The organism is Arthrobacter sp. ov407, assembly GCF_900102895.1.
Lineage (GTDB): Bacteria > Actinomycetota > Actinomycetes > Actinomycetales > Micrococcaceae > Arthrobacter.
The window spans coordinates 109,507-223,584 of sequence record NZ_FNGD01000003.1; the positions used below are offsets into that span (position 1 = coordinate 109,507).

103 protein-coding genes (2 of these 103 cut by a window edge) are annotated in these 114,078 nt (G+C 66.7%); 57 read left to right on the forward strand and 46 right to left on the reverse strand.

Annotated features, from left to right (window positions below):
* Together BLS42_RS05025 and BLS42_RS05030 are read right to left on the reverse strand one after the other, a co-directional pair.
* Positions 1-411, reverse strand: partial view of an FMN-binding negative transcriptional regulator gene (locus BLS42_RS05025; RefSeq protein ID WP_090577442.1) — the 5' portion only. 255 nt of this gene lie to the left of the window's left edge; only the first 411 of its 666 coding nucleotides appear in the window; it begins with the start codon at positions 409-411; the stop codon falls past the left edge of the window.
* A 97-nt stretch (positions 412-508) separates the two neighbouring features.
* Positions 509-1,474, reverse strand: a complete 966-nt coding sequence (locus BLS42_RS05030; protein WP_090577445.1) for a DMT family transporter — start codon at positions 1,472-1,474, stop codon at positions 509-511.
* Between BLS42_RS05030 and BLS42_RS05035 the strand changes: the two genes are divergently transcribed.
* Positions 1,473-2,888, forward strand: a complete 1,416-nt coding sequence (locus BLS42_RS05035; RefSeq protein WP_090577448.1) for an aminotransferase-like domain-containing protein — start codon at positions 1,473-1,475, stop codon at positions 2,886-2,888. The two genes, BLS42_RS05030 and BLS42_RS05035, sit on opposite strands and share 2 nt — an antisense overlap.
* 27 nt (positions 2,889-2,915) lie before the next feature.
* On the opposite strand, the gene BLS42_RS05040 is transcribed toward BLS42_RS05035, so the two are convergent.
* Both BLS42_RS05040 and BLS42_RS05045 read right to left on the reverse strand, forming a co-directional pair.
* Complete coding sequence (locus BLS42_RS05040) at positions 2,916-3,320, reverse strand: type II toxin-antitoxin system VapC family toxin (RefSeq protein ID WP_090577451.1); 405 nt, start codon at positions 3,318-3,320, stop codon at positions 2,916-2,918.
* Between the two features lie 8 nt (positions 3,321-3,328).
* Positions 3,329-3,667 (reverse strand): YnfA family protein, encoded by a 339-nt coding sequence (locus BLS42_RS05045; RefSeq protein ID WP_090577454.1) that lies wholly within the window; start codon positions 3,665-3,667, stop codon positions 3,329-3,331.
* 141 nt (positions 3,668-3,808) lie between these two features.
* Here BLS42_RS05045 and BLS42_RS05050 point away from each other — a divergent pair, with 141 nt between their 5' ends.
* The 4 genes from BLS42_RS05050 (at position 3,809) to BLS42_RS05065 (ending at position 7,531) form a co-directional block, all read left to right on the forward strand.
* A complete protein-coding gene (locus BLS42_RS05050; protein WP_090577457.1) occupies positions 3,809-4,606 on the forward strand; it encodes a dioxygenase family protein in 798 nt (265 codons plus the stop codon).
* Positions 4,607-4,730: 124 nt separating this feature from the next.
* Positions 4,731-5,588, forward strand: coding sequence for an SDR family oxidoreductase (locus BLS42_RS05055; protein ID WP_090577460.1), 858 nt, complete (start codon positions 4,731-4,733; stop codon positions 5,586-5,588).
* Positions 5,589-5,682: 94 nt separating this feature from the next.
* Positions 5,683-6,198 carry a universal stress protein gene (locus tag BLS42_RS05060; RefSeq protein ID WP_256336255.1) on the forward strand — a complete coding sequence of 172 codons (516 nt, stop codon included), beginning with the start codon at positions 5,683-5,685 and terminating at the stop codon, positions 6,196-6,198.
* 199 nt (positions 6,199-6,397) lie between these two features.
* Positions 6,398-7,531 (forward strand): DUF998 domain-containing protein, encoded by a 1,134-nt coding sequence (locus BLS42_RS05065; RefSeq protein WP_090577463.1) that lies wholly within the window; start codon positions 6,398-6,400, stop codon positions 7,529-7,531.
* A 63-nt stretch (positions 7,532-7,594) separates the two neighbouring features.
* On the opposite strand, the gene trxB is transcribed toward BLS42_RS05065, so the two are convergent.
* Together trxB and BLS42_RS05075 are read right to left on the reverse strand one after the other, a co-directional pair.
* Positions 7,595-8,572: a thioredoxin-disulfide reductase gene (trxB, locus tag BLS42_RS05070; RefSeq protein WP_090577466.1), complete on the reverse strand. Its 978-nt coding sequence runs from the start codon at positions 8,570-8,572 to the stop codon at positions 7,595-7,597.
* Between the two features lie 160 nt (positions 8,573-8,732).
* A complete protein-coding gene (locus BLS42_RS05075) occupies positions 8,733-9,377 on the reverse strand; it encodes a LysE family translocator (RefSeq protein WP_090577469.1) in 645 nt (214 codons plus the stop codon).
* Between the two features lie 344 nt (positions 9,378-9,721).
* Between BLS42_RS05075 and BLS42_RS05080 the strand changes: the two genes are divergently transcribed.
* Entirely contained in the window at positions 9,722-11,332 is a 1,611-nt protein-coding gene (locus tag BLS42_RS05080; RefSeq protein ID WP_090577473.1) for an MFS transporter, read from the forward strand.
* A 47-nt stretch (positions 11,333-11,379) separates the two neighbouring features.
* Here the strand turns inward: BLS42_RS05080 and BLS42_RS05085 are convergent, their stop codons facing one another.
* From BLS42_RS05085 to BLS42_RS05100, 4 genes are all read right to left on the reverse strand, one after another.
* On the reverse strand, positions 11,380-12,042 hold the full coding sequence (locus tag BLS42_RS05085; RefSeq protein ID WP_176803193.1) for a GAP family protein: 663 nt from the start codon (positions 12,040-12,042) through the stop codon (positions 11,380-11,382).
* A 42-nt stretch (positions 12,043-12,084) separates the two neighbouring features.
* Positions 12,085-13,239, reverse strand: coding sequence for an AI-2E family transporter (locus BLS42_RS05090; protein WP_090577479.1), 1,155 nt, complete (start codon positions 13,237-13,239; stop codon positions 12,085-12,087).
* 107 nt (positions 13,240-13,346) lie between these two features.
* On the reverse strand, positions 13,347-13,733 hold the full coding sequence (locus BLS42_RS05095) for an SHOCT domain-containing protein (protein WP_090577482.1): 387 nt from the start codon (positions 13,731-13,733) through the stop codon (positions 13,347-13,349).
* A gap of 90 nt (positions 13,734-13,823) precedes the next feature.
* Complete coding sequence (locus BLS42_RS05100) at positions 13,824-14,237, reverse strand: hypothetical protein (RefSeq protein ID WP_090577485.1); 414 nt, start codon at positions 14,235-14,237, stop codon at positions 13,824-13,826.
* Between the two features lie 270 nt (positions 14,238-14,507).
* On the opposite strand from BLS42_RS05100, the gene BLS42_RS05105 reads away from it, so the two are divergent.
* Positions 14,508-15,338 carry a class II glutamine amidotransferase gene (locus BLS42_RS05105; protein ID WP_090577952.1) on the forward strand — a complete coding sequence of 277 codons (831 nt, stop codon included), beginning with the start codon at positions 14,508-14,510 and terminating at the stop codon, positions 15,336-15,338.
* Between the two features lie 104 nt (positions 15,339-15,442).
* Here the strand turns inward: BLS42_RS05105 and BLS42_RS05110 are convergent, their stop codons facing one another.
* A complete protein-coding gene (locus BLS42_RS05110) occupies positions 15,443-16,921 on the reverse strand; it encodes a hypothetical protein (protein ID WP_143019147.1) in 1,479 nt (492 codons plus the stop codon).
* Positions 16,922-17,195: 274 nt separating this feature from the next.
* Positions 17,196-17,756 (reverse strand): potassium channel family protein, encoded by a 561-nt coding sequence (locus tag BLS42_RS05115; protein WP_090577490.1) that lies wholly within the window; start codon positions 17,754-17,756, stop codon positions 17,196-17,198.
* Positions 17,757-18,005: 249 nt separating this feature from the next.
* Here BLS42_RS05115 and BLS42_RS20505 point away from each other — a divergent pair, with 249 nt between their 5' ends.
* From BLS42_RS20505 to BLS42_RS05135, 4 genes are all read left to right on the forward strand, one after another.
* The gene (locus tag BLS42_RS20505) at positions 18,006-20,546 is read left to right on the forward strand and encodes a helix-turn-helix transcriptional regulator (RefSeq protein ID WP_176803195.1); all 2,541 of its coding nucleotides are present in this window, start codon (positions 18,006-18,008) and stop codon (positions 20,544-20,546) included.
* A gap of 141 nt (positions 20,547-20,687) precedes the next feature.
* Positions 20,688-21,101, forward strand: a complete 414-nt coding sequence (locus BLS42_RS05125) for a hypothetical protein (protein ID WP_090577955.1) — start codon at positions 20,688-20,690, stop codon at positions 21,099-21,101.
* A 145-nt stretch (positions 21,102-21,246) separates the two neighbouring features.
* Positions 21,247-21,699, forward strand: a complete 453-nt coding sequence (locus tag BLS42_RS05130) for a universal stress protein (protein ID WP_090577495.1) — start codon at positions 21,247-21,249, stop codon at positions 21,697-21,699.
* 104 nt (positions 21,700-21,803) lie between these two features.
* The gene (locus BLS42_RS05135) at positions 21,804-22,811 is read left to right on the forward strand and encodes a hypothetical protein (RefSeq protein ID WP_090577498.1); all 1,008 of its coding nucleotides are present in this window, start codon (positions 21,804-21,806) and stop codon (positions 22,809-22,811) included.
* A 17-nt stretch (positions 22,812-22,828) separates the two neighbouring features.
* Here BLS42_RS05135 and BLS42_RS05140 read toward each other — a convergent pair whose 3' ends face one another.
* The 3 genes from BLS42_RS05140 to BLS42_RS05145 form a co-directional block, all read right to left on the reverse strand.
* Entirely contained in the window at positions 22,829-23,125 is a 297-nt protein-coding gene (locus tag BLS42_RS05140; protein ID WP_090577501.1) for a hypothetical protein, read from the reverse strand.
* A gap of 204 nt (positions 23,126-23,329) precedes the next feature.
* On the reverse strand, positions 23,330-23,485 hold the full coding sequence (locus BLS42_RS20135; protein ID WP_176803197.1) for a hypothetical protein: 156 nt from the start codon (positions 23,483-23,485) through the stop codon (positions 23,330-23,332).
* 13 nt (positions 23,486-23,498) lie between these two features.
* Entirely contained in the window at positions 23,499-23,966 is a 468-nt protein-coding gene (locus BLS42_RS05145) for a DUF6325 family protein (protein WP_090577504.1), read from the reverse strand.
* Between the two features lie 785 nt (positions 23,967-24,751).
* Between BLS42_RS05145 and BLS42_RS05150 the strand changes: the two genes are divergently transcribed.
* On the forward strand, positions 24,752-25,087 hold the full coding sequence (locus BLS42_RS05150; RefSeq protein ID WP_090577507.1) for a YegP family protein: 336 nt from the start codon (positions 24,752-24,754) through the stop codon (positions 25,085-25,087).
* A gap of 81 nt (positions 25,088-25,168) precedes the next feature.
* On the opposite strand, the gene BLS42_RS05155 is transcribed toward BLS42_RS05150, so the two are convergent.
* Entirely contained in the window at positions 25,169-25,435 is a 267-nt protein-coding gene (locus BLS42_RS05155; protein WP_090577510.1) for a hypothetical protein, read from the reverse strand.
* 117 nt (positions 25,436-25,552) lie between these two features.
* Complete coding sequence (locus BLS42_RS05160) at positions 25,553-26,110, reverse strand: hypothetical protein (protein WP_090577513.1); 558 nt, start codon at positions 26,108-26,110, stop codon at positions 25,553-25,555.
* 722 nt (positions 26,111-26,832) lie between these two features.
* On the opposite strand from BLS42_RS05160, the gene BLS42_RS05165 reads away from it, so the two are divergent.
* From BLS42_RS05165 to BLS42_RS05180, 4 genes are all read left to right on the forward strand, one after another.
* On the forward strand, positions 26,833-27,339 hold the full coding sequence (locus tag BLS42_RS05165) for a sigma-70 family RNA polymerase sigma factor (RefSeq protein ID WP_090577515.1): 507 nt from the start codon (positions 26,833-26,835) through the stop codon (positions 27,337-27,339).
* Positions 27,336-28,061: an anti-sigma factor family protein gene (locus BLS42_RS05170; RefSeq protein WP_090577518.1), complete on the forward strand. Its 726-nt coding sequence runs from the start codon at positions 27,336-27,338 to the stop codon at positions 28,059-28,061. Before BLS42_RS05165 ends, BLS42_RS05170 begins: the two co-directional genes overlap by 4 nt.
* 43 nt (positions 28,062-28,104) lie before the next feature.
* On the forward strand, positions 28,105-30,798 hold the full coding sequence (gene hrpB / locus BLS42_RS05175; protein ID WP_090577521.1) for an ATP-dependent helicase HrpB: 2,694 nt from the start codon (positions 28,105-28,107) through the stop codon (positions 30,796-30,798).
* 190 nt (positions 30,799-30,988) lie between these two features.
* Positions 30,989-32,212, forward strand: a complete 1,224-nt coding sequence (locus tag BLS42_RS05180) for a macrolide family glycosyltransferase (protein WP_218122073.1) — start codon at positions 30,989-30,991, stop codon at positions 32,210-32,212.
* Positions 32,213-32,216: 4 nt separating this feature from the next.
* On the opposite strand, the gene BLS42_RS05185 is transcribed toward BLS42_RS05180, so the two are convergent.
* A complete protein-coding gene (locus BLS42_RS05185; RefSeq protein WP_090577528.1) occupies positions 32,217-32,900 on the reverse strand; it encodes an alpha/beta hydrolase family protein in 684 nt (227 codons plus the stop codon).
* A gap of 174 nt (positions 32,901-33,074) precedes the next feature.
* Here BLS42_RS05185 and ligD point away from each other — a divergent pair, with 174 nt between their 5' ends.
* A complete protein-coding gene (gene ligD / locus BLS42_RS05190) occupies positions 33,075-34,100 on the forward strand; it encodes a non-homologous end-joining DNA ligase (RefSeq protein ID WP_090577531.1) in 1,026 nt (341 codons plus the stop codon).
* A 103-nt stretch (positions 34,101-34,203) separates the two neighbouring features.
* A complete protein-coding gene (locus tag BLS42_RS20140; protein WP_176803199.1) occupies positions 34,204-34,341 on the forward strand; it encodes a hypothetical protein in 138 nt (45 codons plus the stop codon).
* A 56-nt stretch (positions 34,342-34,397) separates the two neighbouring features.
* On the opposite strand, the gene BLS42_RS05195 is transcribed toward BLS42_RS20140, so the two are convergent.
* The gene (locus BLS42_RS05195) at positions 34,398-34,745 is read right to left on the reverse strand and encodes a hypothetical protein (RefSeq protein ID WP_090577534.1); all 348 of its coding nucleotides are present in this window, start codon (positions 34,743-34,745) and stop codon (positions 34,398-34,400) included.
* A 181-nt stretch (positions 34,746-34,926) separates the two neighbouring features.
* On the opposite strand from BLS42_RS05195, the gene BLS42_RS05200 reads away from it, so the two are divergent.
* The 3 genes from BLS42_RS05200 (at position 34,927) to BLS42_RS05210 (ending at position 37,784) form a co-directional block, all read left to right on the forward strand.
* Positions 34,927-36,210: an SAM-dependent methyltransferase gene (locus BLS42_RS05200; RefSeq protein WP_090577537.1), complete on the forward strand. Its 1,284-nt coding sequence runs from the start codon at positions 34,927-34,929 to the stop codon at positions 36,208-36,210.
* 72 nt (positions 36,211-36,282) lie between these two features.
* Positions 36,283-37,320 (forward strand): pirin family protein, encoded by a 1,038-nt coding sequence (locus BLS42_RS05205; RefSeq protein WP_090577540.1) that lies wholly within the window; start codon positions 36,283-36,285, stop codon positions 37,318-37,320.
* Positions 37,321-37,436: 116 nt separating this feature from the next.
* On the forward strand, positions 37,437-37,784 hold the full coding sequence (locus BLS42_RS05210; RefSeq protein ID WP_090577958.1) for a GNAT family N-acetyltransferase: 348 nt from the start codon (positions 37,437-37,439) through the stop codon (positions 37,782-37,784).
* Positions 37,785-37,796: 12 nt separating this feature from the next.
* Here the strand turns inward: BLS42_RS05210 and BLS42_RS05215 are convergent, their stop codons facing one another.
* On the reverse strand, positions 37,797-38,375 hold the full coding sequence (locus tag BLS42_RS05215) for a TMEM175 family protein (RefSeq protein WP_090577543.1): 579 nt from the start codon (positions 38,373-38,375) through the stop codon (positions 37,797-37,799).
* 170 nt (positions 38,376-38,545) lie between these two features.
* Positions 38,546-38,881, reverse strand: coding sequence for a carboxymuconolactone decarboxylase family protein (locus BLS42_RS05220; RefSeq protein WP_256336262.1), 336 nt, complete (start codon positions 38,879-38,881; stop codon positions 38,546-38,548).
* A gap of 323 nt (positions 38,882-39,204) precedes the next feature.
* Here BLS42_RS05220 and BLS42_RS05225 point away from each other — a divergent pair, with 323 nt between their 5' ends.
* The gene (locus tag BLS42_RS05225; protein ID WP_090577546.1) at positions 39,205-40,641 is read left to right on the forward strand and encodes a DUF2252 domain-containing protein; all 1,437 of its coding nucleotides are present in this window, start codon (positions 39,205-39,207) and stop codon (positions 40,639-40,641) included.
* Between the two features lie 28 nt (positions 40,642-40,669).
* A complete protein-coding gene (locus tag BLS42_RS05230; RefSeq protein ID WP_090577549.1) occupies positions 40,670-42,181 on the forward strand; it encodes an FAD-dependent oxidoreductase in 1,512 nt (503 codons plus the stop codon).
* Here BLS42_RS05230 and BLS42_RS05235 read toward each other — a convergent pair.
* The 3 genes from BLS42_RS05235 to BLS42_RS20510 all read right to left on the reverse strand — a co-directional run bounded on the left by BLS42_RS05235 (position 42,178) and on the right by BLS42_RS20510 (position 43,576).
* A complete protein-coding gene (locus BLS42_RS05235) occupies positions 42,178-42,885 on the reverse strand; it encodes a CDP-alcohol phosphatidyltransferase family protein (RefSeq protein ID WP_256336263.1) in 708 nt (235 codons plus the stop codon). The genes BLS42_RS05230 and BLS42_RS05235 overlap by 4 nt on opposite strands.
* Positions 42,886-42,971: 86 nt before the next feature.
* Positions 42,972-43,382, reverse strand: a complete 411-nt coding sequence (locus BLS42_RS05240; RefSeq protein WP_256336264.1) for a hypothetical protein — start codon at positions 43,380-43,382, stop codon at positions 42,972-42,974.
* A gap of 59 nt (positions 43,383-43,441) precedes the next feature.
* Positions 43,442-43,576 (reverse strand): cupredoxin domain-containing protein, encoded by a 135-nt coding sequence (locus tag BLS42_RS20510; protein WP_256336265.1) that lies wholly within the window; start codon positions 43,574-43,576, stop codon positions 43,442-43,444.
* 161 nt (positions 43,577-43,737) lie between these two features.
* Between BLS42_RS20510 and BLS42_RS05250 the strand changes: the two genes are divergently transcribed.
* The gene (locus tag BLS42_RS05250; protein WP_090577558.1) at positions 43,738-44,691 is read left to right on the forward strand and encodes a cation diffusion facilitator family transporter; all 954 of its coding nucleotides are present in this window, start codon (positions 43,738-43,740) and stop codon (positions 44,689-44,691) included.
* A gap of 101 nt (positions 44,692-44,792) precedes the next feature.
* On the opposite strand, the gene BLS42_RS05255 is transcribed toward BLS42_RS05250, so the two are convergent.
* Complete coding sequence (locus tag BLS42_RS05255) at positions 44,793-45,095, reverse strand: DUF4193 domain-containing protein (protein WP_028276793.1); 303 nt, start codon at positions 45,093-45,095, stop codon at positions 44,793-44,795.
* Between the two features lie 299 nt (positions 45,096-45,394).
* Between BLS42_RS05255 and BLS42_RS05260 the strand changes: the two genes are divergently transcribed.
* The gene (locus BLS42_RS05260) at positions 45,395-45,640 is read left to right on the forward strand and encodes a hypothetical protein (protein WP_090577561.1); all 246 of its coding nucleotides are present in this window, start codon (positions 45,395-45,397) and stop codon (positions 45,638-45,640) included.
* A 97-nt stretch (positions 45,641-45,737) separates the two neighbouring features.
* Positions 45,738-46,478, forward strand: coding sequence for a response regulator transcription factor (locus BLS42_RS05265; protein ID WP_090577564.1), 741 nt, complete (start codon positions 45,738-45,740; stop codon positions 46,476-46,478).
* On the opposite strand, the gene BLS42_RS05270 is transcribed toward BLS42_RS05265, so the two are convergent.
* Together BLS42_RS05270 and BLS42_RS05275 are read right to left on the reverse strand one after the other, a co-directional pair.
* Positions 46,396-47,802 (reverse strand): sensor histidine kinase, encoded by a 1,407-nt coding sequence (locus tag BLS42_RS05270; RefSeq protein ID WP_090577567.1) that lies wholly within the window; start codon positions 47,800-47,802, stop codon positions 46,396-46,398. The genes BLS42_RS05265 and BLS42_RS05270 overlap by 83 nt on opposite strands.
* A gap of 417 nt (positions 47,803-48,219) precedes the next feature.
* Complete coding sequence (locus BLS42_RS05275) at positions 48,220-50,133, reverse strand: alpha-amylase family protein (RefSeq protein ID WP_090577570.1); 1,914 nt, start codon at positions 50,131-50,133, stop codon at positions 48,220-48,222.
* Between the two features lie 147 nt (positions 50,134-50,280).
* Here BLS42_RS05275 and BLS42_RS05280 point away from each other — a divergent pair, with 147 nt between their 5' ends.
* Positions 50,281-51,030: an ABC transporter permease gene (locus BLS42_RS05280; RefSeq protein ID WP_090577573.1), complete on the forward strand. Its 750-nt coding sequence runs from the start codon at positions 50,281-50,283 to the stop codon at positions 51,028-51,030.
* Between the two features lie 22 nt (positions 51,031-51,052).
* On the opposite strand, the gene BLS42_RS05285 is transcribed toward BLS42_RS05280, so the two are convergent.
* Positions 51,053-51,556, reverse strand: coding sequence for an HtaA domain-containing protein (locus BLS42_RS05285; RefSeq protein ID WP_176803203.1), 504 nt, complete (start codon positions 51,554-51,556; stop codon positions 51,053-51,055).
* Between the two features lie 184 nt (positions 51,557-51,740).
* Between BLS42_RS05285 and BLS42_RS05290 the strand changes: the two genes are divergently transcribed.
* The 3 genes from BLS42_RS05290 to BLS42_RS05300 all read left to right on the forward strand — a co-directional run bounded on the left by BLS42_RS05290 (position 51,741) and on the right by BLS42_RS05300 (position 54,467).
* Positions 51,741-52,724 (forward strand): S1C family serine protease, encoded by a 984-nt coding sequence (locus tag BLS42_RS05290; RefSeq protein ID WP_090577578.1) that lies wholly within the window; start codon positions 51,741-51,743, stop codon positions 52,722-52,724.
* 356 nt (positions 52,725-53,080) lie between these two features.
* Complete coding sequence (locus tag BLS42_RS05295) at positions 53,081-54,019, forward strand: AfsR/SARP family transcriptional regulator (RefSeq protein ID WP_256336266.1); 939 nt, start codon at positions 53,081-53,083, stop codon at positions 54,017-54,019.
* Between the two features lie 184 nt (positions 54,020-54,203).
* Positions 54,204-54,467: a hypothetical protein gene (locus BLS42_RS05300; protein ID WP_090577581.1), complete on the forward strand. Its 264-nt coding sequence runs from the start codon at positions 54,204-54,206 to the stop codon at positions 54,465-54,467.
* Between the two features lie 86 nt (positions 54,468-54,553).
* Here BLS42_RS05300 and BLS42_RS05305 read toward each other — a convergent pair whose 3' ends face one another.
* From BLS42_RS05305 to BLS42_RS05350, 10 genes are read right to left on the reverse strand one after another with little or no spacing between them, the layout of a single operon-like run.
* Entirely contained in the window at positions 54,554-55,174 is a 621-nt protein-coding gene (locus BLS42_RS05305; RefSeq protein ID WP_090577584.1) for an L-threonylcarbamoyladenylate synthase, read from the reverse strand.
* Positions 55,175-55,221: 47 nt separating this feature from the next.
* The gene (locus BLS42_RS05310; RefSeq protein WP_090577587.1) at positions 55,222-56,349 is read right to left on the reverse strand and encodes an XdhC family protein; all 1,128 of its coding nucleotides are present in this window, start codon (positions 56,347-56,349) and stop codon (positions 55,222-55,224) included.
* Positions 56,350-56,358: 9 nt separating this feature from the next.
* Positions 56,359-57,090: an SRPBCC family protein gene (locus BLS42_RS05315; RefSeq protein ID WP_090577589.1), complete on the reverse strand. Its 732-nt coding sequence runs from the start codon at positions 57,088-57,090 to the stop codon at positions 56,359-56,361.
* Positions 57,080-58,381 (reverse strand): vWA domain-containing protein, encoded by a 1,302-nt coding sequence (locus BLS42_RS05320; protein ID WP_090577592.1) that lies wholly within the window; start codon positions 58,379-58,381, stop codon positions 57,080-57,082. Before BLS42_RS05320 ends, BLS42_RS05315 begins: the two co-directional genes overlap by 11 nt.
* A complete protein-coding gene (locus BLS42_RS05325; RefSeq protein ID WP_176803205.1) occupies positions 58,374-59,297 on the reverse strand; it encodes an AAA family ATPase in 924 nt (307 codons plus the stop codon). The genes BLS42_RS05320 and BLS42_RS05325 overlap by 8 nt, the downstream gene beginning before the upstream one ends.
* Entirely contained in the window at positions 59,294-59,983 is a 690-nt protein-coding gene (locus BLS42_RS05330) for a nucleotidyltransferase family protein (RefSeq protein ID WP_090577595.1), read from the reverse strand. The genes BLS42_RS05325 and BLS42_RS05330 overlap by 4 nt, the downstream gene beginning before the upstream one ends.
* Positions 59,967-60,935 (reverse strand): XdhC family protein, encoded by a 969-nt coding sequence (locus BLS42_RS05335; protein WP_090577598.1) that lies wholly within the window; start codon positions 60,933-60,935, stop codon positions 59,967-59,969. The genes BLS42_RS05330 and BLS42_RS05335 overlap by 17 nt, the downstream gene beginning before the upstream one ends.
* Positions 60,935-63,328, reverse strand: coding sequence for an aerobic carbon-monoxide dehydrogenase large subunit (locus tag BLS42_RS05340; RefSeq protein WP_090577601.1), 2,394 nt, complete (start codon positions 63,326-63,328; stop codon positions 60,935-60,937). The genes BLS42_RS05335 and BLS42_RS05340 overlap by 1 nt, the downstream gene beginning before the upstream one ends.
* Positions 63,325-63,891, reverse strand: a complete 567-nt coding sequence (locus BLS42_RS05345) for a (2Fe-2S)-binding protein (protein ID WP_090577604.1) — start codon at positions 63,889-63,891, stop codon at positions 63,325-63,327. The genes BLS42_RS05340 and BLS42_RS05345 overlap by 4 nt, the downstream gene beginning before the upstream one ends.
* 5 nt (positions 63,892-63,896) lie before the next feature.
* Complete coding sequence (locus BLS42_RS05350) at positions 63,897-64,775, reverse strand: FAD binding domain-containing protein (protein WP_090577607.1); 879 nt, start codon at positions 64,773-64,775, stop codon at positions 63,897-63,899.
* A 130-nt stretch (positions 64,776-64,905) separates the two neighbouring features.
* On the opposite strand from BLS42_RS05350, the gene BLS42_RS05355 reads away from it, so the two are divergent.
* The gene (locus tag BLS42_RS05355; protein ID WP_090577610.1) at positions 64,906-65,895 is read left to right on the forward strand and encodes a LysR family transcriptional regulator; all 990 of its coding nucleotides are present in this window, start codon (positions 64,906-64,908) and stop codon (positions 65,893-65,895) included.
* Between the two features lie 93 nt (positions 65,896-65,988).
* Positions 65,989-66,306, forward strand: a complete 318-nt coding sequence (locus BLS42_RS05360; protein WP_090577613.1) for a DUF6457 domain-containing protein — start codon at positions 65,989-65,991, stop codon at positions 66,304-66,306.
* A 154-nt stretch (positions 66,307-66,460) separates the two neighbouring features.
* Here the strand turns inward: BLS42_RS05360 and BLS42_RS05365 are convergent, their stop codons facing one another.
* Complete coding sequence (locus BLS42_RS05365) at positions 66,461-68,809, reverse strand: FdhF/YdeP family oxidoreductase (RefSeq protein WP_090577616.1); 2,349 nt, start codon at positions 68,807-68,809, stop codon at positions 66,461-66,463.
* Positions 68,810-69,390: 581 nt separating this feature from the next.
* On the opposite strand from BLS42_RS05365, the gene BLS42_RS05370 reads away from it, so the two are divergent.
* Complete coding sequence (locus tag BLS42_RS05370) at positions 69,391-74,760, forward strand: peroxidase family protein (protein ID WP_090577682.1); 5,370 nt, start codon at positions 69,391-69,393, stop codon at positions 74,758-74,760.
* 122 nt (positions 74,761-74,882) lie between these two features.
* Here BLS42_RS05370 and BLS42_RS05375 read toward each other — a convergent pair whose 3' ends face one another.
* Positions 74,883-76,628, reverse strand: coding sequence for a long-chain-fatty-acid--CoA ligase (locus tag BLS42_RS05375; RefSeq protein WP_090577685.1), 1,746 nt, complete (start codon positions 76,626-76,628; stop codon positions 74,883-74,885).
* Positions 76,629-76,924: 296 nt separating this feature from the next.
* On the opposite strand from BLS42_RS05375, the gene BLS42_RS20145 reads away from it, so the two are divergent.
* From BLS42_RS20145 to BLS42_RS05405, 7 genes are all read left to right on the forward strand, one after another.
* Positions 76,925-77,077 carry a hypothetical protein gene (locus BLS42_RS20145; protein WP_176803207.1) on the forward strand — a complete coding sequence of 51 codons (153 nt, stop codon included), beginning with the start codon at positions 76,925-76,927 and terminating at the stop codon, positions 77,075-77,077.
* Positions 77,074-78,390: an erythromycin esterase family protein gene (locus BLS42_RS05380; protein WP_090577688.1), complete on the forward strand. Its 1,317-nt coding sequence runs from the start codon at positions 77,074-77,076 to the stop codon at positions 78,388-78,390. Before BLS42_RS20145 ends, BLS42_RS05380 begins: the two co-directional genes overlap by 4 nt.
* Before the next feature lie 33 nt (positions 78,391-78,423).
* On the forward strand, positions 78,424-79,293 hold the full coding sequence (locus BLS42_RS05385) for a universal stress protein (RefSeq protein ID WP_090577691.1): 870 nt from the start codon (positions 78,424-78,426) through the stop codon (positions 79,291-79,293).
* Between the two features lie 104 nt (positions 79,294-79,397).
* On the forward strand, positions 79,398-80,081 hold the full coding sequence (locus BLS42_RS05390) for a hypothetical protein (protein WP_090577971.1): 684 nt from the start codon (positions 79,398-79,400) through the stop codon (positions 80,079-80,081).
* A 269-nt stretch (positions 80,082-80,350) separates the two neighbouring features.
* A complete protein-coding gene (locus BLS42_RS05395; protein WP_090577694.1) occupies positions 80,351-81,556 on the forward strand; it encodes an inorganic phosphate transporter in 1,206 nt (401 codons plus the stop codon).
* Positions 81,553-81,774, forward strand: coding sequence for a hypothetical protein (locus tag BLS42_RS05400; protein WP_090577697.1), 222 nt, complete (start codon positions 81,553-81,555; stop codon positions 81,772-81,774). The genes BLS42_RS05395 and BLS42_RS05400 overlap by 4 nt, the downstream gene beginning before the upstream one ends.
* 115 nt (positions 81,775-81,889) lie before the next feature.
* The gene (locus BLS42_RS05405) at positions 81,890-82,438 is read left to right on the forward strand and encodes a dihydrofolate reductase family protein (RefSeq protein WP_090577699.1); all 549 of its coding nucleotides are present in this window, start codon (positions 81,890-81,892) and stop codon (positions 82,436-82,438) included.
* 30 nt (positions 82,439-82,468) lie between these two features.
* Here BLS42_RS05405 and BLS42_RS05410 read toward each other — a convergent pair whose 3' ends face one another.
* Positions 82,469-82,933, reverse strand: coding sequence for a hotdog fold thioesterase (locus tag BLS42_RS05410; RefSeq protein WP_090577701.1), 465 nt, complete (start codon positions 82,931-82,933; stop codon positions 82,469-82,471).
* Positions 82,934-83,186: 253 nt separating this feature from the next.
* Between BLS42_RS05410 and polA the strand changes: the two genes are divergently transcribed.
* The 4 genes from polA (at position 83,187) to BLS42_RS05430 (ending at position 89,886) form a co-directional block, all read left to right on the forward strand.
* Complete coding sequence (gene polA, locus BLS42_RS05415) at positions 83,187-85,826, forward strand: DNA polymerase I (protein ID WP_371129515.1); 2,640 nt, start codon at positions 83,187-83,189, stop codon at positions 85,824-85,826.
* 87 nt (positions 85,827-85,913) lie between these two features.
* Positions 85,914-87,200, forward strand: a complete 1,287-nt coding sequence (locus BLS42_RS05420) for a GNAT family N-acetyltransferase (protein ID WP_090577705.1) — start codon at positions 85,914-85,916, stop codon at positions 87,198-87,200.
* A gap of 237 nt (positions 87,201-87,437) precedes the next feature.
* On the forward strand, positions 87,438-88,913 hold the full coding sequence (rpsA, locus tag BLS42_RS05425) for a 30S ribosomal protein S1 (protein WP_026537355.1): 1,476 nt from the start codon (positions 87,438-87,440) through the stop codon (positions 88,911-88,913).
* Between the two features lie 541 nt (positions 88,914-89,454).
* A complete protein-coding gene (locus BLS42_RS05430) occupies positions 89,455-89,886 on the forward strand; it encodes a VOC family protein (RefSeq protein WP_090577707.1) in 432 nt (143 codons plus the stop codon).
* 202 nt (positions 89,887-90,088) lie between these two features.
* On the opposite strand, the gene BLS42_RS05435 is transcribed toward BLS42_RS05430, so the two are convergent.
* Together BLS42_RS05435 and BLS42_RS05440 are read right to left on the reverse strand one after the other, a co-directional pair.
* Positions 90,089-90,709 carry a GNAT family N-acetyltransferase gene (locus BLS42_RS05435; protein WP_090577709.1) on the reverse strand — a complete coding sequence of 207 codons (621 nt, stop codon included), beginning with the start codon at positions 90,707-90,709 and terminating at the stop codon, positions 90,089-90,091.
* Entirely contained in the window at positions 90,693-91,394 is a 702-nt protein-coding gene (locus BLS42_RS05440; protein ID WP_090577711.1) for an IMPACT family protein, read from the reverse strand. Before BLS42_RS05440 ends, BLS42_RS05435 begins: the two co-directional genes overlap by 17 nt.
* Before the next feature lie 22 nt (positions 91,395-91,416).
* Here BLS42_RS05440 and coaE point away from each other — a divergent pair, with 22 nt between their 5' ends.
* From coaE to BLS42_RS05455, 3 genes are all read left to right on the forward strand, one after another.
* Positions 91,417-92,730: a dephospho-CoA kinase gene (coaE, locus tag BLS42_RS05445; RefSeq protein WP_090577713.1), complete on the forward strand. Its 1,314-nt coding sequence runs from the start codon at positions 91,417-91,419 to the stop codon at positions 92,728-92,730.
* A 40-nt stretch (positions 92,731-92,770) separates the two neighbouring features.
* Positions 92,771-94,852 carry an excinuclease ABC subunit UvrB gene (gene uvrB, locus BLS42_RS05450; RefSeq protein ID WP_090577715.1) on the forward strand — a complete coding sequence of 694 codons (2,082 nt, stop codon included), beginning with the start codon at positions 92,771-92,773 and terminating at the stop codon, positions 94,850-94,852.
* 162 nt (positions 94,853-95,014) lie between these two features.
* The gene (locus tag BLS42_RS05455) at positions 95,015-96,043 is read left to right on the forward strand and encodes a TerC family protein (RefSeq protein ID WP_090577716.1); all 1,029 of its coding nucleotides are present in this window, start codon (positions 95,015-95,017) and stop codon (positions 96,041-96,043) included.
* 144 nt (positions 96,044-96,187) lie between these two features.
* Here the strand turns inward: BLS42_RS05455 and BLS42_RS05460 are convergent, their stop codons facing one another.
* Genes BLS42_RS05460 through BLS42_RS05470 form a run of 3 tightly spaced genes read right to left on the reverse strand, consistent with a single transcriptional unit; the run spans position 96,188 to position 100,710 of the window.
* Positions 96,188-97,546 (reverse strand): alpha/beta fold hydrolase, encoded by a 1,359-nt coding sequence (locus BLS42_RS05460; protein ID WP_090577974.1) that lies wholly within the window; start codon positions 97,544-97,546, stop codon positions 96,188-96,190.
* 19 nt (positions 97,547-97,565) lie between these two features.
* A complete protein-coding gene (locus BLS42_RS05465) occupies positions 97,566-98,114 on the reverse strand; it encodes a GNAT family N-acetyltransferase (RefSeq protein WP_090577718.1) in 549 nt (182 codons plus the stop codon).
* Positions 98,115-98,163: 49 nt separating this feature from the next.
* Positions 98,164-100,710 carry a DEAD/DEAH box helicase gene (locus BLS42_RS05470; RefSeq protein WP_090577720.1) on the reverse strand — a complete coding sequence of 849 codons (2,547 nt, stop codon included), beginning with the start codon at positions 100,708-100,710 and terminating at the stop codon, positions 98,164-98,166.
* 143 nt (positions 100,711-100,853) lie between these two features.
* Between BLS42_RS05470 and BLS42_RS05475 the strand changes: the two genes are divergently transcribed.
* The 10 genes from BLS42_RS05475 to whiA all read left to right on the forward strand — a co-directional run.
* Complete coding sequence (locus BLS42_RS05475; protein ID WP_090577722.1) at positions 100,854-101,633, forward strand: trans-aconitate 2-methyltransferase; 780 nt, start codon at positions 100,854-100,856, stop codon at positions 101,631-101,633.
* A 134-nt stretch (positions 101,634-101,767) separates the two neighbouring features.
* Positions 101,768-103,519, forward strand: a complete 1,752-nt coding sequence (locus BLS42_RS05480) for an ABC transporter ATP-binding protein (RefSeq protein ID WP_176803219.1) — start codon at positions 101,768-101,770, stop codon at positions 103,517-103,519.
* Positions 103,520-103,632: 113 nt separating this feature from the next.
* On the forward strand, positions 103,633-105,474 hold the full coding sequence (locus tag BLS42_RS05485; RefSeq protein ID WP_256336281.1) for an ABC transporter ATP-binding protein: 1,842 nt from the start codon (positions 103,633-103,635) through the stop codon (positions 105,472-105,474).
* Entirely contained in the window at positions 105,471-105,863 is a 393-nt protein-coding gene (locus tag BLS42_RS05490) for a GntR family transcriptional regulator (RefSeq protein WP_090577728.1), read from the forward strand. The genes BLS42_RS05485 and BLS42_RS05490 overlap by 4 nt, the downstream gene beginning before the upstream one ends.
* A gap of 66 nt (positions 105,864-105,929) precedes the next feature.
* A complete protein-coding gene (uvrA, locus tag BLS42_RS05495; RefSeq protein ID WP_090577730.1) occupies positions 105,930-108,878 on the forward strand; it encodes an excinuclease ABC subunit UvrA in 2,949 nt (982 codons plus the stop codon).
* Between the two features lie 234 nt (positions 108,879-109,112).
* Positions 109,113-109,781 (forward strand): lysophospholipid acyltransferase family protein, encoded by a 669-nt coding sequence (locus tag BLS42_RS05500; protein WP_090577732.1) that lies wholly within the window; start codon positions 109,113-109,115, stop codon positions 109,779-109,781.
* Positions 109,782-109,843: 62 nt separating this feature from the next.
* The gene (gene uvrC / locus BLS42_RS05505) at positions 109,844-111,853 is read left to right on the forward strand and encodes an excinuclease ABC subunit UvrC (RefSeq protein WP_090577735.1); all 2,010 of its coding nucleotides are present in this window, start codon (positions 109,844-109,846) and stop codon (positions 111,851-111,853) included.
* Between the two features lie 118 nt (positions 111,854-111,971).
* Positions 111,972-112,895 (forward strand): RNase adapter RapZ, encoded by a 924-nt coding sequence (rapZ, locus tag BLS42_RS05510; RefSeq protein WP_090577737.1) that lies wholly within the window; start codon positions 111,972-111,974, stop codon positions 112,893-112,895.
* A complete protein-coding gene (gene yvcK / locus BLS42_RS05515) occupies positions 112,895-113,914 on the forward strand; it encodes a gluconeogenesis factor YvcK family protein (RefSeq protein WP_090577739.1) in 1,020 nt (339 codons plus the stop codon). Before rapZ ends, yvcK begins: the two co-directional genes overlap by 1 nt.
* A 10-nt stretch (positions 113,915-113,924) precedes the next feature.
* Positions 113,925-114,078, forward strand: the beginning of a protein-coding gene (whiA, locus tag BLS42_RS05520; RefSeq protein WP_090577741.1) for a DNA-binding protein WhiA. The gene runs 827 nt beyond the window's last position; the window shows 154 of its 981 coding nt (coding positions 1-154); it begins with the start codon at positions 113,925-113,927; the stop codon falls past the right edge of the window.

Genomic DNA, 114,078 nt, shown 5'->3' on the forward strand with positions numbered 1-114,078 from the left:
CTCGGAGCCGGCTTCATTGTGATCACTCAGCCGTCGCACATGGCTGGCGAGCCAGGCCGGGTCGTCGTGGATGACTAGGGTGCCGTACACGTGGGCCGTGGAATAGTTCCAGGTCGGAACGACGCGTCCGTGCTCTGCCTTGGACGCGTACCACGACGGCGAAATGTAGGCGTCGGCGCCCTGGATGATGGCAAGCGATTCGCCGGCGGCAGGTTCGGACCACTGCGGATTGTTGCGGGCGAGGTGCCCATACAAGGCACCGTGTTCACCGGACGTCGGGTCGAAGACGAAAGGCATGAGCGTGGCGAGGATGCCGTTCGCCGTTGCGGTGATCAGGTTGGCGGCGGCCGGGCGGCTCAACAGTTGCTGGACGGAATCGGGGCCGGCAGCGAAATGTGCGGGGATGTACACGGGGATCTTCCATTCGGATCGCGGATCGGACACGGGCTGCGGAGTGTGGGCGTGGGTGCGGAGACCCGGCCAGGGGGCCGGAGGAACGGAGGTGAGGTCAGCGGGACTGTTGCGCCGTCACCTCTGCCATCTCCTTGGCCCTCGGCGGGCCGGAGCGGGAGCGGACGGCCAGGCCGGCACAGAAAACCACCGCGGCGCCGCCGATGATGGTGGTCCAGGTCAGCTCCTCGCCCAGTATGAGCCCGGCCCAGCAGATGCTCAGCACAGGCTGGACGAGCTGGATCTGGCTGACCTGCGCCATAGGGCCGATGGCCAGGCCGTGGTACCAGGCGAAGAAGCCGAAAAACATGCTCACGATCCCAAGGTACGCGAAGGCCGCCCATTGCACAGGAGTGGCGGATGGCGGCTGCCCGGCCATGGAGAAGGCCGCCATGCCCACCATCAGGGGAGATGCGAGGACAAGTGCCCAGGAGACGGTCTGCCAGGCGCCGAGTTCGCGGGCCAGCTTGCCACCTTCGGCGTAGCCGATCGCCGCTGACACGACGGCGCCGAAGAGCAGCAGGTCCGCCAGTTGCAGTTGACCGATGCCGCCGGACTGCGCGGACGCGAAGCCGATGGCCGCCACCGCTCCGACGCCGGTGATGGCCCAAAAAGTGATGGACGGGCGTTCGTGGCCGCGCAGGACTGCCATCGTCGCGGTCGCAGCCGGGAGTAGCGCGATGACGACGGCGCCGTGGCTGGCGGGAACGGAGGCGAGGGCGAAGGACGTCAGCAGCGGGAAGCCGACCACCACTCCGCCGGCGACGACGGCGACGCGCGCCCACTGGGCGCCGCGGGGCGGACGCTGCCGGGTCAGAGCCAGGGCGCATGCGGCGAGGATGGCGGCGACAACGGCCCGGCCTGACCCGATGAACAACGGAGACAGCCCGGCGACCGCCACCCGGGTGAACGGAACCGTGAAGGAGAAGGCCGCGACGCCGAGCAGTCCCCACGATAATCCGGTTGCCGGCCGGGATGATATCGGTTGGTCAATAATCGTAGTAGCGCTACTATTGTCTCTCATGAATAACGATAGCACCTCGCAAATGCTGACTCGGCTCCGGAAGTGGATTTCAGCTGCCGCGCCCGGCGCCCGGCTGCCGTCCACGCGGTCCCTGGTTGCCGAGTACCAGGCCAGTCCCGTGACTGTGCAGAAGGTGCTCCGCACGCTTGCCGCGCAGGGTCTGATCGAGAGCCGCCCGGGCGTCGGAACCTTTGTGCGGTCCGTCCGGACCGCCCGGCCGGCGGACTACGGCTGGCAAACGGCGGCGTTGGGCTCGCCGCAGGGGCCGCTCCGGCCCGTCTCGGCGGCGATGCGCAGCGCGCCGAACGATGTTATTGCGTTCCACTCGGGCTATCCGGACCGGGAACTCCTGCCTGAGCGTCTGGTGCGAGCGGCCCTGACCCGGGCGGCCCGCAGCGAGGCGGCAATATCGTGTCCGCCCGTCGCGGGGCTGCCTGACCTGCAGTCCTGGTTTGCGCACGAACTCCGGGATGCCACCCCGGCCGGGGTCGCGCCGCCAACGCCGAGCGACGTGATTGTGCTGCCCGGGAGCCAGAGCGGGCTCAGTTCCGTGTTCCGGGCGCTGGTTGGCAGCGGGCAGCCGCTGCTGGTGGAATCCCCGACGTACTGGGGCGCTATCCTGGCGGCGACGCAGGCCGGCGTCCGGGTTGTTCCGGTGCCGAGCGGCCCCGAGGGCCCGGACCCTGACGCGCTGGCTCGTGCCTTTGACGAGACCGGCGCGCGGGTGTTCTATGCGCAGCCGAACTACGCAAACCCCACCGGCGCTCAGTGGCCGGCCCGCCTGGGCGAGCAGGTGCTGGAGGTGGTGCGCGCCCACGGGGCGTTCCTCGTTGAGGACGACTGGGCGCATGATTTCGGCATCACCACCGACGCCTTGCCCGTGGCCGCCCGTGACGATTCCGGCCACGTAGTCTACGTTCGCTCGCTGACCAAGAGCGTGTCGCCGGGCATACGCATCGCTGCGGTGATCGCCCGCGGCCCGGCGCGTGAGCGCATCCTGGCCGCCCGGGGAGCCGAGTCGATGTATGTCAGCGGTGTTCTCCAGGCGGCCGCCCTCGACGTCGTGACGCAACCGGGGTGGCAGACCCACCTGCGCGGACTGCGCCACCAGCTTCAGGCCCGACGGGACCTGCTGGTCAGCAGCCTGCGGGAGCTTGCTCCGATGGCCCACGTTGAGCATGTGCCCAGGGGTGGACTGAACCTCTGGGCGCGCCTTCCAGACGGGACCGACGTCGACCAGCTCGTCCGCGACTGCGAGGCTGCCGGCGTCATCATCGCGGCCGGCACCGAGTGGTTCCCGGCCGAGCCGGCGGGGCCGTTCATTCGACTCAACTACGCCGGAGCCAACCCGGGGGCGTTCCGGGAGGGCGCGCGGATCCTTGGCGAGGTGCTTGAGCGCACGGCCGGCCGGTAAGGCGGAGCCCCGGGTGCTTCACGGTGGCTACTCCAGGGCGAGCAGAGCTTGGGGTTCCGCGATCGTCACCAGTTCCTGCACTGCCATGGCCAGTCCGGCATCGAGCGTCACAAATGCGTCTGCCTGAAGCTGGGTCAGGGCCACGTATTCCGCGTCGAGGGTGTCTTCCCATCCAAGCTGCTCGGCGAGCCGCCACGCGGCGCGCTGCAGGACACGGTCGCCGAGGAGCCGGATGCGAAGGCCACGCAGGTAGTCGAGCTGACGGTCGGCGTCGGCCTGCGTCAGCTCGCAGCGCCGGACCGACTGGTACAGGAGCGAGAGCACCTGAGAGCGAAGGAGCGTCGGCGCCACCAGCTGGTGTTCGTCGGCGATCGCCGCCCCGCCGCGGGCGAGATAGAGGGCCACATCCGGACCAATCACGAAGCGGGTCATTGTCACCTTCAGCCGGCGTCGCGGGGGACGAACATGATGACGGCGACGCCGAACAGGCAGATCACCGTACCCAGGACGTCCCATCGGTCGGGCCTAAAGCCGTCGAAGATCATGCCCCAAGCCACGGAGCCGGCCACGAATACGCCGCCGTAAGCGGCGAGGATGCGTCCGAAGTGGGCGTCCGGCTGGAGCGTCGCGGCAAAGCCGTAGATACCCAGCGCCGCGACCCCCAGCCCGGCCCACCACCAGTCCCGCCCCTCACGGACGGACTGCCATACGAGCCAGGCCCCGCCGATTTCAGCGGCCGCGGCCAGGACGAAGAGCATGATCGTTTTCGCGATAGTCACGTCTTCATGATGGCACTGCCTTGCTGATGGCAGCGTCGCCATGCTGGCGCAGTCTCCTCGTTTGGACTGCGCCCTCGTCAAGTCCGCAGCTCGGTCCTCCAGAAACTTGAAGCTTCAATCAAATCGGGCTACGATATTTCCATGACTCAGACTGCCGACCGGACTCCGGTCCTCTTCCTCAGCCATGGAGCGCCGCCGCTGGCCGACGACACCACGTGGACCCGCGAACTCAATGACTGGTCCGGCACATTCGGCAAGCCCAAGGACATCCTCATGGTCTCCGCCCACTGGGAGAATGCCCCGGTGACGCTCGGCGCCACCGGGCGCGATCCGGGGCTGGTGTACGACTTCGGAGGCTTCGCCCAGAAGTACTACGAGGTGACCTATGACGCCCCGCAGGCGCCTGAGCTCGCTGCTGAAGTGGAAAAGCTGGTGGCCGCCCACGGCCACCACGTGGAGCGCGACGAAAGCCGCGGCCTGGACCACGGAGCCTACGTTCCGCTGAAAGAGATGTACCCGGCAGCGGACGTGCCAGTGGTGCAGATGTCCATGCCCACCCTCGATCCGCAGGGATTGTTCGATCTCGGTGTCTCGCTTGGGCCCCTGCGGGAGCGGGGCACCCTGATCGTCGGATCAGGGTTCACCACGCACAACCTGCGCTGGTTCAATCCCGCCGGCGGACCGGACAGCGCCCCGCCCGCTGTCTCAAGTGAATTCGACCACTGGGCCGAGGAAGCCATGGCCCGCGGCGACGTCGACTCCATCCTGGACTTCCTCAACAAGGCGCCGGCCGCCCGCGAAGCGCACCCCCGCAGTGAGCACTGGGCTCCGCTATATGTTGCCCTCGGGGCTGCCTACGCCTCGGGAGACATCCAGGCCAAGACGGCGATCGACGGGTTCTGGTTCGGGCTGTCCAAACGCTCGTGGACCCTGACATGACGTGGAAGCGGACGCACGACGTAACACAGGAATGACCCGCACCGCGGGCCGGTTGTGAACAACGGTTCGCCCGCACGCCAGAGACATGACATGAACAACACCCTCGAATTCTAGGAGCGCAAAAATGACGATTGCAGTAACGGGTGCTACAGGACAGCTGGGCCGGCTGGTCCTCGAGGAACTGCTCAGCAGCCAGGAACCGGGCTCGCTCGTGGCCGTGGTGCGCGACGCCGCGAAGGCCGGGGAGCTCCGTGCCCGTGGCGTCCAGGTGCGCGTCGCGGACTACTCCGATGCGGTGGCGCTCACCGAAGCCCTCACGGGCGTCGACAGACTCCTGCTGGTCTCCGGCAGCGAAGTTGGCTCCCGCGTGGCCCAGCACGCCAATGTGGTCAACGCGGCCCAGGCCGCAGGCGTCGGGTTCATCGCGTACACTTCCGTCCTGGCCGCGGACACCACCGAGTTGATCCTGGCTCCCGAGCACAAGGCGACAGAGGAGCTCATCCGCGCGTCGGGACTCGACTTCGCGTTGCTGCGCAATGGCTGGTACACCGAAAACTATGCCCAGACCGTGGCCACGGCCAAGCAGACAGGCGCCGTCGTGGCCGCTTCCGGTGACGGCCGGGTGGCCAGCGCCACGCGGGCAGACTATGCGGCCGCCGCGGCGGCGGTGCTCAGCTCCGCCGGGCACGACGGCCGCACGTACGAGCTCTCCGGCGACTACGCCTGGGACTTCAAGGAACTGGCGACGGCGATCACCAAGATCGCGGGCAGGGAAGTGGTCTACCGTCCGGTCTCGGCACCCGAGCTGGTTGAGGTGCTGACCACTGCCGGGCTCGACGAAGGCACTGCAGGATTCCTCGCCGCCCTGGACTTGGACACCAAAGCCGGTCTGCTGGCTACCGTTACGGGCGAGCTGTCCGGGCTGATCGGACGGCCGACGACGCCACTGCTTCAGGCTCTGGAGGCCTCCACCGCGAGCTAGTGCCTTCGCCGAAGGGCCAGGAATGGGCATAATGAAGGCGTGGATTCTCTGCACGCCCCGGGCATAGGCGGCCAGTGGGTGCGAGCCTTAGCTGATGGGTTCTGTGGAATCGCCAGCTGACTTCGCGCAGGCGGGTGACGGGGCGTGGACGGACGGCCCGCTGATTCTCGGCGTGCCGTGGGAATTCGAAGAGCGGCTGGTGCGAGTCGCCGCAGGACTGGCCGCGATCATGGGGGCGCACTTGATCTGCGCGTTTGTGGATCCGGCGAGCTATCTCACGGAGTGGGAGCCGGACGGTTTCCTGGACGGCACATCCTTGGATCCTGTTCGCAATTTGGAAGCCGAATTCCCAGCCTCGGAGCTGCTCAGCGGCCTTGAGGGCGTTCTCGGGCCGCCGGGCGGCGCGTGGTCCTTCAGAGTGCTGAACGGGGAAGTCGCCCAGGCTTTAGGGCGGCTGGCGGAAAGCACGGATGCGGCTGCGCTGATCGTCGGCGGGCAGCGGCCCGGGCGGATTGCCCGGATGGGACGGCTGCTGGAGGGCTCGGTCAGCGTGTCCCTCACACGTCTGCAGGCCAGGCCCGTGCTGATCATTCCGCACTTGGGGCCGTAATCCGCCCTGGCCATGCCCCCGCAAACATAGGTGCGGCGATCACTCCGGCGGGCCCAGCGCCGTGGGTTTCATCCGCTCTGGGTGACGGCATCAAGCCCAAGCGGCCATAACGTTGGGTTATCGCCGGTGGAGGCCGCCCCGGGGCTGGCCCTGACGGCGGAACTGCACCGGTTGCAAAGCCAGCGAATCGAAGTGAGTGATGTCGGACCCAATCCACCGCGCAGCCGTCAGGTCCGAGTCGCGGGCGCTCGTCGTCGGCAGCGCGGGCTTCCTGGTCCTCGGCGTCGTCGCGTTCCTGCTGGTCGGGCGGGAACCTGTCCCATTGTCCGGACGGGGATCGGCCGGTGACATGGCTGCTCTCGGCGCGGGGGTTCTGGGGGCCGGGGCAGTGGTGGCCGGTTGCTTACAACGCGGGCAGCCCGGGTCGCTGCCGGCCCGCGGGGTCAGCCGGGTACGCAATGCCATCGACATCGCCGGCCTCGCGCTGGCCCACGCGTGTATCTTCCTGCTCGGCTGGCTGGCGCTGTTCTCGATCTTCCAGCGGGCGTTCATCGGTGCAGTCCTCTATCCAGTGGCGGCTGCCATCCTCGTCGGGACCGCGGGCGCCATCAGCGCCTACAGCGCGTATCTCTCCGCGCTCAGCATGACCGCCTACCGGCTCTCCGCGCTCCTCGCCGGCTTTTTGGTCACCGGGATACTCACAAGCATGCTCACTGCCGAGAACCCGCAGTGGTGGCAGGAAAACCTCAGCGCCCTCGGCATGAGCTCCGACGTTTCCGGGGTGGCGTTCAACTTCACCCTGATCGTCGCCGGCGTCGTGGTCACCACCCTGTCGGGCTACGCGACGGCGACGCTCGCGGCGACCGCGAAGACCTCCTCGGCCCTGCATCGGGTCAGGGTACTCGAGGGCGGCATCGTTCTTATCGGAGTCTTCCTCGCCGGCGTGGGACTATTCCCCGTCGATGAGCGCTTCGGGCTCCACACCATGGTCGCTTCCGGCATGGTGGTGGTGTTCGCGTCCCTGATCGTCCGCATCCGTGCCCTGGTTCCCTCCATCTCGGCGACCTTCGCTGCACTCGGATATGTCTTCCTTGCAGTCATCGTCGTCGCGGCTGTGCTGTGGTTCCCCATCGGCTACTACAACCTCACCGCCGTGGAGCTGATCGCCGCTTCGCTGGTCTTCGCCTGGCTCATCGTCCTGATCCGGAACCTCGCCGCCGTCGATGCCGACCAGTTCGACGCAGACCTCCAGGCGCGCCCGCTGTCACAACCCACCGGTGCGGCAGCCCCGTCGGCCCCAGCCGCAACGGACGGAATTGCGGCTGAACCGTGAGTACTGCCGGCCCAGTGTGAAGCTTCCCCGGTCTGAAGCTGTCCCGAGGGCCGGCCCGGTGGTCTACGAGTGGGTGGGTTCTTCGACCAGTGCGGTGGCGATACTGTCGGCGTCGTCGAGCGCGGCAAGGTAGCGTTCGGCGTCGAGGGCCGCGGCACAACCGGTCCCGGCGGCGGTGATGGCCTGCCGGTAGCGGTGGTCCACGGCGTCGCCGCAGGCGAAGACGCCGGAAAGGTTCGTGACCGTGGTGGGGGAGTCGACCTTGATGTAGCCCTCGGCGTCCAGGTCCACCTGGCCGCCGAGCAGTTCGGTCCGCGGGAGGTGGCCGATCGCGACGAAGATGCCGGTGGCGCCGTGTTCACGAGTTTCACCGGTGCGGGTGTCGGTCAGGGTGACGCCGGTGACCTTGGAGTCCCCGTTGATGGCCGTGACGGCAGAGTTCCACGCGAAGCTGATCTTGGGGTTGTCCTTGGCGCGCTGGGCCATGATGCGGGAGGCCCGGAGCTCGCCCTTGCGAACGACCACCGTGACGGTCTTCCCGAAGCGCGTCAGGAACGTGGCTTCCTCCATCGCCGAGTCGCCGCCGCCGACCACGATGATGTCCTGGTCGCGGAAGAAGAAGCCGTCGCAGGTGGCGCACCAGGAGAGCCCGTGGCCGCTGAACTTCTTCTCCTCGGGCAGGCCGAGTTCCTTGTAGGCGGAGCCGGTGGCGAGGATGACGGCGGGAGCCTCGTGCGTCTCGCCGGCTCCGGTGACCACGCGCTTGAGATGGCCGGTGAGCCGGACTTCGGTGACGTCGTCGAACACCACCTGGGCGCCGAATTTCTCCGCCTGCTGCTGGAGGCCGTCCATCAATTCCGGGCCCTGGATGCCGCCCGGGAAGCCGGGGAAGTTCTCCACCTCGGTCGTGTTCATGAGGGCGCCCCCTGCGGTGACGGAGCCGGCGATGACCTGCGGTTCGAGGCCGGCGCGGGCGGCGTAGATTGCCGCGGAGTAGCCGGCAGGACCGGATCCGATGATGATCAGCTGTTGGGTGCTCATTGGGATGTCTCCTGATGGAGCTGAACTGACGGGAACTACGGGTAACGATATTGAACGCCGGGTCACCGGTGCCGGCCATCACCCGTTTCGGGTGACCCGAGTCCACTGCGGGACGGCGCAGCTGTGCGGCGCGGCTACAGGTAGCGGCGATAGGCCGCGGCTAGGCGGAGACCAGCGTCTGCGTCAGGATCGTGCCGCCAACCCCGGCCAGGACCGCGCCCGAACTCCCGACGACGATCCGGCTGGTTCGGGGCCGTGCGAGGAAGCCGGTGACGTTCTTGAGCGCGCTGAGCACCAGCACGTACCAGGCCAACGCGATCACTAGAAAAATGCCGGCCATCAAGGCGTGCTGAGCGAGGGGCGGCAACGGGGCGAGATTGAATTGCGGGAACAGTGACAAGTAGAAGACGGCGACTTTCGGGTTGAGCAGGTTGCTCACCATTCCTTGCACGAAAGGCGAACTCCCACCGCGCTGGCGTCCGGAGACGGGTGCCGCGGGCAGGCTGTTTTTCAGGGGAGTTCTGGCGAATGCCTCTGCGAGCGCCCGGGCCCCAAGGTAAAGCAGGTACGCGGCCCCGGCGATCCGGATTCCGGTCCCGACAGCCTCCGATGCCCCCAACAGCGCCGTGACACCGAGCACGGCCAGCGCGGCAAGAATCGAGTTGCCCACCATGATTCCGGCCACGGCTGTTGCCGCCGCTTTCGGGCCGCGGGCTGCATTCCTGATGACGAGCGCAAAGTCGGGGCCGGGCACCAGGACCACGACGAGGCAGGTCAGCACAAAGGCCGTTAGCTGTTCGACCATTTTGCATTGCCTCCGGGAGCCGGGCTCTTTGGTGGGACGTCAAAAGAATGCCCCCGCAATTGAGCCAGGGCAGTCTCCTAGGTTAGGCCATCTTGGCGTGTGGCCCGCATTCCTCTCTGGCCAATCCGGACCGTGCGGGCCGAAACCTCACCCGCCGGGCATGATTCGGACTGGACGGCGGCCAGCTAGCGTGGCATCAGCATCCCACCGGCGTGGGCACTGGCGGGATGCGGTCCGGCAGCGCCAGCTTCTACGCGTGCGCCTGCCCGGTCCTACGCCAGAGGAGGCGGCATGTCCTGCTGTGAAACGACCCGGGACGCGGCGAGCCGCGGGGATGGCCAACCATGAACTCTTCCAACGGCGCCGGGACTAACGACGTCGGGAACGAACCGGCGCAGTTCAACCAGAAACTCGCGTTGCTGCTGGCGATGGCGATGTTCGTGCTGGTTGTCGACACGTCGATCATGAACGTCTCCATCTCGGCCGTGGTCAAGGACATCAACAGCACCGTCAGCGATCTTCAGGCGACAATCGCGATCGAAGCGCTGGTGTCCGCCGCATTCATCCTGATCGGCGGCAAAGTGGGCGACCTGATCGGTCGCAAACGCGCCTATATCCTGGGCCTCTGCGGTTATGCCGTCGGCGCCATAGCCATGACGCTGGCCCAGAGCATTGTGCCGATCCTCATTTTCTGGGCATTGATTGGCGGTCTGGGCGCCTCGCTCCTCCTTCCGGCCATGCAGTCCCTGATCCACGGCAACTTCGACGGAGAAGCCCGGAAGCGGGTCTATGCCCTCGTCGGGGCATCCGCAGCGATCGCCGCCGCCGTCGGACCCCTGCTCGGCGGCTTTATCACCACGTTCCTGTCCTGGCGCGTCGCGTTCCTGCTGGAAGCCGTCATCATCGCGGTCATCCTGTCCGGAATCAAGCTCGTTAAGGACGTGCCGTACACGGGGCCACGGGAGTTCGACGTCGTCGGATCGGTCCTCTCCGTCGTGGGCATGGGCGGCGTCGTCCTCGGCATCCTGGTCTGGCAGGAGGGCGGCGAAGCTGTTGGCGCCCTCATCATCATCGGTGCCGCCGGCCTTGTCAGCCTGTTCTATTGGCTCGTGCGGCGCGAGCGTCTTAACAAGCCGACGCTCCTGGATCCGGGGCTTCTCCGACTACATGCCTTCCGGCTGGGCGCCACGCAGCAAATGCTCCAGCAGATTGCCCTCGGCGGCACCATGATCGTGCTGCCGATCTACCTTCAGATGGTGCTCGAATACAACGCCCTGCAGGCAGGATTGTCCATTTCGCCGCTCTCACTCAGCATGTTCGGCATCGCCCTGCTCGCCGGCCGGAGGGCGGGAGCACGACGCCCGGCCAGCATCATCCGGTGGGGCTTCATCCTTCTGATGGTGGGACTGATCGCCGTCCTCCCCGTCGTGCCCCGCGCGGACTCCGGCTGGTGGCTCCTGATCCCGCTGGTTATTGCCGGCTGCGGTCTCGGGCTGTTGGTATCGCAGCTGAACAACTACACGTTGTCTCCAATCTCGGACGAACGCGTCAGTGAGGCCGCCGGCGTGAACTCGGCCGCGGGCTCGTTCGGACTCTCTTTCGGGCTCGCCTTTGCCGGAGCCATCATGCTGGCATCCCTCTCGATCATCTTCACCAGCCTGGCGACATCCAGCACAGTTCTCCCGCCCGCCGAGCAGCAGCAGGTCGCGCAGGTCCTCGAAGAAGACGCGCAGATAATGAGCAACACCCAGCTTGCTGAACTCCTCGCCGGGCAGCCGCCGGCGATCCAGGCCGAAATCATCCGCATCAACACGGAAGCCCGGCCCATTTCCCTCCAGATTGGCCTGCTCATTCCGATACTCGCCAGTGCCGCTGGCCTCCTCATCTCCTTCCGCATGATGCGGCTTCCCGATCCCAAGCCCGCGGGCGCCGGTGAGGGGACAGTCCTGGGCTGAGCCTCCCGGCGGCCGCGGCTTGGGCCCGATCTGCGCGGCATCTCCGGTCAGAGTTGCAGGAGGCTGTAGCCGACGAGGAAGAGCCCGATCACCAGGGTGACGATCGCCGCTATCCTGCGTCCGTGGCGCTGCAGCCAGTTGTAGAGGGTGGTCAAGGTTCCTTGGGCGCGCTCCGGAGAGTGCAGCCACATGGCGACCGGAACGACGACGGCGGACTGGGCCACGGCGGCGTAGGCGAGGACCAGCAGGCTCCCTTCCAGCGGCGGCAGTTCCTGGACACTGATCACGGCACCTGCCGTGACGGCCAGCAGGATTGCCTTGGGACGAAGGTTCAAGCCCAGACCCAGGACGACGAATTCCCAGGGCGGGGCGGAGTGGAACCGTGACTTCATTTTGCCAAGCATGGCGTTCTCCCGGCGGCTTTTGCTCAGGAGGAGGTACACGGAGTACGCAATCAGAAGTGCACCGATCACAATAGCAAACTGGGCCACTAATTCGTCCTTGCGCAGGCGCGGCCTGACGGGCAAGAATTGCAGGCCGACCGCCGCCAGGCCCACGACCACAACCGAACCCGCAAGGCTGCCGATCAGGAAGGGAAGGGCGCCGCGGCGTGGATTTGGGGAGAGCAGAATCATGATCGTCACACTGACAGGCACGGTGCTCATCGCCCCGGCGAGGGCGAAGAGCACCAGGCTGGTGATGGTGCTCATCATCCGACTCTCACCTGCCTCGGGCAGCACCCTGGCGGCACGTCATGCCTTCGGTGCGCTGCCGGTGTCCGGACGGCCTGGTCGCGACCGTCCGCGGCGGGCGCGGATTGCCTCGTCCTCTTGCTTGAGGAGCTGTGCCACATCCTTCTGGTCGCCGGTCATTGGCCGCCACCATGCGATCCTAGGATCGGAATCGAGCAGGATGGCGCGAACGAAGAGCGTCAGGGGGACGGCGAGGATGGCACCGGTAGGACCCAGGACCACGGCCCAGAAGAGGACGGAGATAAAGGTCAGAGTCTCGCTGAGCGACACGGCGTTGCCCACGTACTTCGGTTGAATGATGGACTGGATGACGCTGTTGATCCCGCCATAGATGACGATGATGGCCACGACGGTCGGCCAGCCACCGGTGAGGAATCCAAAGAAGAGCGGCGGGATGATCGCGATGAAGTAGCCAATGTTGGGGATGAAGCTGCAGATGAAGGACAGCAATCCCCAGAGCAGTGCCCCGGGGACTTGCAGGATGACCAGGAACAGCCAGTTGAACAAGCCTTGGGCGAGCCCCAGGACCGTGGTGGCGACCATATAGCGGCGCACGCCGGTTCCGTAGCCGTCAAGCGCGGTGACCAGTGCCGGCCGGTGGTAGTTCAGATGGGTCATGATCACCGGTACGCGCGAGCCGTCCATCGCCATGAGGATGAGCATTGTCAAAATGATCACGAGGCTGGCCACCAGGCTCGCGATGCTCCCCAGTAGGCCGCCGAGGAACCCCAGGATACCTCCCGGAGTAATCCCGTTCAGGACTTCCTGGGCTTGCTCAGGGCCAAAGCCCAAAGATTCCAGCGCACTGGCAATCGTGGCGCCGAGCTGCGCCATTTGGGGGGCGTATTGCGGCAGCAGCGCGGAGAACTGGGCGAGCGAGGCAATGAGGACTACAGCAAAGGCGGTCAGCAATCCGAAGACGGCCGCGATTGTAGTCCCAGTGGCAAGTCCCCGGGAAATTCCTCGAGCCTGCATCCAGCGGCGGATGGGATGGACACACAGCGTGAGCACGAACGCAAAGAACACCGGGGTGACAATTCCCCGTATCGCACCAAGGCCGAAAGTCACGACGGTCGCGCCAGCTAGGGCGAGCAGGATGGTTACGCTGCGGGGGAGGGCCGTACGTGGATCGGATTCCGATGAAACCGGCTCCATTGAGCCCTCCTTGGTTCAGCCTGGTTCCACCTTAGAGGCGGGGAGAGGTGCTGAGTAGTGAGTTCATTGTGGCTTGCTCCCCGGCTATTAGGGATCCCCGATCTGAGTCAGACGACTACTTTGCTCTTGATCCGGTTGTACTCCTCGGGAGTGATGGTTCCAGCGTCCATGAGCGCCTTGGCCTTGGCGATCTCCTCAGTCGGGCTCGCTGTGGCCACCTGGCGAATGTAGGCATCTGTTTCAGCCTGGCTTTGGCGGGCCCGCTCCATTGACCGCTCCGCCATCCCCTTGCCGCGCGCAATCATGTACGCCAGCACGGACAGGAGGGGTACAAAGACCAGGAAGAGGATCCAGACGGCCTTCCACCAGCCGCTGAGTTCGTGGTCGCGAAAGAGGTCGCCGATCACCATGAACAACGCCCAAAGGAAGGCGAAGAACGCATAGAAGATAAACAGCCACCAGATAAAATCCCAAAAGTTCTCAAAGAAACTCATTTGGCTTCCCTACTTTCATTTGGCCAACGTTGTTTGTGGACGGGGCTCTGGGCGGGATGATTTCACATGTCCAGGTTCCGGGCGGCCGACCTAGCACTTGACATCATTCGAGAGGTCGCTGACGGCGGCCTGCACGTTTGCGGCTTCGTCCCGCAGGGAGTTGAAGGCCTGGGTCAGTGTCGCGGTGTCGGGAACGGCGTTGACTGCGGAAGTAAACTTCTGTTGGGCAGACTTGACGGCATCCACCCGTTCTTTGGCCGCGTCACTGGCTGCATTAAGGAGATCGTCATAGGCTTTCTTGACCTGATCCCGGGCCGCCTGGATCTGCTCCACCGTGGCACCTGGCTTGAGCGTGTCCTTGAAATTCGTCAACGATGCGGAGAACGCATCGGAGGCAGCGCAAACCGGTGAAACGCTTTGCGTCTGGCTGGTGCCGGGGCTGGTGCTCGGGCTTGTGGTGCTGCAGCCGGCGAGAAGCCCGATTGCTGCCCCGAGCGCGATCATTCGCGCGAGGACTGGTTGTGGTCTCGACATTTGAGGCCCCTCTCTCCGCTATTCGTGGGCTTGCGCTCTTTCACAGGCTTGCGCCTGGCAGCCCAATCACTGGCAGGTACCACCAGTGTTGGCTTCGCGCCGCGCGGGCGCCTCACCCGCCGGGGGTGATCCTGGGGAGGTGCCCGGGGCCAAGCCCATGGCTGGCCGAATCACCCCCGGGTGATGATGTGCTCGCCCGGTACGCGTGATGGACTTCTGTTCAAAATGGAGGAGGACGCCATGTGCCGTTGGCTAGCGTATTCGGGTTCGCCGGTGCTAATTGAGGAGCTGTTGTACAAACCCACCAACTCGCTCGTGATGCAGAGCAAACACGCCAAAATGGGCGTTGAAACCACCAACGGGGACGGCTTCGGTGTGGGCTGGTACGGATCCGCGCCGTATCCCGGGCTGTTCCACAGCACGGAGCCGGCCTGGAATGACCGCAACCTCCGGGAGTTGTCCGCCCAAGCATCGGCCGGCCGCGTCTTCGCGCACATCCGTGCCTCGACCGGCTCGGCAGTCCAACAGACAAACTGCCATCCATTCCGCCACGGCCGCTGGCTGTGGATGCACAACGGGCTCATCAGGGATTTTCCGACCGTCAAGCGCGACTTGGTCATGGCCGTTGACCCAACGCTCTTTCCGCTGATCGAGGGAGCCACGGACTCAGAGCTCTTCTTTTTCCTCGCGCTGACCTTCGGACTGGAGCAGGACCCGCGAGCGGCCGTAGCTGCCGCGGTTGGACTGATTGAAGACGTCGGCCGGCGCCACGGCATCGAGCAGCCGCTCCAGATGACCGTCGCCACTACCGACGGCGACACCACGTGGGCGTTCCGCTACTCGAGTGAGCGGCAGTCCCGGTCGCTGTTCCACAGCACCGACATCGCGACCCTTCGCGCCCAGTACCCGGAGAACCCGTTGCTTCATGACCTAGCGGACAATGCGCGCCTGGTCGTCTCCGAACCGCTGGGGGATCTCCGCGGGGCGTGGCGGGAAGTACCCGAGGCTACCTGCGTGGTGGTGCACGGCAGCGGGGAAGACCTGTTCCCGTTCTCGCCGACAGCGCCCTAGCGCCGGCTACTGGGCCCTGACGCCTGCTACGGAGTCCAACAGAGTCCGGACCGACGTGTCCGGGCGCCTTTTGACTGCCGCCTTCTGACCATGCCGTGGCTCCCTCAGGGGAGAGGAAGGGTGGGATTCGACTCGTTCGGGGGAGCACCCGCCGTGTTGGACGCCGGGGGAGAAATGGGGGCGGGCCTGGTGGGGGGCGCTGTGACGGATTCGGTGACGGGCTCGACGAACGGCTCATCGCCCGGGCCGTGGGCAATGGCTGGGCGGCACAGCAGTTCGACCAGGAGAATCGCCAGCACGGCAAGGACCGCTGTCCAGATGGCGACGGCCGCCGTCGGGTCCTGCCAAAAGATCAACACCAGCACAGCGATTCCGACGACGGCGGCTTCCAGTATCCGCCGGTAGCGGGCCAACCAGAGTTGCCAAGGTTTGGCTTGGCCTGCTCCGACCTTCCCAGTGATGTAGTCTCCCGCACTCGCCAGGCCGTGGCGGACAAATTCCGCCGGACGCGAGTGGCCGCCCAGGAATGCGGCCAGAGCAATGATGAGTCCCACCACGAAGACGAGGCGCAGGGTAGTGCGCAGCGGCACCAGGAGTGTCTCGACCAGGCTTTGAGCCGCCGCCGGGGTGACAGAACCCGGCGGAATCGAGTTCAGGAGGACAGCGCGCCCGATCACAAGTGCCAGCGCCAGCAACGCCATGGCTACGGCCACGGCCAAGCCGACACCGCTGGTGGTGCTCCGTTTCCGGCCACGTGGGGCCACCGCGATTGCGCCTACGGCGGTAATCACCGTCAACCACGCCAATATTGGGGCGGTCGCATCCAGCGTTCTGATGGCGTTCGATGCCCGGACCAGTTCGGGCGACTGGAACAGTGGGATCTGCCTGTCAATGTCCGGGATCCTGGCGGCGATGCCGACCCCCTGGTCGACGAGGGCGGTCTTGACCCGGGCAACGATCTCCTTGGTCGAGATTGTCACCGTGCCGCTTTGGTCGATACTTACGGCGCCGCCCGTGTTACCGGTTGCGAGGTTCACCAGGCCTTGGTGTGCCACCCGGTTCACCTGGATCCAAAGATCCTGGAACTGGGGTGTGGCTACGAATTTGGATACGGTGGAATGAATGAGGTTCTTGGTCTGCTCCGCAATCACCGGTGCTAGCCCGGTGATCACCGCGGCCACGCGAGGCGCCGTTTTGCTGAGTTCGTTGAGCGCATCCCGGGTGATGGTCTCGAAGTCCACGGAGTCGGTGATCTGTTGTGTGACCTTGTCCGCGATCTCGGCCTGGATCGCAGGGTCCGACGCCAAGGGCGCCACAGTTGCCACGTAGTGATCGGTGTCGAGGACTTCACTGCGCAAATACATGGCAGGCACAGCCGCGAAGGCCAGCACGGCCGTCAGGACCACCAGCACGATGGCCACTATTCGGCGAGCCAGCCCCGGGTGGCGGGGTCCGGAGGGCCTCGGTGGGGCCCGCCTGGCGTCGTCCCGTTCGCTTTGCAGCCGGGCAACTTCCGCCCGTAGGCGCAGTATTTCTTCCTGTTCCGGGCCGCCGGAGCTCGGGGACTGATCCTGGATAGACATGGCGTTCCGCCTAGGTAGCAATTCGTCGAACCGGCCCGATGTACCGAGGTTGGGCACTCATGACAGTTTTCATTGTGCACTCGGGGCGCTCGCCCAACCCCACCCACACAGGGTGATCTACCCCTGTGGGGAAAGGGTTACAGCGTCCGTGGCGGTGCAGCGGTTCATGACACGCCGTGTCGATCGGCACACTGCATCACTGTCCGGCCAAGAGTTTTCGTGCCCAACTGGCCCTGCATCATCCGTTTCGGGTGATGGCGAAGCCAAATTGGGCTCACAAGCCCAGACGCCGGCCCGCCGCGAAAAAGGCCACTTTGGCGACTAATAGGAGAGCCCCCAAATCAGCAATCATTTGGACCGAAACGACAGACCGCGCCAACTGACTCATCGGAGTAATGTCGCCGAACCCGACGGTGGCAAAAGTGGAGGTTGTGAAGTAGAGGGCGTCTGTTTTAGTGAGAGGGTGGCTAAACGACGACTGGTCTGTTAAAGACAGTGACATGTAAAGCAGCGAGAAAAGACACAGAAACATGAGAACGGCCTCGACCACTGTCACGGCCGCCCGAACCTGGGGGATATGCGCTGCGAGTATCATCCGCAATTGAAGGGACAGGGCGGCGAGAAAGACTATGACGATAACCGCCAGGCGGATCCAGGCGGCCGCCGGATTGGCCTCGTTGAATCCCCCTACTGGAATAACGAAGTAGAGGGAAAGGATTAGCACCGTAAACGCAGCCAGACGTACTCCCGCCCAAATAAGGACGTGCCTCCGGCCCGCTTTGTCGAGGTCATGGAGGAAAATCGGGTCCGGCTGGCTTCCGTGCTTCGTCGCCATGACTGATGGTACCCCGGCCCCGCAATTGGCGCCGCGCGCCGCAAATGTGTAGCGCCGACTGCCATTTGGCCCCACCACGCGGAGACGCACAAGGGGTCTTTGCGCCCTGTTAGGGCCCTTTTGCGTCGGCCTAGCATGTGCTACGTGGGAGAAATGCGAAATGTCGGATGGCTGCCTGGTCCTCAGTTCAAGATCCGGCCACCCTTGCGTGGCCTTGGAGCGTTGGAGCGTCCGCGTCTGGAAAACGCATTGTCCGCGTCCGCCGATTCGCACCGCCTGACGCTCGTCGCAGCGCCGGCCGGCTACGGCAAGTCGACGTTCTTGGGCGACTGGGTTCGCAAAAGCGATCTGCCGTGCGCCTGGCTGTCGCTCGATCGGTTCGATACCGAACCCGCACGGCTGTTTCACGGGGTTGTCGGGGCAATTCAGCGTGCGGCCAGCACGTTGCCCCTGCCGGGCAGCGATGCACTCCTGGCTCTTGACCAGGGCCTTGCCCATGACCGGGCCGCCTCCTACGACCTTTTGCTCCGGGCCCTAGAGGAGCTCACCGAGCCGATCGTTCTAGTCATTGACGATGTCCATTTGGCCGGGCCGGGGCTGGCGAACGGAATCGTGGGGGTGCTCGCCGCATCGGCGCCCCCATCATTGCGGCTGGTCCTCTCCGGACGGGGCCATACGTCCATCCAGCTGGAAAGGTTCCGCTACGGCGAGGGCCTCGGTGAACTGCGCGCACCCGAGCTTGCCTTCACCCGGGAGGAAGTCGCGCAGTTTGCCTGCTCGCTCGGACAAGACGAGGCCTTCGACGCCGGGTCCCTCTGGAAGATGACTGCCGGCTGGCCGGTCGCCGTGCACGCGAGCATCGTCTCGCTGGCGCAGTCCGGCAACGTGCCGGTCACGACGCCGAGCGCTACGGCTAAGCACGTACCGCTCGCCGATTACGTCGCGGAAGAGATTCTCGACCAGCTCGAACCGTCGCTGGCGGAGTTCATCTTGCGAGCCACTACCTGCGACTGGCTGGGCCGCCGCCTCGCCGTCGAGCTCTATGGCCGGCCCCACGGCGGCGTGCTGCTCGAGGAATGCCTTCGCAACGGCCTCTTCATCGAAGAGCAGGATTACCGCGGCGGTGAATCGATGTACCGCTGGCATTCCCTCTTCGCGGCGCAATGCCGGCGAATCCTGGAGAGGCGTGACCCCCTCCTGGCCGAGCGTCTTCACCGCGTGGCGGCGCGGTACTACCAGGACGCCGACGTCGTCGAGTGCGCGGCCCAGGCGCTTCAAGGGCGCGCTCCGCGCCAGGCCGTCATGTCGCTCGGAGCGCACTGGCTCGACTTCGTGCTCGGAAACGACGCCCAGACCCTCGAACGGCTGTGCCGGGATCTGCCCACGCCGTGGAACGAGGACCCGGAGATATTGATGATCAGATCCGTCTGCCGTGCCCTTGCCGGCGACAGCACCGCAGCGTCCGAGCTCACCGAGAGGGCGCTGTCGCGGACCTTCGTCCTGGATGCGCTTCGCCGCAGGAAGCTTGAGGTTTGCCGGGCCCATTTCGAACCGATGCCTGCCGTCGGCCGCACGGACCTCCACGCCGCCCCGGCCGAAGACGGCCGGCTGGGCAGGGACATGGCTGAACACGGACACGCAGCCGCCTGTTCGACAGGACTCTTCTTACTTGCCCAGGCTGAGTTTCGGCTGCACCGCACCGGCGAACACGCAGCTGCCCTGCTCCAAGCGGCCGGCGGGACTGGCATCCCGAAGCAGTTGGAAGCGAGGGAGATCTATGCCCAAGCGGATCTCGCGTTGGCGTTTGCAGGAGCCGGTGACCTGGTGCACGCTTCAGAGGATGCCTCGCGGGCGTTGGAGCGAGGGGACGCGCTCGGCTGGAGTTCGCAGGAACGGATGGCTCCGGCCTGGCTGGCACGCGGAATTGCGTGCTATTGGAATGACAACCTGACGGCTGCGCACACGTATCTGGCGAGGGCCCAGCGACTGGGTAGTGACCTATTCCCGTCCGGACCGCTGAGTGCCATTTATCGGGTCCTGACTGATTGCGCCACTGGCGATCCGGCCCGGATAGCCGAATCCAGTTCGGCGCTGGAGTCCTTCCACGTACGTGGGCTGTACAGCGTGTCGTGGAACGCCTTGCATACGATTGCCTTGGCGAAGCTTGCTGAAGCCCAGGGCGACTTGGACGGTGCGTTGGCGATCGCGCAACCGCTGGGCGCAGGCGGGCACGGGGCGCTGGTGGATACGCTGCTGGCGGAGCTGCTGCGTCGCGGAGGGGACATCGTTGCGGCCCAACGCTGCACCGAGTCACTGGCTCATCGCCGCGGCAACTCGTATGTCGACACCTGCGCGAGTCTGACCGAGGCGCTTGTGGCGCACGAAACCGGGGATACTGCCACGGCGCATGAACGGATTGAACATGCGATTCACCGGGCCGAGCTAGGATCCGTCCTCCGCCCCTTTGCCGAGCGGAGAGAGGAACTCGCAGAATTGCTCGTGCAGCACGCTGTCTGGGGCACCGCCCACGAATCCTTCATTGCGGCCCTCATGGCACGTGATAGCCAGGGTGACGGCCGGCTTCGGACACAGTCCCACTGGAGCCTTACCGAGCGCGAACGCGAAGTCCTGGCCTACATGCGGTCCATCATGACCGCGGCTGAAATTGCCGACGCGCTGTACATTTCGGTCAACACGGTCAAGACACACGAACGGTCCATCTACCGGAAACTCGGGGCCGGAAGCCGGCGCGATGCCCTAAAAACGGCCGCCCAGCGCGGCATCGTTTGAACCTGCGGCCGGGAGGGTCCGGGCCGGCAAGTTCACCCGGACCGGGTGAGGCCAGGGCTAACTGAGGGGGATTGACACCGGTCGTAACTGTCTGTAATTGCCGGGCTGCGGGAGCGGCCCTTTAGGAAGGATTCTCCAGTGATGAGAGCACATCGCGCATTTGCCGGGCCGCTCGCGCTCGGGGCGGCCGTTGCGTTGCTGACCAGTTGCGCGCCAACCCCGCAGGAAAATGTGTCGCAGGCTTGCGCTGCTGCGGACGCCTATGCTGCTGCCCTGACCAATTTCAAGGACACTCTGACGCCGAGCGCCACGGTGGAGCAGGTCCAGACGGCCCGGGACCAGGTGACGAAGACCTACGACGAAATGATCAAACAGTCCCAGGATGTGGCCAAGGACCGGGCGGATGCGGTGAAGACGGCGCAGCAGAACCTTGAATCGGCTGTCAAGGACGTTCCCAATGACGCGACGCTAAAGCAGGCCGCGAACTCGTTGCGGGACGATACGGTGAAGCTTCAGGCCGCGGCCAGCGACCTCAGGAGCCAACTGAAGTGTTAGGGGCGATCGTGCCGGTGGTAGGCCGTTGTTCCCGGTGGTGAACCGGACCGGCAGGCGCCACATGGGTGCGGCGGCTTCCGCCGTCATGGACGAGAGGGGTCTGAGGCCCCTAGGCGCCACACGACGGCGGTGAAAGTCTGGAATCATGACAAATTCGGATCCTTTTGTGATTGTGGTCGGGTTTGACGGCTCCAAGCAATCGCGCGGTGCCCTCGAATGGGCCGTGGACGAGGCGCGGTACCGCGATGCCGAGCTGCGGATAGTGACTGTTTGGAGCAAGGCGCCGATGTCGTGGTACCCCGCGATGCTGGAAACCGCCGCAGGGGAAGTCGTGGCAGAAGCGTCTCCGGAGCAGCAAGCGGAGGCCCTCGGCGCGGAGGCTGCGCGATCCGCGGAGGGCCTGAACGTGGTGACGCGGACCGTCCACAACGACTCGGCGGCGTCGGCAATTCTTGACGCCGCACGGGAGGCCAACCTGGTGGTGGTCGGCTCCCGCGGCCACGGCGGCTTCGCGGGCCTGCACATCGGATCGGTTTCTTCCCAGGTGGCCGGCCACTCGCCGTGCCCAGTCCTGGTGGTGCGTCCGATACCCTCCTGAGTCTCCGGCTGACAGGCTGCGCCCGTCCAGCGGCGATGCCTACTGCCTGCTCGGCGGTGGCGACCCCCAATGCCAGCGAAGGCGGGGAGCGCTATCATCGGCGCATGACTGTCCTGGACTGGCTGCTGGATTCTGATCCTTCCCTCCGATGGCAGGTGCTGCGGGATCTCGCCGGCGCCGCGCCCGATGTGGTTGCCGCAGAGCGCGCACGGGTCGCGACCGAGGGGTGGGGCGCCCGCTTGCTCTCACTGAGGGACGACGACGGCCAGTGGGCGCAGGGCGCCTACTTCCCCGCGAACGGCGCCAGTTCCGAAAGCGCCAGTTCCGACGTCGACGGTGCGGATGATGCCGACAGTGACGACGGTTGGGACAGCGGACCCCAGCCGTGGACCGCGACGACGTACAGCTTGCTCCTGCTGCGTGACTTCGGGATCGACCCGCGCAGTGAGCCGATGCGCCGGACAGTAGCGCTGGTTCGGGACAACTGCCGCTGGGAGGAGGGCGGTCAGCCGTATTTCGACGGCGAGGTGGAGCCGTGCATCAACGGCATGACTGTGGCGCTCGGCGCGTATTTTGATCAGGACGTCGACGGCGTCGTCGCCCGGCTTATCAGCGAGCAGCTGGACGACGGCGGCTGGAATTGCTGGGCGGCGTCCGGCGCCGTGGTGTCTTCTGCCGCCACGACAGTAAACGTGCTCGAGGGCCTGCTGGCCCATGAGCAGGCCACTGGCGGCTCGGCGCAGTCCGCGGACGCACGGCGTCGGGGCGAAGAGTATCTGCTGGAGCGAGGGCTGTTCCGACGCAAGAGCACGGGCGAGGTCATCGACCCGGCCTGGCTGACGTTCTCTTTTCCGACTCGCTGGCACTATGACGTGCTCCGTGCCTTGGAGTACTTCCGTTCGGCCAGGAATCCGCCGGACCCGCGCGTGGCCGAAGCCGTGGAGGTGCTCCGGACAAGGCGGCAGCCCGACGGGACTTGGCTGCTCGAAAACACCCATCCCGGGAAAGTCCATTTCGCGCTTGAGGATGGCGATGGCCGGCCGAGCCGGTGGAACACCCTCCGGGCGCTGCGTGTCCTCGACTGGTACGAGCCCCACGGTGTGAATTTATAGGTGTGAATTACCTGGCGTTAGGGCAGGACCTTGTAGAGGTCGATGACCGTCTCTTCGGGCAGAGCGGTGAAGCCGCCTTCAATTCCCTGCTGCATCCGGGGCATGAGGATCGTGTCCCGGAATCTCTCCCAACTCTCCTTCGAGTCATGGACGGCCATGATGGTCCAACCGCCCTCGGACGACCCTCCGGCGTGAAAGATCTGGCCCTCAGGCAGGCGCCCCTCGCCTGGATGGACGGCTGCAAGCGACGCCTCGTACTGTTCCTTGGTGCCTCCCGGGAAAAAGTGCACGATTCCGTAGGGCGTGGTCTCCATGGCTACTCCTAGGCTGGTGGATGGGACTCGACAAGGCCAGTCGTAGACTCCGCCACCGGGCATGTCAAGGGACTAGTTAAGGACGCGCGTGGCCGTCGGGTAGTCGAACGGGGAGTGGGCGTCGTATGGGGTGCGCATGACCCCAGACGGGTCATGCGCACCTGCGGGTGCCGGGAGCCGGCACTGAGGTGTCAGTCGCGGGTGTCAGTCGCGGCGGTCTCCGCGGTCGTCCCTGCGGTCGCCGCGGTCGTCCCGGCGGTCGTCCCGCCGGTCGTCGCGACGGTTGATCCCATGGGCGACGACAACGGCCCCGCCGACAGCTGCGGCGGTCCTGCGCCTACGTCGTGCTGCGAGTGGCATGTCAGGCTCCTTCCTAGATTTCTTCGGGGGACTTGGCTTCGGCTTCTGCGTCGGCCTGGAAGGCGGCGATGACGGCCTGGGTCGGGATCCGGCCGCTGGCCACAAGCTGGCCGCCGGCCTTGCGGACTGCCGTGCCGAACGGGGCCGCCCACAGATTCTCCCAGACGAGCACCGCGGCGGAGTGGCCGGGCTGGATCGTCTCGGCTAGGTCAATGACGTCCTGCTCAGAGAGCACCATGGCCAAGTCGGCCTCGGCCGTGCGCACCTCGCCGAGCTCGCTCGGGTCGAGGTCGGAGATCTCCGCCGTCTCGAGCGTGCCGTCCTCGGTCTTCCTCAGGAACACCATGTCGAGCACCCTGACGAGGTCACGTTTGACCAGGTCCTCCAGGAACGGGGCGACCTGGCCCTTGCCGAAGTCGGGCCCGGGGAACTCCACGACGAGCCAGTCCACCGGCCCTAGTTCATCGAGTGTCTCAGCCATGCTGATGACCTCCGTTTCTCATTGGGTAAAAGGCGATCCGACGGACCGTCGCAGCTTCATTCTGTGCCCCCGGTGAGGTACGGCGCCTCATCCACCCCGGGTGACCTCACGCACCGGGGTAGGGCTTGCGGTCCTGTTCCGGCAGTTCGGCGGTGGGGGCGGGGAGCTGTCATTTCCCGCGGGCTGTTGGGCGCCAAATGGATGCTTGGAGATGGTTTGTAGACGGTACACCTAGGCGCCAGCGGCGCTCGCCGATACGGTCCAAAGTCCCTGTTGTGGGGTCCGTGCTCCCGGCTAGTGTGGCGTGAGGCGCATGGCGGTCCGTAATGCGAGCCGGTGCGCCTCCAGCCAAAAACAATGGGGGGTACGTTGTCCAACGATTCAGTCATGACCTGGCTTTCCGGCGACGCAGGCCGCACGGCGGCGGCGGAGCCGTCCAATGGGGGCGACGGCGTCGCCCCTTCATGGGACCGGGTTATCCCGCCGCCGTCCCCCTGCGCCAGCAGCGTTGCCTACTGCCGCGACCATTGGCCGCCCCTATAGGGGCACCAGAAGGCGCATAGTTCCTGTCTCGCTGCGGCCTCCCACGCGGGCTGTTGGTTTCTATTTACCTAGGTTTTACGTGCCTGCCCTTGTGGGCGTTTCAAGGCCGCAGCGAGACTAATTAGACGGGCTGACGTCATCTGTTCAGCCACAAGGACAAACCAGTGGGTAGCAGCGAAGCGCTCCCTTCCACCCGTGGCAACGATGCCCGGAAGGGAAGCCCGCAAATCGGGAGGATTATCATGGCCGGCACCTTTGAACTCTTTGTAGATGCCGATGCCTGCTTCAGGTTCCGGCTCAGGGCCCCGGATGGGGCAGTACTGGCCGTGTCAAAGAGCTTTGTAGACAAATCTGCAGCGGTTGCCGGCATCACAGCGGTGCGGGAGTACGCCGGCATGGGGCTGATCAGCGACCTGTGCCCGGCAGAGTCGCCGGCAATTCCGGCGGCACCGCGGCCCAGGGCCGCCGCCACACCGGTGCCTGGCGTCGACCGGCGGGTGCACGACAACGATCTCCGCATCCGGGCAAGGGCCCTCCGCCGGCCGGCGCACGGGTCTGGCGTGATCGGCGTCGGCTGATCCGGCCGGCGACGCGGCAGCCGACGCCGGCCGACCGGGGCTGACCGCCTCAGGCGGACATTTGGATCTCAGGTGCCGCTGCTAAGCGTCCATTCCAGCGTGCACCGGAACGAACTCGATCTTGTTCGCGGGCTGGACTGTCTTCTTGGGGGCCCGCGAGAACCCTTTGGCGTCCAGGTGGTTGTGGGCCCGGTACTCCGCTACGGCCTGGTCATAGATGCCGTTGAGCCGGTGCCCGGAGTAGACCTGCTCTGAGCCATCCGTGAACGTGATGCTGATGAGCGACTTTTCCGGGAAATGCCGGTTCATGCGGATGAAGCCGTCGGCGTCCTGCTTGAGGTTGATCATGTGGTTCCCACTTTCGTGATCGAGTTGATCCAGTCTCCCGCCTCCGCTGTGCGTAAGCCAACCGGCCTCATCCAGCCGGCCTGGGCCGCCCTGCGGCGGTCGGGGGGAGGCCTGCGCCTATTCGGATGCATAGGCGTCCACGGCTTGCTCAAGCACGGGGCTGTAGCGGTCCCAGGAGTCGGCGGGTGCGGCGGCTACCAAGACACTGCTACCGCGCTTTCCTGCAACGAGACAGGCGATCTCCCGGTATTTGTGCCCGCCGATGCGGGATACATATGTGTCCTCCACGCATGAGCCGGGGCCTCCCCGGAACGGCATTCCGGCACGGTCCGCCAGACGTCTCGCCGGTGCGCCGTTTTCACCCGTGAGGTGGGCCAGCCGAAACTCGGGCCAATTGGACTGCGACTCTTCGCCTTGTTGCGGCGTGGCGTTGAGATAGATCCTGAGATCACCGTTCAGGGCCGTGACGGTTGCAGACACGGTGCCGGGGTCACCCGGCGTGGGAGTTGCATCGGGCGGGATGGACAACACCGCTGTTGCGTCCGGGAGCTCCATGGACTGCCAGCCTGCCGGGGCCCGGCCGGCGTGGAACCAGGAGAACGAGGTTGCGCCGGACGGGGGAACCGCCGGCATCTGGCTCGCGGGTCCGGATCCGCAGCCGCTGGCGGCCAGCACCGCCGTCGTCCCTAGCAACCCGACGAACAATACTGACCTTCGACTGGCCGCTCGGTGCGCCCCGTTGGAGCTACCTATTGCCGTCACCGTCGTCGGGTCCTCCGTTGTTGTCGGCGTCAAAATCGTTCCCGCGAGGTGCCGGGGCGGGGTGCGGAACCATGGGCCGAGGGGCCGGGGTCATGAGCCGCGGGGCCATGGGCTGCGGGGCTGGGGCCGCCAGCGGAACGACATGACGCAGGGCGGGGAAGGCCGGGCGGACCATCGGGGCCGGTCCCAGCGGCGGAGCCATTCGATATGTAGTGGCCGGTGCCTTGACTGCAGGTGCCTTGACTGCAGGAACCCGGTGTGGCGGTGCAACGGCGGCTGGCGGTGCAACGGCGCGCGGCGGAGCCGGGCTGCGGCTTGCGTGGACTTTGGCCGACGGCGAAGGGCCGCCAGTCGCGTGCGCCGGTGTGACCGATGCCGGGACAGGGGCCGGCAGTGCCGTGTGACCGGCGGCGCAGGCGCCAAGCAATAGCGTCGTGCCCAGTGCAGCGGCTGCACACGCCGGGCGGGAAAACTTCATGGTGGGCTCCTCGGGGACGGCCGGCCGTGTTCAGCCGGGCTATCCCTAGAACGGTGCCCGCAGCCCTGGGGTTCAATGCCTCCCCGACTTCCGGGCGATGCCCGGCGCCGGTGAACGGAAAGCCAGCCGGCGTCGTATTACATGCAAGGAGGCCGAAATGTCCGATCAGGAGGCCGAACTGCTCCGTTCGCTGCAGGAGGCCTACGGCCCGGCACTGTGGCGCTTCGTCATGGGAATGACCGGTGACAGCACCCTGGCCGACGACGTCGTTCAGGAAACGCTGATCCGCGCCTGGCAACACCCGGCGGTTCTGCAGCGCCCGGAGACGGGGGTGCGGGCCTGGCTCTACACGGTTGCCCGCAACCTGGTCATCGATGACCGGCGCAGTGCCCGACGACGGCACGAGACCCGGACGGAACAGCTGCCGGAGGTTCCAGAAGCGGACCGGGTCGACAGGATCCTGGACGGGTGGCTTTTAGCGGATGCCCTGGCCGGACTGTCCGCCGAGCACAGGGCCGTCATCATCCACTCGTATTACCGTCGGGAGACAACGGCCGAAATCGCGCAAAACCTTCAACTGGCCGAGGGAACTGTGAAGTCGCGGCTGCATTACGCGCTGCGGGCGCTGCGACTGGCTCTGCAGGAAGGAGGCGTGACCCCATGAGCCAAGATGGAATGGATGAGTACCGCAGCTGGGATGCCGCCTACGTGCTGGGAACTTTGGTGTCCTCCGAGCGCCATGAGTTCGAAGAACACCTGTCCGGTTGCGCTGGATGCCGGGCCGCTGTGGCCGAACTTGCCGGAATGCCGTCACTGCTGGCCACTCTGTCACCCGAGGAGGCAATCGCCCTCGGGCAGGGCGAGCGCGGCGGGCAGACGCCGGGGATGCTCCCCGAGCTGGCGAAAAAAGTCCAGCGCGGACGCCGGCGCGTGCGCCTTGCCGTCGCCGCGCTAGTGGTGGGCGCGGCGGCCGCGTCGGGCGCGGTCACCATTGCGGTCACGGCCCCTGCCCCGCCGCCCGCGCAGACCCAGGCCGTATCCGAAACGGTGCTGAACTTCACCCCGGTCGTCGACGGCTCACTGGCCGCCAAGGGCTCCCTCACCCCACAGCCGTGGGGAACGCGGATCGACTGGGAGTGCACGTACACGCCTACACCGGCTGACGTCCCTGCACCTCAGGGATCCGGCAGTCCACCCACCCCGGAGGAGTACGCACTGGTGGTCGTTGATTCACGCGGTGTCAATACACAGGTGGCCACCTGGACGGCAACACCCGGGACGGTGGCCACGCCGACGGCGACCACCCTCGTCCGGCTGGCCGACATCCGCCGTGTCGAAATCCGTGCCATCGCCAGCGGACGGACGATCCTGACCGCGAGCGCCTAGCTCCGGGGGACGCCCGGGGATCGATTGCAGAGACAATGGAGGCGTGACTTCCGCGACCGCACTCCTGGACCCAGCCTGCCCCAAGGGCCTCTTCGACCTCGGCGCCATCGGGGCCGGCCTGACTTTTGCGGAATCGCTGGGTGCCCTCGCAGCGGCGCTGCAAGGCGGCGGTGCCGGGGCGTCCGCGGTGGTGCAGGCTCCTCCGGGCACGGGCAAAACGACGCTTGTGCCGCCGCTGCTGGCTAACATCGCAAATAACAGGAGAGACGGGAGCGGGCGCCGGCCACGGATCGTGGTCACCCAGCCGCGCCGCGTCGCTGCCCGTGCGGCCGCCCGGCGCCTGGCCGCCCTGGACGGCACCCGGCTCGGTGACCGTGTGGGCTACACAGTCCGCGGGGAACGCCAGACGGGTCCTGGAACCGTGATCGAGTTCGTAACCCCCGGCATCCTGCTGCGTCGCCTCCTCGCGGAGCCGGGGCTTGAGGGCACCGACGCCGTGATCCTCGACGAGGTCCACGAACGCGGACTGGAGACCGACCTCCTCCTCGGCATGCTCACTGAAGTCCGCCAGCTGCGCGGTGACCTCACCCTCGTCGCCATGTCGGCGACCCTCGACGCGCCCCGCTTTGCCGCCTTGATTGGAGACGCAGGGATCGGTGAAACGGCGGCCGGAAACGACGACGGCGTCGGCCCGGCACCGGTTATCGACTGCCCGTCCGCGCTGTTCCCGTTGGACGTGGAATGGGCCCCCGCGTCGGTGCCGCGGCTGGACGAACGGGGCGTGGCCCGGGCCTTCCTGGACCACGTGGCCGACGCGGCAGCGGCGGGGCACGCAGCCGCGCTGGCTGGCGGACGGGACATTGACGCCCTGGTGTTCGTTCCTGGCGCGTGGGAGGTCTCGTATGTTGCCGCGCGGCTGCGTGGCCGGAGCCGCGCCGAGGTTCTGGAGCTTCACGGCCAGGCCGGCCCGGCGGAGCAGGACCGCGCCGTCTCCGGGCGTGAGCCCGGCGGGGCTGCCCGGATCATCGTTTCCACCGCACTGGCCGAGTCCTCCCTCACTGTCCCGGGCGTCCGGCTGGTCATTGACTCCGGGCTGTCCCGAGAGCCGCGGCGCGACGCCGGCCGCGGGATGTCCGGCCTCGTGACAGTGTCCTGTTCCCGGGCGTCCGCGGAACAACGCGCCGGCCGTGCCGCACGCCAGGGCCCGGGGACGGTGATCCGCTGCTATGACCAGAGAGCCTTTGGTGCCGCGCCGGCCCACCAGACGCCGGAGATTGCGGCAGCTGACCTGACCGGTGCCGCCCTGGTCCTGGCGTGTTGGGGAGCCCCCGGCGGCCGGGGACTGGCCCTGCCGGACGCGCCGCCCCAGGCCGCCATGGACGAGGCCGTCGAAGTGCTGCGGGAACTCGGCGCCATCGCTCCGGACGGCCATGCAACCGAGCTGGGCAAGCTCCTGGCCCGGGTCCCGACAGACCCCCGGCTTGCCCGCGCCCTGCTGGACGGCGCAGCGACGGTGGGCCACCGCGCGGCGGCCGAGGCTGTCGCGCTGGTCTCCGGGGACCAGCGCGCCCCGGGTGCAGACCTCACCCGCCTGGTTGCCGCGCTGCGGACCGGGAGGGATCCCGGATCCCGGCGCTGGGCGGAGGATGTCCGTCGGATGGAGTCGATCGCACGCCAGGAGTCCTCCGCCGTCGGGCCCCAGCAGTCATCCGGCCTCGTGCCGGCCGGTGCGGTGGGCGCCGCGGAGGCGATCGGATTCGTCGTCGCCCTGGCTTTCCCGGACCGGGTGGCGCGCCGCGTACCGGGGGAGGGGCCGGCACAATACCTGCTCACGTCCGGAACGCGGGCCGGATTGCCGGCCGGCAGCCCCCTGTCCGGGCACGAGTGGCTAGGCGTGGCCGAAGTATCGCGCGCGCAAGGCCGCGACGCCGCGGGGACCGGCGCCGTCATCCGCTCTGCGGCGCCGCTGACGGCGGACACCGCAGAGGCCGCCGCCCGCAATCTCCTGAGCGAAACGCTGCAGGCGCGATTTAGCCAGGGCCGCGTCTCGGCCCGGCGGGAGCGCCGCCTGGGCGCGATCGTGCTCTCGTCCACCCCGGTGCGGCCCCCGGTGGAAGAAGGCCGCGCAGCTGTGGCCCGTGCCCTGGCGAGCGAGGGGCTGGTGACCATCGGATGGTCGACGGCGGCGGACGGCTTGCGCCGCCGTCTTGCCCTCCTGCACCGGGAGCTGGGCGGGCCCTGGCCCGACGTTTCCGAGCCGGCGCTGCTGGCCCGGTTGGACGAATGGCTGGCCCCTGAGCTCGCGGCGCTGGCCGGCGGGGCATCCACGGGCGGGATCGACCTCGCCGCCCCGTTGAGCCGGCTGCTGCCGTGGCCCGAGGCTGCCCGGCTGGGTGAACTGGTGCCTGAGTCGCTGACGGTCCCCAGCGGCTCCCGGATCCGGATCGATTACCCGGACGCGGCAGACACCACCGGCCGGCCGGTAGTGGCCGTCAAGCTGCAGGAGTGCTTCGGCTGGGCCGAGACGCCGCGGCTGGCAGATGGGCGCGTGCCGGTGCTGTTCCACCTGCTCTCGCCGGCCCGCCGGCCCCTGGCCGTGACGGACGACCTCGCATCGTTCTGGTCCGGGCCCTACGCGCAGGTCCGGGCGGAAATGCGCGGCCGCTATCCCCGGCATCCGTGGCCCGAAGACCCGTGGACCGCGCCCGCGACAGCCCGCACCAAGCCCCGGAACTGACCGCCGGGGCCCGCAGCCCGGCTCTGCCCGCTGAACACTCGCGCCGCCGGGGCAACAGGGGCATGATGAAGGAGCACGACGCCGGCGGACCGCCAGGCCCGCGGGACGCCGGGCAAACAAGCCGGGCAAACAGGCCGGGCAAACGGGCCGGGCAAACGGCAGCTCAGCCAAGCGATGAAGAGTGATGGCCATGCATCTTGCGTTCGTCTCCATTCCCGCCTACGGACACGTGAACCCGACCCTGCCGCTGGTGGCGGAGCTCGTAGGCCGGGGGCACCGGGTCACGTACTTCACGTCGGCCGACTTTGGACCGCGGATCCGCACCGCCGGTGCTGACTTTCACGCTTCCGGCGGGAACTGGATGGCGTCAATGCCTTCCCTGGGACCCGGGCAGCGGGCGCAGGCGCACCTGATGCTGCCGATCATGAACCGGGTGTTCGAGGACATCAGATCCAGCTTTCCGGCCCTGGTGGACCGCCTGCGGCAGGACCCGCCGGACGCCGTCTGCTTTGACGCGATGACCCTCAGCGGCAGCATGGCCGCAGAAAAGATCGGCGCCCCGGCCATCGCCCTCATGCCCACCTATGCCAGCAACGAGCATTTCTCGCTGAGGTCGCTGATGCCTGCCCCGCCGCCGGGCGGCGCCGACGAGATGGCGAAGGTCGGGATGGCCATGGGCCGATTGCTGGCGGAGTTCGCGGCCGAGCAAGGCGTGCGGACCCCACGGATGTTCGACGGGCCGCCTGCGCCGTTCAACATCGTGTTCCTTCCCCGCGAGTTCCAGCCCATGGGGGAGACATTCGATGACCGGTTCCGCTTTGTCGGGCCAAGTGTGGGCGGCCGGGACAACGACGGCGAATGGGTCCGTGCGGGAACGAGTCCGCTGCTCTTCATTTCGCTCGGTACCACTCCACTGAACCGCCGGCCTGACTTCTTCCGGATGTGCCTTGACGCCTTCGGCAGCAGCGATTGGGACGTCGCCATGGCCGTCGGAGACCAGACCAGCCTCGCCGATCTCGGGGCTATCGCACCAAACGTCCAGGTCCGGCCTTTCTTCCCGCAACTACAGGTCCTGCGCCAAACCGCTGTCTTCATCACCCACGCCGGCATGAATTCGACCATGGAGGCACTCTATTTCGCCGTCCCGCTAGTCGCCGTGCCACAGCAACCGGAGCAGATTGCCACCGCGCGCCGGCTTGAAGAACTGGGTCTCGGCCGGCACCTTGCGGCGGAAGACGTCGGGCCGGAGACGCTCCGGGCCGCCGTCGCCGCGCTCCACACCGACGCGCAGGTCCGGCGAAACATGGCCGCGATGAGCGAAATTGTCCGCAACGCGGGAGGGGCCGTGGCGGCCGCCGACGCCATCGAAGCGCGTGTGCGCCACGGCGCGGGCCGGTTCGGCAACGTTGGCTAGGGGATTAAGTCCGCGCGGGATTTTGGCCGTGTGTCTTCAGGAACTCAGCCACCGTGGCCGCCAGGGACGCCCCCGCCTCGTCGGCACTGCGTTTCGTGCCGGCAACGGCAAAAGAGTGGTCGCCGCCCTCGCGCCACTCAACGGTCGCGGAAGGCCCGATTCTGCGGACCACGGCCTCCAGCAGTTCCGGGGTGGCGAACGTATCGCGCGTGCCCTGCAGGAAAAGCATCGGCAGCGTCAGCCCGTAGAGGTGCTCATCGCGAAGTTTTTCCGGTTTGCCCGGCGGGTGCAGCGGATAGCCCAGGTAGACCAGCCCGGCGGCCGGCATGCCTTCCGCCACGGCCATTGAGGCCATGCGCCCGCCGAACGACTTCCCGGCGGCCCACAACGGCCGGCCGGCGGACCGGGACGCGGCGGCGGCCATGGCCGCCCGCCAGGCAGCGATTGCCGCCGGCGGCCTGTCGGGGAATTTCCGTCCTGCCTCGCGGTAGGGGAAGTTGAAACGCAGGGTGGCGACGCCCAAGTCGTTCAGGGCGCGGGTGAAGCCCACGAGGAACGGATGGTCCATCCCCGCCCCGGCGCCGTGGGCAACAACCAGGGTTGCGAACGAGCCGTCGGGGTCGGCAAAGACGCCCGACACGGTGGCGTCGCCGACCTCAATGGTGATCGGGAACTCGGGCGTTGTCATGCGTCCATCATGCCGGTTCGAGTGCGGTTCCGCCGCACAGCGCCTGCCGGACCGCGCCTTCATCACCTGGCCTGCCTTATCGGGACCGCGACACCGCACCCCGGTTCGCCGCTGTCCCGTCGCTGTGCTCGTTGCGCTCTTCAACTGTCCCCGCCGCCGGGGTAGGTTGTCCCCATGGCCAAGGAAGAAGTCCACCTCACTGTCAGCGGTCCGCACGGCGACCGGGAGATGCGGGTTTCGAGCCCAGCGAGGGTCGTCTGGCCCGGACTGGGGCTCACCAAGCTGGACCTGGCCCGGTACATGGTGGACGTCGGGGATGCCTTCCTGGCCGCGAACGGGGACCGGCCGGTGACGCTCCAGCGGTTCAAGGACACGGTGGACGGCGAGCAGTTCTTCTCCAAGAACCCGCCCAAAGGTGCGCCGGATTTCATCCGTTCGGTCGACGTCGTCTATCCCAGCGGACGCTCGCATCCCCAGCTGGTCATTGACGAAATCGCCGCAGCGGTGTGGGCGGTGCAGATGAATACGGTGGTCTTCCACCCTTGGCCCTCCCGGGCCGGCAATCCGGACAATCCGGACGAGTTGCGGATCGACCTCGACCCGCAGCCGGGTACCGGGTTCGCCGAGGCCGTTCCGGTCGCGCTGGAGCTACGCCGCTTACTCGCGGAGGCCGGGCTGGACGCCTTCATCAAAACCTCAGGCAACCGGGGGCTCCATGTCTTTGCCCCGATCGAGCCGACCCGGGAGTTCCTTGATGTGAGGCACGCGGTCATCGCGGCGGCGCGCGAACTCGAGCGGCGCCTGCCCGACCAGGTAACCACCGCTTGGTGGAAGGAAGAACGCGGCGCCCGCATCTTTGCCGACTTCAACCAGGCGAACCGTGATCGTACGATAGCCGGGGCCTACAGCCCGCGCGCACTCGCAAATGCCACCGTGTCGTGCCCGATCCGCTGGGAGGAGCTCGAGTCCGCCGATCCGAATGCCTTCACTATCGTCACCGTGCCGGAACGGCTCAAAGCCACCGGCGATCCGTGGGAGGGCATGCATTCGGGCGGCTCGGGCACCGTCGATCTCCTCCTCGAATGGTGGGCCAGGGATATCGAGGCCGGGCTGGGAGAGCTGCCGTTCCCGCCGGACTTTCCGAAGATGCCCGGGGAACCACCGCGGGTGCAGCCCAGCCGGGCGCGCAACAGCGGCTGATTGGGACTTTCAGCCCGGCAGGGCGGAGGATGTGCTGCAGCACCGTGTTCTGACACCGCCTCCCTCATCCCATCCGTGACCGCGCCCGCATCGAAGTACCGGCATGAGTAAGTCGGAGAAGAAGAACCTGCGGTATTGCGATTACTACTGCTTCATGTCGCTGAAGGACTTCGCGGCCTGGGTGGACGCCGACGACGACCGGGAACCCGCCATGTCGTACGCCGCGCCGCCTACCAGGTGAGTTCGAGTGATTTGCCCTGCACCGCTTGGGGAGTCCTTGGCCCTTGGGCCCCTGTGCTAGCCGTGCCTGCGGACCGTACGAAGAATGCCGCGGATTGAAACGCCGACGGCGCACACCAGAGGGGCGAGCGCCACAAGCACCACCACGGTGTTGGGCCGGAACGTCATGCGGCCCGACATGCCCTTGGCGTAGACACCCAGAGGCACCACGAGGCCGCCGCCGCCTCCTCCACTTCCGCCGTTGCCGGACGGGCCGTCGTCCGGGCTGCTGCCTCCGCCGAAGCCGAAAGACACCACCGCTACGGGGATGATCTCTTCTCCTGCGACGTTCACGGCAGGGCCGTACGCGCGGGACACACCCACATTCTTGAACGTGTCCACGAGGGACGAGAAAGACTCAGACATAGGACCCACCATAGGCAACCGCACCCGCAAGGGCCAGAGCCGTCCGCCCGCCGTCCGGTCACATGGGAAGCAATCGGGACTTTAGCTCTAGTTTCGAGACATGCCTTGCACTTAGATTTGTGCTGGCGGGGGCGCTGCCCACACCACCGGAGACGAAGGCACTGGAATCGAGGCACTGGACATGACGGCATCCACGAATGCGGCTTCACGGCTGGCCGACGCACTGGCGATCGTCCTTGGGACTGACGGGATCCCCCTGCGGCTACGGGCCTGGGACGGCACGGAAGCTGGCCCGGAAGACGCTCCGGTTGTTGTCTTCCGGTCCCGGCGGGCACTTCGCCGGATGCTGTTCTCGCCCGGGCAGCTCGGACTCAGCCGGGCCTACGTGGCTGGCGACATCGAGGCACCCGGCGACATTTTCGCCGCCTTCGCCGCCCTCAGCTCGGCCGGGAAATTCGCCGAGCCCGGACCGTTCCGGCCGCCGACACCTGGCGAAGTGTTTGCACTCCTCAAGACTGCCGTCCGGCTCGGCGCACTGGGACTACCTCCGGCGCCGCCGCCGGAGGAAGCCCGCGTGGGCCGCCACGGCAGACGTCACTCCAAGGGACGCGACGCCGCGGCCATCTCCCACCACTACGACGTCGGAAACGACTTCTACGCGCTCGTCCTGGGCCCGTCCATGGTCTACTCCTGTGCGGTCTGGGAATCGGACGAAACCGGGCTTGATGCGGCCCAGGCGGCCAAGCTCGATCTGGTCTGCCGCAAGCTGGGACTCAAGCCGGGCATGCGGGTACTGGATGTGGGATGCGGCTGGGGCAGCTTCGCCCTGCACGCGGCGGAGCACTTCGGAGCCGACGTCGTCGGGGTGACACTCTCGGTCGAACAGGCGGCCCTGGCCCGCAAACGGGCGGCGGACGCTGGACTGACGGACCGGGTGGACATCCGGGTGCAGGACTACCGCGACGTGGATGACGGGCCCTTTGATGCGATCAGTTCCATCGGCATGTCCGAGCACGTGGGTCGCGAGCAGATCCAGCACTATGCTTCCCAGCTGCACGGGCTGCTCCGGCCGGGAGGCCGGCTGCTCAACCACGCGATCTCGTGGAACGCCGGACCAACCCCGCCGGACCCGGACTCCTTCATTCCCCGCTATGTCTTCCCGGACGGCGAGATGCTCAGCCTCTCCGACATGGTCGCAGCGCTCGAATCGGCGCACCTGGAGGTCCTGGACGTTGAGGCGTTGAGGCGCCACTATGCCCTGACGCTCCGGGCATGGGTGCGGAACCTTGAAGAGCACTGGGACGAGGCCGTGCGCTTCGCCGGCGTGGGAAGAGCCCTGGTGTGGCGGCTCTACATGGCCGCGAGCGCCCTTGGCTTCGAGGCCGGCATCACGGGCGTGAACCAGATCCTGGTCCAGCGCCCCGGCGGCGGGGAACCCCCGTTGCGGCGCTCGGAGTGGTTGTGAGGCCGGGTCCCGGCAAATTGGGGCCCGGCCCAGAAGGCTGACCCGCGGACCCCGCGAGACTAGGCTGTCATCATGAGCAATACCGAAGTTGCGCCTCAGGAAATCCTCTGCGAAACGGACGGGACATTCGCCGGCGTCGAGCTCCTAGCCCCGCGGCAAGTCCCGCTCGGTGGCCCGCGCGCGATGGACGTGCGGCGCACTCTTCCGCAGCGCCAGCGGAGCCTCATCGGGGCGTGGTGCTTCCTGGACCACTATGGCCCCGACCGCGTCGGCGATTCCGGCGGCATGAAAGTCCCGCGCCACCCCCACACCGGGCTGCAGACCGTCAGTTGGCTGTTTACGGGGGAGATCGAACACCAGGATTCGGCCGGCTTCCACGCAGCCGTGCGGCCGGGTGAAGTCAATCTCATGACCGCCGGCCGCGGCATCAGCCACTCGGAATTTTCCACCCCCGACACAACTGTCCTGCACGGTGCACAGCTGTGGGTGGCGCTGCCGGACAGGGCGCGCCACATGGCACCCACGTTCGAGCACTATCGCCCGGAACCGGTCGTCGGAAGCGGCTGGACCATGCGGGTCTTCCTGGGCGCGCTCTCCGGGTCGGTCTCGCCCGTCGCCACCCACACGCCCCTGCTGGGCGCGGAGATCCTGCTTGGGGCAGGGGCGGAACTGACCCTCGAAACTGATCCGTCCTTTGAGCATGGCCTGCTGGTGGACTCAGGCAGCCTAGTCCTGGATGGACACGCCGTCCCGAAAGACCACCTCGCCTACGTTCCGGTCGGGCGCGGGTCCTTAGCCTTGGCCGCAGGCCCGGACGAGGCCCGGGTCCTGCTGATCGGCGGAGAGCCGCTGGGCGAACAGATCGTGATGTGGTGGAACTTCGTGGGACGCAGCCACGACGAGATTGTCGCCTACAGGGACCAGTGGCAGGCCGAAATCGGCGCGCATGACGGCGCTGAGGACGGTTCTGCGGACGGTTCCGATACCGGCCCGGCGCAGGTGGCGGCCGGGGGACGCGCGGACCTGCGCTTCGGCCCATTTCCGCCCGGGGGGCCTGCCGCCCTTCCGGCCCCGGCGCTGCCGAATGCCCGCATCAGGCCACGCGGCTGAGCCGCTCAGTTGCGTCGCGCGGCGGAACCCGGCTCAGGCGACCACCACCCACCCTCAAGTCCAAGACCGCAAGCGGGCCCAACGCGCACCCAGGCGCCCCATCATAGGAGACCATGTTGACCACGATCACCATCAGGAACAACCCGGAGCGCAGCCGTTTCGAAGTGCTCGACGCCGACACCGTGATCGGCCAGGCGGCATACGTGGACGACGTCGGGGCGGCCCAGCGGATTTTCTACCACACGGTGATCGACGAGGAATACGGCGGCAGGGGGCTGGCCGGGATGTTGGCCGCGCAGGCACTGGATGAGACTGTCGCCGCGGGCCTCATGATCGTTCCGGTGTGCCCGTACATCAAGAAGTACCTTGGAAGGCACCCCGGCTATGCGGCGAATGTGCTGGCACGCACTCCGGCTCACCTGGAGCTCGTGAGAGCCTCGCTGGCCCACAACGCCCCGCAGTGATCGCCCTGGCGCTCAGGGATGGGAGATGAACCGCTCCACACGCCGGTCGGGGATGAGCCAGATCGCGGCAACCACCGTATAGGCAGCGATCCCCAAGAGCGGGTTCACAAGGCTGAGCCCCATGCCGGCGATGTAGAGCACTGGGGATCCCTTGCCCTTCCAGTCCTGCCCCATGGCCACATCCAGGGCGCCACCTCGTCCCTGCTGGCGGATCAGGGTCGATTTCAGGATGTAGTAGGCAATGGCGGCGAGCAGCAGGTTTAGCCCGTAGACCAGGACGGGGACCTCCGCCAGGCCCGTGTCATTTATCCACCGGGTCGTGAAGGGAATGAGGGACAGCCAGAACAGCAAGTGGAGGTTTGCCCAGAGAACACTACCGTTGATCCTCCCGGCCAGATGCAGCATGTGGTGGTGGTTGTTCCAGTAGATCCCGACATAGATGAAGCTCAGCAGGTAGCTGAGCAGCGTTGGAAGCTCGTGGAGCAGCGCCGGCCAGGTGGGTTCGGCGGGGACATGAAGCTCCAGCACCATGATGGTGATCACGATCGCAAGCACGCCGTCGCTGAAGGCCTCCAGTCGGTTCTTGTTCATGGGCCGCCTTTGGTCGGGGCATCGTGGCCGATGCGGCGAGGGACTGCCGACGTCGTGTCGCGCGGTTCGTAGGAAACGCTACCGTCACGTCCAACTTTCGGCGAGAACCCCACGCCGGACCGGGCCACTACGACGAGTCCGCCCACTAGGGTGTCGTCGTCAGAACAGGCTCAGCCTTCGGCCTCTGCTTCAAGTTCCGCCTCGGCCATTTCGAGGGCGAAGCCCAGTGCGCTGGCAAGGCTGCTGGCCGCCGCCACTATCCGGGGAGTCCCGACAATCGGCGCCACGGCGATGAGGACGCCCCGGACATCCTCCAGGGTGATGCCGACGTCCACTGCGGTACCCGCGTTGAACAGGTAGGAGGCGACCGGGGCGTCTACGGCAGCGAGGGCCGCGATCCGGGCCAGCATCAGTTCGCGAGGCTCAAGGGTGGAGCGCTCGAGCGACACGGCGGTGATGTCGGCGAGGGCGGCGAGGACGGGTGCTTCTTCTTCGGCCATGGTCATGTCTCCATCTGGTTTCGGTGTTGTTTGCCGAGCGGGGCGGCGCGAGCGGGGAGCCCCACCCGTGTGCAACGTAACCCGGTGCGGGCCAGGAAGGCATCACCCGAACGGGATGAACCGATCGTCAGGTTCGGACCCCGTAACCGACCGGCCTTGAGTGTGCGGCGGCGGGGTTCGGCAAGACATCACCAACGCGTTGACGAGGGGCCGCTTGGGGGCCACAATCGCATTAGCTCGACCCAAGGCGCGTCAGCGCGCTCAGCCGGGACTGACCCAGGCAAATAGTGCCGGTGGCGGTTCCTGACGTCAAAGGGAGGTCGCCGAGCATGGCCGAGAAGAAAGTCAAACATCCAAGCGTCGAGGAACGTGCTGCGAAGGGCAAGCAGTACCGGGAGAAGACGCCCGTCTCCAGCCACACGGACTGGGTGCCCGCGCCCGACCGCCCGGATCCGGTCGCGCTGCTCGAGGAACAGAACCTCACCCGCGAACAAGACCTCGTGCCGGTGCGCCACGGCCGGATGCTGGTCTCGCCGTTCACGTTTTACCGGGGCGCGGCCAAGGTCATGGCCGCCGACCTGAAGGACACGCCGCGCGGCGGCCTGCGCGTCCAGCTCTGCGGGGACGCCCATCTGTCCAACTTCGGCGTGTTCGCCTCGCCGGAGCGAACCTTGCTGTTCGACCTGAACGACTTCGACGAGACACTTCCGGGGCCGTTTGAGTATGACGTCAAGCGGATGGCCGCGAGTTTCACGATCGCGGCGCGGAACAACGCGTACACCAAGGAAGAGACGCATGATGTCACCCTCGCCGCCGTGCGGGCGTACCGGGAGGCGATGGCAGAGTTCGCGCAGATGGGCACCCTGGACATCTGGTATGCCCGTCTGTCCGAGGAACAGCTAATGGAAACCCTCGAGTTGGCCGTCGCAACTCAAAAGGGCAAGGCCCTCAAGAAGGCAGCCCAGGGGATGGAAAAGGTGGCGAAACAGAACGTCGCCAAGGCCCACACCCGCGACAGCCTACAGGCACTCTCCAAGCTCGCCGAGCGGGTGGACGGGGAGTACCGGATCGTCAGCCAGCCGCCGATCGTCATTCCCGCACGGGAGCTGGGTGAATCATTCGGCATGTCTGCCGATGAGATTCAGCGCGCGGTTCGTGAGCAGCTCCGTTCCTACCGGGCGACGCTGCCAGATGACCGACGTATCTTGCTGGAGCGCTTCGAAGTCATCGACGTCGCCCGCAAGGTCGTGGGCGTCGGCAGTGTCGGCACGCGCGCGTTCATCGCCTTGCTCCAGGGCCGGGATGAGCAGGATCCGCTGTTCCTGCAGGTCAAGGAGGCGACGAGGTCGGTGCTCGAGGACCACTTGCCGAAGAGCAAGTTCAAGCAGCCGGGCGAGCGCGTGGTGCAGGGCCAGCGGATGATGCAGGCCGCGAGTGACATCTTCCTGGGGTGGACCAAGGGCGTGCAGGACAACCGATACCTGTATTGGCGCCAACTGCGTGACATGAAGGGCTCAGCCATTGTGGAAGGCATGAAACCGCTTGGCATGAATTTGTATGCCAACGCATGCGGATGGACGCTCGCCCGTGCCCACGCCCGGTCGGGCGACCCCATCGCGATTGCCGCCTATCTCGGCAAGAGCGACAAGTTCGAGCGCTCTATCACCGATTTTTCCGAGCGCTACGCGGACCAGAACGAGAAGGACTACGAGGCCTTCGCCGACGCGGTCCGATCCGGCCGCCTGGAAGCAGTCGAGGGCCTCTGAGTCCGGATGCTCATCGGAAGGCTGCGCCGTGGGTGAGCGGCTCGCAGGGAGACAGGTTTCGCTCTGGGTCGCCACAGCCGGAGTAACCACGTATCCCTCCCTGGACTCGGATCTTGAGGTCGACGTGGCCGTGGTTGGGGGAGGGCTCGCCGGCCTGACTGCGGCACTGGCCCTTAAACGTGCCGGTCAAACCGTCGCGGTCCTGGAAGCCGCGCGGATTGGCACCGGTGTCACGGGGCACACCACCGGCAAGGTCACGTCCCTGCACCGGCTCGTCTACACCGAACTTGCGGACCGGCACGGACCGGACGTCGCCGGGAGGTACGGGCAGGCCAACCAGGCCGCCATCGAGCACATTGCGCGCATCGTTGCGGAGGAAGGGATCGACTGCGACTTTCGCAGGGTGTCGAACTACACCTACGCAGAATCCGACGACGCCCTCGCCAGGGTCCGCGACGAGGCGGGCCTGGCCGCCCGGCTCGGCCTTCCTGCGGCCTTTACCTCCGACGTGCCGCTGCCCTTCGCTGTCCGGGGCGCAGTCCGGCTCGACGGCCAGGCGCAGCTTCACGCGGTGAAGTACCTCCAGGGCCTCGCCCGCGCGGTGGACGGGGCCGGAAGCCACGTGCTGGAGGACTCGCGCGTCACCTCGGTCCGCGATGGTGTGCCCGGCGTCGTCGAGACCGGGCACGGCACGGTCCGGGCTCGCGAGGTAATCGTTGCCACCAACGTCCCGGTTGGCGACGCCGGTCTGTTTGCTGAGCGCTGCTACCTGCACCGCTCCTACCTCGTTGCGTGCCCGGCACCTGCTGCGCCCCTGAACGGGACGTTCATCAGCGTGGACGAGCCGATGCGCTCCATCCTGGCTATCGACGTCGACGGCTCCCGATACGTTCTCACCGGCGGCGAGGGCCACCGGGCCACCGAGACCGCCGATGCTGCCGCCCGGTACCGCCGCCTCGCGGCATTCTCCCGTGAGCGCCTCGGCACCGGGGAGGCCAGCTTCCGCTGGTCCACGCAGGACACCATGCCCGTCGACGGGTTGCCCTATGCCGGGACGTTGACCCCGACGGCGGCACACCTCCATGTGATCACCGGGCTGCGCAAATGGGGCCTGACCAATGGCACCGCCGCGGCGCTGATCCTGGCCGACACGCTATCGGGGCGGCACAACCCTTGGGCGGCGGTATTCGACACCAACCGCAAGCACACTTCTTCGACCGGCCAGGCCGGCGGGAAACGCCCTCAACTGGACCAAGCAGCACAACTCCCGCAGCCAGAACAGCCGACCGTCGCCGGGCTGCGTCCCGGCGACGGCGCCGTCGTGGAGATCGACGGCGAAATGACCGCCGTCTATGCCGACCCTGCCGGGGACCTCCTCGCCGTCTCGGCCATCTGCACGCATCTGGGCTGCACTGTTGCGTTCAACGCGGACGACTCGACGTGGGACTGCCCTTGCCACGGCTCGCGGTTTGCCGCGGACGGTGCGGTCATCCAAGGCCCGGCGGCCGAGAACCTGGCGCCAAGACCCGCACCGCGTTAGGTGCCCGCCGGGGCTCCGGCCCGTGAGGACGTGGAGCCGGCCACCGCGTCGGGGCTCGCCCGGCGGAGCCGTTCCAGCTCGACGACGTCCCGCCCGAATGAATAGCCCAGCAGCCCCAGCGCGGAGCCGAGCACCATGGCTCCCAGCGATGGAGGGACGCCGGGCAATAGGGCGAACAGCAAGGCCGCGGGCTGGGTGGCTCCGATGACCCTGCGGACGGTGCTGGACGGCAGCGGATTCTTCAGGGACGGCCGGAAGCAGGCGGCTGCGAGGAACGCGTAGTACATCAGGCCGATGCCCAGGGGCCACAGGCCGAACGTTCCCGCTGCCGCGCAGGACAGCACCAAAACGAGGGCGGCGTCCGTATCCGAATCCAGCCGTGAACCCTCGGCCGTCGCCGACCCCGTAAACCGGGCCACCCGTCCATCCACGGCATCGAGCAGGAACGCTGCCGTGCCCAGGAGTACCACCAGAGGGCTTGCTCCGGCTCCGGCTCCGGCGATCAAGCCGACCACCGTCTCGGCGGCACAGCAGGCCACGATGGTGGCCCTGCCCAGGGTAACTCGGTCCGCAGGGGTGGAAAACCGGGGTTTCCGCCGCAAAACGGAGCCAGCGGCCCGAACGATTACCGTTGCACCCGCCGCCAAGGCCAGGAACCAGGGAACAGGATCGGTGAGGATAGCCGTGCCGAGCAAGGCCCACACCACAAGATAGGCGGCGACAGCGGCCCCGGCATCCGCAACGGCACGGCGGCCGCCCGCTGATCCCAGGCTAGATTGCCCTGGCCTGTTCACTGGGGGGACGGGGCACGGCGCCGGGGCGTCCGCCGTCCGGCCCGGACGAAGCCGACGGCCGCCAGAACGGCTCCGGCGCCTTCGGCTACTGCGCTGAGGGACTTCTCGAAGAACCAGATGGGCTCATACATGGCCGGGAATGGCCCGAACGCGGGAATATTCACGTAGCGGTAGGCCACTACGGCGACGAAGGCACTCAGTGCAACGGCGAACGCGACGGCGTAGGCGGCCCTGCTGCCGCGCAGCAGTACGTACAACCCGGCAAGCACAGCCGCGGCCGATTCCAGCAGGAATAGGTTGCCTTGGCCGATGCCCGCGGGGTTCCCAGCCTGGTAGCCAGGGGCCAGATGGATGTGGACGGCGGCGTCAATGAACAGGGCAACGGCCGTGAGAATGCGCAAGGTCATGTCGGCTCCATGGACTCGCACGGACCGTCCGGGATCTTGGGCGCTCATTTGATGATCGCTCATTTGACGATCACCACCCCGTGCATGCCCGGATGGAAGGTGCGGTACGGGTAGGTTCCGGGCTTGGTCGGCGCGGTGAAGGTGGCAGTGCCGCCGCCTTTGGCCTCCGCATCGAACGCTGAGCCTTCATTCATTGCGCACCACCCCGAGCAGCTTGTGGAAAAAGAGCGGATGAACATATTACTTTCATTGTGCTCCTACTCGGCACGAATGGAGCCAGATCACCTTGAACGCGGGGCGCAGGAGATAGCGTAGTCACTGGCATGCATTCCACATCCGCGGGAGGGAAGATTGCGTGAAGCGTGAGAGTAAGAAGTCCTGGTCCGCATCGCTCACTGTGCTCATTGCCTTTGCCGCGAACGTTCTGGTCGCGGTGGCCAAAACCGTGGCCGCGCTCATCACCGGCTCGGCGTCCATGGCTGCAGAGGCTGCCCACTCCTGGGCCGACACCGGCAACCAGGTCTTCCTGCTCATCGCCGAACGGAAGGCCGCGAGGAAAAGGGACAAGGCCCACCCTATGGGCTACGGACGCGAGGCCTACGTGTGGTCCATGATTGCCGCCTTTGGCTTGTTTACGGCCGGGGCGGTGGTGTCAGTGATGCACGGCATCCAGCAGCTGATCACCCCGGAGCCGGCGGGTGACTACGCGATCGCGTACGTGGTGCTGACGGTCGCGTTCGTCCTTGAGGGCGTGTCCTTCACCCAGGCGGTCCGGCAGACCCGGAAGGCGGCGCGCGAGCTGGACCGGAAAACCCTCGAACAGGTCCTCAAGAGCTCCGATCCCACGCTGCGCGCGGTCTTTGCCGAGGATGGGGCTGCGCTGATCGGCCTGCTCATCGCCTTCGCCGGGATATTCCTGCACCAGGTCACGGGGTCCTCCGTGCCGGACGCCGTGGGGTCCATTCTCGTGGGTATCCTGCTGGCCGCGGTCGCCGTCGTGCTGATCGAACGGAACCGGCGTTTCCTGGTGGGGCAGGCAGTGAGCAGCGATATCGAGGGCACCATGGCTCGCCGCCTCCTCGAGCACCCCGAGATCGAGCGCATCACCTACCTGCATCTCGAGTACGTTGGGCCGCGCAAGCTTTACGTCGTGGCAGCAGTGGACATACTGGGGGACCTCCGCGAACACGAGGTCGCCGTGGCCTTGCGCCGGGTTGAACGCGAACTTGAGGACCACGAAACCGTCGAGGAGGCCGTCCTGACCCTCGCCACCGCGGACGAGCCCTCGTTGGACTTCCCCGCCGTTTGAGGACAACGCTGACGCAGCCTCATGCGCCGTTAGCCGGCTCTTCCAGGCGGGCCGGTCCCTGCAAACGCGCCTCCGAGGGCTGAGCCTCTCCTGCCGGAGGGTTAGCTGAGGCAGTCGGCGCAGTACGCGTGACCGGCCTTCTCCTTGGCCAGCTGGGACCGGTGCCGGACCAGGAAACAGGAATAGCAGGTGAACTCGTCCTCTTTTTGCGGAATGACCGTGACGGTCAGTTCCTCGCCGGAAAGGTCAGCTCCCGGAAGTTCCACGCCTTCGGAGGTATCGGCCTCGTCGAGTTCGCGGACAACGCTGCGGGCGTCAGGCGCATTCGCCGAACGGAGCGCCTCCAGGGAAGCGTTGCGTGATTCCGCGACGTCGGAGCGTACTTCGTCATAATCGGTTGCCACCTGGTGGTACTCATTTCAGTTGCTGGGTGTGTGATTCAGAGTTTTTCCGGATCTCCGGTTTTCCGGCTTTCCGGATCTCCGGGATTGACCGTACAGCATGACGCCGTGTAAATGCTGGGGACCGGGGGAGTCGCGGCAGTGACTCTCGTGACACCCGGAGGCGGCCGACCGTTGCGCCACCCTTCACGCTTCGTTCGCCACTAGTCACCGGGACGTCATGTGCCGTTAATTTGCGTGCCCTAGCCTTGATTCTTTAGGCACCATCCACCTTGGGCACAATCCGTCGGGAGGGATTCACCATGGCCGAAATCGCTGCAGTACTGGGACGGCTCACGCAGGACGAACTCAATGAATTGCGGTGCCTGGGCCCCGGCGGGCACCTGACCCGGCGCCTCACCGACGCGATCGACCGCGCGGCCGGCGGCCCAGGAGCCGGGCGCGGCTATTACGTCCCGAACGGGAGCGTCAGTCCGACTGGAGGACCCCACGTGATCCTGCGCAGCGATGTTTCGGGATGGCTGTTCGGGCCAACCCAGCCGGCCTAACCGGACGGCGACGAGCACCACCCTCTCACTGGACACGGCAGGTTCCTTCCAGCCCGGCCCGGGAAGGGCCATACTGGCTCAAACGAAGGGGGCCGGATTGCGGATTCTGATGGTCGAGGATGAGCGTGCCTTGGCGGAAACTGTCCGTCGCGGACTGAAGAACGAGGGGTTCGTGGTCGACGTCGCCCACGACGGCGTGCGTGGACTCTCGGCGGCGCTGGAGAACGAGTACGATGCCATCCTTCTGGACCTTATGCTGCCGCGGATGAACGGCTACGACGTCTTGAAGGAATTAAGGCAACGCAAAGTCTGGACTCCGGTTCTGATGCTCACGGCCAAGGACGGCGAATACGACCAAACCGATGCCTTCGACCTGGGCGCTGATGACTATCTCACGAAGCCGTTTAGCTTCCTGGTGCTGGTGGCCCGGATCAGGGCGCTGATCCGGCGCGGAGCGCCAGCCCGGCCCGTCATCATGACGCTTGGCACCTTGTCGCTGGACCCCGTCAGTCACAGTGTGCGCCGCGGCGATACCCTCATCAGCCTCACGGCCAGGGAGTATGGCCTCCTGCACTACCTGATGCGCCGGCATGACCAAATTGTCTCAAAGGCGGAGATTCTGCAAAACGTCTGGGATCCGGCTTTCGAGGGCGCGAACAACGTTGTGGAGGTCTATATCGGCTACCTTCGGCGCAAGATCGATGTCCCCTTCGGGATCCACAGCCTGACCACCGTGCGCGGCATGGGCTATTTGCTCAGCGCCGACCCGATCCCTGGACCCCGTGCCGCCGGGATTCGCGAGGCGTCACTTCCGCCGTCTCCTGACGGGGAAGGGTGATCTCAAACCGGCAATAGCCCGCTGGTCCGTCCGTCGGACGGATGCTGCCATGATGGGCCGCCACAATTCCCGCCGCGATGGCCAGGCCCAGTCCGCTGCCGCCGCCCTCCCGGGAGCGGCTGCCGTCGAGCCGGACAAAGCGTTCGAAGATCCGCTCCCGGTCCGCCTCCGGTATGGGGTCGCCGTCGTTGTCGACCGTGATGATGACCCGGTCGCCGGCGGTATGCAGATCCACGGCGATCCGAGAAAGGGCGTGGCGGTCGGCGTTATCCAGGACGTTCCGCAGGACCTGCGCCAGCCGGCGGGCGTCGCCCCGGATCCGGGCCGGAACGAGCTCCACCGAAATCTGGTTCCGGCTGGTGGACCGCAGCCGGTGGATCTCCTGGTCCAACACGTCGTCAAGGTCGACGTCCTTCTGCTCCACCTTCAGGCCGCCGTCATTCGCCTTGGCCAGCGTCAGCAGATCCTCGACGAGGAAGCTCATTCGGGTCGTCTCCTCGGCGAGGACATCCTTCATCTGCAGCCACATCGCCCCGGTCGGGTCCGCAGCGGCGATCTCGATTCCGGCCCGCAGCGTGGCCAGCGGGCTGCGCAGCTCGTGGCTGGCGTCCGAGACGAACCGGCGCTGTTCAGTGTCCGAGGCCTGCAGCCGGTCCAGCATCGTGTTCATGGTTAACGCAAGGGCCTGCATTTCATCGTTGGTGGGCGGCACATCGACGCGCCCATCCAGCTGTTCGGCGTTGATCCGGGCCACCTGGCCACGGATCCGTTCCACCTGGCGGAGGGAGCGCCCCACCAAGAGCCACACGGACGCTGCCACGGTAACCAGCAGCAGCGGCGTGGCTCCCAGCATGAACCACGCGACCGTGGAAAAGGTGTCCGCCTGTATCTGCGACGCCTGGGCCACCACCACCGTATAGTTCAGCGTGCCGGTCCGCGCTCCCACGGTGACGATGTGGTAATCGTCGTTGTCCCCGATGCTCGGAAGACTCGAGACGTCCTGGGTCATGGTCTGGCCCGGGCTGGGCCGCTGGGCTGACAGCGGCGTGTTGGCGACCTCGGTATCCGAAGCAGCCAATACGTACCCTTCGGCATCCAATACCTGGACGAACTGGCCGGCATGCGCCGTATCAACGATGTAGGCGCGGGCATCCATGACGTCCATATCCTCCATCTCAGAGACCACGTCCATGGCCCTCTGCCGGGCGGTGGCGTCGCTCGATCTCGCAAGGGATGCCTGCAGCAGGACAAGAAGGACCACACCGCCGAGCAGCAGCGCCACGGCCACGACGCCGACGGCGACCGCCGTCGAGCGCTTCCGCACGCCCCAACGAGTTTCGCCCCTGCCGGGACGGCTGGATGTGACTCGCTTACCCAGTGCCATGTTCCAAGAATGCGTCAATGCGTGGATCCGGACAACCACTGCGGCAGCATTGCCGGCACCTCGCGCCCGTCCCACACCCAAGGCGGTGGCCGGAGCGGTCCGGAGCCGCACGGTAGGCTCCGGGAGATGCCGCTCTCAGCCCCTTCTCAGCGGCATGCGGGAGAGTGGGAATAGGCCGCCGAAGACCGGCTGCCGGCGGCCGCGGGGCCGTCCGTACCGAGTTTCCGGCCGCACGCTCTCCTCAACCAGTGTGCGGCCGGACACGGCCCTTTCGCAGCGGCGCACCTGGCACTCCTTAGCAGCTGCCACAACAGCTATTTCCCGGCCCGCCATGCTGACGTGCCGAGAGCGAAGACCTCATGGCCGGGGCATCACCCGGAGCCAGAGGAACTGCTGGGCGTGCAGGACGAGTCCCGCGTCGAGGCGCAGGTGGACGCCGGTCAGGATGTCGACGGCGCCGGCCGCGAAGCCCGAGAGCGTCACCGCCGCTACTTCCTGCGGGCTATCGCTGAAGTTGGCCAGCGCAAGGATCAGGGTTCCATCTCCCGGACGCTGGTACCCCAGGACACCCGGGTTATTCGTGGCGAACCCGACCAGCCGGGTGCCGGCCAGCTCCGGCGTCGCGGACCGTACGGAAATCATCCGGCTCAGCCCGGCGTAGACCGCCCCGGCGCGGGTTTCCAGGTCTATGCGCTGTGCATACTCGGCGGCCGGGTAGTGCGGCCGGTGCACCCAGCGGCTGTCAGTTCCGTGACCGTCCTCGACGGCGTATTGGTAGTCGTTGATCTGTCCCACTTCGTCACCGAGATACAGCAGCGGGATGCCCCCAGTGCTGAAGGCCACCGAATGGGCCAGCAGGATGCGGTTCACCGCCGCATCTGTTCCACCCTCCAGCCCGCACAGCGACGCCGTCGTGCCGGAAATCCGGCAGTCGCCGGTGCGGGGGTTGTCCTGAAAGGGCACGCCCCTGGCGAAGCTTCCCGGGAAACGGTTCACGTAGAAGGAATTGAGGAACCGCCGGTGCTCGAAGGCATTGATGCCAAGCTCGGCGGCGTCCTCATCCGCGAACGTCCAACCGATGTCGTCGTGGCTGCGGACGTAGTTGACCCAGGACGTGCCGTCCGGGATGTTGTGGCGCCGTTCCAGGGCCTGGGTGAGCAGCGAGACGTCGCGGGTGGCCAGCGCCTCCCAGATCAGCGCCATCTGCAAAGGGTTGTAGGAGAGCTGGCACTCGGCCGGGTCGATGTACCGGGCCACTTCATCGGGGTGGACGATCGCCTCGGATTTGAACAGCAGCGACGGCGCCGCCAGCCGGCACACGGCATTGAACGCCTGCAGCAGCGTGTGGGCTTCGGGCAGGTTCTCACAGGGGGTCCCGAGCTGCTTCCAAATGAAGGCGACGGCGTCCATCCGGAGAATGTCCACACCCTGGTTGGCCAGGTACAGCATCTCGCCGGCCATGGCCCGGAAGACGTCCGGGTTGGAGTAGTTCAGGTCCCACTGGAACGTGTGGAATGTGGTCCAGACCCATCGTCCGTCCGGCAACTCGACAAAGGAACCGGGGTGGTCGTCCGGAAAGATTTCGCGCACGGTTTGCTCAAACGCGTCCGGCATCGACCGGTCCGGGAACATCCAGTAGTAGTCGCTGTACGCCGGGTCGCCGGCGGCCGCCTTCCGGGCCCACTCATGTTCGTCGGAGGTGTGGTTGAAGATGAAATCGACGACGAGGCTGATGCCGTTCGCCCGCAGCTCGGCGGCAAGCTCACGCAGCTGCTGCATGGTGCCCAGCTTTGGGTTAACGTCGCGGTAACTGGAGACGGCGTAGCCGCCGTCGGACTGCGGTTCGGGGGCCAGGAACAGCGGCATGAGGTGCAGATAGGTGAGGCCCAGTTCCTTGAAATAGGGGATCCGGGCGCGGACACCCGCCAGGTCCTCGGCGTACCGGTCGACATAGCAGACGCCGCCGAGCATGGTGTTGGCCTGGAACCAGCCACTGTTGTGTTCCCGTTCGGCGTCGAGGCTCTTGAGCTGAGCCGGCCTCTCGGCCCACGACCGGGCGGACTGCGTTACGAGGTCCGTGAGCTGATCCAGCCAATCGTGCCGGGCGCCGTAGAGATCGTGGAACAGCCGGAACAGGACCGGGAAATGGCGGTCGAAGCGCTCTTCGAAGACGGCCCGGTCGGGCCCGTCCCACCCGATTCCCGTGCCCGACGCCAGGGCATGGAGAACATGCCGGCGGGCCTGCTGATCCACAAGGGCGGCTTCAACCATGAAGGGTCTCCTTCGACGAACTTCGGCCCTCGACGGCGCCACGACAGTTCACATCCTTGCAGACGGACGGACGGGTGCCCAGTACGGGAGCCATGTTGCGGCACGGGGCAGCGGCCGGCGGCCGGCGGCTCTATATAGGCTGGCCTGATGACCTGGTCCGCCGATTTGCTGCCGACGTTGCTATGCGTCGGGCTCCTGATGGCGGTGACCGGGGCGCTCCTGGCGGCGTTCCGGATCCCGCACAGGGCCGCGCCGGCGCTGGCCATCCTTCGCGGGGCCGCCCAGCTCGCCGTCATCAGCCTCATCCTTGGCGGTGTCATCACCAGTCCGGTCTGGGTCGGCGTCGCGCTTCTCGTGATGTTCACGGTCGCAGCGGTGACAGCCGCACGGCGCCTCGGCTGGGCCTGGAGCCGCCTGGCAGTGGTCGGCGGCTCGATGGCCGCGGGCATCGTGGTGACCCTGGCGATCGATTTCGGCTCGGGCGCCATCGCCTTCACGCCCCGGTATGCGCTGGCCATCGGCGGGATCGTGATTGGCAATGCCATGACGATTGCCACGCTGGCCGGCCGGAATTTTGCCGAGGCCGTGTACGAACGCTGGGATGAAGTTGAAGCGTGGCTGGCCTTGGGTGCGACACGGCGCCAGTCGACACTGTACCTGGCCCGGCGTTCCGTCTATTCGGCCCTCATCCCCTCGACAGACCAGACCAGGACGACGGGCCTGGTGACCCTGCCCGGGGCGTTTGTGGGTGCCATCTTCGGGGGACTTTCGCCGCTGGAGGCGGGGCGCTTTCAGATCGTTGTGCTCGCCTCGATCATGGCGGCGGGCGCCATTACCGCCGTCGCGCTCATCCGGATCCTCGCACCGGTCCGGGTTCGTCCCGACCGGCCCCGCTAGGGCCGACGCAGGAGACGTCCACTTACGCGGGCACGCGGATGACCAGGGGATCCATCTCCTGGCCTGCGGCGTACTGGCCGTCGAACAGTTCCGACCCCGCTTCGGAGACCGCAACCTCGACGCGCTCCCAGACGAGGAACCCTTCCATGTTGCGGGGGGCGGCAGTACGCAGGGTGCCGACATCCGAGCGGTCCATCCCGCCGCCGTCGCCCGTGCCGATCGACAGGACCCCGTGCCCGGCCGTGAATTCGACCCATGGATCCAGCAGCCGGACGAACATCATTCCGTGGTGTCCGGCAACGCGGACGTCGCCGCGGAACCGCAGCACACCGGTGCCGCTGGCGGGATCGTACTCCGAGCCGGCGGGGGCGAAACAGAACTCGCCGGTCTCGGTCACGGTGGCGCCGGCGGCCGCGGAAACGGCACCGTCCGGGAGTCCGGAAATGTAATCCATAAAGCTGCGCTTGATGCCCCAGGTCAGACCCGGAGGGGGCAGCGGAGCGGGGGAAGCGGACGCTGGTGTCACGTAGGTTCTCCTGGGCTGTCGGGCGGATCTACGTCCGAGCCTAGCCGCGGATCCGCGCCGGGCTGAACTGTTCCACCGAAGCAGCGTCATCCGGCGCATTTCTCTGACGGCGTAGGCACGCCGGGACTACCGCCGGGACGGCGGTGGTTGACTTGGATGAGTACCGGTGAGCAGGAGGTGCACAATGGCCGCGTCCATCAGCAGGGTATCCGGATCCGATGTGTCCGAAGACCCGCTGGATTCCTATTCCGCAACGGTCATCCGCGTGGCAGAGGCTGTCACACAGCACGTTGCAGCGCTCGAAATGACCGGCAACGGGCGCAACGGCAGGTTCAGGGTCGGCGCGGGTTCGGCCGTGCTGTTCACCACGGACGGATATCTGCTCACGAACGCCCACGTGGTGGGCGGCGCCCAGTCCGGCCACGCGGTCTTTGCAGACGGCACCAGCACGGCTGTTGACGTGGTGGGCGCCGACCCGCTGTCCGATCTTGCCGTGGTCCACGGCCGGGCCCCCACGGCGGCACCGGCGGAAATGGGCGACGCCGAATCGCTCCGGGTCGGCCAACTGGTCATCGCCGTGGGCAATCCGCTCGGGCTCGCAGGCTCCGTCACCGCCGGGGTGGTAAGTGGACTGGGCCGTTCCATCCCCGTCTGGTCCGGGCGGAGCCGGCGCGTGATCGAGGACGTCATCCAGACCGATGCCGCCCTCAACCCCGGCAGTTCCGGCGGGGCCCTGGCGGACGCCCGCGGGCGGATCGTCGGCATCAATACCGCCGTGGCCGGAGTCGGGCTCGGCCTGGCCGTTCCCATCAACGCCACGTCCCGGCGGATCATCGCTTCGCTGCTCAAGGACGGCCGCGTCCGCCGGGCCTACCTGGGCCTGGTGAACACGCCGATCCAGTTGCAGCCAAGCGCCGTCGTCCGGACAGGCCGCAGGGAGGGCCTGCTCGTGGTCGAGGTCCTGCCGGGTTCGCCCGCCGAGCGCGCCGGGCTCCGGGCCGGCGACATCCTCCTGAAGGTCGGGCAGATGTACGTCTCCAACGCCGAGAGCCTGCAGAAACTGCTGTTCGCCGAAGCGATCGGGGAGCCCCTGGACCTTGCCGTACTCCGTGACGGCTCGGACCTGCGGCTGGTGGCGGTGCCCGCGGAGATGACCGACAACCAGTAACGAAAATCCAGCCCAGACAGGGCGATTGCCCGGGCTGGAATTATCCCGTCGGGGCCGAATTCGTGCCCAGCTGAACTACTTGGGTCCAATTGGCGACCACCCGCGAAATTACTTGTTTGGCGCCGTAATTACCTGCCCGCCGCTCTACGTCCTTACTCAACGGTACTGACGCCTGTACGCGTCTTTCTTTGGGCGAAAGATCGGGTAGCGGCATGCCTTGTTGCGCCCCGCCGGGCGTGTCACGGTGACATTGGAAAGCCGGAGGGAACAGAGTCTCAGTACGGCCTGGTTTCGATGTTAATCCGGCTCTTCGCAGACGACGGAGTTCGTTTTACCTGGGGAAATCGGAGAATATCGTGGATAGCCCAACGGAAACTACACCCTCCATTTCGGTCCGCCTATTCGGATCATTCGAAGTACGCCGGGACGGCGTGGCGCTCACCGCCGCCGACATGGGCGGATGCAAACCCCGGCACATACTGGAAATTCTTTTGCTGAACCTTGGTACGCCCGTGTCCAAGACCCGCCTGATCGATCTTCTCTGGGGCGCCGGCGCGAGTGATGGCTCCGTGGCGACGCTCGAGAGCTATATCAGCGGTATCCGGCGCGCCATCCAGCCAGGCCAGACCAAGACCGGTCCGCTCCGCACGGCCAACAGCGGTTACGTCCTGGACCCCACCCTCGTGGATCTGGATTTGTTCCGGTTCCGTGAACTGGCCCGCGACGCCGGTGAGTTGCCTCCGGATGAGGCCTACCCGCTGATGCTCGAGGCCCTGGAGATTTCCGCCGAGCCGCTGCTCGGGTTCGAGCTTGCCTCTGACTGGGCAGAAGAGGCGCGCGTGCGCCATGCAGCCGAGAAGGTGGCGCTGAAAATCCTCGCGGCCGAAACGGCGGCACTGCTGAACAAACCGGACGAGGCCGTCAACCTGGTCCAGGCTGCCATTCGGGCGGAACCCCTGAACGAGCGGGCCTGGACGGTACTGGTGACAGCCTATGAACAGGCCGGCCTGCCAGCGGAAGGCCTGGCGGCGTATGACCGCTGCCGCAGGCTCTTTGACCACGACCTTGGCTGCACCCCCGGCCCGGCCCTGCAAGAGGCTCATCTGCGGCTCCTGCGGAAGCGGGCGGAAAGTAATTCCGAACTCTCCGAGGTATTGGCGGCGCTGCTCTATCTGGGTGAGCGGTTGAACGGGCCCAAGAGCAGGCAGTTGGCGGGGGCGGAGTCGCGGCGCATGCATGAGAACGCCGGGCGGGTGCTTGATTCCTTCCTCCAGCGCGTCCGGGCCGCGGTCTAACGCCCCGCATCCCAGTCTCCGGCGGGCCGGCAGGGCCATTTTGAAGGCGCGAATGGCTGTCACCGCCGGGACGACGAGTTAGCTTGGTCACGTGGCCGGGATTCTCGGGAAATTCCGCCGTGCTGGGCCTCATACTGGGAATGACCCTGGCGGGCAGTCCCACCGCCGGGTGTGAGGAGGGCCCATGGAAACCTTGAAGAAAGTCGTCACGAACGAGTACTTCCCCGCAGCCGCAGTGCTGTCCGGGGTCATCCTGTTCTGGATCTTGGGCCTCTTCGGTGGACTGTCCCTCCTGAGCAGCCGCCAGTCCCCGGTGACCACCCTGACCTGGATGATGTTCGTCTATGCCGCAGCGGTACTGTCGCCCCTGGCCGGGCTGGTCGCTGCCATCGACCTCATCCGCCGGTGGCTGCGGAACCGGCAGGCGAGCGCGGCGGAATCCGCCTAGCCTGCCCCCCGCTCAACCGGAACCGCTCAGCCGGCACCGCACCCACCCGTAGCGGACGCCGTGCCGCAGTCGCCGGACGTCTTCCGCTACTCGAAGCGGGAAGGATCACCCATGCCGCGCCGGACGACTTCGGCGACGCCGCTGGAGTAGTCGATCACGGTGGTTGGCTCGGCACCGCAGTCGCCGGAATCGATCACGGCATCCACTACGTGCTCCAGGCGCTCCTTGATCTCCCAGCCCTGAGTAAGAGGCTCCTCCTCATCCGGAAGCAGCAGCGTGCTGGACAGCAGCGGTTCGCCGAGCTCGGCGAGCAGTGCCTGGACCACGTGGTTGTCCGGGATGCGTACGCCCACTGTTTTCTTCTTCGGGTGCAGCAGCCGCTTGGGGACCTCCCGGGTGGCGGGCAGGATGAAGGTGTAGCTGCCCGGCGTGACGGACTTGATGCTGCGGAAGACGTCGTTGTCGATCTGGACGAACTGGCCCAATTGGGCGAAGTCCTTGCAGACGAGCGTGAAGTGGTGTTTGTTATCGAGGTGCCGGATGCTCCTGATCCGGTCCAGGGCTTCCTTGTTTCCCAGCTGCGCGCCTAAGGCGTAGCAGGAATCCGTGGGGTAGGCGATCAGGCCGCCAGAGCGCACGATGTCCACGGCTTGGAGGATCGAACGGGGCTGGGGGTTCTCGGGGTGCACATCGAAGTATCTCGCCATGGCATGAGCTTACGCCCGACGGCGCCCCCGACCACCTCGACGGCGGCTCACAGCTGGTCGTCGTGGTGGATTCGTTCGCCGAGTTGCCGCAGCGGCTCCCCGCTGCCGCTCCACTGCTGGGCGATGAACTCTGCGGCGATGGAAACGGCCGTTTCCTCCGGCGTGCGGGCACCCAGATCCAGTCCCACCGGACTGTGAAGCCTGGACAATTCGGCCTCGCCCAGTCCCGCCTCGCGCAGCCTTGCCATCCTGTCCTCGTGCGTGCGCCTTGATCCCATGGCGCCGATAAAGGCCACGGGGCTGCCGCGCAGGGCCACTTCGAGGACGGGGATGTCGAACTTCGGGTCGTGGGTCAGGACGCACAGCACTGCCCTGGAATCCAGCAGTCCTTGGGCGAATTGGTCGCTCAGATACCGGTGTGGCCACGCGTTGACCACCTCGGCGGCGTCGGGGAATCTCGCGGGCGTGGCGAAAACGGACCGCGCATCACAGACGGTTACCCGGTACCCCAGGTAAGTGCCCAGACGGGCCAGCGCCGCGGCGAAGTCAATGGCGCCGAAGACGATCATGCGTGGCGGCGGCGCGTAGCTGGCGAAGAAGACGCGCATGCCGGTGTCGAGCCGCTCGCCGTCAACGCCGTAGTGCAGGATGCCCGTCCGGCCGGCGGCGAGAAGGCCCTGGGTGTCGTCGCCGACGGCGCGGTTGGTCCGGTCCGAGCCCAGGTCGCCTTCGCATCCTTCCGGCCTGACGATGAGATGCCGCCCCACGCGGTCGGCCTCCGGGTGTTCGATTACCGTGGCAACCCCCACCCGGCGCCCGGCGGCGATGTCCTGCGCGACGGCGTCGAGTTCGGCGAAGCGGCGCTGGGAGACAGGTTCAACGAAGATGTCGATGATTCCACCGCAGGTCAGGCCAACGGCGTAGGCGTCGTCGTCGCTGATCCCGTAGCGCACCAGGGCCGGCTTGCCGTCGTCCTTTACCTGGGTGGCCAGCTCGTACACCGCACCCTCGACGCAGCCGCCGGAGACGGAGCCCACGGCCTCGCCGTCGGCCGTCACCAGCATGGCCGCCCCGGGGAGCCGTGGCGCCGATTTGAAAGTGCTCACGACGGTGGCCAGGCCAGCAGTGGCACCCCTTCGCCAGTCAGGCAACATGGTCGCCAGGACATCGCGCATCGGCACTCCTCAGAGCCTGCCGCACAGCCGGAGCAGCCGGAACGCCGAACGCCGGCCGGCCCAGTAGGCGATGCACGCCACGACGGCGACAACGCCGAGGACTTTGACCGGGCTGGACAGCTGCTCCGCCGCGATTCCCTTGGCCAGGCTCAGCCCATCCAGGCTGCCGCCCGGCGCGGCCGACGCCGGGACCGGCTCCGGGACAGCTGCGGGGGCAGGTTGCCCCGCGGCCGACGCCGGTTCCGGGACAACCGTCGGGACCGGCGCCGCAGGGGCTTCCGCGACTGGAGGTGCCCCCTCTGTGAGCATGGCCTGCAGGTTATTCGCGAAGAGGGACATCATCTGCTCCGTGACGCTCCCGATCACTCCCTTGCCCATGGCGGCGGCCTTGCCGGACAGCGCGAGATCTGCGTTGACGGCCCCTCGCGTGGCCGCGCCGTCTTCGGCCAGCGTCAGCGTGACGGTCGCCTCGGCGGTGCCCTGTCCGCGGGTCTCCTGGGCCTTGCCGCCAAGAACGGCGCGGCGTTCCGAGGCGTTTCTTTCGATGACGTTCAGCAGGCCCTTGTATTGCATCGTGACCGGCCCGAGCTTTACCGTCATGCCCACTTGGTAGGCGTCGTCCGAGAGCCTGTTCAGGATCTTGGCACCCGGAAGGCAACCGGCCACCCTTTCAAAGTCCATCAGCGTGTCCCACACCCGGTCTATCGGTGCGACCACCGAGAACGTGCTGTCAATTTGCATGAGCTGGTTCCTTGCCTCTCGCTCGTCCGTGCCCCTGTCCAGATTGCGGGCCGTCACCCCGAATCGCGGCCGCCAGCTCTGCCAAAGCCCGGTAGCTGTGGCCGCTGACGAATGCGTCGCAATAGGGAAGCGCTGCTGCCATGCCGCCCACGAGGGGCTGGTACTGCGGCGCCGCCTTGCGCGGGTTCACCCAGATGATCCTGTGGGCGAGCCGGCGCAGGCGGGCCATCTGCGCCGCGACCTGTTCCGGATCCTCGCAGGCCCAGCCGTCCGAAAACACCACCACCACAGCGCCCCGCGCCAGTCCGCGGCGGCCGTGCTCGTCGACGAAGCGCCGGAGGCCTTCGGCGATCCGGGTTCCGCTGGCCCAGTCCGGCGCGGAGACAGCGGCGCGGGCCAGAGCCTGGTCCGGATCGCGCAGGGCCAGCTGCCGCGTAAGCCTGGTCAGCCTCGTGGAGAAGACAAAGGCTTCGGCCCCGGCCCCGGTCACAGCGCCCTGCAACAGGGATACAAAGACGCGCGCATAGGGTTCCATCGATCCGGAAACATCACACAGCAGCACCAGTTTGCGGCGCTGCTCGCGCCGGCGGGCATACAGCAGCAGCGGTGCATCGGTACCGGAACGCCGGGCAGCGCGCACTGTCGCCCGGACGTCCAGGCTCGCTGTGCTGTGTGCCGACGTGCGGGTGCGGCGGCTCAGGCGCAACGGCGTCGCCAGCTGCAGCGCCGCAGCCAGCCGCCGCACATCACCAACTTCATCGGCAGAAAGCTCGGCAAACGATGCCTCATGCAGATGTTCGTCCGCGGAAACCATGGCAAGGACGGCCTCCCGATCGGCGGGACGGCCCTCCGCCGAGCTGTCCCGGCCCGGAGAAGCCACGAACGGATGCTGGCGCGTACCGGGGGCCGTGCCCACTTTCCGAGTGCCCGGCGCTGCGGGCCTGGTCCGCGGCCCCGGATCGGGCGGCGTCTGCACTGCCGGGCGGGCCGCACTGCCCGGTTGAGCGGTGCCGGCACTCCCGCGGAACACTGCTGCGAAGACGGCATCAAAGAGGGGCACCTGTTCGCGCGCGGATACGAGCACCACGCGGCAGGTCCAGTAGAGCTGCTCAAGCTGGTTTGGGGGGATCAGATGGAGCGCCTCGGCCAGCCGCGCCGCCCGGTCCGGCGACGTAGCAAGGCCGGCCCTCCGGATTGCCGTGACGAACGCGGCGGACAAGGCTGCTGCCTCGACCCGTGGCGGCCGCCCCGCGGCGCTGTAGTTTTGGGCGGCGCTGTTGTTTTCAGCCATCGGTGCCGTCCACAAGCCAGGCCGCGCCGCGGGAGCCGACGAGCTCGAGGTCATCACGGTTCTTGACGATGGAACCCCACGTTTGCTCGGTGATGCCGGGGTCGATCCGTTCCACCCCGAGCACGGCCAGGGCGGAGACCCAGTCGATTGCCTCGGATATGCCGGGCGGCTTGGCGAGATCCAGCGTCCGCAACCGGGTTATGACGGCCGCGGCTTGGAGCGCCAACGGGCCGCTGCTGGCGGGCACCCGGCGGCGCACGATCTCGGCGATCCGGGCCGGTCCAGGGTAGTCGATCCAGTGGTACAGGCAGCGGCGGGTCAAGGCATCATGAAGGTCCCGCGTCCGGTTTGAAGTGAGGATCACGATGGGGGGATGGGTGGCGCGGATTGTGCCCAGTTCCGGAATGGTGACGGCGGATTCCGCCAGAAGTTCAAACGTGAAGGCCTCGAACTCGGCGTCGGCCCGGTCGATCTCGTCAAGGAGCAGCACGGCAGGCCGCGGGCCGGAATGCTCCAGCGCCTGCAGGAGCGGCCGCCGCAGAAGGTACTGGGGGGCGAAGAGGTCAGTTTCCGTGACCTCGGTGTCGCGGACTTCGGCCAGCCGGATGCCGAGCAGCTGGCGTTGGTGGTTCCATTCGTAGAGGGCCTCACCGGCGTCGATTCCCTCGTAGCATTGCAGCCGGTACAGCGGGGTGTCGAGGAGTTCGGCCAGCGCCTTCGCGGCCTCCGTTTTCCCGACTCCCGCCTCGCCTTCGAGCAGGATGGGCTGCGGCAGTCGGACTGCCAGGAACAGGGCCGTTGCCAGTCCGACGTCGGCCAGGTAGTTGGTGCGGTCCAGCGCGGCCATCAGCGACCCGACATCCGGGACCCTGCGCCGTACGTCTTCCTCCGCCCCGGCCCGCGCCGCCGTCGTCATACGGCCCCCTGCAGTCCGCCAAGAATGCGCCTGTAGTCCTCCTCGGTGTCCACGTCCAGGGGGACGGGACCGGGCGTGCGGACCTCGACGACGTCGTCCGCCCGCTGTTCGAGGAGCTTCCAGACTGCTTTGTCCCCGTGCAGGGCGGCCAAGTCCGGCAGCAGGCGCCGGGCAATCGCCAGCGGGTGGCCCACGCCGTCGTCGTAGCGGCACACCGCGATGCCGGCCGAACCAGCACCGGCTCCGCCGGAAGGGACGCCGGAAGGGGCGTCGGACCCCGTCTGGAGCAGGGCGCCGAGCACGGCCCGGACGCTCGCGGCCCGGACACCGGGCTGATCGCCGAGCAACAGGACCACGGCGTCGGTATCCGGATGCAGGGCAACGAGCGCGGTGGCGATCGAGGACGCGCACCCATCGCCGAAGTCCGGGTTGAGCACCACCTCGCAGCCGCTGGTATCGACGGTGTGCTCTACCTCGGCCGCCGCGCCGCCCAGGGCCAGCACCGTCTGGTCGAACTCGCAGGCTCGTGCGGTCGCCAGGACGGCATCGAGCAGGACTCCCGTGCCGTAGGGCAGGAGCTGTTTGGGCCGACCCAGACGTCGGGACGCACCCGCGGCCAGGATGATTCCCGCGGTCCGGGGTCCGGGGCGTCCGGCTGTCAGCAGAGGTTCAGGCCGTGAGGGCATAGCGCTCCGGATCTTTACGGAAGGCGGCGCGGCAGCCGGGTGAGCAGAAGTAGACGGTGATCCCGTTGTGTTCCAGATGCAGGGAAGACTCGACGGCCGGGACGGACATGCCGCACACCGGGTCGACCGCGCTCGCCGGCCCTGACTCCGTTGGCCCTGTTTCCGTGGGCGCCCCCATGCCTGTGGGCGCTTCGGCAGCGGCCGCCGCAAGGGGCGGGGCAGCGCGCCGCGCCTTGGACCGTTCCCCAACCAGTTGGGCCAGGATTGCAAGCGCAATCTCCCCGGGGGTCCGGGCGCCGAGTTGCAGCCCTGCGGGCGTGAAAACCCGCCGCCGCAGGGCGTTGTCGACGTCTAGGGATCCCAGAACGGCGGCGCCGCGGGTTTCGCTGGCCACGAGGGCAACGTAGGGGACGCCCGCGCGCAGGGCGGCCTCCAGCGCACCCTCCTCCGCTTTTCCGTGCGAGGCGACGATCAATGCCGCGTCATCGCCGCGGGGATCGGCGGATTCGCCGTCCGTGAGTTCGACTTCGAGGCCGACGCCGGAACCGAGCGTCGCCAGGGCCTGCGCCACCGGCGTCGTGCCCACCACCAGGACTCGGGGCGCCGGTATCCGCGGCTGGAGGAAAATCTCGATCGCCCCGCCGCTGAGGCAGGGGTTGGAGACCTCGACGGCGCCTTCCTCCACGGTGCGGGACGGTTCTCCGGGCAGCACCCGCAACAGAAGGGGTTCCTGTGAGGCCAGAACCTGCAGGCTGTACTCGCGCACCGATGCCTCCACACAGTTCCCGCCCACAAAGCCGTGGATCTCTCCGGTCGGCAGCACCAGGGCCGTGTCCCCGGCGTGGGCGCTCGTGGGACGCTGGGCGCGGACCACCGTGGCGTGGACGAACGGCTCGCGGCGGCTGGCGAGCTCATCGGCCCTGGCGGCCAAGGATCCTGCGGTGGTGGTCATCAGATCGGCGGCCTGGCCCGGCCCTGCATGGCTGCCCAGACGCGGGCCGGGGTGCAGGGCATGTCCATATGGGTGACGCCGAACGGCGCCAGGGCGTCGACAATGGCGTTGACGATCGCCGGCGGGGAGCCGACGGTGGCGGACTCGCCGATGCCCTTCGCCCCGATCGGGTGGTGCGGGGAGGGGGTGACAGTGAATCCAGTTTCCCAGTCCGGCACCTCCATGGCCGTGGGGATCAGATAGTCCATGAAGGACCCGGCGAGGCAGTTGCCGGCCTCGTCGAACTCGATGATCTCCATCAGGGCCATGCCGACACCGTCCGTCAGTCCGCCGTGCACCTGGCCTTCGATGATCATCGGGTTGATCCTGGTGCCGCAGTCATCCACCGCGATGAAGCGCCGCACCTTGACCTGCCCCGTGCCGGGGTCGACGTCGACGACGCAGATGTAGGCGCCGAACGGGAAGGTGAGGTTCGGCGGGTCGTAGGTGACCTCGGCGTCGAGGTTGCCGTCCACGCCCTCGGGCAACGCGACGGTGCCGTGGGCGCCCATGGCGATCTCGGCGATCGTCTTGCCGACGCTCGGGTCGCCCTTGACGAACCAGCGGCCCTTTTCCCATTCGAGGTCCTCGGGGCGCGTCTCGAGCATGGCCCCGGCGATCAGTTTCGCCTTCTCGCGCACTTTCCGGGCAACAAGGGCCACGGCGCCGCCGCTGACCGGCGTCGAACGGCTGCCGTACGTGCCCAATCCGAACGGGGTCTGGTCCGTGTCCCCGTGCACCACCTCGATGTCCTCCGGCGGGATGCCGAGTTCCTCGGCCACGATCTGGGCGAAGGTGGTCTCGTGGCCCTGGCCCTGGCTCTGCACCGAGATGCGCACCACGGCCTTGCCGGTGGGGTGCACGCGCAGCTCGGCGCCGTCGGCCATGCCCAGGCCCACAATGTCGAAGTGCTTCCGGGGGCCGGCTCCCACGACTTCCGTGAAGAAGGACACCCCGATGCCCATGAGTTCCCCGCGCTCGCGCTCTTCGGCCTGTTCGCGGCGAAGGTCCTCGTACCCGGCGAGCTGCATGGAGAGCCGCATGGCGGCCTCGTAGTTGCCCGAGTCGTAGACCCAGCCGGTCTTGTTCGCGTAGGGGAACTGCTCCGGCTTGATGAAGTTCTTGAGCCGCAGCTCTGCCGGGTCCATGTCCAGTTTGCGGGCCAGGACGTCCACCATCCGCTCCACCAGATAGACGGCCTCGGTGACGCGGAACGAGCAGGCATAGGCGACACCGCCGGGCGCCTTGTTCGTATAGACGCCGGTGACGGAGCAGTAGGCGGCCTTCAGGTCGTAGCTTCCCGTGAAGATGGAGAAAAATCCGGCCGGGGTCTTGGTGGGCTGGGCCGTGGCGTTGAACGCGCCGTGGTCGGCCAGCACGTGGGTGCGCAGTGCAAGGATCTTGCCGTCCTTGGTCGCCGCGATCTCGCCCTGCATGATGTAGTCCCGGGCGAATGAGGTGGACATCAGGTTCTCGGAGCGGTCCTCCACCCATTTGACCGGGCGGCCGGAGACGATCGAACCGACGACGGCGAGGACGTAGCCGGGATAGATCCCGACCTTGTTGCCGAAGCCGCCGCCGATGTCGGGGGAGACAATCCGGATCTTGTGCTCGGGGATGCCTGCGACGATCGCGAACAGGGTCCGGTGCGCGTGCGGGGCCTGGGTGGTCTCGTAGAGCGTCAGCTTGCCGTTGACGGCGTCGAAATCGGCGACGGCGCCGCACGTCTCCATCGGGGCGGGATGGACCCGCGGGTACACGACCTCCTGGCTGACCACGACATCCGCGGAAGCGAACACCGCATCGGTTTCGGCCTTGTCGCCGATCTCCCAGTCGAAAATCCGGTTGTCCGTCCGGCCCTCGATCTCGTCACGGATCACCGGTGCGTCCGGGTCAAGCGCCTTGCGGGCGTCCACCAGCGGGGGAAGTACATCGTATTCGACGTCGATCAGCTCAAGGGCGTCACGGGCAGCGTACCGGTCCTCGGCCACGACGAACGCGACTTCCTGGCCCTGGAACCGCACTTTGTCGGTGACCAGCACGGCCTGGACGTCCGCGGAGAGCGTCGGTGCCCACGCGAGCTTGAGGCCCAGGAGGTCCTTGCCGGTGATGACTGCCACCACTTTCGGATGCGCCAGGGCGTTGGTGGTGTCGATGGACACGAGCCGGGCGTGCGCCACCGGAGCGCGCAGGATGGCGCCGTGCAGCATCCCCGGCAGCACGATGTCATCCAGGTAGTGACCCTTGCCGCGCACGAAGCGCGGGTCTTCCTTCCGCTGGATGCGGCCGTAGCCGATCGGGCGGTCCTCATCGCCTGCGGCCGGGTTTGACGGCCGGTCATGGATGACGGTCATGCCTTCACCTCTGAGTTCTCTGTCTCCGTGGCGACGTCTGGGACGGCGGTGTCAGTGCCGTCGAGGACCTCATCGGCCGCCGGCGCGTCGCCCATGCCGGTGCCGGCAGGATGGGCGGCGGCCCATTGCACCGAGCGGACGATCGTGGCGTAACCCGTGCACCGGCAGATCTGCCCGGAAATGGCCTGCCTGATCTCGGTGTCGTCCGGGTGCGGATTCTTATCAAGGAGTGCCCGGGCCGTCAGCATCATCCCAGGGGTGCAGAAGCCGCACTGCAGTCCGTGCTCCTCCATGAAGCCCTGCTGCACGGGGTCCAGGGTGCCGCCGGTGGCCAGTCCCTCGACGGTGCGGATGTCGTGCCCCGCGGCCATGGCGGCCAGGACGGTGCAGGACTTCACGGGCTGTCCGTCCATCAGGACCACGCACGTCCCGCAGTTGCTCGTATCGCATCCCCAGTGCGTTCCAGTGAGGCCAAGGACCTCGCGGATGTAGTGGACCAGCAGCACGCGGGGCTCAATCTCGCTCGTGACGTCGCTGCCGTTAACGGTCATGCTGATCTGCATCGGTTTCAGCCTTCCTGCGTCTGGGCGGCGCGGGCACAGGCCCGCCGCAGTACCCGCCGGGTGAGCTCATCGGCGAGATGCCGTTTGTAGTCGACCGGGCCGCGCTGGTCCGCGACCGGATCGCAGGCCGCGGCTGCCAGCCTGCCGGCGTCGGCGAACAATTCCTCGTCCGGACGCTTGCCGCGGAGCACGTCCGCGGCCTCGGTCACCGGGTGGCCAAGGCCCAGCGCAGTAAGTCCGACGACGGCGTCGTCGACGGTTCCGTCTGCGGCGAGTGTGACGGCGGCGCCGGCGGCACCGACGGCCCAGTCGCCTACGCGGCGTTCGACCTTTTCATAGGCACTGCCCGAGCGGGGGCGGATGGGGAACCTGAGTTCGCAGAGCAGCTCATCCTGCCCGACGGCAGTTTCATAGGGTCCGCGGTGGAACTCGGACATGGTCAGGATGCGCTCGCCGCCTGGTCCGCGGATCACTGCTTCGGCGGAGAGGACATCACAAACGGTGGAGAGGTCCTCGGCCGGGTCGGCCTGGCAGAGCGAGCCGCCGATGGTGCCGCGGTTGCGCACCACGGGATCGGCGATCACCAATTCGGCGTCGCGCACAATGGGGAACAGCGCGGCGACCTCGTCCGACTCCAGCAAGGTCGTGTGGCGCGTCATGGCCCCGACCCTGAGCTTGTTGCCGTCGCGGAGGATGAAATCAAGCTCGTAGAGGTCATTGATGTCGATCAGCCATTCAGGCCGGGAGAGGCGCAGCTTCATCATCGGCAGGAGGCTGTGGCCGCCGGCCACCACCCGGGATTCGGGGCCGTACCGGGCGAGAAGTTCCAGGGCGTTGTCCACGGTAGTGGCGCGCACGTAGTCAAATGGAGCCGGAATCTGCATAGTCCCTACCTCACTCCGAAGGGCCGGCGCATGGTGCAGCGGCTGCGTAGCGCCGGATTGAGGTCAGTCTTGCCCCGGCCTGATTGGGCTGTCAATATCGTCATAAGCGAAAGGTTATGAAGCCGTGGCGATGACATTGGGACAGTTGCGGACGTTCGCCCTGGTGGCCAAGCTGGGCTCTCTTCACGCGGCTGCAGTCCACCTCGGTGTCAGCGAACCGGCCGTTTCGGCGGCGCTTGCCGCGCTCAGGCAGGATCTGGGCGACCCGCTCTTCGTGCGCGCCCACGGCGGGATCGCGCTGACGCCTGGGGGCCGGGCCCTCGCCGAACACGCCCAGGACATCGTGGGACTGGAGGACCGTGCCCGGTGGGAGGTGGCCCACGCCCAGACCGAGACCGGTCGCCTGAAAATCGTGGCCACGGCGCCGTTTGCCGAGCACGCTGCCGGGCGCCTGCTGGACCTATTCACCCGCCGGGTTCCCGGCGCCTCCGTCGATGTGGTGGTGGAGGAGGCCGAGGACATTGCATCGCTGATGCTGGAACGCGTCTATGACATCGCTTTGGGAGCCCGGCCCCCTCTCCGCAACGGTTCCCGTCCCAACGCTAGTGGCGACGTCGACCTCGACTCCGTCCCGTTCCTGCGGTACCAGCGGATCGTCGTGGCGGCCGCCGGACATCCGCTCGCTGCCCTTCACGGACCGGTAGCGCTGGCCGAACTGCTGCGCAGGCCCTGGTTCGCCGGTCCCGCCGGCATCCAGGCGGCCAGCGAGGAGGGTCGCTGGCTGGCGTCCCAGGCAGTGGCACCGGAGATCGTCCGGCTGAGCAGCGAGACGGAGGCCCTCGCCGCCGTCCGGGCGGGGGAGGGAACCATGCTGGCGCTGGGACATATTGTCCGGGCTGAAATCCGTAGCGGTTCCCTGATCCGTGTACCGGTGGTGGGAACACCGATCTCCGGACTCTGGTGGGCCAGCACCCTGGATCGCCGCCGGGCCACCACCCTGGCGCTGACCCTGCAGAGGTTTGCCGGTACCGCCGACGCCACCGCGGCCATGGTCGCCCCCGGCGGTTCACGGGGACTCGAACGGCGGGGGTCCAAGTTCCACGTGGCGCTCTGGAGTTGAGGCACCTGCCGCTGTGTCGCGTTGCGCAACGCCGGGGCGGGTGCTAACCCTTGAGGGTTAGACGATCCATTCACCCTGCAAGAAGGAGTAGCAATGACGTTGTCCCGAGACGAAGACAGCTCGCTGCGGCATTGGAGCAGCCGGCTGATTCAGGCGCTGCAGATCCTTGACCTGGAAGTCGACCACGAAAAAATAGTCCAGGTCGCGGACGAATCCGTCAAAGCCGTCGGGCCGCACGCGGACGCCATCAGCGCGTTCATTGTGGGCTATGCGGCCGGTACCGCGTCCACCAACGGCCGCAAGGGCACGCAGGAGGCCGTGCACGCCGCGTCGAACAAAGTCATTGAGCTCTGCGAGCACGGCGAATCCGGCGGCCCGGACGAGGAAGGCTGGACCAAGAGGGCCCAGTAGCGACCGCGCCCGCAGCACGGGACATGCCCCACGGCGGGGCGCAGGGATGGACATGTTGGTGTTATGTCCAGTCGCCGGGGCCGGGGTTGGGCATGTCCCGTGGCCCCGGCCCGCGCTGGCCTGTGCTTGCTGGTGTGTGCCTGCTGGCGTGTGCCTAGGGTGAGGACACCCCGGCAGGGACGGTGGCCGCGCCTTCGGGCGTCTGGTCCAGGCTCGGCTCGAGCCGGACGATGACCGCCTTCGAGACCGGCGTGTTGCTGCCCTCGGCCGTGTGGTTCAGCGGCACGAGCACGTTGGCCTCGGGGTAGTAGGCGGCCGCGCAGCCTCGTGCCGTGGGATACGACACCACGCGGAACTTGCGCACCACGCGTTCCTCGCCGTCGTCGTGCACGCCGCGGACGTCCACGTACTGCCCGTCCGCAAGGCCGAGTTCGGCGATGTCGTCAGGATTCACGAAAACCACATGGCGCCCCTTCTTGATGCCACGGTAGCGGTCGTTGTGCGAGTAGATGGTGGTGTTGAACTGGTCGTGGGAGCGCATGCTCTGCAGGATCAGGGTTCCCTCCGGCCGCTGGACCAGTTCGAGGTCATTGACAGTCAGCACGGCCTTGCCAGTGGGCGTGGGGAAGGTGCGGGAGTCGCGGGGACCGTTGGCGAGGACGAACCCGCCTTCCTGCCGGATCCGTTGGTTGTAGTCCTTGCAGCCGCCCACGACATGCGAAATGTGATCACGGATGAGGTCGTAGTTCTTCTCAAAGCCGTCCCAGTCGGCCTTGATCTTCTCGCCCACCAGGAGTTTGCCCAGCCGGCTCACGATGGCCGGCTCCGAAAGCAGATGATGGGACACCGGCTCGACGCTGCCCCAGGACGGGTGCACGGCGCAGACGGTGTCTTCAACCGACACGAACTGGGGACCGGATTCCTGGATGTCGATCTCCGTCCGGCCCATCGTGGGGAGGATCAGCGCCTCGCGGCCGGTCACGGTGTGGGAACGGTTCAGCTTGGTCGAGATCTGGACCGTCATGTCCGTGTTCACCATGGCCGCCTCGGCGGCATTCGTGTCCGAGATGGCCGCCACAAGGTTGCCGCCCAGGGCGACGAAAACCTTGATCTCGCCCGCGCGCATCTTGTTGATGGTCTCGACGGCGTCCGTGCCGTGTTCGCGGGGCGGCTCGAAGTCGAACTCCTTACCGAGGGCCTCCATGAAGGACTGCGGCATCTGCTCCCAGATGCCCATGGTGCGGTCGCCCTGCACATTGCTGTGCCCGCGGATGGGGGAGGCGCCGGCGCCCGGCTTGCCGATATTGCCGCGCAGCAGCAGGAGGTTGATGATCTCCTTGATGGTGGCGACACCCTTCTTCTGCTGCGTGATGCCCATGGCCCAGGTGATGATGACTTTCTCGGCCTTGAGGTAGCGGGCGGCGAGTTCGTCGATGTCCTCGCTGCGCAGGCCGGTGGCCTCAAGCACGGCTTGCTCATCCAGCCGGGACAGGTGCTCCTGGAGTTCCTCGAGCCCCTCGCAGTGTTCGGCCAGGAACGCGTGGTCCAGTACGGTCCCGGGGTTCTTGGCCTCGGCGTCGAGAACGCGCTTGGACACGGCCTGTAAAAGCGCCATGTCACCGCCGATCCGGATCTGGAGGAACTGGTCCGCGATCTGGACGCCGTGACCGACGACTCCATTGACCTGCTGCGGATTCTTGTACCGGCGCAAGCCGGCCTCGGGGAGGGGATTGACGGCCACGATCTCGCCGCCGTTGTGCTTGCAGTTCTCAAGCTCAGTCATCATCCGGGGGTGGTTAGTGCCCGGATTCTGGCCCATGATGATGATCAGGTCCGCGTTGGCGTAGTCGTCGAAGCTGACGGTCGCCTTGCCGATGCCGATGGTCTGGCCCATGGCCCAGCCAGAGGATTCGTGGCACATGTTGGAGCAGTCCGGCAGGTTGTTGGTGCCGTAGCCCCGGACCATCAGTTGGTAGAGGAAAGCGGCTTCGTTCGACGTGCGGCCGCTGGTGTAGAACGCCGCGTGGTCGGGGGAGTCCAGCCCCTTGAGCTTGTCGGTCACAAGCCGGAGGGCTTCGTCCCAGCTGACCGGCTTGTAGTGGTCCTCGCCGGCGGGCTTGTAGACCGGCTCGGTGAGCCTGCCCTGCATGCCCAGCCAGTACTCGGACTGGCTGCGCAGCTCGCTGACGGGGTGCTCCGCCCAGAAACTCGAGGGAACCGTTATCGGGGTGGCCTCCCAGGTCACAGCCTTGGCCCCGTTCTCGCAGAACTCGAACGCCTTGCGGTGGTGCGGATCCGGCCATGCGCAGCTTGGGCAGTCGAAGCCGTCCTTCTGATTCATGGCCATGACGGTCTTGCGGGTCCGGTTAAGACCCATCTGCTCGATGGCCGGCTTCATGGAGTGGTATACGCCCGGGACACCGGCGGCCCAGCTCTTCGGCCCGTCTCCGACAACGAGATCATTCTCGGACGGTTCCTCGATGCGAGGAGTCTTGCGAGTCACGTCAACTTCCCTTCTGCAACCACCGTCCGGATGGGACGGCGTGCTGATCTGCCACTATGCACCTTACCTTCAGGCCTATCAGCTTGATCGGAGCGCCGCAAGCAATTGGCTGGATCCGGCCCGGGTACCGCCGGTTGCTGTGCGCACCCCCCTTATACCAGCACAGTCTTGGCGCATGCTGAGGACCTGCTGTACGCCGGCCGTAAGTAGCAGAGGCCAAAAATTAGGGTCCTTTGGGGGTAGCCGACCCGTCCACTTATTCACCGGCAGCACGCCCGCGCAGTAGTTCCCGCGTAGACTGCGTTGCCGCCGACGGCCTGAGGGCGAGTATCCCAACGCGTCGGCGCGCGTACCCACAGCGCGTGAGCCGGGTGGTGGGAGTCCCCGGAAATAGCCGGACTGCGGTCCGGATCGTAAGTGACTGACCGGTCCCAGTTTTCCCCAAGGAATCACTCAGCACTCTTTCAGTATCACTCACTCAAAGAGGCAGGTGTGCAATGAATTTGTTCGCATGCAGGAAGGTCGACGGCCAAAGACGTGCCTTTAGTCGGCCAACGCGCGCAGTTGCCGCAGGGACAGCTATGACCCTGCTCAGTTTCATCGGACTCACCACAACGGCGCTCGGCGCCAGCGCCGCGCCGGCCCCCGTCGGCGCAGGCTTCACCGTCACCGCGGCCGACCTGGCCTACATCCTCAAGCAGATCAAGATCGCCGAGGCGCACGTGGCCAACACGACGTCGGCCACGGGCCCATGCGGCGCCCTCGTCGGACGGGGCCCCAACCAGATCCCTGACGCCCTCACCTCGTACGGTCTCCGAACGGTTGATGGCTCATGCAACAACCTGATCGCCGGCCGCGAAGCATTCGGTGCCGCCGACCAGCTTTTCCCGCGTCACGCGACGCCGTCATTCAACACAGCGGATGCTGTCCCTGCCGGCTTCGGCCCGGCCGGTACGTCCTCGTATGCGCAAAAGTCGGGCAATGTGTTCGACTCCCAGCCCCGCCAAATCAGCAACCTGATCGTGGACCAGACGTCCACTAATCCCGCCGCTGTGGCCGCTGCCGGGTTCCCGGTCCGAACCCAAGGCAATCCCGGGCTGTTCCCCTGCACCACCGATCCTGATCCCTTGGCGACTCCGCCGGTCGAGGCTGCGCCGGCCGGCTGTGTTCCCACCGGAGACACGCTGTTCATCCCCAACGTCACCACCGACGTCGGACTCTCCCCGCCGTACAACTCCTTGTTCACCCTCTTCGGTCAGTTTTTCGACCACGGCGTGGACCAGACGGTCAAGGGCGGCGGAACGGTGTTCGTTCCGCTCAAGGCCGACGACCCGCTGATCACTGTGGGCCCCGACGGCAAGGCGGGCACGGGCGACGAGGTCGCTCCCAACAGCCCGAACGCGTTCATGGTCCTCACCCGGGCCCAGAATCAGCCCGGCACTGACGGCATCCTTGGTACGGCGGATGACATCCAGGAGGCGGCCAACACGGACTCGCCCTACGTGGACCAGTCCCAGACGTACACGTCCCACCCCTCCCACCAGGTGTTCCTGCGGGAGTACATCAACAACACCGGTGGCAAGCCGGTCGCAACCGGCAAGCTGCTCGGCGGTCCGGCCGGCCCCACCGCCGGCGGGATGGCGACGTGGAAGGACGTGAAGGCTCAGGCCGCGATTGTCTTGGGCCTCAGGCTGGAGGACAAGGACGTCACCAACATCCCGATGATCGCGGCGGACCCGTACGGCAAGTTCATCCCCGGCCCCGCCCGTGGCTTGCCGCAGTACGTGACCCTGACAGGTCTTGTTGAGGGCAACACGGCAACTCCTGTTCCTGTGCCGGCGAACGTGCGGTACTTCGATACCCCGTTCCTGACCGACATCGCGCACAACGCGGACCCGTCGCCCCAGGACACGGACCACAACCCTGCCACGCAGCCCGTCGCGCCCACCCCGGACGATGACGACACGGCATCGGCAGATTTTGCCAACCAGCCGGCCAGGACCTACGACGACGAGATGCTCAACGAGCACTTCTGCGCCGGTGACGGCCGCGTCAACGAGAACATCGGCCTCACCGCGATCCACCAGGTGTTCCACTCGGAGCACGACCGGCTCGTGGGCGACATCCAGAACACCCTGACCAATGACACGTCGGCCACCGGCGTTGCCGCGCTGGCCGAGTGGAAGCTGGCCGCGGGTGCCAACGGCTGGAACGGCGAGCGCCTGTTCCAGGCGGCCCGGTTCGTCACGGAGATGGAGTACCAGCACCTGGTCTTCGAGGACTTTGCCCGCAAGGTCCAGCCTGCGATCCAGCCTTTCCACGTCTACCACACGGAGATCAACTCGGCCGTTCGGGCGGAGTTCGCCCACGCGGTCTACCGCTTCGGACACTCCATGCTGACCGAGACCATCTCCCGCACCAACGCGGACGGGAGCGACAACTCCGTCAAACTGCTCAATGGCTTCCTGAATCCGCCCGAGTACATCAACAACGGAGCGGGCGGCAAGCTGACCTCGGAAGAGGCCGCCGGCAGCATCGTCATGGGCATGAGCGACCAGGTCGGCAACGAACTCGACGAGTTCGTGACGGGCACCCTGCGCAACAACCTGCTGGGTCTTCCCCTGGACCTGGCGACGGTCAACATGACCCGGGCACGCTCCGAAGGCGTCCCGCCGCTCAACGAGCTGCGGCGCCAGATCAACAACGAAACGGGCGACGCCCAACTGGCTCCGTACACGAGCTGGGCGGACTTCGGGCAGAACATGAAGCACCCGGAATCGCTGATCAACTTCGTAGCCGCCTACGGAACGTACCCGACCATCACCAGCGAAACCACGCTGGCGGGCAAGCGGGCGGCGGCCAAGGCAATCGTTGATCCAGGCACCCTGGCGACTCCTCCCACGCCTGACATGACGGACTTCATGAACAGTGCCGGTCCGTGGGCGACCCAGGAGACCGGCCTGAACAGGGTCGACCTCTGGGTCGGCGGCCTGGCGGAGAAGACCAACCTCTTCGGCGGCCTCCTGGGCAGCACGTTCAACTACGTGTTCGAGAACCAGTTGACTGACCTGCAGAACGGTGACCGCTTCTACTATCTCCTGCGCACGCCGGGCATGAATCTGCGGGCCCAGCTGGAGAGCAACTCCTTTGCAGAGATGATCATGCGCAACACCAACGCGCACTCGCTCAAGGCTGATGCTTTCGGCAGCGCCGACTGCAAGTTCCAGCTGGGAAACCTGGCCGGTACGCCGGCGGGGTACACGCTATCGGGGACTACGGTCGCCGATGACGCAGCCAGCGAGTGCAAGGAGAACCTAGTTCTCCTGCGCAAGCCCGACGGCACCATCCAGTACATGGAGAAGAACACGGTCGATCCCAGCGGCATCAACGGCCAGTCCGTCTACAACGGCACGGCCAATGCTGACCGGGTCACCGGTGGTAACGACAACGACACGTTCCTCGGCAACGAGGGCAACGACGTCATTGAAGGCCAGGGCGGCGACGACATCGCTCTCGGCGGCGCAGGCAACGACCGGATCACGGACCTGTCCGGCGCCGACGTCCTCAAGGGCGGACCGGGTAACGACTACCTCAACTCCGGCATCGGTGATGACATCAACATGGGCGGCGACGGCCAGGACTTCACCAACGGCGGCCCCAACGACAACGAAACCTTTGCCGGCGAAGGAAACGACTTCGTGCAGTCCGGTGACGGTGCCGATGCGACGTTCGGCGACGGCGGGGATGACTGGATCCAAGGCGGTTCCGGCCAGGACCTGCTGATCGGCGATCACGGTGCACCGTTCTTCGACGACCCAGCCCAAACTAAGCCCGGAAACGACATCTTCGTCGGTCAGGTCGGCGAGAACGACTACGATGCCGAAGGCGGCGACGACATCATGACCAGCAATGCGGCGATTGACCGCTACGCCGGTACCGCCGGGTTCGACTGGGCCTCGCACCAGTACGACACCGTGCCGGCTGATGACGACATGAAGATCAACAACAACCTGCTCGGCGTTCCGCTGCCGGTCGTGGTCAACCGCGACCGCTGGCAGGAAGTGGAGGCCAACTCCGGTTCGAAGTTTGATGACGTCATCCGGGGCGACGACGAAGTGCCCAGCACCGTAGGTGGTGCAGGCTTTAGCGGCTGCGACGTCCTCGACCAGACGGGCATCAACCGGATTGCCGGCCTGGCGGCCATCCTCCCTGCGCCGACCACCCCGCTTGCGCCCGTTGCTGCACTCTCCCCGATGGGCGTCTGCCCGCTGACCGGTCCGGTCTGGGGTGACGGCAACATCATCATCGGCGGCCTCGGCAGCGACAAGCTCGAGGGCCGTGGCGCCAATGACGTACTCGACGGGGACCGGTACCTGAAGATCCGCATCAGCGTGCGGGACGATGCAGGCGTGGAGATCGGTACCACCGACCTCATGGAGCGCCAGTACCAGACGGGTAACCCGCTGACCCTGGCGGCTGCAATAGCGGCCGGCGTCGTCAGCCCGGGGAACCTGGTGGCTGTCCGCGAAATCGTGACCCCCACCGCCCTCGAAACCGCGGGCAACCGTGACGTCGCGGTCTTCTCCGGCCCGCGGGCCAACTACACCGTCACCACGACGGGCGGCGACGGCACGTTGGGTTCGGCGGGCTCGACCACCACGGTGGTCGACAACGTCGGCGTCGACGGCACGGACACGATCCGCAACATCGAGTTCCTGCAGTTCTCCGACAACGTCCTGCCCAACGCTCCGGTAATCGGCGCGGCAACCGCAGGCGCCGGGCAGGCAACGGTGAACTGGACGGCCCCGACCGTCGGCATCGCCGGCTCCTTCTCGGTGAAGGTTCTCGACGTGACGACCAGCTCGGCCGGCGTCCAGGTCGGTGCCCTGCGCACCGCCCCGGCGGGCGCCACCAGCCTGGTGGTAACCGGGCTGACGAACGGATCCCGGTACACGTTCCAGGTGCTGGCCAGCAACGCCCTTGGTGACAGCCCGTTCTCGGGAGCCTCCAACACGGTGACACCGGCAACCGTGCCGGGGGCGCCGACCATCGGGACAGCCACGGCCGGGAACGCTTCGGCGACCCTGAGGTGGACTGCGCCGGCGTCCAACGGCGGATCCGCCATCACGGGTTACACGGTGAGGGCCTTCGCCGGAACCGTCCTGGCGCGCACGCAGGCGGTCACCGGAAACGTCGGAACCGTCGTCGTGACGGGCCTGACCAACGCGAGGGCGTACACGTTCGACGTCGCGGCCGTCAACGCAAGGGGCACGGGCGGGTTCTCGGCCCGAACGGCGGCGGTGACACCACGGACGGAATTCGTGGCTCCCACCGTGACGGCACGGACACCGGCATCCGGTGCCCGCTCCGTGGGCCAGACGGCGAATGTGACGGCCAAGTTTAGTGAGGCCGTGACGGGAGTCAGCGGAACCACGTTCCGGCTGCGGCTGGGCACCACGCTGATCCCCGCCGTCGTGTCCTACAACGCGCTCACCAGGGTTGCGACGCTGAACCCGAACGTCACGTTGACGGCGGACCGGGTATACACGGCGACCCTCTCGGGGATCCGTGACATCGCGGGGAACACGATGGCGACGAGCACGTGGACGTTCACCACTGGCCCGGCCCCCACCATCACCGCCGCGACTCCCATGGCGGGAGCCAGAGGGGTGCTACGCAACCGGAACGTGACCGCCACGTTCAGTGAAGCCATTACCGGCTTCACGGTTGCCACTGTCCGGATTAATCGGGTCTCCACCGGAGCCCAGGTCGCCTCGGGTATCACCTTCAACACCACCACCCGGGTGCTGACGATCAACCCCGGAGCCAGCCTGCTCGCGAACACCCAGTACCGGGTCACCATCACCGGTGGCACCGCTGGTGTCCGCGACCTGGCCGGTAACCCGCTGATCACCCGTACGTGGACGTTCACCACGGGCTCAGCACTGTAAATTCAGTCAGAGAAACGCCGGCTGGCGGGCCCGCAGCGGTCCGCCGGCCGGCTTTCTCACTTGTTCGAAGGTACTGGCCCGGGCACTGATCGCTCCGGTGGTCGGCCGGAGCAAGGGGAACGCTACCGGCCGGCCACGAGAGTGTCGCGGATCTCGCGGCGCAGGACCTTCCCGATCAGCGAACGCGGCAGCTGGTCCACCAGGGCAACACGGCGCGGCACCTTGTAGGCGGCCAGGTTCCCACGCGCGAACGCCAGCAGCGCCTCCGGGTCGATGCCGGCCCCCGCGCACGCCACGATGGCGGCGACCACGTCTTCGCCGCCGCCCTGGCGGGGCAGTCCCACCACGCACACGTCCTTGACACCGGGGTATTCGGAGAGGACGTCTTCGACTTCCGTGGGGAAGACGTTGAAGCCTCCCGTGATGATGAGTTCCTTGATGCGGTCCCGGACAGTCACGAAGTCATCCTCGTCCACCGAGACAATGTCTCCCGTGCGGAACCAGCCGCCTTCCAGCAGCGCTTCCTCTGTCTCCTGCGGCCGGTTCCAGTAACCGGCAAAAACCTGCGGACCCCGGATCAGGAGCTCACCCTCCGCGCCGGGGACACGGTCCTGGAGAACGTTCCGCGGGTCCACCACGCGAATGTCGGTCAGGGGAAACGGGACCCCCACAGTTCCCGGTTTCCGGCTGGGACCGAAGGGGTTCCCCAGGGCGATGGGCGAAGTTTCCGTCAGCCCGTAGCCCTCGATCAGGAAGCCCCCGGTCGCCTTCTCCCACGTCTCCACCGTCGCCGTCGGCAGGTTCATCGCCCCCGAGATGGAAAACCGGATGCTGTCCAGCGCGATGCCGCGCTCTGCGGCGGCGGCAGCGATGCGGTCGTAGATCGGCGGCACCGCCGGCAGGAAAGTGGCCGGCGATTTCTTGTGCGCCTTCAGGACAAGGTCGACGTCGAATTTTGGAAACAGGACCAGCTTCGCGCCGATGCTCAGGGCAAACGTCATGCACAGCGTCAGCCCGTAGGCGTGGAACATGGGCAGCACCGCGTACACGGTTTCCCGGCCGTCCTCGAGCCCGGGCACCCAGGCGCGGCCCTGCGCGGCATTGGCCTGCAGATTGGCATGGGTCAGCATGGCGCCTTTGGGCTGGCCCGTGGTGCCGCTGGTGTATTGGATGACGGCCAGATCACCGGCGGCCGGGCGCGGATGCCTTTTCTTCAGCACGCCGGTGGCGAGGAGTTCTTTCCACGCCAGCACGGTCCGGCGCGCCGGCTGCGCCGCGGGCCGGGGCCGGGGCGCGTGCTTGCCGGCGGCCAAGGCGGCTCGGGCCGCGCGGGCGGCCGGCACGGGGAGCCGCAGCGCCAACCTTTGCAGCAACGGCATCGCCGGTATCAGCTCAACTGAGACGATGCTCTGCAGCCCGACGTCGGCCGGCAGCTGACGGACCTTGTCAACGGCCTTGTCCCAGACTATGGCGACAGTGGCGCCGTGGTCCTCGAACTGATGGCGAAGCTCGCGGTCCGTATATAGGGGATTGTGTTCGACGACGACGGCGCCGAGGCGCAGCGCCGCGTGGAAGGCGATGATGTGCTGCGGGCAGTTCGGCAGGACCAGCGCCACCCGGTCACCGGCCCGGACGCCGAGCGCCTTCAGGCCGGCGGCTGCCCTGCTGATGGAGGCGCCAAGTTCGCGGTAGCTGGTGCGTGCGCCGAAGAATTCCAGCGCGGTCTTGTTCCCGTAGCGCCTGACGGACGAGTCCATGAGATCGACAAGGGACCCTTCGGGGAGCGTGAGGCTGGCGGGAACTCCAGGGCTGTAGTGGCGGGTCCACGGGCGGTCGGGACGCCGGGGCCCCGCGGATCTGGTGCTCATGGATTGTCCTTGCCACTGGGCTGGGTTGGCTGGGTTGGGCCGGGCTCCCGGCTCCGGGCCCGGCAGGGCCCGCCAAGAAATCCTACCGGCGAAATCCTACCGGGGCAGCCGCGCATGGACGCCCGCTGCGGGGAACGCCACGGTGGCTGCGGGCGGTGCGTGCCCGGAGGTGACTTTTGGCCCTTGGCACCTGGCAGGCCCGGGCGGAGGCTGGGCGTACACCGCGAGCCGCAGGTCCGCGCACTTCACTGGGCGGCGCAGTTCAACAGGCCTGCGCCGTTCCAGAGGTTTGTGCCGTGCCAAAGGTTTTGCGCCGTTCCACACGTTTGCGAGTTCCACACGTTTGCGATGTAAAGGTCCACGGGAGCGCCATGAAGCACCAGCAGCCGAGCCTGAAGTTCCTTGGTGCCACCGACACCGAGACGATCGACATCGAGGACCTGCGATGAACTCCAACGGCGTCACCCGGACCACCGTGCTGAAAGAGATCCACGATCTCGCCCGGCCGCTGAAAACCGATCGCGATCTCAACGGCCTCGTACGGCGCGCTGCCGACTGCCGTTTCGTGGCCATCGGCGAAGCGTCCCACGGCACCCACGAGTTCTACACCTGGCGCGACACCCTCAGCAGGCGGCTCATCGCGGAGGAAGGCTACAACTGGATTGGCGTGGAAGGAGACTGGCCCGACTGCTGGCGCATCAACCGCTGGGTCCGCGGCCAGGCGGGGAAGGACCAGGGCGTCCATGCGCTGCTGTCCGGTTTCGAACGCTGGCCGACCTGGATGTGGGCCAACGAGGAAGTCGCGGCGTTCCTGGACTGGCTTCGCGGCTGGAACGCAGGCCGGCCCTTGGACAAGCGGGTCGGCTTCTACGGTCTGGATGTCTACTCTCTCTGGGATTCGCTGCGCGAAATCATCGGCTGGCTGCAGGAGAACGTTCCCGACGCCGTGCCCGCCGCCGAGCGTGCCTGGCAGTGCTTCCTGCCCCACCACGAGGACCCGCACCAGTACGCCTGGAGCACGCGGCTGGTGCCGCAGTCCTGCGAGCCCGACGTCGTGGCCCTCCTGACGGAGGTCCGGAACCGGGTCTTCAGCCCCGGCCCGCACGAGGAGGACGCCTTCGACGCCGTCCAGAACGCCGAAGTCGCGGCCAACGCGGAGCACTACTACCGCATCATGGTCCGCGGTGACCGGCAGTCCTGGAACGTCCGCGACCACCATATGGCGGACACCATCGACCGGGTCAGCAAGCACCTCGGGCCGGCGTCGAAGGGCCTGATCTGGGAGCACAACACGCACATCGGGGATGCCCGGGCCACCGACATGGCGCAGGACGGCCTGGTCAACGTCGGGCAGCTGCTGCGCGAACGCCACGCGGGCGAAGGCGTGCTGCTGGTCGGCTTCGCAGCCCACCGCGGCGCCGTGATCGCCTCCGACGGATGGGGCCGCCCCGAGCGCATCCTTACGGTGCCGGAGGCCCGTCCGGGCAGCCACGAAGACTTCCTGCATCAGGCCCTCGGGGTGCCGTCAGTGCTGGAGTTCGGCGATGACCGGACCGGGCCATGGCTTTCTACACGGCTCGGGCACCGGGCGATCGGCGTCGTCTACCACCCGGAGAAGGAAGCCGGCAACTACGTTCCGACCCGGATGGGAGAGCGTTACGACGCCCTCATCTGGCTTGAACACACCGCCGCACTGCGTCCGGTGCACCATGAAGGGCCGCCCCGGGAACCGGAGTTCGAGACTGAGCCCACCGGATTCTAGGCCGGGGTGGATTCCAAGAGAGCAGGATTACGGATGAGCAAAGCAATCGTCGTCGGTTTCAACGGGTCTGCGGGAAGCAACGCCGCACTGGCCTGGGCCCTTGAGCGGGCCGCCCGGGACAAACTTCCGGTCATCATCGTCCACGCGGTGGACGACCGCTGGATGTCGCCGGATTTCGAGTACCACAGGGTCGTCCGGGAAGCGGGGATGGACCTGCTTCAACAAGCCCAGGCGAGCGCCAGCGGGCAGGCCCCGGACGTGGAAGTGGATATCGAGCTTCGTCATGGCAGCGGAGGCTCGGTACTGCGGGAGGTGTCCAAGGAGGCAGCCATGATCGTCGTCGGCGGCCACGACAAGCATTGGCTGGACGGCGGTCCCGTGACGGACCGTGCCCTGCAGGTTGTCTCCGCCTCGCAATGCCCGGTAGCCGTCATACCGGCGAAACCGGGCACCGGGGCCAAGGGCGTGGTGGTCGGCGTGGACGGTTCCGAAGACTCGCTGCAGGCCGTCGCATTCGCGGCCGCGGAAGCCGACCTGGGCGGCGACGAGCTCACCGTGGTCCTCGCCTTCAAGAGCCCGGCACGGTGGGTCGAGAAACAGCTGCCCTCCAGCGGCCTGGCCGAGAGCATGGTCGAAGAGGACCGGATAGTGCTCGCTGAGTCGGTGGCCGGCCTCGGCGACAAGTATCCGGACCTGACAGTTCACCAGCGCCTAGAAACGAACACCGAACCGGCGAAGGCCCTAATAAATATCGCCGCTGAAGCCAGGCTGCTGGTGATCGGTAGCCGCGGACGCGGCGCATTCTCCCGGACGGTGCTCGGCTCCACGGCGCATGCGGTCCTGCTGCAGGTGCCGTGCCCCACCATCGTCACGCGGGTGCACCGGGTCAAGCACGGCGACTGACGCCCGGCACGCCACCCGTGGCCCGGCACGTCCCGGAACGGGCCGGAAAGTCCCCTCTTCCGAGGGGGCTTTCCGCCGCCGCCAACGGATGGGAGGATGAAGCCGTGGACCCCTTCTTCAATTTTGTCACTCACTTTTGGTGGCTGGTCTTTCCCCTGAGCGGGCTGGCCGGCGGGTGGGCACGATCCTGGTCCAAAGCCGCTGAACGCAGGCACCGCCGCCGGGTGGAGCTCTACACGCTCAAGAACCAGGCGGCGCAGGCGGAGCAGGCCAGCCAGGCCGATGTGCTGGCCCTCATGAAGGCACACGACACCGTCAACAGGCGTTGGCTGGACTACGAACTCGATGTGGGGAAGCTGATCGATTTTCCGGTCATGACTGATGTTAGGGAGCCCCTCACCGTTGCGTTCCTGCGGGCCAAGCGTGAGGCCGACGGGTTGCGCCCCGCCGCCCCCGGTGACGTCAGGACCGCCGCAAGACTTGCGGAGTACCGGGCAGCCGTGACCGGTTTTGAACTCGCATTCGACGTCGCCGAACGGGAAGCCAAGCGGATCAGGGACAGCAAGTTCACTGGACCGGAGCGCCAGCGGCTGGAGACTGCCCGGCAGCTCCTGCGGATCGCATCGGACGCGGCCGCGACTCCCGCCGAACGCCAGACGGCGTACCGGCGCGCCCGGCGGGAACTCGACGGGCTCATCGTGCTGCCGGAGGCGACGCTCGCTGCGCTTGAGGACAGGATCGCTTCGATGCTCGACGCCGGCCCGCCGGATCTCCGCCGGACCGTCTAGGGCTCCGCGGGCCGGGCGAATCCGCCAGACCCGCTGTGAGACGCATCGCACCGCCTCGGTGGAATGCCGCCCGCCGGACTGGCGGTGCGGAGTTTAGGGTCTTCTGGCACGTTTTGCCCGGCCGTCATTCCCACGTACCATCGATAAGGTTTCAAGCTGCTTAAGTGACCACTGCGAGTTCATCGGGATAGACATCGGATGAACGCGGTGGCCGTGCGGCACCGGGGATGTGGAACTGCTGACCATGGACACTGCAGATTGGGCAACAGGTGGAAATCACCGTAATGGTGGCGCTGGTAATATCGCTGGCGCTGTTCTTCGACTTCACGAACGGATTTCATGACACCGCGAACGCCATGGCTACGCCCATCGCGACTGGCGCCATCAAACCGAAAACAGCGGTTGCCCTCGCGGCGGTGCTGAACCTCGTGGGAGCGTTCCTCTCCACTGAAGTTGCCAAGACCGTTTCCGGCGGCATCATCAAGGAAGGCGCGGACGGTGTCCAGATCACCCCGGACATCATCTTCGCCGGGCTGATGGGCGCCATCCTCTGGAACATGATCACCTGGCTCAAGGGCCTGCCGTCCAGTTCCTCCCACGCGCTCTTCGGCGGCCTGATCGGCGCCGCGATTGCCGGTATCGGCATCCACGCGATCAACTTCGAGTCAATCCTCCAAAAGATCATTCTTCCCGCGGTGTTCGCCCCGATCATCGCGGGCGGCGTGGCCTACCTCTGCACGAGACTGGCCTACGCGCTGACGTCCCGGCATGACCCGGAAACGGGAGACAAGCTGACGCAGAAGCGTGGCGGATTCCGGACCGGTCAAATCTTCACGTCCAGCCTCGTGGCACTGGCCCACGGCACCAACGACGCCCAGAAAACGATGGGCATCATCACCCTGGTCCTGATCTCCGCCGGCCTCCAGCCCGCCGGCTCCGGTCCGGAGTGGTGGGTTATCACCGCCTGTGCCTTCGCCATCGCGATCGGCACGTATTCCGGCGGGTGGCGGATCATCCGCACCATGGGCTCGGGACTCACGGAGGTGAAGCCCGCGCAAGGCTTTGCCGCCGAGACCAGCACCGCCACAGCCATTCTGGCGTCCTCGCACCTGGGCTTCGCCCTGTCCACCACGCAGGTGGCCTCCGGCTCGGTCGTGGGCTCCGGCATGGGACGCCGCGGCACTACTGTGCGGTGGGGAACCGCCGGCCGGATTGCCATCGGCTGGCTGTTCACGCTGCCGGCCGCTGGAATCATGGGCGCGCTGACGGCTCTGCTCGTGCAGACCGGACCCATCGGAGTGATCATTGCGGCAGTCGCCGGCACCGCCGCAGTGGCCTATATGTTTGTGCGCTCACGGAAGTCGCATGTGGGCAGCAACAACGCCGTCGAGATCGAGGAAGTCGGCCAGGCCGTGCAGTTCCGCAAGAAAAAGTCCGCCACCAAGTCGATCAAGAACGGTGGTGCCCAGCGATGAAATGGCTGGAACTGTTCAGCGTGGCGGGTGCCACGCTTGTGTCCGCTGTGACCGTAGTAGTTCTCTACGCCCTCGGCGTCCGGCTCACGGCCATCGCGGGGGACACCCGGGCCACCCCGGCGGCCTGGACCCGACCGCTGGCTTACACGTGCTTCGCTTTGTGCGGCGCCGCCATTCTCTTCGGGCTCTACCTGATCATTCCGTACTTCCACAAGTAAGCCGCCGCCCGCACGCGGTACGGCTGCCGCGTGCGGCTTGGGCTGTTCGCTGGCAGTTCGGCTGTCCGTGCGTCCGGGGATGGGAAGCGGGCACCGCATTGGCTAGGCTGGGGCCATGGTGAGCTTCCAGTACTTCGTGGCCTCCTCACTCGACGGCTTTATCGCCACCGACAAGGACAATCTGGCCTGGCTGCTGCAGTTCGACGGATTTGACGGCGGACAGGACAGCTATGACGCGTTCATGGCCGATGTCGGCTGCATCGTCATGGGCGGCGAGACTTACGCCTGGCTTCGGGAACACGAACCAGACACTTGGCCCTATCCGGGCACCCCCTGCTGGGTCTTCACCCACCATGAACATTCCGCCCCGAAGGGCGCCAACGTGACGTTCGTGCGCGGGGCCGTCGGCGAGTTCGTGGACGACCTCAAGGACGAGGCCGGCGGCCGGAACATCTGGGTTGTGGGCGGGGGCGTCTTGGCAGCGCAGTTCGCGGACGCCGGGCTGCTGGACGAACTGATTGTCTCGGTCATTCCCGTGGTTCTGGGCAGCGGCAAGCAGTTGCTGCCCATGGCGGGCCCGACGCCGCCGCTGGAGTTGACTTCTTCCCGCACCTTGGGCCGGGGCATCGTGGAGCTGCGGTACCGCTTCCCGGCCCGGACGTAGCCGGATCCGGTAGCCAGGCGGTGCGATCTCCTAGGGCGCGATATCGCGGATAAGGTTCGTGATCCGGGCGGTGGAGAGCCGGCGGCCATGCTCGTCGGTCATCACGATCTCGTGGGTGGTGAGGGTCCGGCCGAGGTGGATGGCCGTGCAGGTGCCGGTGACGGTGCCCTCGGAGATCGCCCGGTGGTGCGTGGCGCCGACCTCGATCCCCAGCGCCTGCCGGTTGGGACCGGCGTGCATGCCCGCCGCGAAAGAACCCAGGGTTTCGGCCAGGACCACGTGGGCCCCGCCGTGCAGGATGCCGGCCACCTGGGTGTTCCCCTCCACCGGCATGGTGGCCACAGTGCGTTCCGGACTCATTTCCAGGAAGCGGATTCCCATCTTCACCACCAGGGCTCCGACGCCGTACTGGCCCAGCCAATCGTGCATCTCCTCGGGAACCCCGGCCGCCGCGAGCTCGGCCGCGTACGGGCCGGGCGTGAAATTGTCCATCATGGGAACTAGGCTGGCACCTGTGAGCGAAACTACCAAACCGGCCCCTGCCCCCCAAAATGCAGCCCTCCAGAATGCAGCCTCTCTTTCGGCAGACAGTGCAGCAGACCAACTCCTGGCAACTGAGCCGGAATCCGTGCTTGCGGCCAAGTCCACCGGAAAATCCAGCCGGGCCGCGGGGTCGGTTTCCGCCACCGAGGCCCCTGTGATTCCCATTACGGACCAGCCGCGGCTACTCGTGCTCGATGGTCACTCCATGGCGTTCCGGGCGTTCTTCGCCCTGCCGGCGGACAAGTTCTCCACCGCCACGGGGCAGCACACGAACGCAGTCCACGGCTTCACGTCCATGCTGATCAACCTGATCAAGGAGCAAAAGCCCACCCACGTGGCCGTGGCCTTCGACGTCTCGGACGACACCACCCACCGCAAGGCCGAGTACAGCGAGTACAAGGGCGGACGCAATGAGACCCCCCGCGAAATGAGCGGCCAGATCGACCTCATCGACAAGGTCATGGGCGCGTGGGGCATCAAGACCATCAAGATGCCCGGCTGGGAAGCTGATGACATCCTGGCCACTCTCGCCGCCATGGGGGAAAAGGCCGGTTACGAGGTGTTGCTGGTCTCCGGCGACCGCGATGCCTTCCAGCTCATCACTGACAACGTGTTTGTGCTGTACCCGAGGAAGGGCGTCAGCGACATTCCCCGGATGGACGCGGACGCCATCCAGGAGAAGTATTTCGTCAGCCCCGCCCAGTACTCGGACCTCGCCGCCCTGGTGGGCGAGACCGCGGACAACCTTCCCGGCGTTCCCGGCGTCGGGCCCAAGACGGCAGCCAAATGGATCAACCTCTACGGCGGGCTTGAGGGGGTCCTGGAGAACCTCGACGCGATCGGCGGGAAGGTCGGGGACGCCCTCCGCGAGTATGTTGAGGACGTCAAGCGCAACCGGCGGCTCAACAGGCTGCACACCGATCTCGACCTGCCCGTCACGCTGGATGAGCTCGCCGACCCGCGACCGGACCAGGCCGCCCTCGAGGAACTGTTCGACGCCCTCGAATTCAAGACCATCCGCACCCGGCTCTTTGCCCTCTACGGCAGTGAAGTCACTGAAGCCGAGCGGGAAAGCCTCGAAACCCCGGACTTCGTGATCCCGTCGGACGCGGCCGAGCTCAGCACCTTCCTCGAGGCCGGTGCCGGCAAGCGCTCCGCCGTCGCGGTCGACCTTGTGCCTGGCCGGATCGGCGAGGACGCCGCCGCGGTGGCGATCGTCCGCGACGGCGCCGCCGTCTACATCGACCTGGCCAGCCAGGACGCCGCCGCCGAAAACGTTCTGGCCGCGTGGCTGTGTGACGCCCAGGCACCGAAGGTGATGCACGGGTTCAAGGCTGCGATGAAGGCCCTGACCGCCCGTGGGCTGGGACTGGAGGGCGTGGTGGACGACACCTCCATTTCCGGTTACCTCATCCAGCCCGACCGGCGCAGCTACGAGCTCGCGGAGCTGGCGCAGCATCACCTCAACATCGCGGTTTCCACCGAGGCCGCCAAGGAGGGCCAGCTTGAGCTGGCGTTCGACGGCGACGACGCAGCCTCTGCCGGCGCGCTGGTCCACGTGGCCGCCGTCGTCCAGGCCCTGAGCCGTTACTTCGAATCAGAGCTGAAGGAACGCCAAGCCCAGGACCTGCTGACCACCCTTGAGCTGCCGGTCAGCCGGGTGCTCGCCGATATGGAACTCGCGGGAATCGCCATCGATATGCCGCGCATGGACGAGCAGGTGTCGGACCTCGCCAAGGTGATCGACAACGCCCAGGAGTTGGCGTTCGCCGCGATCGGCCACGAGGTCAACCTTGGTTCGCCGAAGCAGCTCCAGACCGTGCTGTTCGACGAACTTCAGTTGCCGAAAACCAAGAAAATCAAGTCCGGCTACACCACCGACGCCGCCTCGCTCAAGAACCTGCTGGAAAAGACCGGGCACGAATTCCTGGTCCAGCTGATGGCGCACCGCGAATCATCGAAGCTGCGCCAGATGCTGGAGTCGCTGAAGAAGTCCGTCACGGAAGACGGTCGGATCCACACCACCTACGCGCAGAACGTCGCAGCCACGGGCCGGATCTCCTCCAACAACCCCAACCTGCAGAACATCCCCATCCGCAGCGAGGAAGGCCGCCGCGTCCGCGGCATCTTCGTGGTCAGCGAGGGCTACGAATGCCTGCTTTCCGCCGACTACTCGCAGATCGAAATGCGGATCATGGCCCACCTCTCCGGGGACGCCGGGCTGATCCAGGCCTACAAGGACGGCGAAGACCTCCACCGGTTCGTGGGTTCCAACATCTTCCATGTGCCCACCGACCAGGTGACCAGTGCCATGCGCTCCAAGGTCAAGGCGATGTCCTATGGCCTCGCGTACGGTCTGACGTCGTTCGGCCTGTCCAAGCAGCTGGAGATCTCCGTTGACGAGGCACGGACCCTTATGAAGGACTACTTCGACCGGTTCGGCGCCGTCCGCGACTACCTCCGCGGCGTGGTGGACCAGGCCCGGATCGACGGCTACACGGCCACCATCGAGGGGCGCCGGCGCTACCTCCCGGACCTCACCAGCACCGACCGCCAACTGCGCGAGAACGCGGAGCGGATTGCGCTGAACTCGCCAATCCAGGGATCGGCGGCTGACATCATCAAGCGGGCTATGCTGGGCGTGCATGCCGAACTGGCGGCGCGGGGCCTGAAATCGCGCATGCTGCTGCAGGTCCATGATGAACTTGTCCTCGAAGTGGCCACGGGCGAGCGCGAGGCAGTCGAGAAGCTCGTGACCGAGCAAATGGGCTCGGCCGCGGACCTCAGCGTTCCGCTGGACGTCCAGATCGGCATGGGCTCCAGCTGGTACGAGGCGGGGCACTAACGCTTTACCGGTTCCGGCAAGTTTTCGTTCCGGCCGGTTTCCGTTCCGGCGCCTGCCGGGACCTCAGATTCTCAGGGGGAGAAACACATGGCAGAAAAGTACGAGCTCAGGCGTTTCCGCGCGGTCGAGAAAGACTCGGCGGACTACGCGCAGGGCACCGCGTGGCTGCGGGGAGTCGGGATCGGTTTCTATGACGAGCCGCGCAAAGACGACTTCATGGACAAAATCATGGCCATGTATGTCGTGGACAACCGTGAGATCACCGGCGTTTACCAGGCCGACGGCGTCGCGGCCCACTCGCTGGCGGCTGACGTCCCCGTGGCGACTTTTGCCACTATGCGCAAGGACCTAAACATCGGTTACGGCCGTCAGCTCGAAGCCCAGCTCGTCACGGCCGTCACGGTGCGCGGGACCCACCGCCGGCAGGGACTGCTGCGGCGGATGATGACCGAGGACCTTGCCGCGGCCAAGGCCGACGGTGTCGCGCTGGCGGCACTCACTGCCTCGGAGGCCTCGATCTATGGCCGGTTCGGCTACGGTGTGGCCACCTTCGAGCGCAGCATCAAGGTCGACACCGGGCCGCGCTTCCGCATGCGCCATCAGCCCGTCGGATCGGTGGAGATTGCCGACCGCAAAGTCCTGCTGGAACTGGCTCCCGAAGTTTTTGAACGGGTCCACGGTTCGATGCCCGGATCGATCTCGCGGCAGGAGGCGTACCGGCTGCGGTCCTCGGGCATGCTCGGCCGCGACGGCGGCGAGGACGAGGCAATCCGCTGCGCCCTGCACTACGACGCCGCCGGCACCGTGGACGGGTACGTCTCCTATAAGTTCGCCGGGTGGGACACCAAGCCCTACACCATGGAGATCGTGGACCTCGTGGCCGCGACTGATGCCGCCTACCTGGAACTGTGGCAGTTCCTCGGCAGCATCGACCTCGTGGACCGGATCAGCTGGCAGGATGCGCCGGTGGATGACCCCCTGGTCTGGGCGCTCGAGGATCCCCGCTGCGTCGAGGCCTCGGACCACCGGGACATGCTGTGGCTGCGCGTCCTGGACCCGGCCCGGGTGCTGGGGGCCAGGCGCTACTCGGCCGACGGGACGCTCGTTCTCACGATCAGGGACAGTCTCGGCTTCGCGGCCGGCACCTTCGCCCTCACGGTCAGCGGGGGAGAGGCCACGGTGACGTCGGCTCCGGAGGCTGAACCGGATCTCTCGCTTGATGTCGCGGACCTTGGTTCCATCTATCTGGGCGCCGTCTGTCCCGTGACCCTGAAGGCTGCCGGCCGGATCACCGAGCACGCGGCTGGGGCGGCGCCGACAGCGCGGCTCATGTTCGCCGTCGAACGTTCACCGCACTGCCTCACGCACTTCTAGGCGTCCGGCCCGCTGTCGGCGCCATGGACGACGCGGAAGGCCCATGCGCTTTGACCGGCGTTCGCGTAAACGACTAGACTAAACGGGCGCGTACTACGTGCGCGCATCTACAATCCACAAAATCAGGATGACCCGGCGGATCGCTTGCTGTGATGCCGTGCTCTTGGCCTGCATTCCATAATGCCGGCGAAGCGGTTTGCCTGACCGACTAACTATCCACAACGGAGCCCCTACTACATGACCATCACCTCTACCGAGAAGCCCGGTACCCCCGTAGTCGCCATTAACGACATCGGTACCGCTGAGGACTTCCTCGCAGCTGTCGACGCCACCATCAAGTACTTCAACGACGGAGACCTCGTCGAAGGTACCGTCGTCAAGGTCGACCGCGACGAAGTTCTGCTCGACATCGGTTACAAGACCGAAGGTGTCATTCCCTCCCGCGAGCTTTCCATCAAGCACGACGTTGACCCCGGAGACGTCGTCTCCGTTGGCGATCAGGTCGAAGCCCTGGTGCTCACCAAGGAAGACAAAGAAGGCCGCCTGATCCTCTCCAAGAAGCGTGCTCAGTACGAGCGTGCCTGGGGCGACATCGAGAAGGTCAAGGAAGAAGACGGTGTTGTCACCGGTACCGTCATCGAGGTTGTCAAGGGTGGTCTTATCCTCGACATCGGTCTGCGCGGCTTCCTGCCCGCATCCCTCGTCGAGATGCGCCGTGTGCGCGACCTCGCTCCGTACATCGGTCAGCAGATCGAAGCCAAGATCATCGAGCTGGACAAGAACCGCAACAACGTTGTTCTTTCCCGCCGTGCATGGCTCGAGCAGACCCAGTCCGAGGTCCGCTCCACGTTCCTCAACAAGCTGGAAAAGGGCCAGGTTCGTCCCGGCGTCGTTTCCTCCATCGTCAACTTCGGTGCCTTCGTGGACCTGGGCGGCGTAGACGGCCTGGTTCACGTTTCCGAGCTGTCCTGGAAGCACATCGACCACCCGTCCGAGGTTGTCGAAGTTGGCCAGGAAGTCACCGTCGAGGTTCTCGAGGTCGACCTGGATCGCGAGCGCGTCTCCCTGTCGCTCAAGGCTACGCAGGAAGATCCGTGGCAGACCTTCGCCCGCACCCACGCCCTCGGCCAGGTTGTTCCGGGTAAGGTCACCAAGCTGGTTCCGTTCGGCGCATTCGTTCGCGTTGAAGACGGCATCGAAGGCCTGGTCCACATCTCCGAGCTCGCCGTGCGCCACGTTGAGCTGGCCGAGCAGGTTGTCTCCGTTGGTGACGAGCTGTTCGTCAAGGTCATCGACATCGACCTCGAGCGCCGCCGCATCTCGCTGTCCCTCAAGCAGGCCAACGAGGGCGTCGACGCCGACAGCACCGAATTCGATCCGGCACTCTACGGCATGGCCGCCGAGTACGACGAAGAGGGCAACTACAAGTACCCGGAGGGCTTCGACCCGGAGTCCAACGAGTGGCTTGAAGGCTACGAGAACCAGCGCGCAGCCTGGGAGCAGCAGTACGCTGACGCCCAGACCCGCTGGGAAGCACACAAGAAGCAGGTTGCCCAGCACGCTGCCGACGACGCTGCAGCTGCAACGTCCGGCGAGAGCGATTCCGGCACCACCAGCTACTCCTCCGAGCCGGCTGCAACCGAGACCGGTGCAGGCACGCTTGCTTCGGACGAGGCTCTTGCCGCTCTGCGCGAGAAGCTGACCGGCAACTAATTGCCCGTGTTCCTCACGGAGTCCGCTCCCTGAGGCCAGGCAGTTTGTAGCCTGACGCCGCACCGTCACGGTGCGGTAGTTAAGATGCACAGTAAAGGTGGCCGTCCCTTCGGGGGCGGCCACCTTTACTTTGTGCGGATTCTTGCGTGAACATGCCCCGCGGCCGCCCGCACCACCGGACATGCCCATTTTTGGAGCCGTACCCCGCGGGACATGCCCATTTTTGGAGCCCACCCGTGGACATATGTGGATTGTGCCCAGTCCTGGCCCCGGGCGCGGGACATGTCCGGTGGTGGGAGGACCGCGGCGTACTCTGGGCGCCGGACATGCCCATTTTTGGAACCGTACCCCGCGGGACATGCCCATTGCTGGGCTGGGGCACTGGACTTGTAGGTACCAGGCGCTTCATGCTCTCGCTGACGGGCACGTGCATGGTCACTGAACCGTGGCAAGACGCGATGTTGGCTCCTTGACGGCAGTCCCGCCCTGAGCGCAGACTCGGCAGGTTGAGATATTCGCCGCCGACGACGAAGGGACTTCCATGGCAGATACTTCAGAAGCAGTTGAACCGCAGGACACAGTCAAGGCCACGGGTCCATGGCCGCGGGGCATCCATGCGGTCACCCTGTTTGTCGAAGACCTGGCCACGACGAAGGCTTTCTACGAGGCAGTCTTCGGGTTGCCGCTCATTTTCGAGGACGACGTTTCTGCAGTCTTCAAGTTCGAGAACACGTTGATCAACCTGCTCAGCGTCTCCGAAGCTTCTGAACTCATCCAGCCGGCCGCAGTGGCCAGCGCTGATTCCGGTGCCAGAATGCAGTTCACCATCGAAGTGGACGACGTCGACGCCATGTGTGCGGAGTTGTCCCGCCGCGGCGTTGAACTGCTCAACGGCCCAATAGACCGGCCGTGGGGTATTCGCACCGCCTGCTTCCGCGACCCGGCCGGACATATCTGGGAAATAGCCCACTAGAAATTGGCACAGACGGACCGTCTTTGGTTCGCTCGACCGAGGGCATGTCCATTGCTGGGTGCGCGGGATGGGCATAGAGGGAATGGGCCCAGTGCTCTCGGCGACCGGGGGCATGTCCAGTCTTCGTTCCGAATTTTGGGGTTGGCTGCGGGATGGCATGTCCAGTGGCGGGAGGCGAGCCCGGCCCCGGATGCGGGTGCAGTCAGGCCAGGGGGATCTCGCCTTTGACCGGCACCGTCTCCGTCTCCGAGGCAGCACCGGTCTCTAGTTCGGCGCCCGCGGATTTCAGCAATGCGAGGGCACCCACATTGCCGGCCGTCGTCTCGGCCACCAGGACGGTTGCCCCGGCCGACGCGGCCAGAGCCTTCACGAGTCGCAGTGCCTCGCGGCCCACGCCACGGCCGCGGAAGCTCCGGGCGAGCCAGATTCCGGTTTCCAGCGCCCCGCCGCCAACGCCGGCATCAGCATCGGCCCCGCCGCCACCTCTAGCAACAGCACCAGCCCCAACGCCGGCCCCGCCATCAACCGCCTCAACCGCCTCCGGTCCCGTCCGCCGCAGCCGGACGGACCCTGCCAGCTGCCCATCGCAGCTGATGGCCCAGCTCTTCTGACCCGCGGGGCCGTCCAGCCCGGCTGCGGAGGCGCGGTGGAATTCGCGGAACCAGCTGATCCGATCGGTGTTCCAGCCGGGGGTCGAGCCCAGCGGCGGCGTGACCTCGTCGGCGTCTGCGTCCCCGAGCGCAAGTTCCAGGAGCTCTTCGAGCACGCCCTCGCTGACGTCAAGCAGGGTGACGGCGGGCACGGGCTCAGCTGATGGGGACATCGATCCACTCCGTTTCTCCGGGCAACAGCGAGGCGCTGCCGGCTGACATGGCGGCCACGCGGTCCGCGGCCCGGGCTAGTTCTTCCGGGTTGTCCGGCAGCGCGAGCCTCAGGAGAGTAGTCTGCACCTCGTAACGGGTTTCGGCCATGACATACCCCGCGGCGCGCAGATCGTTCTCCAGCCGCCCGGCCACGGCGTGCTGCACTGGCACCGAGCAGATGCGCAGCCGGCGGCGCCGGACGAGAGGGGCGAGCTCCAGCGCCGCGGACACGGATTCGGAATAGGCGCGCACCAGGCCGCCGGCACCCAGGAGAATGCCGCCGAAGTAGCGCACCACGATCGCGGCGACGTCGCTGAGGTCGGCGACGCCGGGCGCGGTCTCCCGCTTCAGCAGCGCCTCCAGCATGGGGAGCCCCGCCGTGCCGGACGGCTCGCCGTCGTCGTTGGACCGCTGCACGTCCCGGTCGGGGCCGAGCACGAAGGCGACGCAGTGGTGCCGTGCGTCATGGAATTCCCGGCGCAGGCGGCCCAGGGCAGCCCGGGCGGCGTCCTCGTCCGCCGTTCGGGCCAGGACGGTGATGAACCGGGACCGCTTGACCTCGATTTCGTGGCGGAATTCGGACCCTGCGGCGAGGGTGGTGTAGACGGCCGTCCTGCTCTCCGGGGTTTCAGCCGCATCTGCCACCGGTTCAGTTTAGTCTGGAGAGGTGTTGAAGATCGGGTTGACTGGCGGGATCGCCTCGGGGAAGTCCATGGTTGCCGCGCGCCTGCACGAACTGGGAGCCGTGCGTGTCGACGCCGACGCGCTGGCCCGGGAGGTCGTGGAGCCAGGTACGCCCGGTCTGGCAAGGGTAGTCGAGTTATTTGGCGCTGCCATCCTGACGCCGGACGGCCGGCTGGACCGGGCCCGGCTGGGTGCCCTGGTCTTTGGTGATCCGGAGCGACTGGCGGTGCTCAACGGGATCATTCACCCCTTGGTGCGGGAGCGCGCCACAGCGATTGTGGCCGCCGCCCCGGCCGGCGCCGTCGTGGTCCAGGATATTCCGCTGCTGGTCGAAACCGGACAAGGGAAGAACTTCCATCTCGTGGTCGTGGTGGATGCCCCGGACGACGTCCGCGTCCAACGCATGGCCGAACACCGCAACATGAGCGTCGAGGAGGCGCACGCCCGGATGGGCGCCCAGGCGACCCGCGAGGACCGGCTGGCGGCGGCGGACGTCGTGCTTGAGAACTCGGGCAGCCCGGAAGAACTCCGGCGTGCCGTGGACGCGCTGTGGGAGGAGCGGCTGACGCCGTTCGCGCTGAACCTCAAGGAACAGAGGATTGCCCGGCGGGCGGGAGGGCCGGTCCTCGCTCCTGCCGATCCGGCTTGGGCGGCCCAGGCCGGCCGGTTGATTGCCAGGCTGCGGTCCGCGGTTCCGCAGGACGTCTTGGCCGTGGACCACATTGGGTCCACGGCCGTCCCAGGCCTTGACGCCAAGGATGTGATTGACCTCCAGCTGAGCGTCCGCGACCTCGACGCCGCGGACCGGGTGGCGCCGCTCCTGGCAGACGCGGGATTCCCGCGCTGGCCCGGCATCATTGCCGACAACCCCAAGCCCTCGCACCCGGACCCTGCCGACTGGGGCAAGCGGCTGCACGGCAACGCCGATCCGGGCCGGCCGGTGAATCTTCACATCCGCGCAGCCGGCGCGCCGGGCTGGCGGTACGCCCTGTGCTTCCGCGACTGGCTCCGTGCCGATGCCGAGGCCCGGGCGGACTATGTCGCCGAGAAGAAGCGGGTGGCCGGGCTGCACGAGACGGACAAGTCCACCGCCGGCTACGCGGCCGACAAGGAGGGCTGGTTCACCGACTACGCCGCGCCCCGGATGGAAGCGTGGGTGCTGCGCACGGGATGGCAGCCGCCGTCGTACTCGGACGACGGCGGGGCGGCCGACGGCGGTATCGGCACCGTCAGCGACCGCACGGGCGCCGCCCCAGGCGCCGCCGCCGCCGTCAGTCCAGGTACTGCCCAAAGCTGAATCAAGACATCCTGTCACAGCCCGGCGGTAGATTAGGTACATGAGTCTTGCCCAGGAAATCAACCGCGTCGTGGCCCCCTTCGAGGTCATCAGTGAGTTCAAGCCGGCGGGTGACCAGCCGGCCGCCATCGCCGAACTGACCGAGCGCATCAAGAACGGCGAAAAAGACGTCGTGCTGCTCGGCGCCACCGGTACCGGCAAGAGCGCGACGACGGCCTGGCTGATCGAGCAGGTCCAGCGCCCCACCCTGGTGATGGTGCAGAACAAAACCCTCGCAGCGCAGCTGGCCAACGAATTCCGCGAACTGCTGCCGAACAACGCGGTGGAGTACTTCGTCTCCTACTACGACTACTACCAGCCCGAGGCCTACGTCGCCCAGACGGACACCTTCATCGAGAAGGACTCCTCCGTCAACGAGGAAGTCGAACGGCTCCGGCACTCCGCCACCAACGCGCTGCTGACCCGCCGCGACGTGATTGTGGTGGCTACCGTCTCCTGCATCTATGGCCTGGGCACGCCGGAGGAATACATCGCCGGCATGGTGACCCTCCGCAGGGGAGCGGAGATGAACCGCGACGACCTTCTCCGGAAATTTGTCTCCATGCAGTACACCCGCAACGACATGGACTTCCACCGCGGCACGTTCCGGGTGCGCGGCGACACCGTGGAAATCATCCCGATGTACGAGGAGCTGGCCATCCGGATCGAGTTCTTCGGGGACGAGATCGAGAATATCCAGACCCTTCACCCGTTGACCGGCGAAGTGCTCCGGGACGAGACCGAAATGTACGTCTTCCCCGCCTCGCACTACGTCGCCGGTCCGGAACGGATGGGCAGGGCGATCAAGAGAATCGAAGACGAACTGGCCGAGCGTCTCGCGGTGCTGGAAAGCCAGAACAAGCTGGTCGAGGCCCAACGGCTCCGGATGCGCACCACCTATGACCTGGAAATGATGCAGCAGATGGGTTTCTGCAACGGCATCGAGAACTATTCCTCGCACATCGACGGCCGCGCCCGCGGGACCGCGCCGCACTGCCTCATCGATTACTTCCCGGACGACTTCCTCCTGGTGATCGATGAATCCCACGTCACCGTCCCGCAGATCGGCGCCATGTACGAAGGCGACATGTCCCGCAAGCGGAACCTCGTAGACCACGGCTTCAGGCTGCCCTCGGCGATGGACAACCGCCCGCTCAAGTGGGACGAGTTCCAGGACCGTGTGGGGCAGGCCGTCTATCTGTCCGCCACGCCGGGCAAGTACGAGCTCGGCAAGTCCGACGGCTTCGTCCAGCAAATCATCCGCCCCACCGGCCTGATCGACCCCGAGGTGGTCGTCAAGCCCACGAAGGGGCAGATCGATGACCTGCTGGGCGAAATCCGGACCCGCACGGCGAAGAACGAACGAGTCCTGGTCACCACCTTGACCAAGCGGATGGCCGAGGACCTCACGGACTACCTGCTGGGCCATGGCGTGAAGGTGGAATACCTGCACTCCGATGTCGACACCCTGCGCCGCGTCGAGCTCCTGCGCGAACTGCGGATGGGTGTCTTCGATGTCTTGGTCGGCATCAACCTGCTCCGCGAGGGCCTCGACCTCCCCGAGGTGTCGCTGGTCAGCATCCTGGACGCGGACAAGGAAGGCTTCCTGCGCTCCTCGACGTCCCTGATCCAGACCATCGGGCGTGCCGCCCGCAACGTGTCCGGCCAGGTGCACATGTACGCGGACCGGATCACCGACTCGATGGCCCACGCCATCGACGAGACGAACCGGCGCCGCGCCATCCAGGTTGCCTACAACACGGAGAAGGGGATCGATCCCCAGCCGCTCCGGAAGAAGATCGCGGACATCACCGACCAGCTGGCCAAGGAAGACGCCGACACTCGCGAACTTTTGGCCGCGGCCGGCAAGAACCGCGGCAAAGGCAAGGGCGGCGCGCACATCCGCGCGGACGGGCTCGCGGCCGCGCCGGCAGAGGACCTCGTTGGCCTGATCGAACAGCTCACCGAACAGATGCACGCCGCGGCCGGGGAGCTGCAGTTCGAGCTCGCCGCCCGGCTCCGCGACGAGGTGGGGGAATTGAAGAAGGAGCTGCGGCAAATGCAATCCGCGGGGCACGCCTAGGGTAAACTCGGACCAACGTAGGGGAGTATCCCAAGCGCTACGATCGTCAACACGCACGGCTACGATGCCGCGCCGGGCGTAGCGGGCAGCCAGGTAGCGTCATGCGCCAGCGGTCGGAGAGACTTACACCGCTGAGCTGTACCCTACGAAAGGTATCTGCCCGTGCCCGTGCTTCCCCTATGGTTCGAGATCGGCTCGTTTGTCGTTCTCGGCGTCATCCTTGCCATCGACTTGCTGATGGTCCTCAAACGCCCGCATGAGCCCTCCATGAAAGAAGCCGGGCTGTGGGTTGCGTTCTACGTGGCCCTGGCCCTGGTCTTCGCCGGCGCCATGTTCGCCTTCACCGGCCCGGAATTCGGCGGCCAGTTCATCGCCGGCTGGGTGACGGAATACAGCCTGAGCATCGACAATCTGTTCGTCTTCATCATCATCATGGCGCGCTTCTCGGTACCGAGAAAGTACCAGCAGGAAGTGCTCATGGTGGGCATCATCATCGCCCTCATCCTCCGCGGGATCTTCATCATGCTCGGCGCGATCGTGATCGAGCAGTTCAGCTGGGTCTTCTACATCTTCGGCGCCTTCCTGCTCTGGACCGCCTGGAAGCAGGCCCAGGACGAGGGCGAGGACGAGGAAGACAAGGAAAACCCGTTGATCGCGCGGATCCGCAGCGTCCTGCCGATGTCCGAGAAATTCGACGGCGGCAAGCTCCGCACCGTTGTCGACGGCAAGAAGGTGTTCACCCCGATGCTGATCGTCTTTGTGACCATCGGCATGACGGACCTGCTCTTCGCCGTCGACTCCATTCCGGCCATCTTCGGCCTCACCCAGAGCGCCTTCATCGTCTTCACCGCGAACATCTTCGCCCTGATGGGGCTGCGCCAGCTGTATTTCCTGCTCGGCGGCCTCATGAACCGGCTCATTTACCTCAAGCACGCCCTGTCCGTGATCCTGGCCTTCATCGGCGTCAAGCTGGTCCTGCACGCCATGCACGTCAACGAGCTGCCCTTCATCAACGGCGGCCAGCACATTGAATGGGCGCCTGAGATCCCCACGTACGTCTCTCTCGGGGTGATCATCGGCACCATCGTCATTGCGGTGATCGCCAGCCTGATGAGCTCCAAGGCGTCCAAGTCGAAGCTGGACGCCCGGCTGGAAGAGGACTCCCGCAAGAGCCTGAGCGACGTCGACTAGCACAGCACTGCCGGGTGCCCGGCAGCGCATAACAGTGCGGCGCTGGACCCTTACGGGTCCAGCGCCGCACTGTTTGGGCCGGCCGCCCCCAGCTGAGCCCGTGCCGTCAGTTGAGCCTGCGCCGTCAGTTGAGCCAATGCCGGGTCAGCGGCGGGCGGAACGGGCCATTCCCAGCAGGCGCCCGAAGATCGCCTCGCCGTCGTCCGCGATGCCGTCGTGGTGGAACTCGTCGGACTCCCACACCTGCAGGCCACGGACGGCGGCCGCTGTTTCCAGGGAGAGCTCACGGTCCACGTAGATGTCGTCCGTGTAGACGGCCGCGGCGATGGGCACGGAGTTCAGTGCCAGCCTCTCCGGATCGTAGAGCGGCGCCCAGTCGTCCTTTTCGGCGAGGAGCCCGGCAACGTCCTGCAGCGGGCGCAGAGCCGGGTCCTGCTCGAAGTACCAGGGGTACACCATTTCCCCGGTCAGGAGTGGTTCGCCGGCGTCGGGGCGGAACTCGGGGAAGTCCTCCAGCAAGCGCCAGGCGGCCCAGTTGGTGGCCCGGTCCTGGCCGTAAATGGACTCGTGCATCAGGGCGTACAAGGGGTTGGCGGCCCGGGAAACGATTCCATGGACCTGTTCCAGGAAGGCGTCCGAGAGGCGGTCGCAATCGGGTGTGGCCACGAAGGCGTCCTCGAGCAGGTGGTGCAGCGCGTCCACCCGGGTATTGCCGCCCAGGAACGAGCCGACCATCTGGAACCGTTCCACGGTGAGCCGGCCGCCGTCGGGCAGGAACTCCTTCGTGTCCCGCAGGTGCCCGGCGATCCGGGTGATGGCGGCCCGGTCCTCGGGGTACCACTGAAAGTATTCGGCGTTCCGGGCCGCGACCCGCTGAAAAGTCGCCCGGTACACACGGTCCGCGGAGCCGTCCAGCGGGGCCAGACCGCCCGTCACCAGCACCTCGTGCAGCCCCTCGGGGGCGAAGGACAGGTAGCTCAGCGCGCAGAACCCGCCGTAGCTCTGGCCGTAGATGGTCCAGGGGTCGGAGCCCAGGGCCGCCCTGATGGCCTCGGCGTCGGCGACGATCGAGTCGGCGCGGAAGTGCGTCAGGAAGCGGGCCTGTTCGACGTCCGTGCCGCGCAGCGGCAGCGTATTGCGGTCCACGGCCGAGGACAGGCCGGTGCCGCGCTGGTCCAGCATGAGGATCCGGAAGTCCCTCCCGGCGGCCTTGCTCCAGCCGGCCAGGGACGGGAACCGGTTGCCGCGCCCGCCGGGACCGCCCTGCAGGAAGAGCAGCCAGGGAAGCTCGGCGGCGTCTTCTTCGCTGTGCTCCGTGGACACGTACTCGCGGGCGAACACCGTGATGGTCTCGCCGCGCCGCCCCGCCTCGCTGAAGTGGTCCAATGGGACCTGGAAATAGTGTTCAGCGGTCCGCATCCCGCGGTAGGTGTGGCGTGCCCGGACGCTGTGCCGGACTTTGCGCCGGTCGCTGGATGCAGTCTCCAGGAGGGAGGCTCCCATGAGCCCCGTCAGCGGAAGGTCAGCCACGGGTGGCCACCTCGCGGGAGTCGGCACGGGAACCGTCGACGGAGTCCGCACCGGAAGCTGGGCCGGGGGCGCCGAACGCTGCCAGCGCCGCTCCGGCGAGGCGGAAGGTGGACCATTCCTCCATCGGCGCGGCGCCAAGCTTCTTGTAGAAGTTGATGGAGGGCTCGTTCCAGTCCAGGACACTCCATTCGACGCGCGCGTAGCCGCGGTCGACGGCGGTCGCTGCCAGGTGCTGCAGGAGTGCTTTGCCGTGGCCCTCGCCGCGGGCCTCCGGCCGGACGTAGAGGTCTTCCAGGTAGATGCCGTGGACGCCTTCCCACGTGGAGTAGTTCAGGAACCAGAGGGCGAAGCCCCGCACCTCGCCGGCCGCATTCTCCGCCATGGAGGCGAAGACCCTCGGATTCTCGCCGAAGAGGACCTCGGTGAGCATCTCGGGGGTGTTCCGGACGGCGTCCGGTTCCTTCTCGTAGAGGGCGAGGTCGTGGATCATCTGCAGGATGGCAGGGACGTCGAGAGGCGTGGCAGGCCGGATTACACTCATTATTCGAGTTTACCCGCGGCGCGTACCGTCCCCGGGCCGGCGCCCGCCCTTAGAGCCGGTTGACATCCGTGACGCGGACGACGGCGGTCCCGGACTCGTCCGAGGCCGCCAGATCGACCTCGGCGGAGATGCCCCAGTCGTGGTGGCGGGCCGGGTCATCAAAGATCTGCCGGACCTTCCACACGCCGGGTTCCTCGGTGATGATCAGCAGCCCGGGGCCGCGGGCGTCCGGTCCGGTGCCGATGTCGTTGTGTTCGTCGAAGTAGTCATCCAGGGCATCCTCCCAGCGCTCCGCGTCCCAGCCAGAACCGGCGTCGAGCTCGCCCAAGGTGGCGGCGGCCTCATCGGCGAACAACTCCACGCGGCGGAACATCTCGTTGCGCACCATCACCCGGAAGGCCCGGATGTTGGAGGTCAGCGACGGCGGCGGGGGCGGGGGCGCGTCGTGCGGTGTGGGCGCCGCGCCGGACGTTAGTTCTTCCCATTCGTCGAGCAGGCTGGAGTCCACCTGGCGGACCAGTTCGCCCAGCCAGGCAATGAGGTCCTCGAGGTCCTCCCGGAGGGCGTCCTGCGGGACGGTCTGGCGGAGCGCCTTGAAACCGTCGGCGAGGTAGCGCAGCACGATCCCCTCCGAACGGGCGAGCCCGTAGAACTGGACGAATTCGCCGAAGTTCATGGCGCGCTCGTACATGTCCCGGACCACCGACTTGGGCGCGAGCTCGAAGTCGCCGACCCAGGGCGCGGCCTTGCGGTAGACATCGAAGGCCTCGCCGAGGATCTCCGCGAGCGGCTGCGGGTAGGTGACCTCCTCGAGCATCGCCATCCTCTGGTCGTACTCGATGCCGTCGGCCTTCATTGCCGCGATGGCTTCGCCGCGTGCCTTCTTCTGCTGTGCCGACAGGATCTGGCGCGGCTTCTCCAGGGTCGCTTCGATCACGGACACCACATCCAGGGCGTACGACGGCGACTCCGGGTCCAGCAGCTCCAGCGCGGCGAGGGCGAACGGAGACAAGGGCTGGTTGAGGGCAAAGTTGGCCTGCAGGTGGACCGTGAGGCGGACCGTGCGGCCGTCTGCACCCTGCTCTTCCGGCGGGATCCGCTCCACGACGCCGGCAGCGAGCAGCTCGCGGTAGATTCCCAGGGCCTTTTTCATGAGCCTCAGCTGGGCCGGACGGGTCTCGTGGTTCTCGGTGAGCAGGCGGCGGGCGGCCTGGAACGGGTCGCCGGGGCGTTCCATGAGGTTCATCAGCATCGCGTGCGTCACGGTGAAACTCGACGTGAGCGGATCCGGAACAGACTCGACCAGCCGCTTGTACGTGGGTTCACCCCAGGACACGAAACCCTCCGGGGGCTTCTTCTTGACCACCTGGCGCAGCTTCTTCTGGTCGTCGCCGAACTTGGCCGTGGCCTTGGCCATCGCCTTCACGTTTTCCGTCACGTGTTCCGGGGCCTGGACCACCACGGTTCCGGCCGTGTCATACCCGGCGCGTCCGGCGCGCCCGGCGATCTGGTGGAATTCGCGGGAGTTCAGCAGCCGGGTGCGGACGCCGTCGTACTTGCTCAGGGCCGTGAGCAGCACAGTGCGGATGGGCACGTTGATGCCCACCCCGAGGGTGTCCGTGCCGCAGATGACCTTCAGCAGCCCGGCCTGGGCAAGCTGTTCGACCAGCCGGCGGTACTTCGGCAACATGCCGGCGTGGTGGACGCCGATGCCGTGCCGGACCAGCCGGTTGAGGGTCTTGCCGAAGCCCGCGGCGAAGCGGAACCCGGCAATGAGCTCGGCAATCTTGTCTTTTTCCTCGCGGGTGCAGACGTTGATGCTCATCAGGTTCTGGGCCCGGTCGATCGCTTCGACCTGGCTGAAGTGGACCACGTAGACCGGGACCTGCTTGGTGGCGAGCAGCTCCTCAAGTGTCTCGTGGACCGGGGTCTGCTCGTAGTAGTAGTGCAGCGGAATGGGACGTTCTGCGGAGCTGACGGTCGTCGTGGCGCGGCCCGTCAGTTCGCGGAGGCCGTCCTCGAAACGGCTGACATCGCCGAGAGTCGCTGACATCAGCAGGAACTGCGCCTGGGGCAGTTCCAGCAGCGGCACCTGCCACGCCCAGCCGCGCTGCGGGTCCGAGTAGAAGTGGAACTCGTCCATGATGACGGCGCCGAGCTGGGCCGCCGAACCTTCGCGCAGCGCGATGTTGGCCAGGATTTCGGCGGTGCAGCAAATGATCGGGGCGTCCTGGTTGACGCCGGAGTCGCCGGTGATCATGCCGACGTTGTCGGCACCGAAGATCTCGCAGAGGGCGAAGAACTTTTCCGAGACGAGGGCCTTGATCGGGGCGGTGTAGTAGCTGCGCTGGCCGCGGGCCATGGCCTGGAAGTGCGCGGCGATGGCCACAAGGGATTTCCCGGATCCGGTCGGCGTGGCCAGGATGACGTTGGAGCCGGCGGCCAGCTCCATGATGGCCTCGTCCTGGGCGGTGTAGAGGGCAAGGCCGCGGGTCTCGGTCCACTCGACGAACCGGGTGTAGAGCTCGTCCGGGTCCAGGCCCGTCCTGCCGGGGACTCGGGCGGCCGGGGCGGGGAGCTGATCAACGAGTTTCATTGCTGTCCAGCTTAGTGCCAGCGCTGGGCCCGCGGCACCGGCGGGAGCCTGCGCCGCACACAGCGGATGAGTGCCTCCTTGGCTGGCCTACGGGGCGGGGCTAGGCTTCCGTTAGGACTACATTGCCGGGAACTGGAGGTGCCATGAAGTGGGATCCCGAGAAATATGTGCAGTTCGGGGATTACCGGGACAGGCCATTCTTTGACCTGACGGGGCGGATTCATGCCGAAGCCCCGCGGCACGTGGTGGACCTCGGCTGCGGTCCCGGCAACCTGACCGCGACGCTCGCGGACCGGTGGCCCGGCGCCCAGGTGGTGGGCCTGGATTCTTCGCCGGAAATGCTGGCCACCTCAAAGGACCACGCAGCCGCGACGGCCAATCTTTCCTACGAGCTGGCCGACATCGCGCACTGGCTGCCGTCCGGAGACACGGACGTGGTGGTCACCAACGCCGCCCTGCAGTGGGTGCCCGGCCACCGAAAACTGTTGCCTGCGTGGCTCGATGCCCTCAAGCCGGGCGCCTGGTTCGCGCTGCAGGTGCCGGGGAACTTCAACGCCCCTTCCCACACCCTGATGCGGGAACTGGCCGAGTCGCCGGCCTGGGCGGGCCGGCTCGCCGGGGTCCTGCGCCACGAGGACGTGGTGGGGGAGGCAGCGGAATACCTGGAGATCATGCTCGACGCCGGTTGCGCCGCTGACGCCTGGGAAACCACGTACCTTCAGCTGCTTCCTGGCGCCCACCCCGTTTTGGAATGGGTCCGTGGCACTGGCCTCAGGCCGGTCCTCGCGGCCCTCCCGGAGGACGAGGCCAGGGAGTTCGAGGCCGAATATTCGGCGCGGCTGGACGACGCGTATCCCGCGGGCCGGCACGGGACCATCTTCCCGTTCCGCCGCACGTTCGCGGTGGCGCAAAAAACCGGGTGAGCGGCGTATCTGCCGGTTGACACGAAGCACTCCGGAATGGGGCTTACAATGACGTGGCGGCATGGGGGCAGCCGTCAGGCTGATGCCATTCCGGGCCCTGGGCTAGTAATGGAGGTTCGGTGCTTATAGGCCTGATGGCGCGGCTGCTGTCCGCGCATAAGGGGAGCGTGGTGGCCATTGTTGTGCTGCAGCTCGTCCAAGCCACTGCCAACCTGCTCCTGCCCACCCTGAACGCCGCGATCATCGACGACGGCATCATCGCCGGGGACAAAGGGGAAATCCTCCATCTCGGCGGCTGGATGGCCGGAATCGCCGCCGTTCAGGTCATCACGGCCATCGCGGCCGGATACCTGGGCGCCGTCGTCGCCATGGAGATCGGCGGCCAGCTGCGGCAGGAACTTTTCGCGAAGGTGCAGTCCTTCTCCTCCCAGGAGGTCGGCGTTTTCGGTGCCCCCAGCCTCGTCACCCGGGCCACCAACGACGTCGCCCAGATCCAAAACCTCGCCATCCTGGTTTTCGTGATGCTGATTGCCGCACCAGCGATTTTCATCGGCGGCATCGTGCTGGCCGTGCACCAGGACGTTGTGCTGTCCTGGATCGTGGTCGTGGTGATCCCGGTCCTCACGGTGATCATGACCGTGATCGTGCGCCGCCTGATTCCCCTGTACCGCCAGGGCCAGGGGCTCCTCGACCGGATCGGCCGGGTGCTGCGTGAGCAGATCATCGGCGCGAATGTCATCCGCGGCTTCGTCCGGCAGGATCACGAAATCCGCCGCTTCGATGAAGCCAACAAGGAACTCACCCGGAACAACCTGCAGTCCGCCCTCCTGGTCGCCGCGATGATGCCGATGATCATGTTCGTGGTCAACCTGTCGTCCGTGTTCGTAGTGTGGTTTGGCGGCCACCGGATCGACGCCGGCGAAATGCGGCTGGGGGCGCTGACGGCGTTCATCGCCTACATCCTGCAGATCCTGATTGCCATCATGATGGCGATGTACGTGTTCATGACCGCCCCTAGGGCGGCGGCGTGCGCGGAACGGATCCGGGAGGTGCTGGACACGGAACCGGCCATCGCGGATCCGGCCACTCCCGTCGGCACCGTCCCTGCCGGCCCTGTCCATGCCGGCAAGCCGGTGCCCTCCGGCAGCACTGTCGAATTCCGGAACGTGTCCTTCGCCTATCCCGGCGCCGAAGCGCCAGTGCTGGACGGCGTCTCGTTCACCGCGAGGACCGGGACCACGACGGCGATCATCGGCGCGACGGGCAGCGGCAAGACGACGCTCCTGAACCTGCTTCCCCGCTTCCTCGACGCGACCGCGGGCGGGATCAGCATCGGCGGGCACAACGTGCGGGCCATGCCGCTGGAGGACCTGCGGGACCTCATCGCACTGGTCCCGCAGCAGTCCTACCTCTTCACGGGCACGGTCGCGGAGAACCTCCGGGTCGGTTCGCCCGCCGCGGCCGGGCCCGAATTGTGGCAGGCGCTCGAGGCCGCCCAGGCCGCCGACTTTGTCCGTGCCCTGCCGCTGGGACTCGAAGCGCCCGTGAGCCAGGGCGGCACCAACTTCTCCGGCGGCGAACGGCAACGCCTGTGCATCGCGCGGGCACTGCTCAAGAATGCCCCCGTCTATCTGTTCGACGACAGTTTCTCGGCGCTGGACTACGGGACCGACGTCAGGCTCCGCGCGGCCATCGAGCCCCTGTTGCGCTCGGCGACCGTGCTGATCGTGGCCGAACGGGTGTCGACAATCGTGGACGCCGGGCTGATCCTCGTACTGGAGGACGGCCACGTCGTCGCGCAGGGTACGCACAGCGAACTCATGGAGTCCTCGCCCAGCTACCAGGAAATTGCCGATTCCCAGCTGGTGCTGGAGGAAACCCCGTGAGCCGCGAGCGGGCACACCGCGCCGGGACCACTGCGGGGCCCGGCGTCCCGGAACGCATCAAGTGGCAGACTGCCGCCCGGCTGCTGAGCCTGCTCCTGCCGCTGAAATGGCGGATGGTCGGAGTCATCGCCGCAACCTGTGCGTTCGTGACACTCAACGTGGCGGCCCCGAAGGTCCTGGGCGACGCCACCGACGTCGTCGTCCAGGGCTTCCTGGGCGGATCCCTCGACGAGCAAGAATTGGCCGAGCGGCTGCTGGCGGTTTCGGCCATGTACGTTGGGGCGTCGCTGTTCAGCTGGATCCAGGGCAGCCTGACCGCCACAGCTGTGCAGCGCCTCAGCTATGGGCTCCGCGGCTCTGTGGAACAAAAACTCCATGTGCTGCCGTCCAGCCATTTCGAGGAGCAGCGCCGCGGGGACGTGCTCAGCCGGGCCACAAACGACGTGGACAATATCTCCCAGGCCCTCAACCAGCTCCTGAACCAGCTGATCATGTCCCTCCTCATGCTCTCCGCCGCACTCGCCATGATGCTGTGGCTCTCGCCGCTGCTGGCGCTGATCGCTGTCCTGTCGGTGCCGGTGTCCACGGCCATCACGGTGCTCGTGGCCCGGCACTCCCAGGCGCACTTCAAGGAGCAGTGGAGCAGTACTGGGGCGCTGACCGCCCAACTCGAAGAGTTCTTCACCGGCCACGAAGTGGTCAAGGCTTTCGGCCGGCAGGAGGCGTCGGCGGAGAGCTTCCGGGGGTTCAACGACAAGCTCACACGATCGAGCACCCGCGCCCAGTACTTGTCCGGCATCGTGCAGCCGCTGTTGATGTTTGTCGCCAACCTCAACTACATTGCGGTAGCTGTTGTTGGGGCGCTCCAGGTTACGGCGGGGGCGATGACCATCGGCGGCCTCCAGGCTTTCTTCCAGTTCTCCCGCCTCTTCAGCCAGCCCGTGGGCCAGATCGGCGGAATGCTGAATCTCATGCAATCCTGTCTGGCCTCGGCGGAGCGCGTGTTTGAGCTGCTTGACGCTCCGGAGATCCCGCCGGACAGCGCTGTGCCGGCCGTTTCGGCCAACGGAGCCGGCAAGCTTCATCGCGCCGGCTCCCCTCGAAAACTCCACGTCCTGCGCAAATCCTCCAACGGACGCAAACTCCGTGCCCCGGGCACGTCCCGGGCACCATGGAATAGGGGCGCGGTGGCAGGCCGGGTCACGTTCGAGGACGTCAGCTTCAGTTACACCCCCGGCACCCCCGTGGTGAAGGACCTCTCGTTCACGGTGGATCCGGGACAGACTGTGGCAATCGTAGGACACACCGGGGCCGGCAAAACCACCGTGGTCAACCTCCTGATGCGCTTCTACGAACTCGACTCCGGGCGGATCCTGGTGGACTCGACCGACATCGCCACCATCCCGCGCGACGAGCTGCGGAGCGCCTTCGGAACCGTCCTGCAGGACGCCTGGCTGTTCACCGGCAGCATCCGGGAGAACATCGAATACGGCCGTCCCGGTGCCACCGACGCCGACATCGTGGCGGCGGCCCGAGCCAGCCACGTGGACCAGTTCGTCAGATCCCTTCCGGCCGGCTACGCCACGATGCTCGGCAACGACGGGGACTCCCTGAGCCGGGGCCAGCGCCAGCTCGTCTCGATCGCGCGGGCGCAGCTCGCCGGGCGCAGCATCCTGGTGCTGGACGAAGCGACAAGTTCCGTTGACAGCCGTACCGAGCTGCAGATCCGGCATGCGATGGAGCGGCTGCGGGAAGGTCACACAAGCTTCGTGATCGCCCACCGTTTGTCCACGGTCCGGGACGCTGATCTAATTCTCGTCATGGACCACGGACGAATCGTTGAACACGGGACCCATCAGCAGCTGATGGCCAGGCGCGGGCTGTACAAGGATTTGTACGAGGCACAGTTCGCCGGTCGCGAACAAGTCCCGGCCGTCCAGGAGGCCGAACAGTGAGCCCCACGGACACCGCGGGGGAGCGTTTCCCCGGTTCCTGGCGGACCAATCCGGCCAGCTCCGTCCCGCTCTTCGAACAGCTCCGGCTGTACATCATTGAACGCGCCGACAACGGCACGCTCGCACCGGGCACCAGGCTTCCGGCCGTGCGGAGCCTTGCCGGCGAACTGGGCGTGGCCCCCCACACCGTGGCGCGGGCCTACAAGGAACTCGAGGCCGCCGGCGTCGTAGTGACGCGGGGCCGGAACGGCACCGTTGTCTGTGCCCGCGATGCCGCCTGGAGCTCGCTGTCCGCCGCCGCCGCAGAGTTCGCCGCGGCCGCCAAAGCCCAGGGCGCGAGTTTCGCCGAGTCCGTGCAGTTGCTGGCCGCCGCCTACGACCGCCAATAGCACCTCCGGCGCGGCCCTGGCGCGCAGAATAGTTTTTCGAAGAAGTTTTCGATTAGCATTAGATGCGTGCCTAAAGCTGTAGCTGAAGATCCAGCCGTTGAAGTCCATTCCGCCGTCGAGCCGCTGGCAGCCCGGGATGCCGCGCCGTCCCGCCCCGTCCTGAAACGTCCGGACATGACGCGCCTCGTCGTCAAGGGCGCGCGCGAGCACAACCTGCGCAACGTGGACCTGGACCTGCCGCGCGATGCGATGATCGTGTTCACCGGCCTGTCCGGCTCCGGCAAGTCCTCCCTCGCCTTCGACACCATCTTCGCCGAGGGCCAGCGCCGCTACGTCGAATCGCTCTCCGCCTATGCCCGGCAGTTCCTGGGCCAGGTGGACAAGCCCGACGTCGACTTCATCGAGGGCCTCTCGCCGGCGGTGTCCATCGACCAGAAGTCCACGAGCAAGAACCCGCGCTCGACCGTGGGCACCATCACCGAGATTTACGACTACATGCGCCTGCTCTGGGCGCGCGTGGGCCGGCCGCACTGCCCCGTCTGCGGGGAACCTGTGACCAAGCAGACCCCGCAGCAGATCGTGGACCAGCTGCTCGAGCTCCCGGACGGCACGCGCTTCCAGGTGCTGGCCCCCGTGGTCCGCGGCCGCAAGGGCGAATTCGTCGACCTCTTCAAGGAACTCACCGCCAAGGGTTACTCACGGGCCCGGGTGGACGGCGAGCTCGTCCACCTGAGCGATCCGCCGAAGCTGGGCAAGCAGTTCAAGCACACCATCGAAGTGGTGGTGGACCGCCTTGTGGTCAAGGAAGGCATCAGCCAGCGCCTGACCGACTCCGTCGAAACCGCACTCGGACTGGCGGAGGGCCGCATATTGGCCGAATTCGTCGACCTCGAAGCGGACGACCCCGAGCGGATCAGGGCGTTCTCCGAGCACCTCGCCTGTCCCAACGAGCACCCCCTGGCGATCGACGAGATCGAGCCCCGCTCCTTCTCCTTCAACAACCCCTTCGGCGCCTGCAGCGCGTGCAGCGGCATCGGCACCAAACTGGAAGTCGACGAGGAACTCCTCATCCCCAACCCGGAGCTCTCGCTCTCCGAGGGGGCCATCGCGCCGTGGTCGCTGGGCACCGCCACCACGGAGTACTGGAACCGGCTGCTGGCCGGCCTCGGCGAGGAGCTCGGCTTCTCCATGACGACGGCGTGGGAGAAGCTCGACGCCGACGTCCGGCAGACAGTCCTGCACGGCAAGGATCACAAGGTGGTGGTGCAATACCGCAACCGCTTCGGCCGGGAACGCAAGTACAGCACCGGCTTTGAAGGCGTCGTGCAGTACGTCCACCGCAAGCACGGCGAGACCGATTCAGACTATGCGCGTGACCGCTACGAGGAGTACATGCGGCAGGTCCCGTGCCCGGCCTGCAACGGCGCACGGCTGAACCCTGCCTCCCTCTCGGTGCTGATCAACGGCAAATCAATCGCCGAGGTCGCCGCGCTGCCCATGCGGGAATGCGCAGGCTTCCTCGAGAACCTCGTCCTCACCGGCCGCGAAGCCCAGATCGCCCATCAGGTCCTCAAGGAAATCCAGGCCCGGCTGACCTTCCTCCTCGATGTCGGGCTCGAGTACCTGAACCTGGAACGGCCCTCCGGTACCCTGTCCGGCGGCGAAGCCCAGCGCATCCGGCTGGCCACCCAGATCGGCTCCGGCCTCGTGGGCGTACTCTACGTCCTTGACGAGCCCTCGATCGGCCTGCACCAGCGGGACAACCGCCGCCTGATCGAAACGCTTACCCGGCTCCGGGACCTCGGCAACACCCTGATCGTGGTGGAGCATGACGAGGACACCATCCAGGAGGCCGACTGGGTGGTGGACATCGGACCGGGCGCCGGCGAGCACGGCGGCATGGTGGTCCATTCCGGCTCCTACCAGGCGCTGCTGGAAAATACGGATTCACTCACCGGCGACTACCTCTCGGGCCGGCGGAAAATCGAGATCCCCAAAAAGCGGCGCAAGTACGACAAGAAGCGCGAGCTCAAGGTGGTCGGGGCCAAGGAGAACAACCTCCTGAACATCGACGCCAGCTTCCCGCTGGGCCTCTTCACCGCCGTCACCGGCGTGAGCGGCTCGGGCAAATCCACCCTGGTCAACGAGATTCTCTACAAAGTGCTCGCCAACAAGCTCAACGGCGCCAAGCAGGTGGCGGGCCGGCACAAGTCCGTCCAGGGCCTCGAACACCTGGATAAGGTGGTGCACGTCGACCAGAGCCCCATCGGACGCACCCCGCGCTCGAACCCGGCCACCTACACCGGCGTGTTCGACAACATCCGGAAGCTCTTCGCCGAGACTACCGAGGCCAAGGTCCGCGGCTACCTGCCGGGCCGGTTCTCCTTCAACGTCAAGGGCGGCCGCTGCGAGGCCTGCTCCGGCGACGGCACGCTGAAGATTGAGATGAACTTCCTGCCGGACGTCTACGTCCCGTGCGAGGTCTGCCACGGCGCCCGGTACAACCGCGAAACCCTGGAGGTGCACTACAAGGGCAAGACCATCGCGGATGTGCTGAACATGCCCATCGAGGAAGGGGCCGAGTTCTTCGCGGCCTTCTCACCCATCGCGCGGCACCTCAACACGCTGGTCGACGTCGGCCTTGGCTACGTCCGGCTGGGCCAGCCCGCCACTACGCTCTCCGGCGGTGAGGCCCAGCGCGTGAAGCTCGCGGCCGAGCTCCAGAAACGCTCAAACGGCCGCAGCGTCTACGTCCTGGACGAGCCCACCACCGGCCTGCACTTCGAGGACATCCGCAAGCTCCTCATGGTGCTGCAGGGCCTCGTGGAGAAGGGCAACACGGTGATCACGATCGAACACAACCTCGATGTCATCAAGAGCGCGGACTGGATCGTTGACCTTGGCCCCGACGGCGGTTCGGGCGGCGGCCGGGTGGTCGCCTCCGGAACGCCGGAACAGGTGGCCAAGTCGAGCGAAAGCCACACGGCCGCGTTCCTGGCCGAGCTTCTCGCCTGAACACCCGTCGCCGGGGACCGTGCGGACGGGAAGCGCAAGCTTCCGCCGCACGCGTCCCCGCCGCACGGAACGTAACCCCTGATGTATTCGGGTGATGTATTCCTGGAGGAGCATGCGAATTTCTGGCATCCGTGCACTCGTGAGAAACTAAGCCGGTGACGCATACAACAGTGCCCGTGATCTTCGACCTGGACGGCACTCTTGTCGATCCCGCCCTGAACGAGGTGCACACCCATGGCAATGTTTGACGCAATCCGCTGGACTACGCGGGGGCTCGTATCCTCCACGTGCCGTCCCACGGTCATTGGCCTCGAAAACGTGCCCAAGGACGGACCGTTCATCGTGGCCCCGAACCATCTCTCCTTCCTGGACAGCGTGATCGTCCAGGCCCTCATGCCGCGGCCCGTGGCGTTCTTCGCGAAGGCCGAATACTTCACCACCGGCGGCGTCAAGGGCAAGGTCATGAAGTCCTTCTTCGAGGCCGTGGGCTCCATTCCGGTGGAACGCGGCGAGCAGGCGGCGAGCGTCCAGGCACTGAAGACGCTTCTGGACATCCTCGACTCCGGCAAGGGCGTGGGCATCTATCCCGAAGGTACCCGCTCCCGTGACGGCATCCTGTACCGCGGCCGCACAGGCGTCGGCTGGCTGGCCCTCACCACGGGCGCGCCGGTGATCCCGGTGGGCCTGATCGGCACGGAAAACCTGCAGCCCGCGGACAGCAAGTCCGTCAAACCGCAGCACTTCACCATGAAGGTGGGCGAACCGCTGTACTTCGACAAGACCGGGCCGGACCACTCCCTGCCGGCCCGCCGCCAGGTCACGGACCGCATCATGGACGCCATCGCCGACCTGAGCGGCCAGGAACGCTCCACGAGCTACAACCAGAGCAAGTCGGCCGAATAACGCACGCCATTGCCTGCAGGGCAAGTGCAACGGCAGCCCCTGCGGCTCAGTAGACTTGATGTGTGGCAGATCCAGCGAGTTACCGACCCCAGACGGGTGAAATTCCGACCAATCCGGGCGTGTACCGCTTCCGCGATCCGCACGGCCGGGTCATCTACGTCGGCAAAGCCAAGAACCTCCGGGCCCGGCTGAATACGTACTTCGCCAACCCCGCCGGGCTCATGCCCAAAACCTACGCGATGGTGCACACGGCCAGCAGCGTCGAATGGACTGTGGTGGGCAGCGAGCTCGAGTCGCTGCAGCTGGAATACACCTGGATCAAGGAATTCACGCCCCGATTCAACGTGATGTTCCGGGACGACAAAACGTACCCTTACCTGGCCGTCACGATGGGGGAGAAGTATCCGCGCGTCCAGGTGCTGCGCGGCGAGCGGCGCAAGGGGACCCGGTATTTCGGCCCGTACACCGCCGGCGCGATCCGGGACACCATGGACACCCTGCTGCGCGTGTTCCCGGTGCGCAGCTGCAGCCCCGGGGTGCTGAAGCGCGCAGAAGCCAGCGGCCGGCCCTGTCTGCTCGGCTACATCGACAAATGCTCCGCGCCCTGCGTCGGCCGGATTTCCGCCGAGGACCACCGCGCCCTCGCCGAGGACTTCTGCACGTTCATGGGCGGCGAAGCCAAGCCGTTCGTCAACCGCCTCGAACGGGAGATGGCCGCGGCAGTTTCCGAGCTCGACTACGAACGCGCGGCCCGGCTCCGGGACGACATCGTGGCGCTGAAGAAAGTCTTCGAACGTAACGCAGTGGTCCTCGCCGAGGGCACGGACGCGGACGTCTTCGCCCTGCACGAAGACGAGCTCGAAGCCGCCGTCCAGGTCTTCCACGTCCGCGGCGGCCGGATCCGCGGCCAGCGCGGCTGGGTGGTGGAAAAAGTCGAGGACTCCACCACGCCGGAACTGGTCGAACACCTGCTCCAGCAGGTCTACGGCGAGGAAGCTGGGCTGCAGGGCAGGTTGCCACGGGAAGTCCTCGTGCCCACCGAACCCAGCAACGCCACGGAGCTCACGCAATGGCTCAGCGGCCTGCGCGGGGCCCGGGTGGACGTCCGGGTGCCCCAGCGCGGAGACAAAGCCGCCCTCATGTCCACTGTCCGTGAAAACGCCGAACACGCCCTCAAACTCCATAAGTCCCGGCGCGCCGGCGACCTCACCATGCGCTCCCAGGCCCTTCAGGAAATCCAGGAAGCCCTCGAGCTTCCCGTGGCGCTGATGCGGATCGAGTGCTTCGACATCTCGCACGTCCAAGGCACCAACGTGGTCGGCTCCATGGTGGTGGTGGAGGACGGCTTGCCGAAGAAGTCCGAGTACCGGAAGTTCGCCGTAACCGGAGCCGCCGCCACGGACGACACCGCGGCCATGCACGATGTGCTGACCCGCCGGTTCCGGCACTATCTCCAAGAAAAAAGCGAGCAGGCGGCGGCCGCGGCCAAACCGGCACACCAGGCCGCGCTGGACGCGGCGACCGCCGTGGCGGTCGCTGACTCCACGACGCCGGCGCCGCGGAGCAAATTCGCCTACCCGCCCAACCTCGTCGTCGTCGACGGCGGCAAACCGCAGGTCAACGCCGCCGCCCGGGCCCTGGCAGAGCTGGGCATCGAGGACGTGTATGTGGTGGGCCTGGCCAAACGGCTCGAAGAGGTGTGGCTGCCGGAGAGCGACTTCCCGGTGATCCTGCCGCGCGCCTCCGCTGGCCTGTACCTGCTGCAGCGGATCCGCGACGAGGCCCACCGCTTCGCCATCACGTTCCACCGGCAAAAGCGCGGCAAGGCCATGACTGTCTCCGCGCTGGACAGCGTGCCCGGGCTGGGGGAGTCGAAACGCAAGGCCCTGCTGGCCGAGTTCGGCTCCGTGAAGGGCATCAAGGCTGCGACGCAGGAGGAACTCACCGGTGCCAAGGGGATCGGCCCTTCCCTGGCCGCAGCAATCGTCCGGCACTTCACCGCGGACGGCGGCGAGGAGGCCGCCACGGTTCCAGCCGTCAACATGACCACCGGTGAAATCCTCGACGCTTAGCTAGCGCCGCCAAACTTAGCTAGGGTAAAGACTTGGGTTACGGCATGGCCGCGGCATTACCGTGGCCCGCAAACCTGGTTGGACAGCAAATCGCACAGGCAGAGATGGGGCTTCACTGATGGCAGAGTCGACGGCAGGATCCGAGACGGATGCGGACGGCATGACGCCCGTAAAACCCGTCGAGGCGGAACTGCTCGTAGTGACCGGTATGTCGGGAGCCGGCCGGAGCACCGCCTCGGACGCCCTTGAGGACCATGGCTGGTACGTCGTGGAAAACCTGCCGCCGCAGATGCTCGGCACGCTCGCCGAACTGGTGTCGCGGACACCGCACTCGATGTCCAAGCTCGCCGTCGTGATGGACGTCCGGAGCAAGGAACTGTTCGTCGACATGCGCGCGGCCCTGCGCGCCCTGGAAGCCACCGGCGTGACCTTCCGGGTGCTGTTCCTCGACGCCAGCGACGACGTCCTGGTGCGCCGCTTCGAGCAGGGCCGCAGGCCTCACCCCCTTCAGGGCGGCGGCCGGATCCTCGACGGCATCGCGGCCGAACGCGAACTCGTCCGTGAATTGAAGGACACCGCCGACATCGTCCTGGACACCTCCTCCCTCAACGTCCACGGCCTCGCCACCGCCATCACGGAACTCTTCAGCGAGACCGGGCCGGTGGCGCTGCGGCTGAATGTCATGAGCTTTGGCTTCAAGTACGGGCTGCCCGTGGATGCCAACTTCGTGGCCGACGCCCGCTTCATCCCCAACCCGCACTGGGTGCCGCAGTTGCGCCCGCACACCGGGCTGGACAAGGACGTAAGCGACTACGTGCTGGAGGCCCAGGGCGTCAGCGATTTCGTGGAACGCTACGTGCTGGCTCTCGAACCGGTCCTGGACGGGTACCGGCGGGAGAACAAGCACTACGCCACCATCGCCGTCGGCTGCACCGGCGGCAAGCACCGCTCCGTGGCGGTCGCCGTCGAGCTGTCACGGAGGCTGGCGCAATATCCGCGCGTCACCGTGACGACGACGCACCGGGACCTGGGCCGCGAGTAATGGCGCTGCTGACCGGCCCGCTGCCTCTGGTCCCGCCTGCCAGCTCGGCATTCGCCAGCCAGCAGGACAAGGGCCCCTCCGTCGTCGCGCTCGGCGGCGGCCACGGCCTCTCCGCCTCACTGTCTGCCCTGCGCCTGCTGACCTCCGAGCTCACCGCGATTGTCACGGTCGCGGACGACGGCGGATCCTCCGGCCGGCTCCGTGAAGAGTACGGCGTCCTGCCGCCCGGCGACCTCCGCATGGCTTTGTCCGCGCTGTGCGACGACACCGACTGGGGCCGCACGTGGCGCGACGTCATGCAGCACCGCTTCGCCCCCGGCAAGGGCAGCGGCGGGTCCCTCGATGAGCACGCCATGGGCAATCTCCTGATCGTCACGCTCTGGGAGCTCCTGGGCGACACCGTTGCGGGCCTCAAGTGGGCCGGTGCCCTGCTCGGCGCCCGCGGCGAGGTCCTGCCGATGTCCAGCATCCCGCTGACCATCGAGGGCCAGATCCGGGTCACCGCCCCGGACGGCACCACGGCGTTGCAGACCCTCACCGGCCAGGCCAAGTGCGCGGTGGCGGGGTCGCTGGAACACGTCAGGCTCTTTCCCGAGAACGCACCGGCATGCGTGGAGGCACTGTCGGCGATCGAGCTGGCCGACTGGGTGATCCTCGGACCGGGCTCCTGGTACACGTCCGTACTGCCGCACCTGCTGCTGCCCGAAATGCGCGAGGCCCTCTGCAACACGGCCGCCCGCCGCTGCCTGACGATGAACCTCGCCACTGACACCAAGGAGACCGCCGGCATGACCGCCGCCGACCACCTCCGGGTGCTGCGCGAGTACGCGCCGGAGTTCACGATCGACGTCATCCTGGCCGACCCGGCGTCGGTCCAGGACCTGCCCGACTTCGAGGCGGCGGCAGGAATGCTCGGTGCCGAGGTGGTCTTGGGTAAAGTGGGGGCGTCTGGTCGCCGTCCGGTCCACGATCCATTGCGGCTGGCGACGGCGTACCACGATATTTTCGGGAACAGTTAGGAAAGGTGCTATGGCACTGACAGCATCAGTCAAGGAAGAACTTTCCCGTCTGGATATTAAGAAGTCCTCGGTCCGCAAGGCCGAGGTTTCGGCCATGCTCCGCTTCGCCGGCGGGCTGCACATCATCTCGGGCCGGATTGTGATCGAGGCCGAAGTCGACCTCG

What these genes read in the sequence shown, in the direction of transcription:
- BLS42_RS05035 (WP_090577448.1), top strand. Translation starts at nt 1,473, where the DNA reads ATGAATAACGATAGCACCTCGCAAATGCTGACTCGGCTCCGGAAGTGG.
- BLS42_RS05030 (WP_090577445.1), bottom strand. Translation starts at nt 1,474, where the DNA reads ATGAGAGACAATAGTAGCGCTACTACGATTATTGACCAACCGATATCA.
- BLS42_RS05040 (WP_090577451.1), bottom strand. Translation starts at nt 3,320, where the DNA reads ATGACCCGCTTCGTGATTGGTCCGGATGTGGCCCTCTATCTCGCCCGC.
- BLS42_RS05050 (WP_090577457.1), top strand. Translation starts at nt 3,809, where the DNA reads ATGACTCAGACTGCCGACCGGACTCCGGTCCTCTTCCTCAGCCATGGA.
- BLS42_RS05055 (WP_090577460.1), top strand. Translation starts at nt 4,731, where the DNA reads ATGACGATTGCAGTAACGGGTGCTACAGGACAGCTGGGCCGGCTGGTC.
- BLS42_RS05060 (WP_256336255.1), top strand. Translation starts at nt 5,683, where the DNA reads ATGGGTTCTGTGGAATCGCCAGCTGACTTCGCGCAGGCGGGTGACGGG.
- BLS42_RS05065 (WP_090577463.1), top strand. Translation starts at nt 6,398, where the DNA reads ATGTCGGACCCAATCCACCGCGCAGCCGTCAGGTCCGAGTCGCGGGCG.
- trxB (WP_090577466.1), bottom strand. Translation starts at nt 8,572, where the DNA reads ATGAGCACCCAACAGCTGATCATCATCGGATCCGGTCCTGCCGGCTAC.
- BLS42_RS05075 (WP_090577469.1), bottom strand. Translation starts at nt 9,377, where the DNA reads ATGGTCGAACAGCTAACGGCCTTTGTGCTGACCTGCCTCGTCGTGGTC.
- BLS42_RS05080 (WP_090577473.1), top strand. Translation starts at nt 9,722, where the DNA reads ATGAACTCTTCCAACGGCGCCGGGACTAACGACGTCGGGAACGAACCG.
- BLS42_RS05085 (WP_176803193.1), bottom strand. Translation starts at nt 12,042, where the DNA reads ATGAGCACCATCACCAGCCTGGTGCTCTTCGCCCTCGCCGGGGCGATG.
- BLS42_RS05090 (WP_090577479.1), bottom strand. Translation starts at nt 13,239, where the DNA reads ATGGAGCCGGTTTCATCGGAATCCGATCCACGTACGGCCCTCCCCCGC.
- BLS42_RS05095 (WP_090577482.1), bottom strand. Translation starts at nt 13,733, where the DNA reads ATGAGTTTCTTTGAGAACTTTTGGGATTTTATCTGGTGGCTGTTTATC.
- BLS42_RS05100 (WP_090577485.1), bottom strand. Translation starts at nt 14,237, where the DNA reads ATGATCGCGCTCGGGGCAGCAATCGGGCTTCTCGCCGGCTGCAGCACC.
- BLS42_RS05105 (WP_090577952.1), top strand. Translation starts at nt 14,508, where the DNA reads ATGTGCCGTTGGCTAGCGTATTCGGGTTCGCCGGTGCTAATTGAGGAG.
- BLS42_RS05110 (WP_143019147.1), bottom strand. Translation starts at nt 16,921, where the DNA reads ATGTCTATCCAGGATCAGTCCCCGAGCTCCGGCGGCCCGGAACAGGAA.
- BLS42_RS05115 (WP_090577490.1), bottom strand. Translation starts at nt 17,756, where the DNA reads ATGGCGACGAAGCACGGAAGCCAGCCGGACCCGATTTTCCTCCATGAC.
- BLS42_RS05125 (WP_090577955.1), top strand. Translation starts at nt 20,688, where the DNA reads ATGAGAGCACATCGCGCATTTGCCGGGCCGCTCGCGCTCGGGGCGGCC.
- BLS42_RS05130 (WP_090577495.1), top strand. Translation starts at nt 21,247, where the DNA reads ATGACAAATTCGGATCCTTTTGTGATTGTGGTCGGGTTTGACGGCTCC.
- BLS42_RS05135 (WP_090577498.1), top strand. Translation starts at nt 21,804, where the DNA reads ATGACTGTCCTGGACTGGCTGCTGGATTCTGATCCTTCCCTCCGATGG.
- BLS42_RS05140 (WP_090577501.1), bottom strand. Translation starts at nt 23,125, where the DNA reads ATGGAGACCACGCCCTACGGAATCGTGCACTTTTTCCCGGGAGGCACC.
- BLS42_RS20135 (WP_176803197.1), bottom strand. Translation starts at nt 23,485, where the DNA reads ATGCCACTCGCAGCACGACGTAGGCGCAGGACCGCCGCAGCTGTCGGC.
- BLS42_RS05145 (WP_090577504.1), bottom strand. Translation starts at nt 23,966, where the DNA reads ATGGCTGAGACACTCGATGAACTAGGGCCGGTGGACTGGCTCGTCGTG.
- BLS42_RS05150 (WP_090577507.1), top strand. Translation starts at nt 24,752, where the DNA reads ATGGCCGGCACCTTTGAACTCTTTGTAGATGCCGATGCCTGCTTCAGG.
- BLS42_RS05155 (WP_090577510.1), bottom strand. Translation starts at nt 25,435, where the DNA reads ATGATCAACCTCAAGCAGGACGCCGACGGCTTCATCCGCATGAACCGG.
- BLS42_RS05165 (WP_090577515.1), top strand. Translation starts at nt 26,833, where the DNA reads ATGTCCGATCAGGAGGCCGAACTGCTCCGTTCGCTGCAGGAGGCCTAC.
- BLS42_RS05170 (WP_090577518.1), top strand. Translation starts at nt 27,336, where the DNA reads ATGAGCCAAGATGGAATGGATGAGTACCGCAGCTGGGATGCCGCCTAC.
- BLS42_RS05180 (WP_218122073.1), top strand. Translation starts at nt 30,989, where the DNA reads ATGCATCTTGCGTTCGTCTCCATTCCCGCCTACGGACACGTGAACCCG.
- BLS42_RS05185 (WP_090577528.1), bottom strand. Translation starts at nt 32,900, where the DNA reads ATGACAACGCCCGAGTTCCCGATCACCATTGAGGTCGGCGACGCCACC.
- ligD (WP_090577531.1), top strand. Translation starts at nt 33,075, where the DNA reads ATGGCCAAGGAAGAAGTCCACCTCACTGTCAGCGGTCCGCACGGCGAC.
- BLS42_RS20140 (WP_176803199.1), top strand. Translation starts at nt 34,204, where the DNA reads ATGAGTAAGTCGGAGAAGAAGAACCTGCGGTATTGCGATTACTACTGC.
- BLS42_RS05195 (WP_090577534.1), bottom strand. Translation starts at nt 34,745, where the DNA reads ATGTCTGAGTCTTTCTCGTCCCTCGTGGACACGTTCAAGAATGTGGGT.
- BLS42_RS05200 (WP_090577537.1), top strand. Translation starts at nt 34,927, where the DNA reads ATGACGGCATCCACGAATGCGGCTTCACGGCTGGCCGACGCACTGGCG.
- BLS42_RS05205 (WP_090577540.1), top strand. Translation starts at nt 36,283, where the DNA reads ATGAGCAATACCGAAGTTGCGCCTCAGGAAATCCTCTGCGAAACGGAC.
- BLS42_RS05215 (WP_090577543.1), bottom strand. Translation starts at nt 38,375, where the DNA reads ATGAACAAGAACCGACTGGAGGCCTTCAGCGACGGCGTGCTTGCGATC.
- BLS42_RS05220 (WP_256336262.1), bottom strand. Translation starts at nt 38,881, where the DNA reads ATGACCATGGCCGAAGAAGAAGCACCCGTCCTCGCCGCCCTCGCCGAC.
- BLS42_RS05225 (WP_090577546.1), top strand. Translation starts at nt 39,205, where the DNA reads ATGGCCGAGAAGAAAGTCAAACATCCAAGCGTCGAGGAACGTGCTGCG.
- BLS42_RS05240 (WP_256336264.1), bottom strand. Translation starts at nt 43,382, where the DNA reads ATGACCTTGCGCATTCTCACGGCCGTTGCCCTGTTCATTGACGCCGCC.
- BLS42_RS20510 (WP_256336265.1), bottom strand. Translation starts at nt 43,576, where the DNA reads ATGAATGAAGGCTCAGCGTTCGATGCGGAGGCCAAAGGCGGCGGCACT.
- BLS42_RS05260 (WP_090577561.1), top strand. Translation starts at nt 45,395, where the DNA reads ATGGCCGAAATCGCTGCAGTACTGGGACGGCTCACGCAGGACGAACTC.
- BLS42_RS05275 (WP_090577570.1), bottom strand. Translation starts at nt 50,133, where the DNA reads ATGGTTGAAGCCGCCCTTGTGGATCAGCAGGCCCGCCGGCATGTTCTC.
- BLS42_RS05280 (WP_090577573.1), top strand. Translation starts at nt 50,281, where the DNA reads ATGACCTGGTCCGCCGATTTGCTGCCGACGTTGCTATGCGTCGGGCTC.
- BLS42_RS05290 (WP_090577578.1), top strand. Translation starts at nt 51,741, where the DNA reads ATGGCCGCGTCCATCAGCAGGGTATCCGGATCCGATGTGTCCGAAGAC.
- BLS42_RS05300 (WP_090577581.1), top strand. Translation starts at nt 54,204, where the DNA reads ATGGAAACCTTGAAGAAAGTCGTCACGAACGAGTACTTCCCCGCAGCC.
- BLS42_RS05305 (WP_090577584.1), bottom strand. Translation starts at nt 55,174, where the DNA reads ATGGCGAGATACTTCGATGTGCACCCCGAGAACCCCCAGCCCCGTTCG.
- BLS42_RS05310 (WP_090577587.1), bottom strand. Translation starts at nt 56,349, where the DNA reads ATGCGCGATGTCCTGGCGACCATGTTGCCTGACTGGCGAAGGGGTGCC.
- BLS42_RS05315 (WP_090577589.1), bottom strand. Translation starts at nt 57,090, where the DNA reads ATGCAAATTGACAGCACGTTCTCGGTGGTCGCACCGATAGACCGGGTG.
- BLS42_RS05320 (WP_090577592.1), bottom strand. Translation starts at nt 58,381, where the DNA reads ATGGCTGAAAACAACAGCGCCGCCCAAAACTACAGCGCCGCGGGGCGG.
- BLS42_RS05325 (WP_176803205.1), bottom strand. Translation starts at nt 59,297, where the DNA reads ATGACGACGGCGGCGCGGGCCGGGGCGGAGGAAGACGTACGGCGCAGG.
- BLS42_RS05330 (WP_090577595.1), bottom strand. Translation starts at nt 59,983, where the DNA reads ATGCCCTCACGGCCTGAACCTCTGCTGACAGCCGGACGCCCCGGACCC.
- BLS42_RS05335 (WP_090577598.1), bottom strand. Translation starts at nt 60,935, where the DNA reads ATGACCACCACCGCAGGATCCTTGGCCGCCAGGGCCGATGAGCTCGCC.
- BLS42_RS05340 (WP_090577601.1), bottom strand. Translation starts at nt 63,328, where the DNA reads ATGACCGTCATCCATGACCGGCCGTCAAACCCGGCCGCAGGCGATGAG.
- BLS42_RS05345 (WP_090577604.1), bottom strand. Translation starts at nt 63,891, where the DNA reads ATGCAGATCAGCATGACCGTTAACGGCAGCGACGTCACGAGCGAGATT.
- BLS42_RS05350 (WP_090577607.1), bottom strand. Translation starts at nt 64,775, where the DNA reads ATGCAGATTCCGGCTCCATTTGACTACGTGCGCGCCACTACCGTGGAC.
- BLS42_RS05355 (WP_090577610.1), top strand. Translation starts at nt 64,906, where the DNA reads ATGACATTGGGACAGTTGCGGACGTTCGCCCTGGTGGCCAAGCTGGGC.
- BLS42_RS05360 (WP_090577613.1), top strand. Translation starts at nt 65,989, where the DNA reads ATGACGTTGTCCCGAGACGAAGACAGCTCGCTGCGGCATTGGAGCAGC.
- BLS42_RS05370 (WP_090577682.1), top strand. Translation starts at nt 69,391, where the DNA reads ATGACCCTGCTCAGTTTCATCGGACTCACCACAACGGCGCTCGGCGCC.
- BLS42_RS05375 (WP_090577685.1), bottom strand. Translation starts at nt 76,628, where the DNA reads ATGAGCACCAGATCCGCGGGGCCCCGGCGTCCCGACCGCCCGTGGACC.
- BLS42_RS05380 (WP_090577688.1), top strand. Translation starts at nt 77,074, where the DNA reads ATGAACTCCAACGGCGTCACCCGGACCACCGTGCTGAAAGAGATCCAC.
- BLS42_RS05385 (WP_090577691.1), top strand. Translation starts at nt 78,424, where the DNA reads ATGAGCAAAGCAATCGTCGTCGGTTTCAACGGGTCTGCGGGAAGCAAC.
- BLS42_RS05400 (WP_090577697.1), top strand. Translation starts at nt 81,553, where the DNA reads ATGAAATGGCTGGAACTGTTCAGCGTGGCGGGTGCCACGCTTGTGTCC.
- BLS42_RS05405 (WP_090577699.1), top strand. Translation starts at nt 81,890, where the DNA reads ATGGTGAGCTTCCAGTACTTCGTGGCCTCCTCACTCGACGGCTTTATC.
- BLS42_RS05410 (WP_090577701.1), bottom strand. Translation starts at nt 82,933, where the DNA reads ATGATGGACAATTTCACGCCCGGCCCGTACGCGGCCGAGCTCGCGGCG.
- polA (WP_371129515.1), top strand. Translation starts at nt 83,187, where the DNA reads ATGGCGTTCCGGGCGTTCTTCGCCCTGCCGGCGGACAAGTTCTCCACC.
- BLS42_RS05420 (WP_090577705.1), top strand. Translation starts at nt 85,914, where the DNA reads ATGGCAGAAAAGTACGAGCTCAGGCGTTTCCGCGCGGTCGAGAAAGAC.
- rpsA (WP_026537355.1), top strand. Translation starts at nt 87,438, where the DNA reads ATGACCATCACCTCTACCGAGAAGCCCGGTACCCCCGTAGTCGCCATT.
- BLS42_RS05430 (WP_090577707.1), top strand. Translation starts at nt 89,455, where the DNA reads ATGGCAGATACTTCAGAAGCAGTTGAACCGCAGGACACAGTCAAGGCC.
- BLS42_RS05435 (WP_090577709.1), bottom strand. Translation starts at nt 90,709, where the DNA reads ATGTCCCCATCAGCTGAGCCCGTGCCCGCCGTCACCCTGCTTGACGTC.
- uvrB (WP_090577715.1), top strand. Translation starts at nt 92,771, where the DNA reads ATGAGTCTTGCCCAGGAAATCAACCGCGTCGTGGCCCCCTTCGAGGTC.
- BLS42_RS05460 (WP_090577974.1), bottom strand. Translation starts at nt 97,546, where the DNA reads ATGGGAGCCTCCCTCCTGGAGACTGCATCCAGCGACCGGCGCAAAGTC.
- BLS42_RS05465 (WP_090577718.1), bottom strand. Translation starts at nt 98,114, where the DNA reads ATGAGTGTAATCCGGCCTGCCACGCCTCTCGACGTCCCTGCCATCCTG.
- BLS42_RS05470 (WP_090577720.1), bottom strand. Translation starts at nt 100,710, where the DNA reads ATGAAACTCGTTGATCAGCTCCCCGCCCCGGCCGCCCGAGTCCCCGGC.
- BLS42_RS05475 (WP_090577722.1), top strand. Translation starts at nt 100,854, where the DNA reads ATGAAGTGGGATCCCGAGAAATATGTGCAGTTCGGGGATTACCGGGAC.
- BLS42_RS05480 (WP_176803219.1), top strand. Translation starts at nt 101,768, where the DNA reads ATGGCGCGGCTGCTGTCCGCGCATAAGGGGAGCGTGGTGGCCATTGTT.
- BLS42_RS05485 (WP_256336281.1), top strand. Translation starts at nt 103,633, where the DNA reads ATGGTCGGAGTCATCGCCGCAACCTGTGCGTTCGTGACACTCAACGTG.
- BLS42_RS05500 (WP_090577732.1), top strand. Translation starts at nt 109,113, where the DNA reads ATGGCAATGTTTGACGCAATCCGCTGGACTACGCGGGGGCTCGTATCC.
- rapZ (WP_090577737.1), top strand. Translation starts at nt 111,972, where the DNA reads ATGGCAGAGTCGACGGCAGGATCCGAGACGGATGCGGACGGCATGACG.
- yvcK (WP_090577739.1), top strand. Translation starts at nt 112,895, where the DNA reads ATGGCGCTGCTGACCGGCCCGCTGCCTCTGGTCCCGCCTGCCAGCTCG.